The following is a 115,343-nucleotide window of genomic DNA, read 5'->3' on the forward strand; positions in this document are numbered from 1 at the left end:
TGGTGTTGTACGGCTTGCAGGGCGGCAACCAGACGCCGTTCCCGGCCTGCGCAGCGTTCCAGAAGAACATCCAGTTCTTCGTGCACTGCATCGGCAACTTTACCGGCAAGCCGGAACTGGGCATCACTCAGGACCACGTCGCGTTGCAACGCGCCCTGCGTGACATCAACCAGTTGACCGCTGACCGTGTGTTGCTGCCGCTGAAGACGCGTGTATTCCCGTTCAACGAGTTCGTCGAAGCGCATCGCTACATGGACGAATGCCCGTGCCGCGAGCGGGTAGCGCTGCAAGTCGAACCGGCGTAAGCCCTGTCATCAGAGTCCGTGGCCCCACGGACTCTTCTGCGTTTAGCTTCCCTCCTGAAAAAACAGCGCACTGTGATAATGCCCCCATGACCGTTCAGCAACTGAACTGGTTTTTGCACGCGATCTGTATCTTCTAATCACAATGTAAGCCCTGATAATTGAATGATTACTTTCATCTCAAGGAATGAGCCATGTCTGTGCATTCAATTTGTCCTGTGCGATATAAAACGGCTAAATCTGTTGGTCGCGCCTATTTCTGTTTAATTGTTGTAGTCCTATTCGGAAACCGCTTCTCTTTTTCTTGTACTCACTTGTCGTGGGACCTTGTGGGAAGTTTCCTAGGACTGCGTCCAGAAAAAATTATCCCAGCAATTACAGGGGGTTGAGGCTGCCGTTCAGCGGCTGAAGGGGTTTTGTCAGCTCAAGTGTTTCAAATAACTTCAAACTTGTAAGTGTTAGCATTCGAACGTCTATTACTTATTGATGAATTGTCGCCTGACTGATGTTTCAGTGCGTGCGGCAGGAAACTTTCGATACTGGGTAAATACCGATGAGCACGATCCATGATCAGGCAATGAACTATGTCTACCAGCAAGTGTTGCAACGTTTGCTGAGTTTCTTTTCCCGCGCGGAGCGCACGGCGCTGCAGTTGCTGATCCAGCGACTGGCAGTGGCGGCGGGCGGCATGGAGAACATCGGTCATTTCAAGGTGCTGGTGAACCAGTCCGGGTCGCGCGACAGTTGTTACACCCTGGCATTGCTGCGGGCCGCGCAGTTGAGCATTGCTGGCCGTTCGCCTGCGACCTTTCAGCTACGGGTGGCGACCTTGCGCTGGAACGGCAACAGTGAGACGTCCCTGCAAAACATACACCGCAGCTACAGTGCACTGTTTCTGTATGACGACCCTCGGGTAGAGCTGGTGATGGTGGATCACCGCGAGGTTTTGCCGTTTGATCATCAGGCTCCCATTGGCGAAGCAGGTCGCGAGACCAATCGTATCAACCTGCTGTTGATCGGGCATCGTCGAGCCTGGAATGAACCGCTTGAATTGTGGGATGACGCTTATCTGGCCACCGCCGAGTTCTACGGTCAGGTTGCGCGCTGGAACAATGGCGTTGACGCGATGATCGGCAGTGAGTCCGCACGTCGTCAGCGGCACTTCCTCGACGGCCTGGAGCGCGCCACGCACAAAGCCGCGATTGCCGCGCCGCAGATGAGCACCGCCGGTTTTGAAATGCTGTTCCCGCTGCTCGACGGGCTGGGCGGAGATTATTACCGCGAGTTTTACTCTGACGAGGAGCGGGTAACCTGGCGCCCGGAAGGCCATTTCGAGGCCTGTCGGCGCACCAGTTTTATCAATATCAACGACATGATTGTCGGCAAACTCGAAGAACGCTGGCCTTTGTTGAGTGATTTTCTGGGCTTTCAGGCTGACGACGTGACGCTCTATCAAGGAGATGATGAACACGTGGAGCCAGTGGTGGCCGCGCATTTGCGAGGTTTGCAGGCGCAATTCATCGAGGGGCGGACCTATGAGGCCGGCGTCAGTGATTACCTGACCAGTCTGCTGATAACAATGCGGCAAAAGCAGGTTCCTGAGCCTGTTTGCGAACAATTGCTGGCGAGCTTCGGCGATCTGCAGGCGCCTGAGCATCTGCGTTTGCAGGCGGCAAACGCTTTGCAGGCCAATTTCGAGCTGAATGAAATCCAACTGACATGCCTTTTGTTTGCGCCTTTTATCAACGCGGGTGCCGGGCTTGAGCGGTTCCTGCGTAATTGTCATCCCGGGATGCTGGTGGCGTTGCCGGATCTGCATCGGGCAATGCAAGGGCTGCATGCTCCGGAGCAGGTACTGAAGTGGTTGACGGATGTCAGCGGGCTGCCCGTCAGGATGGTTGTGCGTCTGTATGCAATGGGGCCTGTGCGCATGCCTGAATCCAGCGAAGGTGCAGCGCAGAACGAAAATGAGGACGACACGCTGGCTGAGCCTCCCGCCGATCGATCGGCGGAAGGCTGATTGTGCGCTGCCTGTCCGGAGGTGAACCTGTGCCCATGGGCGCGGGCTCGTGAAAACATCGAGAGAAAATGACTTCGTTTACCAGGCGGTTTATCGCTATCTGAAGTTACTGATAGACGAGGCGGGGAGTAGCCCACCGGTGCGCTTGCCGTCACTGCGACAATTGGCTGATCGGCTCAATGTGTCGATCTCGACCGTCCAGTACGCTTATTCGCTGCTGGAGAAGGAAGGGCGGGTCTATTCGATTGCCAAGTCCGGTTACTACGCGCAGCCGCTGCACGTGATGGATTCGCCCGACAGCGGCAGTGATTTGCTGGAAACCGTTTACGTCAACGCGAGGCGACCCGGCATGTGCGTGTTGAGCGGTGATGAACCGGCCTCGCTGCAACCACTGGACAGTCCATTGCTGATGCTGGAGCGTGAACTGCTGCGCCAGTATCCTCGTCAGCCGCAAGCGTTGGTGCAACCTTGCGGAGAGCTGGAACTGCGCACCGTGCTGGCCGCGCGCTACACCTCGTCTACCGCCAATTACTGGCGCGCGGATGATGTTTACATCGGCGCCGACTTGCGCGGTGTCCTGGAAATACTGATTTCGGTGCTTGAGTTGCGTCGGGCCACGGTGATCGTTGAATCGCCTTGTGACTGGGTGATCTTGCGCCTGCTGGAGGCCGCTGAAGTGCGGGTTATCGAGCTGCCGCTGCTCGCCGGTGGCGTGATCGATTCGCAGCGACTGGAGTCGTTGCTCCAAAGTGAGCCGGTGCGTTTGATTCTTTTGTCGGCGGCGTTGAGCATGCCCCGAGGCACCTTGCGCCCACTGAGCAACCAGCAGGCAATCGCGCATCTGCTCGGGCATCACGGCACGTGGGTGCTGGAAAACGATTGTTACAGCGAACTTCATGAGGGCAGTGTCGTCCTGCGATTGCGCGACTGCCTGGACCCTGATCGTTTGCTGGTGTTCTCCACGTTCGAGAGATTCATCGGTGCCGAAGCGCCTTTCGGCTTTTTGCTGTCGCGTCATTGGCGCAATGAATTGCAAAGGCATTTCCTGTTGCGCGCGTTTCGCTTGTCGCCCATCCGCCAGAAGGCCATCGCCAGGCTGCTTGGCGGTGGTCGGCTGGATCAACATCTGGCCATATTGCGGCGAATGCTCAAGGAGCGGCGCACGCAGTTGATCGACCTGTTGCGCGAGCGCCTCGGTGATGCGTTGCAGATTGTCGAACCGCAGGGCGGCGCAACCGTCTGGGTGCGCTCGCTGCGACCGGTGAACATGGGCTATGTGTTTCAGCGCCTGCTCAGGCAGCAGATCGTTATTGCGCCGGGCGAGCTGTTCAGCCTGCAAGGTCTGCATGCACACCATCTGCGTTTAAGCCCGCTAACTCATGCCGACCATGACCTGGCCTGTGTGGTCGGGCTGATCGGTGACGCCTTGCGGCTGGCTCCCGCTGACTAACGTTAAAAAACATCGGGAGAGTTCCGGATAGATCCCATCGCACTGCGGTCAAACTGCCAGTAAACTGCGCTCCATTCCTGAACCACTCTATTTCAGAGGTTTTGCATGACACTCAGTCCTTTTGCGGGCAAACCGGCACCGGCAGAATTGTTGGTCGATATCCCGCGACTGGTAACGGCTTATTACACCGGACAGCCCGACGCCTCGATTTCCACTCAGCGTGTGGCGTTCGGTACATCCGGACACCGGGGCAGCTCGTTCGACTTGAGTTTCAACGAGTGGCACGTTCTGGCCATCAGCCAGGCGATCTGCCTGTACCGCGAAGCCCAGGGGATCACCGGGCCGCTGTTTGTCGGCATCGACACGCACGCACTGTCTACTCCGGCCGGTGCCAGCGCCCTGGAAGTGCTGGCCGCCAACGGTGTCACCGTGATGATCGCCGAAGGTGATGAATACACGCCGACACCGGCCATTTCCCACGCCATTCTCTGCTACAACCGTGGCCGCACCTCGGGCCTGGCGGACGGCATCGTTATCACGCCGTCGCACAACCCGCCACAAAGCGGTGGTTACAAGTACAACCCAACCAATGGCGGCCCGGCCGACACCCACATCACCAAGTGGATCGAAGCCAAGGCCAATGAACTGTTGGCCGCGAAACTGGCCGGTGTGAAACGCATCAGCTACGAGCAGGCGCTCAAGGCCAGCACCACGCATCGTCACGATTACCTGAACACCTACGTAGCCGACCTGATCAACGTGATCGACTTCGATGCCATTCGTGACGCCAAACTGCGTCTGGGCGTTGATCCGCTGGGTGGAGCAGGCGTGCGCTACTGGTCGGCGATTGCCGAGCATTACCGCCTCGATCTGCAAGTGGTCAACAAGGAAGTCGACGCGACGTTCCGATTCATGACTGTCGACTGGGATGGCCAGATTCGTATGGACCCGTCGTCCAGCCACGCGATGCAGGGCCTGATCGGCCTGAAAGAGCGCTTCGACGTCGCGTTTGCCTGCGACCCGGATCACGACCGCCACGGCATCGTGACGCCGTCCGGTGGTTTGCTCGCGCCGAACAACTATCTGGCGGTGTCGATCGATTACTTGTTCCAGAATCGTCCACAGTGGCGCGCGGATGCCGGTGTGGGTAAAACCGTGGTCAGCAGTGGTCTGATCGATCGTGTTGCCAAGCGTTTGGGTCGTCGTCTGTACGAAGTTCCGGTCGGTTTCAAATGGTTCGCTGACGGTTTGTTCGATGGCTCGCTGGGTTTCGGTGGTGAAGAGAGCGCCGGCGCATCGTTCCTGCGCAAGGACGGTGGCGTGTGGAGCACCGACAAGGATGGTCTGATCCCGGCATTGCTCGCCGCGGAAATGACCGCGCGCACCGGTCGCGATCCGAGCCAGGCTTACAAAGCGTTGACCGATGAGCTGGGCGAGCCGTTCTCGGTGCGCGTCGATGCCAAGGCCAATCCGGAGCAAAAAGCACTGCTGAGCAAGCTGTCACCTGATCAGGTCACCTCGACCGAACTGGCCGGTGAGAAAATCCAGAGCATTCTCAGCCATGCACCGGGTAACGATCAGGCCATTGGCGGTCTGAAAGTGATGACTGAAAACGGCTGGTTCGCCGCGCGTCCGTCGGGCACTGAGGACATCTACAAGATCTACGCCGAAAGCTTCATCAGTGACGACCACCTCAAGCAATTGGTGGTTGAAGCGCAGACCTTGGTGGATGGCGCCATCTCCAGCAAGTGATGTTCGCAAGCGCATGAAAAAAGGGGCAACCATGATGGTTGCCCCTTTTTTTGTCTGCCCTTCAGGCGATTAAGCCAAATCCACCAAGACGATTTCACTGTCCTCAATGGCCGTGACGCTCAGCACGCGCTCCTGTGCCACCGCCACACCGTCTCGAGCTTGTGCGCGCAAGCCATTGACTTCAATCACGCCGGTGCTCGGTACCAGATAGGCGCGACGGCCTTCATCCAGACGATATTCCGCCGTTTCACCCGCCTTGAGATTGGCCGCGACCAATCGCGCATCAGCGCGAATCCGCAGGCTCTGGTCATCACCATCCTTGCCGCTGGCCAAGGTGACAAAGCCTTCGCGCTGGCCTTTCGGGAATGGTTTGGCACCCCAGGATGGCGGTGCGCCGGTTTCCGTCGGCAGAATCCAGATCTGGAAGATCTTGGTGTCTTTTGCTTCCAGGTTGTATTCGCTGTGTGCGATGCCGGTGCCGGCGCTCATCACCTGGACGTCGCCAGCCTCGGTGCGGCCCTTGTTGCCCAGGTTGTCCTGGTGAGTAATCGCGCCTTCACGGACATAGGTGATGATCTCCATATCGCGATGCGGGTGCTGCGGGAAGCCAGTGCCTGCTGCAATCACGTCATCGTTCCACACCCGCAGGTTGCCCCAGTTCATGCGCTGCGGATCGTAGTACTCGGCGAACGAAAAGTGGTGATGGGCATCCAGCCAGCCGTGGTGGGCGCCGCCCAGCGAGCTGAAAGGTCTGAGTTCAAGCATGATCGTCTCCTCAAAAGGCTCGTCATAGGGTGTGAATGGATGACACCCGACGCGACACCGGTGGTTTATGACGGCCATCATCTATCAGCTAACAATCGATAAAAAGCGTAAAAAGTGCGGCGTTATGATCGAAATGACCGATAAGAAAACACCTCGAAAGGGTTTCATCTCACCTTCAGTTCATCGCCTAAACCAATGACCTGTAAGCATTTCGCTAGAACTGAACGGCAAATACAGACACCATAGCCGCAACAGCCTCACACACTGGAGCCCGTCAGCGTGGCGCAACACACCCCCGATCTTCCTCCCGAACTTCGCCCCTTGGCCGAGATGCCTTGGTTCAAACGCCTGGCTGCACGCTTCTTCGGTCATGGTTTGACCCGTTTGCGCGCGCAGCACCGTGCGTCTTGGTTGCACGGTCAGGCCGATGGTTTCCGCAGCGGCCACACCGCTGGCGTCGAATATGGCTTTAACGAGGGCAAACTTGAGGGGCTGGAAGAGGGCCGTCAGGTGCTGCTGATTCGTGACAGTCGTAACACTGAACATCGCCCGCCGAGCGTTGATAACCATCTATTCGACGATTGGCGTCTGCCGCTGACGGCCGAGCTGAAAAAGCGCATGAAGGCCGATGTCGCCCGTTTGTTGCCCGAGCACGCGCAGCCGAGTACCGCGCAATGGAAGATGATCTTCAGCGAAACACCGTCAACCTCAGTGGTCGCTGGTGCAGGCGCGGGCAAGTCCACCACGCTGGTGCTGCGCATCCTGTTGCTTAACCACTATCTGGGCTTTGAGCTGGATTCGATGACCGTGGTGACCTTCACCCGCGAGTCGCGCAAGGATTTCATCAATAAACTGATCGAACTGTTCGCGCTCTGGGGCCTGGCGCTGAATCTGCGCCAGGCGCGAGAACTGGTGCGCACCTTCCACTCGCGCATCCTGCCGATGGTGCGCAGCCTGCCGGGTTTTGAACGCTTGCAGGCGTTTGAGAACCTGAGCAATCGGCCACAAGGTGCTGACGAGGAGGTCGACAGCAATCCGTTCGACTTGCGTATCAACGATGTGCAACGCCAGCAACTCAACGCCTGTTATCACCGCCTGTTCAACGAAGACGAACGTTTCCGTCAGCTGATTCAGCCATTGTCCCGCGCCGGTCTACAGCTCAAGGAGCTGGAGCGCGATCACCCGGACGTGCAAAAACGCGTAGCGGTAACGCAGTTGGCCTCCCAGCGCGACGAAGAACTGTGCGATGCCATCGAAGACTTGTGGTTCCGTGCCGGCGCCTGGCCGATCAAGGGCATCGAGCCGAACCGGCAGAGTTTCGATATCAACGGCGCAAAATTCCATTGCCATGGCTACATTCCGAGTCTGGATGCCTGGGTGGTACTCGGTTTCGATCCACGGGAAAATCCGCAGGTCAGTCGGCCAAACGCCAAGCTCAGCGTGCGCGCAGAGTGGGCAGTGAAACGCACCTTGTTTCAAGCTTTCTGTCGTAAGCCTTTGATTTGGCTTGATAGTTATGATGCGTCAAAGCGTGTTCTTGCGACTTTGGCAGGCGATGCCAGTGCCGGGCCGGGCTTCGATTACAAGGTCAAAGGCGAGTTGGCGTCGGCGCCGTTGCTCGACTGTTTTGTCGCAGCAGCAGGTTTCATCGAGAACCTTGGCCTGGACGTGCCTGACGCGGTCGGTCGCATGAGCTTTGCCAAGGATGACCCGGACCGGTTTTTCTTTGAGGCGTTGAGCCTGTTCTGGCGCGCCTTTGAAGATCATCTGCTCGATCAGAAACCGCCGGTCATGACCTACAACCGAATGTTCGCGTTGTTCAGCGAGCACTCGCCGGAGAACCTCAAGCTGTTGAGCGATGAGCTGCTGAGGCCGTTGTCGCACCTGATGATCGATGAATTTCAGGACGTTTCCCCGCAGGTCGTCTCGTGGATCCGCGCCAGCCTCACGGAAATCCGCAGTCGAGGCCCGGCGATGCATGTCGGACGGGGGGCGCAACGCTCGTCGCTGTTGTGCGTCGGTGATGACTGGCAGTCGATTTACGGCTGGCGCGGCAGTTCGCCGAGCTACTTTATGGCGTTCGACAAAGAATTCCCGTCGCCCGCTACGACGCGGGTGATGCTCAGCGACAACTACCGCAGCCACCAGCACATTATCGATGCGGCCGAGCACATCGTTCGCGCCGCCCCGGCGATCCCCGGCAAGAAGGCCAAGGCCAGCGGCGCAGTCAAGCCACTGCAGCCGGTCAACGTGCTCGAGCGCGATGATCAGGCATTGGGGCAGCGCCTCGCCGAACATTATCGTCAGGGCCATTCAATCTTGATGCTTTATCGAAAAAGCAGCGATAAGTCATTGATTGAAGAGCATATTCAATCCGTAGTTAATGTGGATTCGAGCTTGCCGTACGAAGCGCGACGCCTGAAGCAACTGACCTACCACAGCGCCAAAGGCCTGCAGGCCGACGCGGTCTTTCTGCTCGGTGACTGCCAGCATTTGACCAGTTCGCCCTATAAGAATCAGATCTATCGCATGGCAGGACTGGGCAAGTCCGGCGACAGCGAGCCGTATGACACGGCGCAAAAAGACGAGATCCTGCGCCTGGCGTATGTCGGCATCACCCGCGCGGTCAGCCATTGCTACTGGTATGTCGAACCGCAGGAAGCGCAAGCGGTGAACATGCCCCGGGCGTCTGACCGGGTGGCCAAAGGCAAGCCGTTCTTCGTTGATCACCGCATCGCCAAACAAACCGCATAAGCACAAAAAAGCCCACATCGCTGTGGGCTTTTTCGTTTTAAATCAAATGGCTATGCGTAACTCCTGAGAGACTCCGGAGGTACGAAAGCTTCCAGCTCGTCCTCCACAGCCTCGATAATTCGTTCGACATCCGCTGCATTCATCACCGTCGCACACGGGATACCCGCGATGGCGATCATGGTTTCGCCACTGGCGCGATCAAACAGTCGGGCGATCATACTGCCCGGCGCGTCCATCGTTGCCTCGAAACCCATGGGATGAAAATGCCAGCGCATCAGTTGGCATGCATTGGGGAACGTGACTTTGCTTGACCCTTTATTCATGTGTTGCCCGCCTTCTTCATCGAGCGCTTCCGTTTGCTCATGTTAGGAGGGAAGAGCCTTCATTGGCTCAACCGGTGACTGACATTAAAAGTAGCATCCCGATGTGAAATTCCTGTGAGATTTTTCAGTTCTTTTTGCGATTGCTTCGCATTTTTTGATGTAAGTCACGGCCTACGCAGTCATCGCCAAAAGGCCACTACGGATTAACCATTGAAGCGCGTGCCGAACTTGGGCAAGCTCGATTCTTTTTCGCCGAGCCCTTTATGCACGCCGACGACGACGGCCCAGAACAGACCAAAGCTACGGCGGCCACGGTCATGCGCTATCACCTGAGCTGGAAGCACCGCGACCTCGACAGCGTCATGGCGCTGTATCACCCGGACATCCAGTACAACGATTTCTTTCAGAACCGCGTGCTCGGTCTCGCCGAGTTGCGCGAATACGTGCGCGTCAGCATGCCGCGTGAATCCGACGAACTGCTCGAGCATTGCGACCGTATTCGCGTCGACGGCAATACCGCGTTCATTCAATACGAAGTGACCTTGCGCGGCGGCGACGGGCTGGTGTCGTTTCGCTCAAGCGAAGCGATCACGGTGAAGGACGGGCTGATCTGGCGCGTCAACGAATACGCATCACTGGTGCGTACACAAACCGACGGCAAGAGTCCGCCAAGTCAGCGCCCGGCGGTCAGTCGCCTGGGCTTGTCGCCGCGTCAATTGAGTTTCATGGCTGAAGACCTGCAACAGTACTTTGAAAAGCAGCAGCCGTATCTCGATCCTGAACTCGACTTGCAACGGGTGGCGAAGGAGTGTGGTTACAGCCGCAATCAGATTTCCTATCTGCTCAACCAGGTGCTCGGGCAAAGTTTCTATCGCTACGTCAATCAGGCGCGCCTGCAGCATCTGCTGCGCTCGCTCGATAGCGCCACGCCGCCGGTGCGCATCGATGAATTGGCGTTCGCTGCCGGTTTCAATTCGTTGTCGGCGTTTTACAGCTGTTTCCGCCAGCACACTGGCCAGTCTCCGAAGGCTTACGTTAAACAAATTTCTTTGCGGACACGCGCGCAAGACTTCTCCTGAGCCCGCGCACTAGGATCGACGCCATCGAAGAATTTCAGTGGCGGAGTCTTGCATGCCGGCGTGGCGCACTATCAGTTTGTGGATGGATCAACTCGACGAGCCGCTGACCGCGCGGCCAGAGCTTGAGCGAGATCTGGACGTCGATGTGGCGATCATCGGCGCCGGCTACACCGGGCTGTGGACCGCGTACTACCTGAAGAAACTCGCGCCGGGGCTCGACATTGCGATTGTCGAGGCGCAGACCGCCGGTTTTGGCGCGTCCGGTCGTAACGGCGGCTGGCTGATGGGCAATCTGCTTGGCGAAGATCGCTTGCTGGCTGGACTGTCGCCGGAACAGCGTCGCGCGTCATTCGACCTGCTGCACAGCATTCCCGATGAAGTGGAAGTCGTCCTCGAACGCGAAGGTATCAACTGCGATTACCGCAAGGGCGGCGTGCTGTATTGCGCGGCGCGCTATCCGGAGCAGGAAGCCAGCCTGCGTGAATATCTGGCCAAACTGCACGCCCAGGGCCTCACCGACGACGACTACCGCTGGCTCAGCCCCGAGCAGCTCGCGCAGCAGATCCGCGTAGCCAAGCCCTATGGCGGGATTTACGCGCCGCATGTGGCGACCATCCACCCGGCGAAACTGGTGCGCGGTCTGGCGCGCACCGTGCAGAACATGGGCGTGAAGATCTACGAAAACAGCCCGGTCACCCACTGGCAGTCTGGCAGCTTGCGCACCGCCAAGGCCAGCGTGCGCAGTCGCTGGATCGTGCCGGCCGTCGAAGGTTATTCGGTGACCTTGCCGCCGCTGGGCCGTTATCAATTACCGGTGCAAAGCTTGATTGTCGCTACCGAACCGTTGTCTGCCGCGACTTGGGATGAAATCGGCCTCAATCGCGGCCAAGCCTTCAGCGAATTCAGCCGCCAGGTCACCTACGGCCAGCGCAGCGCCGACAATCGCCTGATCTTCGGCGCCCGTGGCGGTTACCAGTTCGCCGGCAAGTTGCGCCATAACTTCGACCTGACCCGCGATGAAGTCGAGCTGCGCCGCTATCTGTTCGGCGAACTGTTCCCGCAACTGAAAAACGTGCAGATCACCCACGCCTGGGGCGGCAACCTTGGCATGTCGCGGCACTTCAGACCGCACATGCTTTGCGATCGCGCCAACGGCATCGCGCTATCCGGCGGTTACGGCGGGGAGGGCGTCGGCGCCAGCAATCTCGGCGGGCGCACGCTGGCTGATCTGATTCTCGAGCGTGACACCGAGCTGGTTCATCAGCCCTGGGTGCTGCCGGACGGCGGCATTCATGCACTGCGCGCGTGGGAGCCGGAGCCGTGTCGCTGGCTCGGCTATAACGCGATCATCAAAAGCTTCGTCCACGAAGACCAGACCCTGGCCAACCCGGCGACCGCGCCATGGCGGCGCAAGCTCGCCAGTCAGGTGGCGGGTTTCATGGAAGGTTTCATGCACTAAACGTCGATTTACTTCAAGAAAGCCCAAAAAACAGGTCAGACCATGAGCATTACCCAGTTCAAAAACACCGCGACATTGCAACTCGACGAGTCCAATCCGGTGGCCGTGCCGCTCGGCGAACCGGTCGCCATTGCTTCGACCACCAGCGTCGAGCGCGATGACGGCGTTGAAACCGGCGTCTGGGAATGCACCCCGGGCCGCTGGCGTCGGCAGATTACCGCGCAAGAGTTCTGCCATTTCATTTCCGGGCGCTGCACGTTCACCCCTGACGGTGGCGGCGAGACCCTGCACATACAAGGTGGCGACGCACTGATGTTGCCGGCCAATACGCTCGGTATCTGGGATATCCAGGAAACCGTGCGCAAGAGCTACGTGCTGATTTTCTGATTGTTTGATCCTTTGATTGCCTGCCAACAAAAAAGAAAACCCACACAGGAATCGATCCATGATCCGCAAGACCCTCGCTCTGGCACCGCTGATGCTCGCCGTTTCCCTTGCTCAGGCAGCGGAAACGGTCAAGGTTTACAACTGGTCCGACTACATCGCGCCGGACACCACCAAGAACTTCGAAAAAGAGACGGGCGTGGGTGTCACCTATGACGTCTACGACAGCAACGAAACCCTCGACGGCAAGTTGATGACCGGCAAATCCGGTTACGACGTGGTGTTTCCGTCCAACCACTTCATGGCCCGGCAGATTCAGGGCGGGGCGCTGAAGAAACTCGACAAGAGCCAGTTGCCCAACTGGAAGAATCTCAATCCGGTGCTGCTCAAAGCGTTGCAGACCAATGACCCGAACAATGAACACGGCTTCCCCTATCTGTGGGGCAGCACCGGCATCGGCTACAACATCGCCAAGGTCAAAGCCGTGCTGGGTGACGATGCGCCCGTGGATTCCTGGGACCTGATCTTCAAGCCTGAATACATGGAAAAGCTGCAGAAGTGCGGCGTAGCCATCCTCGACAACGGCCCGGAATTGCTCCCGGCGGCGCTCAACTACCTGGGCCTGCCGCACCACAGCAAAAATCCCGAGGACTACAAAAAGGCTGAAGCGCTGCTGATGAAAGTGCGGCCGTACGTCAGCTACTTCCACTCCTCGAAATACACCAGCGACCTGGCCAATGGCGACATTTGTGTAGCGGTCGGTTTTTCCGGTGACATCCTGCAAGCCGAAAACCGCGCCAAGGAAGCGAAAAACGGCGTCGACATCGGCTACGCGATTCCCAAGGAAGGCGCGGCGATCTGGTTCGACATGGTTGCCATGCCGGCCGATGCGCCGGACGAGAAGGCGGGTTACGCGTTCATGAACTACCTGCTGCGCCCGGACGTGATGGCTGGCATCAGCAACTACGTGCACTACGCCAATGGCAATGAGCAGGCCGACAGCCTGATCGACCCGGCGATCAAGAACGACACCAAGGTGTATCCGAGCCCGGAGATGATGGGCAAGCTGTTTGCGCTGGAAGCGATGCCGTTGAACATTGACCGGATCCGCACGCGGGTGTGGAACAAGATTCGTACCGGTAGCTAATCACTCAGGCATACACAAATCCCTGTGGGAGCGAGCCTGCTCGCGAAGGCGTCGGGTCAGACAACATTGCTGTTGAATGACCGACCGCTTTCGCGAGCAGGCTCGCTCCCACAATGTCTTTTCGGCGTTTAAATGGTTGATATCAATACACTGGCATCGCACTAATAAAGTGCAGCAAAGTGAGACGCGCCTAACAAAAAACAACTTACCCATATTTAATATTTAAATAGAAAATCGTCAGACAATTAGGCAAAAGCCGCGCAACTAAAACATTCTTTCATCCCCGCACGCTTTGTTTACGGCAGTTTCCCGAAACAGCCCGATTTGATCTCAAAAAAATCCTTTACGGCAGATTTCAAATTGTGTCAGGTTTCTTACGCCTTCATTGGGCGAGTGATAGGACGACCTCGCCAGAGATCGTCCTGTCGGACAAAAACTGTTCCATTGCTAAACAAGGAAGTGTGTTTATGTCGAAAGTTAAAGCGAATGCTATTGATGCCGCCGAACAGGCTTTTCAGCTGTCTGCCTTCAGCTCGGCGTACAACCAGATCAATAGCTTCAGCCATCAATACGATCGTGGCGGCAACCTCACGGTCAATGGCAAACCCTCCTTCTCCGTCGACCAGGCCGCAACCCAGTTGCTGCGCGACGGCGCTGCCTACCAGGACAAGGACGGCAGCGGCAAGATCGAACTCACCTATACGTTCCTGACTTCGGCATCGTCCAGCACGATGAACAAGCACGGGATCAGCGGGTTCAGTCAGTTCAGTGCACAACAACAAGCCCAGGCCAAGCTCGCCATGCAATCCTGGGCTGACGTGGCCAATGTGACCTTCACCGAGAAAACCTCGGGCGGTGACGGCCACATGACCTTCGGTAACTACAGCGGTGGCCAGGATGGCGCTGCAGCGTTCGCTTATCTGCCAGGCACCGGCGCCGGTTATGACGGCACCTCGTGGTACCTGATCAACAGTGGCTACACGCAGAACAAGAATCCGGATCTGAACAACTACGGTCGTCAGACCCTGACGCACGAAATCGGCCACAGCCTGGGCCTGGCTCACCCTGGCGACTACAACGCCGGTAATGGCAACCCGACCTACAACGACGCTTCCTACGGGCAAGACACCCGCGGCTACAGCGTCATGAGCTACTGGAGCGAAAGCAACACCAATCAGAACTTCAGCAAGGGCGGTGTCGAAGCGTATTCGTCCGGCCCGCTGATGGACGATATCGCTGCTATCCAAAAGCTCTACGGTGCCAACACCACCACCCGTACCGGTGACACCACCTACGGCTTCAACTCCAACACCGGTCGCGATTTCCTCAGCGCTTCGTCGTCGAGTGACAAAGTGGTGTTCTCGGTGTGGGACGCGGGCGGCAAGGACACCCTGGACTTCTCGGGCTTCACTCAGAACCAGAAGATCAACCTCAATGACGCCTCGTTCTCCGACGTTGGCGGCCTGGTGGGCAACGTGTCCATCGCCAAGGGCGCGATCATCGAGAACGCCATTGGCGGTTCCGGCAGCGATCTGCTGATCGGCAACAGCGTGGCCAACGAACTCAAGGGCGGTGCCGGCAACGACATCCTCTGGGGTGGCGGTGGTGCTGACAAGCTGTGGGGCGGTGCCGGTTCGGACACGTTCGTGTTCGCTGCCAGCTCCGATTCCAAGCCAGGTGCCATCGATCAGATTCTCGATTTCGTCAGCGGTCTGGACAAAATCGATCTGACCGGCATCACCAACGGCGCCGGCCTGCACTTCGTCAGCAGCTTCACCGGTTCCGCCGGTGACGCGATTCTGACGTCGTCGGGCGGCAACAGCCTGCTGTCGGTGGACTTCTCCGGGCACGGCGTGGCTGATTTCCAGGTCAGCACCGTTGGCCAGGCAGCCACCAGCGACATCGTGGCGTGATGTAGCAGTGGAAAGCGGCGTGTGATGCGCCGCTTTCTTTGCTTGCATCGGGCTGGATGGTAAGCAACGCTACACGCCGGAGCGAATATTCCCATGATCAGTAAAGCTTTTACCTACAAGGTGGCGGCGTGGTTTTCGGCGGCGCTCATGATGATTTCAGGAGAAACCAGTATGGCAAGCAGCCTCAGACTCGAAGAGCCCTCGGTATTTGCGGGGCAATGGCAAGCGACATTATCTACCCGGGATGATGATCGAGAAGCACAAAAGCAGCAGGACAAGCCTTCGAATACTTGCCTGATCGACCTTGAATCCAATCAGACCTTGGGCAAAGGGGCCGACTGTCTCGGTGCCTGGCTTGAGCAAGCCCCGATCGGTTGGTTTCCCGATCCGGACGGCCTGTCGATTACCGGCAAGGAAGGCTCAAGAATCCAGTTCTTCAGCCGACAACGTAATGGGCTTTATCTGACCACTTTGAAGTCAGGTCTGGTGATTACGCTTGAGCGCGCAGCGCAATAGCCTTGACTATCCAGACGGCGACAAAGTTTTAATATAAAGCGCCACGCTATGGTTATAAGTAACGCTGAGTAGCAACTGCGCCGCATTTAATTGCTTGAGTTGTTATGAAAGTGTAAGCGGTAGACAAAAAATCAAGTTCCGACGTTGTGCGGTTAATTAATTCGAGTCTCGCCAACGAGTGGCGGGAGATATTTTCCAGGAATAATCAATGAAGATGGCGAAGGCCCCAGCCACCGCGCCCTTATTCAAGGCATTGGGTGACTATAAAAGTATCCTGATCAGCGTCGGTTGCTTTACTGCGCTGATTAACGTGCTGATGCTGGTGCCCTCCATCTATATGCTTCAGGTCTATGACCGGGTGCTGTCCTCGCAGAACGAGACCACCCTGGCAATGCTGTCGCTGATGGTCGTCGGTTTCTTCGCCTTTATCGGCCTGCTGGAAGTGGTGCGCAGCTTTATCGTGATCCGCATCGGCAGCCAGTTGGAGCGCCGCTTCAACCTGCGTGTTTACCAGGCGGCGTTCGAGCGCAACCTGTTCAAAGGCGAGGGCAACGCCGGGCAGTCGCTGGGTGATTTGACGCACATTCGCCAATTTGTCACCGGGCCAGCGCTGTTCGCGTTTTTCGATGCGCCGTGGTTCCCGGTCTATCTGTTTGTGATCTACCTGTTCAACGTCTGGCTCGGCGTGCTCGCTACTGCGGGCGCACTGTTGCTGATAGGGCTGGCGTGCCTGAACGAATACATGACCAAAAAGCCGCTGGGCGAAGCCGCCGGTTATTCGCAGAAGTCCAGCCAGTTGGCCACCAGCCATTTGCACAACGCCGAAACCATTCAGGCGATGGGCATGCTCGGTTCCCTGCGTAAACGCTGGTTTCAGGTGCACTCGCGTTTCCTCGGCCTGCAGAATCAGGCCAGTGACACCGGTGCAGTGATCAGCTCACTGAGCAAAACCCTGCGCCTATGCCTGCAATCGTTGGTGCTGGGCCTGGGCGCATTGCTGGTAATCAAGGGAGACATGACCGCCGGGATGATGATCGCCGGTTCGATCCTTATGGGCCGTGTGCTCAGCCCGATCGACCAGTTGATTGCCGTATGGAAGCAGTGGAGCGGGGCGAAGCTGGCTTACCGCCGTCTCGATGCGCTGCTGCAAGCCTTCCCGCCGAGTGACGACGCCATGGCGCTGCCGGCGCCGAAAGGCCAGATCACCTTCGAACAGGTCAGCGCCGGCCCGCCAGGGCAACGCGCGGCGACCCTGCAGATGGTCAATTTCAATCTGAATGCCGGCGAAGTGCTCGGCGTACTCGGGGCTTCCGGCTCCGGCAAATCGACCCTGGCCCGCGTGCTGGTGGGTGTCTGGCCAACCCTCGGCGGCACTGTGCGCCTTGATGGCGCGGACATTCATCGCTGGAACCGCGATGACCTTGGCCCGTACATCGGCTACCTGCCGCAAGACATCGAGTTGTTCAGTGGCAGCATCGCCGAGAACATCGCGCGTTTCAGCGAGGCCGATCCGCAGAAGGTCGTTGCCGCTGCGCAACAGGCCGGCGTGCACGAAATGATCCTGCGTTTGCCGCAAGGTTACGACACGCAACTGGGCGAGGACGGCAGTGGCTTGTCCGGCGGCCAGAAGCAGCGCGTGGCCCTGGCGCGCTCCATGTATGGCACGCCGAGCCTGGTGGTGCTGGATGAGCCCAATTCCAACCTCGACACCGTCGGTGAAGCGGCATTGGCCAGCGCCATCGCTGCGCTTAAAGCCCAGGGCACCACGGTGGTATTGGTGACGCACCGTTCTTCGGTGTTGGCCCAAGCCGATAAATTGCTGGTCCTGAATGACGGGCGTCTGCAAGCCTTCGGTCCGAGTCAGGACGTGCTCAAGGCACTCTCCGGCCAGCAAGAACAGCAACGGGAAAAAGCTGCACAGGCACCGGGCGGGCTCAGCATGAGCCGACAGTATCAGCCCTCGACAAGGAACTCGGGTGTATGAGCAGCGCAAGCATGAACATTGAAAACGAAGCGAGCATGGAACACGCCTACATCACCGAACGCCCGGAGCGCGATGCGAAGTTTTTCGCGCGCATGGGCTGGATTCTGGCGATCGTCGGCGCCGGCAGTTTCTTCACTTGGGCCGCTCTGGCGCCGCTGGATCAGGGCATCCCGGTGCAAGGCACGGTCGTGGTGTCGGGCAAACGCAAAGCCGTGCAGTCGATGAGCAGCGGCGTGGTCAGCCGGATCCTGGTGCGCGAAGGCGAAATCGTGAAGCAGGGCCAACCGCTGTTCCGTCTCGATCAGACGCAAGTTGCCGCTGATGTGCAGTCGCTGCAAGCGCAATACCGTATGGCCTGGGCCAGCCTCGCGCGCTGGCAGGCCGAACGTGACAACCTCAAGCAAGTGATCTTTCCGGCCGAGCTGAGCAATGATCCGGATCCGCGTCTGGCACTGGTGCTGGAAGGCCAGCGCCAACTGTTCAGCAGCCGCCGCGAGGCGTACTACCGCGAGCAGGCCGGGCTGCGCGCGAGCATCGAAGGCGCCACCGCGCAACTGGCCGGCATGCGCCGCGCCCGAACCGATCTCAATGCTCAGGCCGACTCGCTGCAGCAACAATTGAGCAATCTGCAACCGCTGGCGGACAACGGCTACATCCCGCGCAACCGCTTGATGGAATACCAGCGGCAACTGTCGCAAGTGCAGCAGCAACTGGCAGAAAACACCGGCGAAAGCGGCCGCGTGGAGCAGGGCATTCTTGAATCGCGCCTGAAACTGCAACAGCACGCCGAGGAGTATCAGAAGGAAGTCCGCACGCAACTGGCCGACGCGCAACTGAAAAGCGTGACCCTGTCGGAGCAACTGACTTCCGCCGGTTTTGATTTGCAACACAGCGAAATCATCGCCACCGCTGACGGTGTGGCAGTCAACCTCGGCGTGCACACTGAAGGCGCTGTGGTGCGTCAGGGTGAAACCCTGCTGGAAATCGTCCCGCAAGGCACCCGGCTGGAAGTGGAAGGGCACTTGCCGATCAACCTGATCGACAAGGTCGGCGCGCATCTGCCCGTGGACATCCTGTTTACCGCCTTCAACCAGAGCAAAACCCCGCGCGTTCCGGGTGAAGTCAGTCTGATTTCCGCCGACCAGATGGTCGATGAGAAAACCGGCGTGCCGTACTACGTGTTGCGCAGCAGCGTCAGCGATCAGGCCATGGAAAAACTCAACGGTCTGGTGATCAAGCCCGGCATGCCGGCAGAAATGTTCGTGCGCACCGGCGAACGTTCACTCCTCAACTATCTGTTCAAACCGCTGCTCGACCGGGCCGGCTCCGCGTTGACCGAGGAATAAGGATGTTCGGCTGTATGAATAAGCGTTCCCTGCTCGGCGCGGCAATGATGCTGCTCGCGAGTCACTCAGCAGTAGCGGCCATGGGGCCGTTCGAGATCTACGAACAGGCGTTGCGCAATGACCCGGTATTCCTCGGGGCGATCAAGGAGCGTGACGCCGGCCTGGAAAACCGTGCGATTGGCCGCGCCGGATTGCTGCCGCGCATCGGCTACACCTACAACAAGGGCCGCAACTCATCGAAAGCCACGTCCCTCGATGAGCGTGCGCGTAATCGTACTGATGACCGCAACTACAGCAGTTATGGCTCGGCCTTGACCTTGCAACAACCACTGCTCGACTACGAGGCTTATGCCGCGTATCGCAAAGGCGTCGCGCAGTCGTTGTTTGCCGACGAGAACTTTCGCGGCAAGAGCCAGGAATTGCTGGTTCGGGTGCTGGATAACTACACCAAGGCGTTGTTTGCGCAGGACCAGATCGACATCGCTCAGGCGAAGAAGAAGGCTTACGAGCAGCAGTTCCAGCAGAACGAGCACATGTTCAAGCAAGGCGAGGGCACCCGCACCGATATTCTTGAGGCTGAGTCGCGCTATGAACTGGCGACCGCCGAGGAGATCGAGGCGCGCAACGAACAGGATGCCGCGCTGCGGGAACTGGGTGCGCTGGTGGGCACGCCCGCGGTGGATATCGGCGATCTGGCGCCGCTGGGCCCAAACTTCCAGACCTTCGCGCTGATGCCGGCCAATTACGACACCTGGCACGAGATGGCGGTAAGCAATAACCCGAATCTGGCCTCGCAGCGTCAGGCCGTGGAAGTCGCGCGTTATGAGGTGGAGCGCAATCGCGCCGGGCATCTGCCGAAAGTCAGTGCTTACGCGTCGATGCGCCAGAACGAATCGGAAAGCGGCAACACCTACAACCAGCGCTATGAGACCAACACCATCGGTTTTGAGGTCAGCGTGCCGTTGTATGCCGGTGGTGGGGTTTCGGCGTCGACGCGTCAGGCCAGTCGCACCATGGAACAGGCCGAGTACGAGCTTGATGGCAAGACGCGTGAGACGCTGATCGAACTGCGACGTCAGTTCAGTGCCTGTTTGTCCGGAGTGAGCAAGTTGCGCGCTTATCAGAAGGCATTGAGCTCGGCGGAAGCGCTGGTGGTGTCGACCAAGCAGAGCATTCTCGGTGGCGAACGGACCAACCTCGACGCCTTGAACGCCGAGCAGCAGCTGTTTACCACTCGCCGCGATCTGGCGCAGGCGCGGTACGACTATTTGATGGCCTGGACCAAGTTGCATTACTACGCCGGGACCTTGAACGAACAGGATCTGGCGCGGGTGGATGAGGCTTTTGTGGTCGCTCAACAGCCCTCACCCTAACCCTCTCCCAGGGGGAGAGGGGACCGATTGGGGGATATTGCAGAAGTACACCGACTTGAACGAACGCTAGCGAATCCAACATTTCAGGTCGATGAATAACGCAAGACACCTCGGTCAGCTCCCTCTCACTTGGCGAGGATGTGCTTCACCGAATCCATAATCGACCCGATTCTTCAGGTCGATGTAAGACGCAAGACATCGCGGTCAGCTCCCTCTCCTCGGGGAGAGGGCTGGGGTGAGGGGAACAGGCAACACCGCAAAACAACCTGCATAAAACAATAAAAGTGAGTGGTGAACATGGACGTACGCATCAAGCCGATTTCGGTCGGCACCCTGCTGCTTGTGATTTCTGCAACCCAGGCTCAGGCGCAATACCTCGAAGCCGGCAAACCCGGCGATCCCACCAGTTGGCGCAGCGCTGAATTCCTCCGCGACTGGGGCTTGAGCCGCATGCAGGCCGAGCAAGCGTACGCCGCCGGCATCACCGGCCAAGGCGTGAAAATCGGCGCCCTCGACTCCGGTTTCGATGCCGCCCACCCGGAATTCGCCAGCGATCGTTATCACCCGGTGCAGGCCAGCGGCAGCTACATCGACGGCTCGCTGTTCAGCGTCGATGGCACCCTCAATCCCAACAACGACTCCCACGGCACCCATGTGGTCGGCACCATGGGCGCCTCGCGCGATGGCAGCGGCATGCACGGCGTGGCGTACAACGCGCAAATCTACGTCGGCAACACCAACAAGAACGACAGTTTCCTGTTCGGCCCCAACCCCGATCCGCGCTATTTCAAAGCGGTGTATGACGCCCTGGCCGATGCCGGCGTGCGCGCGATCAACAACAGTTGGGGCAGCCAGCCGCCGGATGTCAGCTACCGCACACTGGCTGATCTGCACGCCGCTTATGCACAGCACTGGAACAAAGGCACTTGGCTCGATGCCGCCGCCGATGTGTCCCGACGCGGTGTGATCAACGTGTTCAGCGCCGGCAACAGCGGCTACCCGAATGCCAGCGTGCGTTCGGCGTTGCCGTATTTTCAGCCGGATCTGGAAGGTCACTGGCTGGCCGTGTCGGGCCTCGATCAGAGCAATCAGCAGAAGTACAACCAGTGCGGCCTCGCCAAATACTGGTGCATCACCACGCCGGGGGCGAAGATCGACAGCACCATTCCCGGTGGCGGTTACGCGATCAAATCCGGCACCTCGATGTCGGCGCCGCATGCGACCGGTGCGCTGGCGTTGGTGATGGAACGCTATCCGTACATGAATAATCAGCAGGCCCTCGAAGTGCTGCTGACCACCGCCACGCAACTGGATGGCTCGGTCACCGATGCGCCGACTGACCGAGTCGGCTGGGGCGTGGCCAATCTGAATCGGGCGATGCGCGGGCCGGGGCAATTGCTCGGTGCGTTTGATGCCAGCCTGGGGGCAGGGCAGCGCGATGTCTGGAGCAATGACATCTCCGACAAGGCGCTGATTCAGCGTCAGGCCGAAGACCTCGCCGAGCACAATGCCTGGCAGCAAACCCTGCAAGACAAGGGCTGGCAGAATGGCGTTCCCGCAGGCGCCAGCCAACAGGATCAGACCGACTACGCGGTCGGCACTGCCCGTGATGCAGCGGCGGCGAGCCGGGTGTATCAGGGCAGCCTGATCAAATCCGGCGGCGGGCAGTTGATCCTCTCCGGTGACAACACCTATCGCGGTGCAACTACGGTCAATGGCGGTTTGCTGACGGTCAACGGTTCGCTGACTTCCGCTGTCACGGTGAACGACAGCGGCACCCTCGGCGGTTCCGGGCGGATCGGCGCGCTGACCGCCAACAGCGGCGCTCGCGTGGCGCCGGGCAACTCCATCGGTACGCTGAATGTGGCCGGTGACGTGACCTTCGCGCCCGGTTCGACTTACGCCGTTGAACTGTCGCCGACCAGCAGCGACCGCATCGTTGCCAGCGGTACCGCCAACATCAGCGGCGCGACCGTCAGCCTGTCGCTGGAAAACAGCCCGACGCTGCTCAGCACCACCGAGGCGCAAAGCCTGCTCGGGCGCCAGTACGACATCCTGCAAGCGGCCGGCGGCATTCAGGGCCAGTTCGGTGCGGTGCTGCCGAATTATGTGTTTATCGGCGGCAGCCTCGACTACGCCGCCACCGGTATTCAGCTCGATATCGAACGTAACTCGACAACCTTCGCCAGCGTCGGGCAAACGCCGAATCAACGCTCGGTGGCCGTTGCCGTCGAAGGCCTGGGCGCGGGTAACTCGGTGTTCGAAAGCCTGTTGCGTTCACCCGACGCGGCTTCGGCGCGACAAGCGTTCCAGCAGTTGAGCGGCGAGATCTACCCGGCGTTGAGTTCGATGCTGATCAATGACAGCCGCCAGTTGCGCGATGCGGTGGGCGAGCGTCTGCACGACACAACGGCTGCGCAAAGCAACGGCTGGATCAAGGCTCTCGGGGCATGGGGCACGACCGATTCGAGTCACGACACGGCGGGCTACAACACTTCGATTGGCGGATTGCTGGCCGGTGTCGATGGCGCGCTGGACGAGCAGACCCGCATCGGTCTGGTCACCGGTTACAGCGACAGTTCGCTGAGCATGGGTTCGGGCACGCATTCCTCGGCCAAGGTCGACAGCTATCACCTCGGCGCGTACGCCGGCCGTGAAATCGGCGCCTGGCGCTTGAGCACCGGCGCGGCGTACAGCTGGCATCGCGCCGATGTGAAACGCGATCTGCAATACGGCGACATCAGCGGCAAACAGAAAGCCAAGGTGGATGCAGCGACCACGCAAGTGTTCGGCGAAGCGGCTTATCGCTTGCACCTGCAACCACTGGCGCTGGAACCGTTCGCCAACCTGGCCTACGTGCATCTGGACACTGAAGGCTTGACCGAGAAGGGCGACGCCGCCGCGCTGAAAAGTTCGGGCGATCAACGTGACGCCGTGCTGAGCACCCTCGGCGTGCGGGCGATCAAGACCTTCAATCTTTCGCCTGCGCAATCACTCGACGTCAGCGGCCACCTCGGCTGGCAGCACAGCCTGAGCGACATCGACTCCGAACAGCATCTGCGCTTTGCCAGCGGCGGTACGCCGTACGCGGTGGAGAGTTCGGCGCTGGTACGCGATGCCGCGCTGGTCGGCGTGCAGGCCAGCCTCGCGCTGAGCAAAGACGTGCGCGTCAACCTTGATTACAACGGACAACTGGCCAATCGCGAAAAGCTTCATGGCGTTGGCTTGAGCCTGAACTGGCAGTTCTAACCGCCGCGCTCCGATCGTTCCCACGCTCTGCGTGGGAATGCCTCTAGGGACGCTCTGCGTCCAGTGACGCGGAGCGTCACGGGCTGCATTCCCACGCGGAGCGTGGGAACGATCATCGCCCTCAGTGGCAACGATCAGGATTTTTCGCAACATCACTAAGGAAGGTCGCTGGATGAATAACAACAATACCCCCGCGCAAACGGGAGGCCGCTTTGCCCTGAAAACCCTCACGCTCGCCGTGCTCTGTGCCATCGGTACAGCCCACGCCGTGCCCTACGTGGAGAGCGGACGCACGGGCGATCCGTCGAGTTGGCGCAGTGCCGAGTTTCAGGCCGATTGGGGCCTGGGCGCGATCGGTGCCGATCACGCTTACGCCGCCGGTTATACCGGCAAAGGCGTGAAACTGGGGATCTTTGACCAGCCAGTGTATGCCGCGCACCCGGAGTTTTCCGGCAGCAATAAAGTCGTCACTCTGGTCACCAGCGGGATTCGCGAATACACCGACCCGTACATCCCGGTCAAAGCCGGCGATGCGTTCCGCTATGACGGTTCGCCCTCGGTCGGCTCCGACGGCAAACTCGGCGCCCACGGCACCCACGTCGGCGGTATCGCCGCCGGCAGTCGCGACGGCGGGCCGATGCACGGCGTGGCGTTCGGTGCGCAGATCATCAGCGCCGACAACGGCGACCCGGGCCCGGAGGACGGCATTGTTCGCGGCAACGACGGCGCGGTGTACAAGGCCGGTTGGGATGCACTGATCGCCAGCGGCGCGCGCATCATCAACAACAGTTGGGGCATCGGCATCACTGATCGTTTCGATCTCGGTGGCCGCGATCCGGCCTATCCGCATTTCACCGTCAATGACGCGCAATTGCAGTTCAACGAGATCCGCACACTGCTCGGCACCAAACCCGGTGGCGCCTACGACGGCGCTATTGCCGCCGCGCGCAGCGGCATCGTCACGATCTTCGCCGCGGGTAACGACTACAACCTCAACAACCCGGACGCCATCGCCGGCCTCGGCTATTTCGTTCCGGACATCGCGCCGAACTGGATCACCGTCGCCGCGTTGCAGCAGAACCCGGACCTGGCCAGCGCCAACCCGTACATCATGAGTACGTTCTCTTCGCGCTGCGGCTACACCGCGAGTTTCTGCGTCTCGGCACCGGGCACGAAGATCTTCAGCGCGATCATTGAAGGCACCAACGCCGACAACCTGACCACCGGCTACAAAAACTACAACGGCACTTCGATGGCCGCGCCGCACGTGGCCGGCTCCATGGCGGTGCTGATGGAGCGCTTCCCGTACATGACCGGTGATCAGGTCGCCACTGTCTTGCGCACCACCGCCACCGACCTCGGCGCACCGGGCATCGACGCCTTGTACGGCTGGGGCATGATCAACCTGCGCAAAGGCATCGATGGCCCGTCGATGTTCGTTACCGAGCAGGACATTCCGGCGGAATTCCGCATCGACGGTGCTTACGGTTCCGGCCAGTTTGTCGCGGATCTGCCGGGCATCGGCGCGATCATCGATCAGGGCAAACCGACCGAGCGCGTGTGCACCGACATCACTTGCGGCCTCGATACCTGGCGCAACGACATTTCCGGTCACGGCGGGTTGACCAAGCAAGGTATCGGCACGCTGGTGCTGACCGGCAACAACACTTACAGCGGCCCGACCCTGGTCAATCAGGGCCGCCTGGCCATCAACGGTTCGCTGCAGTCGGCGGTGACAGTGAATGACGGCGGTATCCTCGGCGGCAATGGCCACATCGGCGCGCTGTCGGTGAACAGCGGCGGTACGGTCGCACCGGGTAACTCCATCGGCACCCTGAACGTGGCCGGTGACGTGACCTTTGCACCGGGTTCGACCTACGCCGTAGAGCTGTCGCCGACCAGCAGCGATCAGATCATCGCTACCGGCAAAGCCGTGATTGAAGGCGCCACGGTGAGCATGTCGCTGGAAAACAGTCCGACCCTGTTGACCACCAACGAAGTGCAAAGCCTGCTCGGCACGCGCTACAACATCCTGCAAGCGGCCGGCGGCATTGAAGGACGCTTCGGTCAGGTGTTGCCGGATTACGCCTTCCTTGGCGGCACGCTGGCGTACTCGGCCACTGGCATTCAGTTGGCAGTCGGGCGTAACGATGCCTCGTTCGCCAGCGTCGGTTTGACGCCGAACCAACGCGCCGTGGGTGCTGCGGCTGAGCGTCTGGGCGCTGGCAATGCGCTGTTCGAAACCCTGTTGCTGTCGCCGAATGCGGCGTCGGCGCAGCAAGCCTTCCAACAGTTGTCCGGCGAGATCCATCCGGCCATTGGCACGATGCTGATCAACGACAGCCGTTACCTGCGTGAAGCGGTGGGCGAGCGTCTGCGTGAGCGTGACCTGTTCAATGCCGGCGCACCGACTGATGAGCGCAGCAACGCTTGGGTCAAGGTCTTGGGTTCGTGGGGCAAGAGCGATGGCGGGCATGACAATGCCGATTCCAACAGCTCCATCGGTGGCTTGCTGGCCGGTGTCGATGGCTTGATCGCTGAAGATACCCGTCTGGGTTTCGTTACCGGTTATAGCGACAGCTCGTTGAGCATGGGCAGCGGCACGCATTCGTCGGCGTCGGTCGACAGCTACCACTTGGGTGCGTACCTGGGGCATCAGATCGATGCGCTGCGTCTGACCGTCGGTGGCGCTTACAGCTGGCACCGTGTCGACGTCAAACGTGACCTGCAGTTCGGGGACGTGAGCGGTAAACAAAAGACCAAGCACGATGCCGCAACCACGCAAGTGTTCACCGAGGCCGCTTATGATCTGGGCCTGCAACCGATGAACCTGGAGCCGTTCGCCAATCTGTCTTACGTGCACCTCAATACCGAAAGCTTCACCGAGAAGGGTGATGCTGCAGCGTTGAAGGGGGGTGAGGACAACCGCGATGTGGTGCTGTCGACCCTCGGCGTGCGCGCCAAGCGTTCGTTCGCCTTGTCGGATCAGCAGCAGCTGGAGCTGGGTGCGAGCCTCGGTTGGCAGCACAACCTGAACAACGTCGATGCCGACAGCCATCTGGCCTTCGCCAATGGCAACAGCGCGTTCACTGTGCAGGGCGTGTCGATGGATCGCGATGCCGCGGTGGTCGGCGTACGCGCGGGTCTGGCGCTCAACCGCGATGTGCGAGTGAACCTGGATTACAACGGACTGATCGGTAGCAACGAGAAAGACCACGGTGTGGGTCTGACCCTCGACTGGCAGTTCTAAGGCGTGCTGGCAGCTCTGCAAAGAGCTGCCAGTCATTTGAAGGAAGAGAGAGCACAACATGGGACTGTTCGATTATAAAAATGCCGATGGCAAAGCCTTGTACAGCGACGCCATCGCACTGACGCTGTATGCCTACACGCCGACCGGCAAACCGTTGCCGGCCACCGCTTGGGCGCCGGTCACGGCGACGGCGCTGGGCTATCAGGGCAAGGTCGGGCCACAAGGCACGTTCTTTGGCGAGAAGGACGGCTTCACCAGCGCCGAAGCCGAAGTGCTCGGCAAATATGACGCTGCCGGCAAGTTGATTGGCATCGGCGTGGCCTTTCGCGGCACCGGCGGGCTGGGTTACAGCGATACTTTCGGCGACCTGAAAAACAACCTGCTGGCCGCCATCGGGCCTTCGGATTACGCGAGCAACTACGCGAAAAACGCCTTCGACAATCTGCTCAAGGCTGTCGCCGCGTTCGCCATTGCCAACGGCATCGGTGCCAAGGACGTGCTGCTCAGCGGCCACAGCCTCGGCGGGCTCGGGGTCAACAGCGTGGCCGAGCTGAGCGCGAGCAACTGGGGCGGTTTCTTCAAGGACGCCAACTACATCACCTTCGCCTCGCCAACCCAGAGCAGCACCGGCAACAATGTGCTGAACATCGGTTTCGAGAACGACCCGGTGTTCCGCGTGCTCGACGGCACCACGTTCAGCAGCGCGTCGATGGGCAAGCACGACAAGCCCCACGATTCGACCACCGACAACATCGTCAACTTCAACGACAACTACGCTTCCACCGCGCAGAACCTGGTGCCGTTCAGCATCGTCAATCCGCTGAACTGGTCGGCCCACAGCTCGCTGGGCTATGCCGATGGCTTGAATCGGGTGATCGATTCCAGGTTCTACAACCTGACGCATAAAGACTCGACGATCATCGTCTCCAATCTGGAAGAAGCGTCTCGCGGCAAGACCTGGGTTGAGGATCTCGGCCGTAGCGGCGAGCCGCACACCGGCAGCACCTTCATCATCGGCACGCAAAGCAACGACTGGCTCAAGGGCGGCGCGGGTAACGACTTCCTCGAAGGCCTGGGCGGCGATGACCGTTTCCGTGATGACGGCGGCTACAACATTCTGCTCGGCGGCCAAGGGCATAACACCTTCGAACTGCAGAAACCGCTGCAGAACTTCAGCTTCGCCAACGACGGTGACGGCACGCTGTACGTGCGCGACGCTTACGGCGGCATCAGCATGACCCGTGACATCGGCGCGTTGGTGAGCAAGGAATCGGGTTCGTGGTGGGGCAGCAAGGAAATCACCTGGGGCGTTACGGCCAAGGGTTTGACCAACGGCAGCGAGCTGACCCAGTACAACCACTCGCTCAGCGGCGATGGCTACGGCAATGCGCTGCACGCCACGGCCGACGGCGACTGGCTATTCGGCCTCGGTGGCGATGACAAGCTGATCAGCGACAAGGGCCATGTGACCTTCGTCGGCGGCGCCGGTAACGACGTGATGACGGCAGTGGGTGGCAACAACACCTTCCTGTTCAGCGGCGCGTTCGGTTTCGATGCCATCAACGGTTATCAGGGCAGCGACAAACTGGTGTTCATGGGCGTCGAAGGCGCGGGGCAGGGCTACGACTACAAGCAACACGCGTCGCAGACCGGCAGCGATACCGTGCTGAAGATTGGCGACTATGCCGTGACCCTGATCGGGGTGGGAGTGGCTAACCTGTCGGACTCCAGTTTCATGTTCGCGTAGATCCAATGTGGGAGCGAGCCTGCTCGCGAATACGTAGTGTCAGTTGAAGTCTTCGTACCTGACACCCCGCCTTCGCGAGCAGGCTCGCTCCCACAGTAAAAACAGCAGTAAGTAGTACTGAAATGCTCCGGGGCGTCCCCGTGGGGCGCCCTGGCTGTGAGCTATCTCTAACAATTCCAACAAGAGAGAGGCAATAGCAATGGGTGTGTATGACTACAAGAACTTCGGCACAGCCGATTCCAAGGCGTTGTTCAGCGATGCCATGGCGATCACGCTGTATTCCTATCACAACCTCGATAACGGCTTTGCCGCCGGTTATCAGCACAACGGATTCGGCCTTGGCCTGCCCGCTACGCTGGTCACGGCGCTGCTCGGTGGCACCGACTCCCAAGGCGTCATCCCCGGCATTCCGTGGAACCCCGACTCGGAAAAACTCGCCCTCGACGCCGTGAAAAAAGCCGGTTGGACGCCGATCACCGCCTCGCAATTGGGCTACGACGGCAAGACCGATGCGCGAGGAACCTTCTTCGGCGAGAAGGCCGGTTACACCACTGCCCAAGTGGAAATCCTCGGCAAGTACGACGCCCAAGGCCATCTCACGGAACTCGGCATTGCCTTTCGCGGCACCAGCGGCCCGCGGGAAAACCTGATCCTCGACTCCATTGGCGACGTGATCAACGACCTGCTCGCGGCCTTCGGCCCCAAGGATTACGCCAAGAACTACGTCGGCGAAGCCTTCGGCAATCTGCTCAATGATGTGGTGGCGTTTGCCCAGGCCAACGGCCTCAGCGGCAAGGACGTACTGGTCAGTGGGCACAGCCTCGGCGGCCTGGCGGTCAACAGCATGGCGGACTTGAGTGGCGGCAAGTGGGGCGGTTTCTTTGCCGATTCCAATTACATTGCCTACGCCTCGCCGACCCAGAGCAGCACCGACAAAGTGCTCAACGTCGGCTATGAAAACGACCCGGTGTTCCGCGCCCTCGACGGCTCGACCTTCACTGGTGCTTCCATCGGTGTGCACGATGCGCCGAAAGAGTCGGCCACCGATAACATCGTCAGCTTCAACGATCACTACGCCTCGACCGCGTGGAATCTGCTGCCGTACTCGATCCTCAACATTCCCACCTGGATCTCGCACTTGCCGACCGCTTATGGCGACGGCATGAACCGGGTGATCGACTCAAAATTCTACGACCTGACCAGTCGCGACTCGGCGATCATCGTCGCCAACCTCTCGGACCCGGCGCGGGCCAACACCTGGGTGCAGGACCTCAACCGCAACGCCGAAACCCACAAGGGCAGCACCTTCATCATCGGCAGTGACGCCAACGATCTGATCCAGGGCGGCAGCGGCAACGATTATCTGGAAGGTCGCGCCGGCAACGACACCTTCCGCGACAGCGGCGGCTACAACGTCATCCTTGGCGGGCAGGGCAGCAACACCCTCGACCTGCAAAGTGCAGTGAAGAACTTCGACTTCGCCAATGACGGCGCCGGCAACTTGTACGTGCGCGATGCCAACGGCGGGATCAGCATCACCCGCGACATCGGCAGCATTGTCACCAAAGAACCGGGGTTCCTCTGGGGCTTGTTCAAGGACGATGTGACCCACAGCGTCACGGCCAGCGGTTTGAAGGTCGGCAACAACGTCACTGCTTACGAGTCCAGCGTCAAAGGCAGCGCTGGTGCCGACACGCTGAAGGCGCATTCGGGTGGCGATTGGTTGTTCGGGCTGGACGGTAACGATCACCTGATCGGTGGCGCGGGTAACGACGTGTTTGTTGGCGGCGCCGGCAACGACCTGATGGAGTCGGGAGGCGGGGCGGATACGTTCCTGTTCAACGGGGCGTTCGGGCAGGACCGGGTGGTCGGTTACACGTCCAACGACAAACTGGTGTTTCTCGGTGTTCAGGGTGTGTTGCCGGCGGAGGACTTCCGCGCCCATGCCGCCGCTGTCGGGCAGGACACGGTGCTGACGTTTGGCAATGATTCGGTGACGTTGGTCGGGGTGTCGCTGAATAGTCTGAGTGCTGAGGGTGTTGTGATCGCCTGAGGTTGATTGGGCGCCGGTAAGGGCCCTTTCGCGAGCAAGCTCGCTCCCACACTGGATCTGTGTCGTTTACAAATCCCCTGTGGGAGCGAGCCTGCTCGCGAATAACGATAACGCGGTTTAAAAGTGACTCGACAGCCATTCTCTGACTCAAACCCCTGCGAAAACAGGAAATGCGGCCTAAAGCCAGCACGTGCACACACGTTCTATAGCTAGCCGCCATTGAGTACAGGAGATTCAAACGTGAAAGGTTTCAAGGGGTATGTCGGGTTCGTTGCACTGGCGCTGTGTTCGGCCAATGTCTGGGCCGATCTGCCTCAAAGTTCGATTCTGAGCCGTTACGGCATCACCACCGACCAACTGCCGAGTCCGCCGAAAACCGAGGCGGTCGAGCCGGTTGAAGAGAAGAGCCGCTTTCAGATTCAGCCCGAACAACCGTTCGTGACCCTGCGCCTGGGTGACGGCAAGCAGCCGCAGACCACCGGCAATCTGAGCATCGATCGCATGGCGCAGCAGGATCTGGAACGCTGCCGGCGTTTGCAGGGAGAAGTGGTCAAGCGGGGCGGCACGTACATGCCTTGTGACGGCAGCATTCCGGGCATGCCGACCTTCGAATAACACTCTGCTTATGATCGTTCCCACGCGGAGCGTGGGAACGAGCGAAACCTAGTCTTCCTCGCGCACCGTGGCGACTTCATCAGCACGGACCTTCACCTTGGCCCCGGAAATATCCTCGAACTCATAGAAGCCGTCCTTGGTTTTGGTTTTCGGCATGTCCTTGGTCAGATACTGGGTGCCGTTCTGCAGAGTGACCACCGTCGGGGTCGAGCAACCGGTCAGTGCCAGCGCGGCGACGATGGCGAAAGGGATGCCCAGTGACTTGATTTTCATACCCACTTCTAAATCCTCATTCGATGTGATGCCGAGCATTGTCGGCCTTCTAACGCGGTTGGTGCTATCTCCGTGAGAAAAGTTCGATAGCCCGGCGAAAAAATGCCATTGATCATTTTCCGTTTGCACCGGGCGGGGCACAGCTGTTATCTGTACGCATAACCAGTACTCGCTCGCCATGGCCCCAGAATTCCCGTGACTGCCAATCCCCTCGACGACCCGTTCTATTACCTTAACAACTTCCTGCAAGTGCTTGATTGGCTTGAACTTCGCTATGTCGATGTGATGAGCGAAACGGAACACGCGTTCATCCGCGACTTCAAGGCCTTGCCGCGTGCTTCGCAAGGTTTGCTGGTGCGGATGGTGATGCGCAAGGGTGTGCATTTTCGGGCCGGCAAACTCAATTACGTTGAAATCGGTGACATCGCCGCGGCCGCGCAGCCCTTGCTGGAGCGTGGCTGGATCGACGAACACGCGCCGCTGGCCCTCGCCGAGTTGTTCGACGTGCTGCTCAAAGCTGAAATTCTGCAAGCCTTCGGCGCCGCCATCGAACAGCCCAAGGGGCGTAAGGATGAATGGCTGCCACTGTTGGCCGAGCAGTTCAGAGAATTGCGCTGCCTGCGCGACTGGGCGCCACTGCTCGATGACCGGCTGTTCAGCCTGACCCTCATGGACCTGTGCGACCGCTTGCGTCTGATGTTCTTCGGCAACCTGTATCAGGACTGGTCGGAATTCGTCCTCGCCGACCTGGGCATCTTCACCTATGAAAAAGTCGAGTTCTGCGCCGATTCGCGAGGCCTGCGCAGTCGTGAAGACGTCGACGCCTGTCTGTTCCTGCACCACTGCCAAATGCGTTTCGAGGCCGGCGAGCCGCTGCAAACCATTGTCGAGCAGGTGAGTGCGTTGCACTTCGACAACCCGTGGCTGCAACGCCGGCGTGGCAAGGTGTTGTTCCAGATCGGCCAGTATTGCGAGCGCATCAGCGAGTTTGCCCTGGCCCTGAGCATTTATCGTGATTGCGCCTATCCCGGCGCCCGTTTGCGCATGATTCGTGTGCTGGAGCGCAGCGGCGAATACCCGTTGGCACTGGAACTCGCAACGCTGGCGGAACAGGCGCCGGAAAGCGCCGCCGAGCAGCAAGGCCTGCAACGGATATTGCCAAGGGTGCGGCGCAAACTCGGTGGCCCGCCGCTCAAGCGCGCAACGGCGAAACCGGTCGAGCGTCTGGATCTGCAGTTGCCGCGCAGCGATCCTGCATTGTCCGTGGAGTTTTACGTGCAGGCGCATCTGCACGATGACGATGGCCCGGTGCATTACGTGGAAAACAGCCTGATCAACTCGCTCTTCGGCCTGTTGTGCTGGCCGGCGATTTTCGCGCCATTGCCCGGGGCGTTCTTTCACCCGTTCCAGCGGGGCCCGGTGGACTTGCTCAACGAAGACTTCCAGCAGCGCCGCGCCGAGCTGTTTCAGGCGTGTCTGAGTGAACTCGACGACGATCGCTATGCGGCGACCATTCGCCAACGCTTCGTTGACAAGTGGGGTATCCAGTCGCCTTTCGTGTTCTGGGGCGCCATGAATGAACAACTGCTGGAGCAAGCGCTGGCCTGTTTGCCGGCCGAACACCTCAAGCACTGGTTCAACCGTTTATTGCTCGACATCAAGGCCAACCGTGCTGGCATGCCTGACCTGATCCAGTTCTGGCCGCAGCACAAAACCTACCGAATGATTGAAGTGAAAGGCCCCGGCGATCGCCTGCAGGACAATCAATTGCGCTGGCTGGAGTTCTGCCATCAACACCAAATGCCGGTGGCGGTGTGTTATGTGCAATGGGCGGAGCAGAGCGCTTGAGCTACAGCATTGCCGTGCGCGCACTGTGCGAGTTCACCGCCAAGACCGGCGACCTCGACCTGCGCTTCACCCCATCACCCACGGCGCTGGAAGGCATCGCCGGGCACCGCACCGTGGCCTCGCGGCGCAGCGAAAAGTATCAAAGCGAAGTGGCGCTCGAAGGCGAGTTCCTGCAGTTGAAGGTCAAGGGCAGGGCGGACGGCTACGACCCGGCGCAAACCTGCCTGGAAGAAGTCAAAACCTACCGTGGCGACCTGAGCAAACAACCGGCCAATCATCGCCAGTTGCACTGGGCACAGGCAAAGATCTACGGCTGGTTGATGTGCCGAAAGCTCGAACTTGAGCAGATCAATCTGGCGCTGGTGTATTTCGATATCGTCAGCGAGAAAGAGACCTGTCTGGTCGAGGCGTTCAGCGCTGATGCGTTGAAAACCTTTTTCGAGCAGCAATGCACGCTGTTCCTGCAATGGGCGGAACAGGAAATGGCCCATCGCGAAGCGCGCAATCTGGCCGCGCAACAACTGGCGTTTCCCCATGCGGATTTTCGTCCCGGTCAGCGGCATCTGGCCGAGTCAGTGTTCAAAGCCGTCAGCACTGGCCGCTGTCTGATGGCCCAGGCGCCGACCGGTATCGGCAAAACCCTCGGTACGCTGTTCCCGATGCTCAAGGCGCTGGCACCGCAGCAACTGGACAAGGTGTTCTTCCTCACCGCCAAGACGCCGGGACGCAAACTGGCGCTGGATGCCAGTCAGGTGTTGTTCGACCAATCGCCAGCCTTGCCCCTGCGGGTGTTGGAAATGGTTGCCCGCGACAAGGCCTGCGAACACCCGGACAAAGCCTGTCACGGCGAGTCCTGCCCGTTGGCTCAGGGTTTTTATGATCGCCTGCCAGCCGCGCGGGAAGCAGCCAGTCGAATCCGCCTGCTCGATCAAGCCGCCATGCGCGAGGTCGCCGCGCAACACGCAGTGTGCCCGTATTACCTCAGTCAGGAGATGGCCCGCTGGGTGGACGTGGTCATCGCCGACTACAACTATTACTTCGACTTCAGCGCCATGCTCTTCGGTCTCGCCCAGCTCAACCAATGGAAAGTCGCGGTACTGGCGGACGAGGCGCACAACCTCGTCGAGCGCGGCCGGCAGATGTACAGCGCCACTCTTGATCAGTTCACGCTGGGCAGCGTGCGCAAAACCGCACCCGCCGCGCTGAAAAACTCCCTGCAACGCATCAACCGTGAATGGAACGCCCTGCATGCGCCGCAACTGGCGGCCTATCAGGCTTACGACAAGGCACCGGAAAAACTCCTGCAAGCGATCTCGTTATGTTGCGCGGCCATCGGCGATTACCTCAATGACCATCCGCAGGGTCTCGACAGCGGGCTGCAGAACTTCTACTTCGACCTGCTGCAATTCGCCCGGGTGGCGGAGTTGTACGACGAACATTACCTGTTCGATATCAGCAAGCGTGACCTCGAGCGTAAAAAGCCGCTGTCGCAATTGTGCCTGCGCAACGTGGTGCCGGCCGCGTTCATCGGCCCGCGCCTGAAAGCGGCGCGCAGCAGCGTGCTGTTCTCCGCGACCCTCAGCCCGCGCCACTACTACGCCGATTTGCTCGGTACGCCCGCCGACACCGTGTGGATCGACGTCGAATCGCCGTTTTGTGCCGAGCAACTACAGGTGCAGATCGTCAGCCGCATCTCGACACGCTTCAATCATCGTCAGGCTTCGCTGGAGCCGATCGTCGAATTGATCGCACGGCAGTTCAGCGAGCGTCCGGGCAACTATCTGGCGTTTTTCAGCAGCTTCGATTACCTGCAACAAGTGGCGTCGTTACTCGCCGAGCGCCATCCGCACATCACCCTCTGGCAGCAATCGCGGGGGATGCTCGAAGGCGCACGGCAGGCTTTCCTCGATCAGTTCACCGCCCACAGCCAGGGCATCGGCTTTGCCGTGTTGGGCGGTGCGTTCGGCGAAGGCATCGATTTGCCCGGTGCGCGATTGATCGGCGCGTTCATCGCGACACTGGGGCTGGCGCAGTTCAATCCGGTCAACGAACAACTTAAACACCGCATGGCCGCGATCTTCGGCGCCGGTTATGACTACACCTACCTGTACCCCGGCGTGCAGAAAGTCGTGCAGGCCGCCGGGCGAGTCATCCGGACTCGCGAGGATCGCGGCGTGGTGATGCTGATTGACGACCGCTTTGCCGAGAGCCGGATCAAACAGCTGCTGCCGCGCTGGTGGGCAATCAATCATGAGACGGCCGCTTCCCAATTCGCCGGATTGACGCATACTTCCGATCATGACAATGGCTGGTGAGTGTGATGAGCGAGAAAAACAAGACCGCGGCGATCGAAGAGATGCGTTTTCGTCTGCTGATCGATGCGGTGGTCGACTATGCGATCTACATGATCGATCCCGACGGCATCATCACCAGTTGGAACTCCGGCGCCAAGCGCTTCAAGGGCTACGAAGAAGCGGAAATCCTCGGTGAACATTTCTCGCGCTTTTATACCGCTGACGACCGCGCCGCCGGTCTGCCGCAACGCGCACTCGGTACAGCGATCCGTGAAGGCCGCTTCGAAGGCGAGGGCTGGCGGGTGCGCAAGGACGGCACCAATTTCTGGTCGCACGTGGTGATCGACCCGATCATAGATCCCAACGGCAAATTGCTCGGTTTCGCCAAGATCACCCGCGACCTGACCGATCGCAAAATGGCCGAGGAAACCCTCAAGCAAAGCGAGCAGCAATTCCGCTTGCTGGTGCAGGGTGTCACCGATTATGCGATCTACATGCTCAGCCCCGAGGGCCGGGTGAGTAACTGGAACCAGGGCGCCCAGCGGATCAAAGGCTATCTGCCGGAAGAAATCATCGGTCAGCACTTTTCGATTTTCTATACCCCTGAAGACCGCGAACTCGGCGAGCCGCAACGGGCGCTGGAAATCGCCACCCGCGAGGGCCGCTTTGAAAACAAGAGCTGGCGCATGCGCAAGGACGGCACGCGGTTTCTTGCTCATGTGGTGGTCGATGCGATCCGTGGTGACACCGGCACATTGCTCGGGTTTGCCAAGATTACCCGCGACATCACCGAAGCCCATCAGGCGCAGCAAGCGCTGGAGAAAACCCGGGAAGCGTTGTTCCAGGCGCAGAAGATGCAGGCCATCGGTCAGCTCAGCGGCGGCATCGCTCATGACTTCAATAACCTTTTGACGGTGATTCTCGGCAATCTGGAGATCGTGCAAAAACGCATGGGTGACGATGCGAAAATCAGCCGGTTGCTGGAAAACGCCACTCAGGGCGCATTGCGCGGCGTGTCGCTGACCCAGCGTATGCTGGCGTTCGCCCGTCGCCAGGAACTTAAGACCGAGTCGGTCGATATCCCGCAACTGGTGCAGGGCATTACCGGTTTGTTGCGCAGTTCCCTGGGGCCGGGCATCCGCGTCGAAACACAGTTTCCCGAGGATCTGGAGCCGGTGCTGGCGGACAGCAACCAACTGGAACTGGCTTTGCTCAACCTGGCGACCAATGCCCGCGACGCCATGCCCGATGGCGGCACGGTGATCATCAGCGCTGAACCTCAAGTGGTGCTCGAACTCGGTCACGCGGATTTGCCAGCAGGACGTTATGTCTGTCTCAGCCTGATCGACAGCGGGGAGGGCATGGACGCGCAAACGCTGGCCTCGGCCAGAGACCCGTTTTTCACCACCAAAGGTTTGGGCAAAGGCACCGGGCTTGGGCTGTCGATGGTTCACGGCTACATGGAACAACTCGGTGGCCGCTTTGTCCTCAACAGCAAAAAAGCCCACGGCACTACGGCTGAACTGTGGATCCCGGTCGCTGCCGAGGGTGTGGTCAGCAAACCGCTGTATCCGCCAGCCGAACCGATTACGGTGCCGAGGCTCAGCGTACTGGTGGTGGATGACGATTCGCTGGTGTTGACCAGCACCAGCCTGTTGCTGGAAGACCTCGGGCATCGGGTGGTCAGTGCGACGTCTGGTGCGCAGGCGCTAGCGCTGTTCGATCAGGGCGAGGTGATTGACATGATGATCACGGACATGGCCATGCCGCAGATGAGCGGCGCGCAGCTGGCCCACGCAGTGCGGCTGCTTAAACCGGATCTGCCGATCATCCTGGCCACCGGTTATGCCGAACGTCTGGAAGGTTTCGCGGCACAACTGCCACGCTTGCCCAAGCCGTTCACGCAAATGAATCTGGTGGCGATCATCGCCCAGTCGATGAAGGGAGGCGGCGGTCAATCGTTCTGAACTTGCGCGCCAGTGGGGACTTCTAAATGTTTTCCCCACCCCGGAGCGTGCATCTTTTGCCTCGCATATTGACCCAGCCCACCGCTGAAGAAAGCCTGACCGAACATGACGCCAAGATGTTTGGCTCACCCAAGGAGCGGCTGGATTTTTATCGCCGGGAGATCCAGTACGAAACCAGCATCCTCGCCAACCGCACTGACGCCTATCTGGCGGCGCAATCATTTCTGGTGATCGCCTTCGCCTCGTGCATGGCCAACCTCAATCCGGAGTGGGGCAAGTTGTTCACGCTGGTGGTGCCACCGTTTCTGGCGCTGCTCGGGTTGCTCAGTTCACTGAACGCCTGGCCGGGGATTCGCGCGGCGTACGACATCATCGATCATTGGCATTTCAAGCAGAGCCACTTGCTCCACAGCGAGCCGCTGATGGGCCTGGCGTATGACGAATCGCCGTTGTTCAGTGAGATGGAGTCGAGCCACAAGGGGTATCGCAAGTCGCTGCTGTTTTCGGTGCGCACGCCGTGGATTTTTGCGACGTTTTGGGTGTTGCTGGGGAGTTATGCGGTGTTTATTCAGGTGACCAATCCCGGGGGGTGATTGGTCTTCACGTAAAAGCCCGGCTTATATCGCCGGGCTTTTTCATTCGCTTGGATTTTGTGTTGCCATTCAGATCGATCCCCCTCACCCCAGCCCTCTCCCCCAAGGGGGGCGAGGGGGAAGGGAGCAGATTGTTGTGCTGTTCAACATCTGCGTTCGGCTCGGTATCTCAGGTCAATGTCTGAGTTCAACCCGGTATCTCAGGTCGGCGTACCTCGACCATTCACCTCGGTCAGTTCCCCTCTCCCTGTGGGAGAGGGCTAGTGTCAGGGTTCACTCGGAAGGGAGCCGATCTTTGATGTAGTCAAAATCTGAGTCCGACTCGGTATCTCAGGTCGGCGTAACTCGACCATTCACCTCGGTCAGTCCCCTCTCCCTGTGGGAGAGGGCTAGGGTGAGGGGCTGTTCTGGCTCACTCCACGGTCTCAAGCTCTCGACGCAACGCCACCGAGTTCTGCGACGACATCGGGATCGGCGGGAAATCCTCGTTCAATACGCACAAATGGTCGATCGCATCTTCAAACATCGAATCGGCTTTTTTGCGCAGTGCGCGGTAACGCTCGAACTGTTCGATGTCCAGATCCTTAACGTCAAGCAGCGCATTGGCCGCTCGATTGAGCGTGTGAGCGTTATCGAACAATTGACGATTGCGTTCCAGAGCCAGTGCTCTGCAAGCCTTGATTTGCGCCGGAGTCGAGCATTCTTTCATGACCGTGACCTTATTCTTCAAGGATTCCTTTAACAGGCTTAAACGCCGCAGTGGAACCGAACCTGCCGGGCCCCGCCGGATACATCTGGCGAGGGGTTATGCTTGTGACTACCAGCAATTACCCCGCGATCCATTTTTTTACAGAAAGAAGTTCGATCGATTGCCTGGTAAAAACCGCTACCAATAATCAGATTTTTTGTTTTTTGTGCTGCTCGTAGCGAGCGAGGATCGGTTGCGTGCTGATCCCGTGGAGCAAAATGCTCAGCGCCACCACCGATAAGGTCAGGTCGGTGCACACGCTGGCCACGCTATCGGTCAGCCCGTGATTCAAGGCATAAAACAGATAGAACAGGCTACCGATCCCGCGAATGCCAAACCAGCCGATCAACAGCCGTTGCCGTCCCTCCATCAGTGCACCCCAAGGCATCAGCGCGACGCAGATCGGGCGGATCAGGCAGAACAGCACGCCGCCCACCAGCAATGCCCGCCAATCCCAGTGCGCCACCAGCACCACGCCGAGCAGGGTCACCAGAAACACTTCCATGGCACGCTCGACCAGACTGCCGAACGACAACATATCGCCCATCATGATCCCGGCGGCGACCTGGCTGCTTTCCAGCCGTTCGGTGTCACCGTGCACCGCGTGTTGCGGTTCGACGTTCTGATGGCCGACCACCGGTTGCACCAGATGCTCGGCGGGCGGTTGGCCGGCGCCGGTGGATTTCACTTCGACCTGGCGCAAACCCAGCCCGGCCGCGAACACCGACAGGAAGCCGTAACCGCCGATGGCTTCGGCAACGACATAGGCCAAGGCAATCAACGACAACGCCAGATAATCATTGGGGCTGAGCGTGCTGTCGTCATTGTGGATTCGCAACGAAAGGGTCACGCGACCGATACCTCGGCCCATCCAGTAACCGGTAAGCAATCCGGCAGGCACTGCCCACAATACGTTGCGCAACACCCAGCCTTGCCATTCAGCAGCACTGCCGTCGCCGTGCATCAACAACAGACCGAGAATCACAAACGGAAAGGCAATCCCATCGTTCAACCCTGCCTCACCAGAGAGCCCGAAGCGCACGCTGTCGACATCCCGCGCATCGTTGACCTGCACCAGCGCCGCCAGCACCGGGTCGGTCGGTGCCAGAATTGCGCCGATCAACAGTGACGGCCCCCAAGGCAAGTGCAACGCAAAGTGCAACAGCAGACAAACCCCGGCGATGGTCAGCACCATCACCGGTCCGGCGAGGCCAAAAGCGATTCGCCAACGCTTGTCGCGCAGGGGCAAACGTAATTTCAAACCGCAGACGAACAGGGAAAACAGCACCGCGACTTCCGTCAGGTGCTCCATCCACAGCGAGGCGTTTTCCAGTGACAGTTTCAGCAGATCAAGGCCGCTGGGGCCGATGCCGATCCCCAGCAACAAACACACAGCCGACGTCGTCACCGGCATCCAGCGCAGGTACGACGAGGTCAGTGCCAAGGTCAACAGCACGGCGCCGAGCACCGCCACCCACACGATAAAACTCATGATCTGCCGCCCTCAAGTGGTCGATGTGACGGCAATCGCACCGCGTTCAATGGGCCTTCAGTTTTACTGTAGGCGTTGGCGAAGGGGGCATCACAGCATCGGCTTACCACCGGTCACGCCATAACGTTGGCCGGTGATGTAACTGGCTTCGTCCGAGGCCAGCAGCACGTAGATCGGCGCCACTTCCACCGGTTGGCCGGGGCGGCCGAGCGGGGTGTTGCCACCGAAGTTCTGCACTTCTTCATCGGGCATGGTCGAGACGATCAGCGGCGTCCAGATCGGCCCCGGTGCGACGCAATTCACGCGGATTTCCTTCGGCCCCAGCATCTGTGCCAGACCGCCGGTGAAGTTGGCAATTGCGCCTTTGGTGGTGGCGTAGGCGAGCAGGGTGGGTTTGGGCATGTCCGAGTTGACCGAGCTGGTGTTGATGATCGATGCCCCGGCGGACATATGTTTGATCGCCGCCTGACACAGCCGGAAGATTGCGGTGATGTTGACGTCGAAGGTCATCACCCATTCCTCGTCGGGGATTTCTTCGAAGGTCTCGTGGGTCATCTGGAACGCGGCGTTGTTGACCAGCACGTCGATGCGGCCAAAGCGTTCGACGGTTTTGTCGACCAAGGCCTGGCACTGGGATTTCTGCGCGATATCGCCCGGCAGCAGAATGCACTGACGCCCGGCCTGTTCGACCCAGCGTGCGGTTTCCTTGGCGTCTTCGTGTTCATTCAGATAGGCGACTGCAACGTCGGCGCCTTCACGGGCGAAAGCAATCGCCACAGCGCGGCCGATGCCGCTGTCGGCGCCGGTGATCAGGGCGATCTTGCCGGCCAGTCGCCCGGAACCGACATAGCTTTGCTCGCCGCAATCTGGATAGGGTTCCATTTTGCGTTGCGAACCGGGAACGGTCTGGGCTTGTGCGGGGAAGGGTGGTTTTGGATAGTCGGTCATCGCGGGTCTCCGAGGTTTCAGGGCTGGTATGGGCGGTTGACCCGGGGTGTTTGCCGTGAGTTCGATCGGATTTACGCCGAAGATTTTGCGTGAACACACATCCCCTGTAGGAGTGAGCCTGCTCGCGATAGCGATATTTCAGTCAACATTGATGTTGAATGTCAGGACGCTATCGCGAGCAGGCTCACTCCTACAGGGGGATGTGGTGATTTCAGGTGTTGCGTTGTGTCAGGGCGCGCTCCATGCGGGCGATACCTTCTTCGAGCAACGAACGCGGGCAGCCGAAGTTCAGGCGTACGAACTGTTGGTGTTGATCGCCGAAGTCCAGACCGGCGCTGAGGCCCACCTTGCCCTGCTCAAGGAAGAATTGCTGCGGGTTGTCCAGATCCAGCGCCGAGCAATCCAGCCAGGCCAGATACGTGCCCTGCGGCACGTTGATGGTCACGCCCGGCAAGCGGCTGCGTACTGCTTCAACCAGCCAGTCGCGGTTGGCCTGCAGATAGGTTTTCAGCTCGGCCAGCCACGGCGCGCCTTCGCTGTAGGCGACGCGGGTGGCTTCCATGCCCAGCGGGTTGACGCTGTCGACCATGCCGCAGCGGGCGTGGTTGACGCGCTCACGCAGGGCCGCATCTTGAATGATCATGAACGAGGTTTTCAGGCCGGCGATGTTGTAGGCCTTGCTCGCCGACATCAGGGTGATCGTGCGCCTGGCAATTTTCGGGCTCAGGGAGGCGGTCGGAATGTGCACGCGACCGTCGTAGCACAGCTCGGCGTGGATTTCATCGGAGATGATCCATGCGTCCTGCGCCGCACAGATATCCGCCACCGCTTGCAGCTCTTCACGGCCAAAAACCTTGCCGATCGGGTTGTGCGGGTTGCTCAACAGCAGCGCGCCGCCACCGTTCAGCGATTCACGCAGCACGTCCAGCGGCGTCAGGTAAGTACCGTCGGCCTGCGCAATGAACTCCAGCTCGACCTTGTTCAAACCCCAGTGGCCCGGCGCGTGGCGCAGTGGCGGATAGTTCGGCACTTGCACCACGACGTTCTGTTGCGGCTGCACCAGCGCTTTCAAAGCCATGTTGAAACCGGACTCGACGCCTGGCAGAAAGATCAGCTCTTGCGGTTTGACCTTCCAGGCGAACTTGTTCCACAGGTCGGCGACGATGGCTTCACGCAGGTTGTCCTGCGCCACGCTGTAGCCCACCAGTGGATGCAGCAGGCGTTGTTGCAGCGCCTCGATGATCACCGGTGGCGCGGCGAAATCCATATCAGCGACCCACATCGGCAACACATCGGCCGGGTAGCGGCTCCACTTGGTGCTGCCGGTGTTGTGGCGGTCGAATAGCTGATCAAAATCGAAAGTCATGCGCGGTCTCGTGAAGGCGGGATTGGTCCTGCGGGCATGATAAGCCCATGGCCGTGCAGGAGCACACAAAACCTGTGGGAGCGAGCCTGCTCGCGAAAGCGGTCTGTCAGTCAATAGTTGTCTCAACTGACAGGGCCTCTTCGCGAGCAGGCTCGCTCCCACAGGTTTTCCAGTGCATGACCGATTGTCGCCGACGGTCGGTTTTCACACAGATCGTGTGGTCATTGTCTACAGTGAAAAGGTCGGCATTCGTTTGCCGCAACCGTGATTGTCCAGATAAAACCCGGCTCAAGTACCGGGTTCCACCTGATCAGGAGTGCACGATGGATCTCAGCCGTCGTCAGTTCTTCAAGGTCGCCGGTATTGGCCTTGCAGGCTCGAGCCTGGGCGCGTTGGGCATGGCCCCGACGCAAGCCTTCGCCGAGCAGGTGCGCCACTTCAAGCTTGCCCACACCCATGAAACCCGCAACACCTGCCCGTATTGCTCGGTCGGCTGCGGTTTGATCATGTACAGCCAGGGCGATGGAGCGAAGAACGTAGCGCAGAGCATCATTCACATCGAGGGCGACGCCGACCACCCGGTCAACCGCGGCACCCTCTGCCCGAAAGGCGCAGGCCTTCTCGACTTCATTCACAGCCCCGGCCGTTTGCTCTACCCGCAAACCCGTAAGCCGGGCAGCAGTGAATGGACGCGAATCGGTTGGGACGAAGCGCTCGACCGCATCGCCGACCTGATGAAAACCGACCGGGACGCCAACTTCATTGAGAAAAATGCCAACGGGCAAACGGTGAATCGCTGGCTGACCACCGGGTTCCTCGCCGCGTCGGCAGCGTCCAACGAAGCCGGTTACATCACCCAGAAGGTGATTCGCAGTCTCGGCATGCTGGGGTTCGATAACCAGGCGCGTGTCTGACACGGCCCGACGGTGGCAAGTCTTGCCCCGACGTACGGCCGTGGTGCCATGACCAATACCTGGACCGATATCGCCAACGCGAATCTGATCCTGGTGATGGGTGGCAACGCAGCAGAAGCGCATCCGTGCGGCTTCAAATGGGTGACCGAGGCCAAGGCGCACAACGCTGCGCGGCTGATCGTGGTTGATCCGCGTTTTACCCGGACCGCGTCCGTGGCCGACTACTACGCGCCGATCCGCACCGGCACCGACATCGCCTTTATGGGCGGGCTGATCAATTACCTGCTGACCGAGGACAAGATCCAGCACGAATACGTGCGCAACTACACCGACGTGTCGTTCATCGTCAAAGCAGGCTATGGCTTCGAAGACGGCATCTTCAGCGGTTACGACGTCGCCAAACGCAGCTACACCGACAAATCCGGCTGGGGTTACGAGTTGGGCGAGGACGGCTTCGTCAGAGTCGACCCGACCCTGCAAGACCCGCGCTGCGTCTATCAATTGATGAAGCAGCATTACAGCCGCTACAACATCGACCTCGCCAGCCAGATCTGTGGCATGCCGGTCGACGCCATGCAGAAAATCTGGGAAGAAATAGCCACGTGCTCGATCCCGGGCAAGACCATGACGATTCTCTACGCCCTTGGCTGGACGCAGCACTCGATCGGCGCGCAGATCATTCGCAGCGCGGCAATGGTGCAACTGTTGTTGGGCAACGTCGGCATGCCCGGTGGCGGAGTCAACGCCTTGCGCGGTCACTCGAATATTCAGGGCCTGACCGACCTTGGCTTGCTCTCCAATGCACTGCCGGGCTATCTGACCTTGGGCCAGGACAGCGAGCAGGACTACAACGCCTTTATCCATAAACGCACGCAAGTGCCGCTGCGCCCGGGACAACTGTCGTACTGGCAGAACTACAGCAAATTCCACGTCAGCCTGATGAAGTCGTGGTACGGCGCCAACGCCACGGTCGAGAACAATTGGTGCTACGACCATTTGCCGAAACTCGATATCCCCAACTACGACGTCCTGAAGATGTTCGACCTGATGAGCCAGGGCAAGGTCAACGGCTACTTCTGCCAAGGCTTCAATCCGATCGCTGCACTACCGGACAAGAACCGCGTAATGGGCGCACTGGCCAAGCTGAAATGGCTGGTGGTGATGGATCCGCTGGCGACAGAAACCTCGGAGTTCTGGCACAACGTCGGGCCGTATAACGATGTGAAAACCGACGAAATCCAGACCGAAGTCATTCGCCTGCCGACCACTTGTTTTGCCGAAGAGGACGGCTCACTGGTCAACAGCAGCCGCTGGCTGCAGTGGCACTGGAAAGGCGCCGACGGCCCGGGCGAAGCGCAAACCGACATTCGCATCATGAGCGAATTGTTCCTGCGCCTGCGCAAGCGCTATCAGGCCGAGGGCGGCAAATTCCCCGATCCGCTGCTGAAACTGACGTGGCCGTACAAGATCGCCGACGAGCCTTCGCCAGAGGAATTGGCCAAGGAAATCAACGGCAGCGCTGTCGCTGATTTCACTGACGCCACGGGTGTGACGGTCAAAGCCGGCTCGCAACTGGCCGGGTTCGGCTTGCTCAAGGACGACGGCAGCACCGCGTCCGGCTGCTGGATTTTCGCCGGCAGCTGGACCGAGGCCGGTAACCAGATGGCGCGGCGCGACAACAGCGACCCGTTCGGCATGCATCAGCATCTCGGCTGGGCGTGGGCCTGGCCGGCCAATCGACGGATTCTCTATAACCGCGCTTCGGCAGATGTCTCGGGCAAACCGTGGGACCCGAAAAAACGTCTGGTCTGGTGGAACGGCAAAGCCTGGGGCGGCACCGATGTGCCGGACTACAAGGCCGATGTGCCGCCGGAAGCCGGGATGAACCCGTTCATCATGAACCCCGAAGGCGTCGCGCGGTTCTTCGCCGTCGACAAGATGAACGAGGGGCCATTCCCCGAGCACTACGAGCCGTTCGAAACGCCGATCGGCATCAACCCACTGCACCCGCAAAACAAGAAAGCCACCAGCAACCCGGCGGCGCGGATCTTCGATTCGGTTTGGGAAACCCTCGGCGAGGCCAAGGATTTCCCGTACGCCGGCACCAGTTACCGACTCACCGAGCATTTCCACTTCTGGAGCAAGCACTGCAAGTTGAACGCAATTGCCCAACCCGAGCAGTTTGTGGAAATCGGTGAAGTGCTGGCAAAAGAGAAGGGCATCGCTGCCGGTGATCGCGTACGGGTCAGTTGCAAACGCGGCTTTATCGAAGCGGTGGCGGTGGTGACGAAAAGGATCCGGCCGCTGCAGGTCAACGGCCAGGTCGTGCATCAGATCGGCATTCCGCTGCACTGGGGTTTCACCGGCCTGACCCGTCACGGTTACCTGACCAACACCCTGGTGCCGTTCCTCGGCGATGGCAATACCCAGACCCCGGAATCCAAGTCATTCCTGGTCAACGTGGAGAAGCTCTAATGGAGAATCTTTAAATGGCCAGCCAAGACATCATTGCCCGCTCGGCCACCACCACGGTGCCGCCATCGGTGAGGAATCAGGAAGCGGTGGCGAAGCTGATCGACACCACCAAATGCATCGGCTGCAAGGCCTGCCAAGTCGCCTGCTCGGAGTGGAACGAACTGCGCGACGAGGTCGGCCACAACCACGGCACCTACGACAACCCGCAGGATCTGAGCGCCGAAACCTGGACGTTGATGCGCTTCACCGAGCATGAAACCGACGCCGGTAACCTCGAATGGCTGATCCGCAAGGACGGCTGCATGCACTGTGCCGAGCCCGGTTGTCTGGCGGCGTGCCCGAGCCCCGGCGCGATCATCAAGCACGCCAACGGCATCGTCGATTTCGATCAGGACCACTGCATCGGCTGCGGCTATTGCATCACCGGTTGCCCGTTCAACATCCCGCGTATTTCGCAGAAAGACCACAAGGCCTACAAATGCACCTTGTGTTCGGATCGAGTCGCGGTAGGGCTGGAACCGGCCTGCGTGAAAACCTGCCCGACCGGCGCCATTGTTTTCGGCACCAAGGAAGACATGAAGGAACACGCTGCCGAACGCATCGTCGATCTGAAAAGCCGTGGCTTCGAAAACGCTGGTCTGTATGACCCGGCCGGTGTTGGCGGCACGCATGTGATGTACGTGCTGCACCACGCTGACACGCCGACGATCTACGCCAACCTGCCGCAGGATCCGGCGATCAGTCCGTTGGTGGGGTTGTGGAAAGGCATCAGCAAACCTCTGGGCCTGTTGGCCATGGGCGCGGCGGTATTGGCCGGGTTCTTCCATTACGTGCGCATCGGCCCGAACCGGGTCGAAGAAGATGAACATCCAACGCCACCCGACACCTCGGTGCACGTCGTCGATCCGGCGGTGCACACCTTCGATCCACGCGGGGAGGAGCGGCCATGAGCAACAAGACGATCCTGCGTTACACCGCTAACCAGCGCACCAATCACTGGCTGGTGGCGATCCTGTTTTTCATGGCCGGGCTGTCCGGGCTGGCGTTGTTTCATCCGTCGCTGTTCTGGCTGAGCAACCTGTTCGGCGGCGGGCCGTGGACGCGGATTCTGCACCCGTACATGGGAATAGCGATGTTCGTGTTTTTCCTCGGTCTGGTGCTGAGTTTCTGGCGCGCCAACTTCTTCATCAGCAACGACGGCAAGTGGATGCGCCGCATCGATCGGGTGTTGGTCAACGACGAAGAAAGCGTACCGCCAGTGGGCAAATACAACGCCGGGCAAAAGCTGCTGTTCTGGACTTTACTGCTGTGCATGCTCGGTTTGCTGTTCACCGGGCTGGTGATCTGGCGCGCCTGGTTCAGTGCGTATTTCGGCATTACGGTGATTCGCTGGGCGATGCTCCTGCATGCGCTGGCCGGGTTCATTCTGGTGCTGAGCATCATCATTCACATCTACGCCGGGCTGTGGATCAAGGGCTCGGTCGACGCGATGCTGCATGGCTGGGTCAGCCGCGCCTGGGCGAAGAAACACCATGAACTCTGGTATCGCGACGTCACCCGCGATGAACGCCAACCGGACGTGCCGGAGCGACCGATCACCAAAAAGGGCTGACTTTTGCCAACCATTCTTGAACCTGGGGAAATCGAAGCGGCGGCGAGTTCACCGCCGTTTCTGCACATGCCGCCTTCGAACCTGTTTGCGCTGCGGGCCGCTCGACTGGAACAACTGGCCGAGGGGCATGCGCTGGCTGAATATCTGCGGCTGATTGCCGGATTGTGCCGGGCGCAGCAGCAGGTATTCGATGATCCGCCGCTGGTGGCGCCTTTTGATCAGCAACGGATCGAGGCTTGTCAGCAGCATGGTTTGCCGCCGTTCGCGGCTGATACCTTGGTGCGCGAAGAGGGCTGGCAGGCTTATCTCGAAGCTTTGCTGCAGCGTTATGAGCCTGACGAACAGCCCGCCGTTGTCGATGCGCTGGACACTTTGCGCGCCGCCAACCCCGGCCAGTTGCGCGCGTGGGCCGTGGCGTTGGTCAGCGGTCAATATTCGATGGTGCCGGCGCAGTTGGTGCCGTTTCTTGGCGCGGCGCTGCAAGTGGCGTGGAGTCACTGGCTGCTCAGCGCCGCCAACCTGCAACTGAAACCCGGCGACAGCCTCAGCCAATGCCCGGCCTGTGGTTCGCCAGCGATGGCCGGCGTGATCCGCCATCGCGGCAAGCACAACGGTTTGCGTTATCTGGTGTGCTCGCTGTGTGCCTGCGAATGGCATGTGGTGCGGGTCAAGTGCGTGTATTGCGAGTCGAGCAAAGGGCTTGATTATCTGAGCCTTGAAGACGATCGCCATGCCGCGAATCAGGCGCCGCTGCGGGCGGAGGTCTGTCCGGGTTGTAACAGCTATCTGAAACTGGTTTATCTGGAAAACGATGCTGACGCTGAGGCATTGTCGGCGGATCTCTCCAGTTTGCTGCTGGACATGCGACTGGCGCAGGACGGTTATCAGCGGCTGGCACCGAATCTGTTGCTGGCACCGGGAGACGAATGACGAGAGCAAAACTGTGGGAGGGAGCCTGCTCCCGAAGGGGCCATTTCAGCCACATCAGCTTTGACTGACTTACCGCCTTCGCGAGCAGGGATTGGTTGCGTGCACTCATTTTGCAGGCCGCCCCAAAACAATGTGGGAGCGAGCCTGCTCGCGAAGGCGTGAGGTCAGTCACATCCACATTAACTGGCACACCGCTTTCGCGAGCAGGTTCGCTCCCACAGTGCGTCTACACTTCTGAAACCCTTGTGGGAGGGAGCTTGTTCCCGAAGGGGCTGTTTCAGTTGAATCAGGAGTGGCTGATGTCTTCCAGCGTTGCCCTGCGGTTGCCGTCTATTGACGGGTTGTTGCGTCACCCGGCGTGCGCGCCGTTGGCCGAGCGTTACGGCCGGGATTCGTTACTGACGGGGCTGCGTCAGCTGCTCGATGAGCTGCGGCCCGGCGTGTTGAACGGGCAGTTGTCCGCCGTTGAAATCGGCGCCGAAGTCCTTGCCGGCCGAGTCGGCGAACGCTTGGCGCAACAGCAGCGCAGTCAGGTTCGTCGGGTGTTCAACCTCACCGGCACCGTCCTGCACACCAACCTCGGCCGCGCCTTGTTGCCGGACGAAGCCATCGACGCCGTGCAAATGGCCGCGCGTTATCCGCTCAATCTGGAATTCGATCTTGCCAGCGGCAAACGCGGTGATCGCGATGACCTGATCGAAGGCCTGATCCGCGAACTGACCGGCGCCGAAGCCGTCACCGTGGTCAACAACAATGCCGCCGCCGTGCTGCTGACGCTCAACAGCCTGGGCGCGCGCAAGGAAGGCATCATTTCCCGTGGCGAGCTGATCGAAATCGGCGGCGCCTTCCGCATCCCCGACATCATGGCCCGCGCGGGTGTGCGTCTGCACGAAGTCGGCACGACCAATCGCACTCATGCTCGTGACTACGAAGCAGCGATCAGCCCACGCAGCGGTTTGATCATGCGCGTGCACGCGAGCAACTACAGCATCGAAGGATTTACCGCTCGCGTGCCGACTGCGGAACTGGCGGAGTTGGCGCACCGGCATGGCTTGCCGTTGCTGGAGGATCTGGGCAGTGGCAGCCTGTTGGATCTGACCCGTTGGGGTTTGCCGGCCGAACCGACGGTGCGGCAGGCGTTGCTGGATGGCGCGGATATCGTCACCTTCAGCGGCGACAAATTGCTCGGCGGCCCGCAGGCCGGGTTGATCGTTGGGCGCAAAGAGCTGATCGCGAAGATCAAGAAGAACCCGTTGAAACGTGCTTTGCGCGTGGACAAGTTGACTTTGGCGGCGCTGGAGGCGGTGCTGGGCTTGTATCGCGATCCGGATCGACTCGCTGAACGTCTGCCGAGTCTGCGCCTGCTGACCCGCCCGCAAGCCGACATCTTCGCCCAGGCCTTACGCTTGCAGCCCTTGATGTCTGAACGGTTAGGCGAGATCTGGCAGGTCTGTGCAGTCAAGGCCTTGGGCATGATCGGCAGTGGCAGCCAACCGGTCGCGCGTTTGCCGAGCGCGGCGTTGTGCATGCGCCCGCAAGTCTCCAAGCGTTCGCGCGGGCGTTGCCTGCTGAATCTGGAAGCGGCGTTGCGGGCCTTGCCGATCCCGGTGCTCGGGCGCATCGACGACGATGCGCTGTGGCTGGATCTGCGTCAGCTCGACGATGAGCCGGCATGGCTCGCGCAATTGCCGCAGTTGCAGGTCGAACCGTGATTGTCGGCACGGCGGGGCACATCGACCACGGCAAGACGTCGCTGCTGCAAGCCCTGACCGGACAAACCGGTGACCGTCGCCCGCAGGAACGCGAACGCGGGATGACCATCGACCTTGGCTATCTCTATGCCGAACTGGAACCGGGCGCGGGGCTGACCGGGTTTATCGACGTCCCCGGCCACGAGAAATTCACCCACAACATGCTGGCCGGCGCCCAGGGCATCGATCTGGTGTTGCTGGTGGTCGCGGCGGACGACGGCGTGATGCCGCAGACCCGTGAGCATCTGGCGATTGTCGAATTGCTCGGCATTCCGCGTGCCTTGGTGGCGATCACCAAATGTGACCGCGCAGAGTCGGGCAGGGTGGAAGAGGTTCAGCGGCAGGTGCTGGATCTGCTTGCTCCCGGACCGTTTGCCGAGGCGCCGATCCTGACCGTATCGAGCCTGAGCGGGCAGGGCATTGATGGGTTACGCGAGGTGTTGCTGCAGACGCAAAGTGAAGTGCATGAACGCAGTCGCGAAGGTGGTTTTCGCCTGGCCATCGACCGCGCGTTCAGCGTCGCCGGTGCGGGCATTGTGGTTACCGGCACGGCGTTGTCGGGCACTGTTTCAGTCGGCGACAAACTGTTGCTCGGACCTTCCGGCAAATCGGTCCGGGTTCGCGGCTTGCACGCGCAAAATCAACCCGCCGAACAGGCTTTCGCCGGGCAGCGAGTGGCTTTGAATATCAGCGGCGAACGCCTCGAACTGGCGCAGATCCATCGCGGCCAGTGGCTGTTGAGCGAGTGGCTGCACGCGCCGACGCAACGGGTCGATATCGACTTTCAACTGCTGCCCGGCGAGCGCACTTTCGAACACTTTTACCCGGTGCACGTGCACCTCGGCACGCAGGATGTCATCGCCCGGGTGGCCTTGCTCGAAGGCTCACGGTTGAATCCCGGCGAGCGCATGTTCGCGCAACTGCTGATCAATACGCCGGTGCACGCGGTGAAGGGCGATCGACTGATTCTGCGTGACCAGAGTGCACAGCGCACCTTGGGCGGTGGCCAGGTACTCGATCCGTACGCCCCGGCGCGACAACGCCGCAGCCCTGAACGTCTGACACAACTGCGCACCTTGGCTTCTGGCGACGAACTTGAACACGTCTTGCCCGTGCTGCTCAATTACAGCGCTGGCGGCCTCGATCCGCAACGGCTGGAACGCCAATTCAATCGCCCGCGCTCAACCTGGTCGTTAGCGGAAAACGTCCGCCTCATCGACACCCGCCAAGGCCCGGTGCTGTTCAACGTGCAACGCTGGTCGCAACTGAAGTTCACCTTGCTGGAACAACTCGCGCAGTTTCATGAGCAGGAGCCCGATCAAATGGGCCCGGATCGTGATCGCTTGCGCCGCTTCAGTGGTCTAGCGCTGGAGCGTGCGACGTTTGTCAGTCTGCTGGATGAATTGCTCACCGCCGGTTCGATTCAGGCGAGCGGGCCGTGGCTGCATCGGCCCGATCATCAGGTACGCCTGAGTGCCGAGGACGAAGCCCTCTGGCAGCAATTGCAACCGCTGTTCGAAAACGCCGAATTCGACCCGCCGTGGGTGCGCGACGCCGCGAAAATGCTCGTCCAGGACGACGCCGTCGTGCGCCTGCTGCTGCGCAAATTGGCGCGACTCGGTCTGATGCATCAAGTGGTGCGCGATTTGTTTTTGAGTGATGTGCAACTGCGCCGAATGGCCGACGTGTTGTTAAAACTGGCCAAGGAAAATCCGCAGATCCAGGTGAAAACCTTCCGCGATGCGCTAGGCTTGGGACGCAAACGCTGTATTCAGTATCTGGAGTATTTCGACCGCGTCGGCCTGACCCGACGCATCGGCGAATCCCGCCAGATCCGCCCCGACAACGCGCTGGCCCACGCCGACGCCCAATGAGTTAAAGGAAGGCAATCGCGCCCGGTGGCGCGGCCGGGCTTCAAACCCGGTTGGGGACGGCATCCGTTCCCGGGCAGGTTCGACTCCGGCTGCCTTCCGCCAGTTTCCAAAAAGCCAAAGAACGGCTGCCGTAGATTGATCGTTCCCACGCTCCGCGTGGGAATGCAGCCCGGGACGCTCTGCGTCCCATCCAGAGCCGAACGCGGAGCGTCCGTTGAGGCATTCCTTTGCGGCGCGTGGGAACGATCATTGAGGCCCGCTACTGCGGCAACTCCAGATTATCCATCACCCGATTCACCGCCAGCTCCCCCAGCATGATCAATTGCGCGATCCCCAACAGCGTCCGTCGCTGCGACGCGGGTATGAGATGAGCGAAGTCATGGGCGATGGTTCTGGCCGAAGCGAGTGTTTCGCTGGCATCGGCCAGCAGTTCCTCGTTTTTGAAGTCCGCAGTGACCGCGTACATCCGGCGGGTTTTGCGTGGTGGCGGGGTGGAGCCGGGTGGACAGAGGTAGTGATCGAGCGCGCGTTCGGCGGCTTCGTTGAGCTTTTTTGAATCTAAGGATTCGTAGGGGGAGGCGAGGTCGATTTCGGGTGGGTTGGGTGTTGGTTTGATCATGGTGAAGCTCCTTGAGAGGTGGAGCCGTCATCCATCGCTGCTAAACGGATAGGGTGGCGGCTGTACGCGGGTTAGCAGACCAGGCTCAAGGATCCCGGCGCACCGAAGTGCCCCACGCAAAGCCGCCATAACGTAATGGCGGGACTCGCGTGCCTTGAAAATTGCCGAGCTGCTAAACCCGATCGCTGATTCGTCAGCGACCGCACCACAATAGAACCCGCCCCCAAGGCGCACAAGCCGGCGGATTCTGGCGTAGCTGTAGGCAATGGCGCAAGAATTTGTAGCCTCGAAGGCATGTCTGGAGGTGTCTTTTAAACACCTGAGTTTAAAAGGCGATTTGTACTGACTTCACTGGCCCCTTCGCGAGCAAGCTCGCTCCCACATTTGGAATGTGTTTCCCCCTTTGGAGCGAGTTTGCTTGCGAAAGGCCATCACGGCCAGTGGAAAGCCCGATCAAGCCCCGCTGTTTAAATTACTGGATAAATAAATCCGTCTCCAAATTACTAGTCCCCAAATTACACTATTTTTTGAAAACGAAATTATCGAAATAGATTACATCTGAAAATCCGCTAACAATATCTATTCTGTCAATTTTGTCCGCATTAAATATCATTTTATGAGGGCTGTCCGCGGTGTGAGTTAATAGTGGTTTTTCTATTATTTTTATATCTAAGTTGTAGAATATAACTTTTGCATTGTTCGAGGTGTCGACGTCTGAATACCAAAACTCAATTTCAGTGTAATCGGTTTTCAATGTTAGCTGTATAGTCGCGGGTCCGTCTTCTAAAGCGAGGGTTTGTCGTTCAAGTTCTCCCGGGTATGTTCTCTCAATTGGCCTGATCGACACAGGTTTATTGCCTGCTAGATTAGTTATTGTCATGCTGCCTATATCGCGCGAGTCGCCCGGTGAAAGTGTAAAAGATGGCTGCGCGTCAAAATTTTCTTCGGTGATCGGAGGTAGAACAGTCAGATTACGTACATTCGAATACAACGGATTACTCGGATAACAAGCCTCGGCGTACAACCGCCGCGCGTCGAGTGGCACGGTAATCGGACACTCCCAGAGACCTGTCGTCAGGCCGGCGGTCGCAGTTCCCCTTGTGGCTGAACCGGAACCGGTGCCGTCACGGATATTGATCTTCTGACCCAGGCTCGCTGTGCCTTTAAGTATCAAATCGGTGCTGAAGGTCGTTTCACCGTCAGGCACTTCCACCCCATTGTCATCCAGCACATTGTCCAGTGTCGGCACTACCAGTGCGACCACAACAACATCGCGGGTGGCGGAGAGTATGCCGTCCTTGCGTCGGGCGCTCAGTTTGTAGGTATTCTCGGCAACCAGTCCGGTCAGTTGGAAAGTCCATTCTCCCTCTGGATCTACTTGAATTTCAGTATTCGGCATCAGCGCGCCGTTATTGGCCAGATCGATTTTTGTGTAGGGCGTCGCTGTTCCACTCAGCGTGACGGCTGTTTCTACGGTAGGGCTGCCGTGAGGAATGTCATCCCCGCTGGGTGAGCCTTTGACCGAGGTAATGGTCGGTGGTACCTCTACGATGTTTTTGACCGTATAAGTCCTCACCGGAAAACTCAGCGCCAGGTTTACATCCGTGCTGCGATCCGGCGTGGCATTGAAAGTCACCCTCAGTTCGCTGAGATGTTTGAGTGCCTGCATGTCCACCAGCGGCAGCCTGGTATCTGCATAGCCTTGAGTTATCCATGTCGCGCTCACTGCATTGGCAGGGCCTGTCCATATCTCATGCTTGTATTCCGTGTCGTCTTTTTTGATACCAGCGACGGCCTTCCAGACGCGTTGGCCTGCGGCAATGTGCGGCCAGAAACCGCCACGAAGAGTGGCCGCAGCAGTGAGCGTAGACACATCCAGTTCAGTCCCGTCACCACCGTCGGCCGCCTGAATGATTTTCGGCGAATGCGAAAGATCCACACGCAGTTGCGACACCGCCAGCGTCCGGGGCCGCGAGTCTTTCGGATCCTGGGTGCCGCGGGTTACGGTGTAATCCAGCGTAATGGACTTGTCGAGGTTGAACGCGATCACCGAAACGGCCAGCGGAATGTCTTGCTGGCCGAGGGTGGTGACCGGCCATGGATCCGTGGTATCCGAGCCGGCAGGCAGCGTTCCGGGTGCGCCGATCCAGCGGACGACAATCTTGTCGCCGATAAGCATGCCGTCATAGTCGATCACCGCGGTCAGTGCGCTCTGGGCATCCAGCGGGTCGAGGCTGGTGTCGTTCGGTGCTTGCCTGATCTTCGGCTCTTTCAGATCCAGCGCCACGCCGACACTGAACTCCAACGGCTCGGCATAACTCGTCCCACCGGCCGCACGCTTGATTTCGTACCGGGCGATCACCGTCCCGCCTTCATTGCCCTTGATCATCGCGGCCGGGATGGTGAACGGTACTTCCTTGCCTGCGGTGAATTCGTTCAGCTTGATCGAGTCGGGGTATTCACCGGTGATCGAGCCGATCCAGAACATGAAGACTTCATCGCCTTTGACCGTTTCGGTGTACGGCACCGTGAGGGTTGTGCCGGCGGTGTCGGCTGGCAGAACCCCGTCGACCACACCGGCCACCACCGGTTCAGGTAGTTCCAGGCGTGGTTCGCCGACTTGCAGGATGTCGGTGTGGATCGACTCGCGAATGGCGCGGGTAGCCTCGAACGGGTTCAGTGTGGCGAGCACTGCGTCGGCGATCAGTTGCTGATAATAGAACTCGGCCGTGCCACCGTTGACCGGGGCCAAGTGTTTGCCGTCGATGCTGTACGCCAGCGGTGCCTCCGCGATGATGTCGTTGCGTGTGATGAGGCGCGCCGGCAGAACAGGCAGGTACGGCTTCAGGCCGGGGGTGGTGCCCAGCATGATTGGCTGGAGAACCTGGCCTTCGGCAAAGGATTTGTCGAAGGGGATCTCGAGACGCACCTGGGCCAGCGTCGGGTCCAGCGCCCCGGAGTCCTCGTCCAGCATGATCGGCGCGGCCAGCCGCTGGACTTCGCCGATGGCGCGGATGAATTGGCTTTTCGATTTCAGATCGGCGGTGCCGTCGGCTTTTTTCAGGCGGTATGACAAGGTGATCTGCGACTTGGCCAACTGTCGCAGCACGGCGTTGGGGGCCTTGATTTCAATAATGCTCGGCACGCTGGTCAACGCCGCGCCTTCTACTTCCAGATCAATCGGCGCACCTTCGACCGGCGTGCCCTTGATCTTGATGAACGGGATGTCACCGATTTTGAAGTTGGTCGTGTCTGTGGCGATAATTTGCACGGTGCCGTCAGCGTCACCCAGTTGGTCGACATCCAGCACGTTGTTCAGCGTTTCCTTGAGCAACGGCGCGATCAGCCGGGTCGCATCAACGGCCACTACCACACGCTGTTCGGGGCTCCAGTCCTCGGAACGGTTGAAGACCTTGTCGTACACCTCGAACACCACGGCTACGCCGGGAAACTCTGCATCACCGGCGTCGGTGATGAAGTCTTTTTCGATTTTCACGATGATCGGCGTCTTGCCTTCGGCCTGTTCCTGAGTCAGCGGTTCACTGAGCACGAAGATCCCGCCCCAACTCACGCGACAAATATCGCCGGCTGCGGCGTAGGGATAGGGGGGTGTGCCGTCGGCCTTGCCAATGCTGATCTTCACGCCTTTTTCCGCAATCTCCTTGTCGATGCCACCGTCAAGAATGTCTTGGGGAATGATCATGATCAGCTTGGAATGCCCGCCGTCACCGTTTTCGTCATGGCCGCCCGGGCGCGTGAGCTTGACCAGCACCTGCATGACTTCAGACGGTTGATCCGTGCCGCCCAACGGCTTGACGACATAGGACACCGCGAACTGACCATCGACCATGTGCCGGGAAGGCACGAACATGCGCAATTGCGTGCCGACCTCATCCTTGAGGACGGTCTTGCCCCCCGCGTCCAGCCCGGTGCCCCAAAAGATCGTCAACCTGTCGCCACTCGCCATATTCCCCCATGGGCCGGCCTGGCACTGCAGGCCATGCAGCGGAAAGTTGCCCAGCGCGGCGGCGATGTTGATGCCCCAGACATCGGGATCCTTCGACACCGGGTCCTTGCTGCGACCCGGGATGCCGAGTTCCGCGAGTAGCAGGGGTTTGTTGGGGCTGGCCATGGCAATGACTCCGGTCGGGAAGGTGACGGAGTGATTGAACGGCTAAAAGCGAGATTGCGCACCTGTCAGATCTGACAGGTGCGGGCTGAAATCCGACGGGTGGTAATGTTGGGAGAGGTCGAGTCGACGCTGAAAAAGCCTTAGAGATTGCGCTGCGCTTCCATCCGATCATGCAGCACTCTGATGATGGCGATGCCTTACGCGGTGATTCGAAAATAAATCATGTGGCGTTCGACACTGCAGCGGCGATAACCGGGGCGGATTGCGTCACAGGCCGGTGCGGTTTTTGGGCGCTCGGCTAATTGCTCGAAGGCTGCGGATGTCGATGTAGCGATTGGCCTGATCCAGGCCTCATTGTTGAGCCGTATCACTCCAGGTCGCCTCAAGGTCACCCTCGGCGGCGGGGGTAAGACGATATTCAGCCATGCGTGCTCAACATTCTCTTCTTGAATACCTCGGGATCGAAGGGGCGAGGTTTTCCACTGGACTCACCTTCCCGAAGTGCCGCGCGGATGGTTTCCAGCTCGGCGTTTCGTTCCTGCTCACGACGGATCAGATCACGGATGTATTCGCTGTCGTTGGTGTAATGACCGGCTTCGATCTGGGCTTTGATCCAGTGGTCTTGCTGGTCAGTCACGGTGATGGTTTTTCGTACGGTTGCCATGAGTGGCCTCCAGCGGATGGTCGAATGCGCGCAAATTATCACACTATTGGTGCGCTAACGAGCATTGAGCCCGTTGAACAAACGATAGTCCCCGACACGTTAAAAGCAAAAGATCGCAGCCTTCGGCAGCTCCTACTCACATATCTGTAGGAGCTGCCGAAGGCTGCGATCTTTTAATTCGGAATGCTGGAAAAACGTAGTTTGGCCCCGTTTAGTCTTGGAGGTGTCTTTTAGACACTCCGGTTTAAAAGACGAAAAGTCGGACAAGGATCTTGAGATCCCTCAGGGTCTCGCCCCGGTTACTCCTGCTCAGACCTCAATCACCGAGAACGTATTCATTAGACCATTGCTGACGTAAACGCGGGTACCGTTCGGGCTGATGGCAATGTATTGCGGCTGGTAACCGGCCGGGATACTCCTCAGTACTTGATTGGTCGCCGTATCAATCACTGATACCGCGTTTTCATAGTTGCAGACATAAGCGCGGGTACCGTCCGGACTGACGGCTATCCCGCGCAAAATTGACCCTATCGGGATGTTGATCAGGACTTGATCAGTCGCAGTATCAATCACACTGACCGTACCGTCACCAGCGCAGCTGACATAGGCGCGGGTATTGTCCGGGTTGAAGGCGATCCAGTACGCATAGCGCCCGACCGGAATATTCGTCTGGACTCGATCCGTCGCCGTATCAATCACCGAAACTACGTTTGTAGAACTAATGGCAACATAGACGCGGGTACCGTCCGGGCTGACAGCGATCCCCATTGGAGAGCCTCCAACCGGGATGCTCGCCACGACTCGATCCGTCGCCGTATCAATCACCGAAACCGTATTGCTTTTGCTGTTCGACACATAAACGCGGGAACCGTCCGGACTGACAGCTAACCAGAACGGAGAGCCCCCGATCGGGATGCGCGCGAGGACTTGATACGTCGCCGTATCAATTACAGAAATTATGTCTAAACGTCCGAGGCAGACATAAGCGCGGCTTCCGTCCGGGCTGAAGGCGGCCCCATACGAATAGTCCTCGGTAGGGATGTTCAAGGCTATATTCGTAGCCGTATCAATCATCGAGACCATCGCTGGGTGAATAGTGTTGCTGACATAGGCACGTGTACCGTCCGGACTGACGGCGATCCCCATAGGAAACCCCCCGACCCTGACAGTACCAACCGGCCCCAGCTTCGTAACGGTTACGCTTGCGTTTGCAGTCTGCGCTCCACTGGTGGCGCTCAAACTGTAACCGCCGGGACTGCCAGTTCCTTTAACGCCACCGACGCTGAGCCTGCCGAAACCATCGGTGATGAAATCGCGCTCACCACTGCCACCATCGGCGTACGTAAAACCTTCCGGCAGCACCAAGCTGAGCTTGCCCCCGGGCATGGGGCTTTCATCGCTGGAGCCGAGGAACAGTTCAATGTTTTTCAGCCGGCCAGACGGGGCGATGGTGTAAGGCGCGTTGGTGAAGCTCGGCACACCATACTGCACTGCGCTAACCGTATAGGTGCGTACCGGGAAACTCACTGCCGTGGCATCACTGGCGACTTTGTCGAAGTTCACTCTAAAGGTCACCGTCAATGCGCTGCCGTCCTTGAGGGCCCTTAGCCAGTCTATGGGGGCCAGATAGGTTAATCCGTCCGTGTAGTGGTGCGGACTTCCGACCCAAACAATATGTTCGGCTGGTGTGCCATTCTCATGGGTACCGTCATAGCGTAACCAAACGTTTTGCCCCGAAAGCTGACAAGGCCACGCTGTCACCCGAAGGTTTTCGGTGCCCGCCAGACTCCTGACATCCAGCTTGTCGCCGATGGCACCGTCGATTTCAGGGCGGGGTAAGTCCTTCTGTTGCAGTGATTGCACCGTCAGTCTTAATGTCAGCGACGACATTGGCTCACTGCTACCGCGGGTCACGGTGTAACTCACCACTACTGGCTTGCCAAGGTTGAAGGCCACCACTGATTTCAGCAATGGGATATTCTGCTGCCCCACCGTCGTCACCGGCCACGGCTCGGTGGTATGCGTGCCGTCCGCGGGCGTGTTTTCGCCGCCAGCCCAGGTCACGGTAATCTGGTCTCCAGTCAGCATTCCCACATAATCCACGATGGCCGTGAGGCTGGTCTGGGCGTCCAAGGGATTCAGGGTGTCGTTGGATGCTTCCTTGATGTGGGGCTCTGCCAGATCCAGCGCCTTGATCGTATAAACCTTCACCGGCGCATCAATTGCCTCGGCTTCCTCACGACTCAACGTCAACGCCGCTTTGAAATGCAACTCCAGCCGACTGCCATCCGCCAGGTCCTTGATGGCGTTGTACGCCAGCGTATGTGTGTATTGACCGCTGTTGAACCAGTTTTGATTAACGTAGGAAGACGGCCACGGCCATACCACGTGATGGAAGGCATCGCCGTTACTCTTCGTACCTTTGAGGTTCAGTCCTACCCGATGATTGGCGGCTATAAACGCCCAGACGCCAGCGAGAATCGTTGCGCCCAACGTCACCTTCGATAGATCCAGCACCGTGCCCTCGGCTTGTTCAATGCTGATTTTGTCCAGCTCTGTCGCAGGCAGCGGCGTGACGCTGACGGTCAAAGGCAAAGATGGAGTTGTCTGGCCTGCGGTGACTTCGTAGGTGAGTGTGAAGGTTTTGGTTTCATTGCCGATGTTGGCCGCAATGGCTTCGGCGGGAATCAGGAACTCGACGCTGCCGCTGGCGACGCCCGGTTTGGCCGGGATGTCCGGTGAGCCGACGCCGGGCGTGCCCGCCATGGTCAGTTTGATGTTTTGTGTATCGTTCATCCCCGTGTAGGCCACGATGACCTTGGCTCCGGTCTGAGCGTCCAGAGGTGCTAGCGTCACACTCGCGCCCGTACCGTTGGCGAGTGGCATCTGCGGCAAAGGCAATGGATTTTCCAGCGCCACCCCGACACTGAACTCCAGCGTATCCGAATAACTCGTCCCACCCGCTGCGCGTTTGAGTTCGTACGAGGCCTTTACTGTTCCGCCCTCATTGCCCTTGATCAACTCGGCCTTGATGGTGAACGGCACAGGCTGGCCGGCGGTGATGGCACTCAGTTTGACCCAGTCGCTGCTTACGCCAGTGATCGAGCCTTCCCAGAAACGGGTGACGATGTCGTCCTTGAACGTCTTGAGGTAGTTGACGGTCAGCGTGGTGTTGCTGGTATCGGCTGGCAGGGTGCCGTTGACCACGCCGTCAACTGTCGGCTCAGGCAATTCCTTGCGTGGTTCGCCGATCTGCAGGATGTCGGCGTGGATCGATTCGCGGATGGCGTGGGTCTGGTTGAGTTTGCTCATGGTGGCGAGCACCGAGTCATCGATCAGCAACTGGTAATACAGCTCCAGTTTGCCGCCAATGATCGGTGTCAGGTGCTGCTTGTCGACGATGATTTGCAGCGGCAGTTGGGTGTCCATATCGCCTTGGGTAATCGGCCGCAGGTTCAGGTTCGGCAGGTAGGTGCTCAGGTCGGGGCGAGTGCCGAGCCAGAACAGCTTGATCGCTTGGCCGACGTCGAAGGCGGGGTCGAAGGCGATTTCGATGGTGACCTGTTTCAGGTCCGGATCCAGCGGATCGATGGCGCCTTGTTTGGCCTCCAGTGCCACGGGAGCGGCGAGCCGATGAATCTCGCCGATGGCGCTGATGAACTGGGTTTTGGCATTCCGTTGTGCGCTGCCGTCGGCCTTTTCCAGGCGATAAGAGAGGGCGATCTGAGCCTGAGCCAGTTGGCGCAGCACGGCGTTGGACACAGTGATCTCGGGAACGCTGGGCACGCCGATCAAGACCTTTCCCGGTAATTCAATGTCGATCGGCGGACCTTCTTTCGGCGTGCCTTTGATTCGGACAAAAATGGTGTCACCGACCTCGAAGTCAATCGGTCGAGGGGGGATTGGAGGGGGGAAGGGTTTACGGCCACAACTTGCACCGTACCGTCGGCGTCGCCCAGTTTGTCGACGTCCAGCACGTTGTTCAGTGCCTCCTTGAGCAACGGCGCGCCCAGCCGGGTTTCGTCAAGCGTCACGACGACCCGTTGCTCGACACTCCAGCCGTCGGAGCGATTGTGGACCAGGTCGTACACTTCGAAGGCGACGGCCAGCCCGGCCTCGCCAGAGTCGCCGGCGTCCACAATGGTTTTCTTTGGAATGGTCACGATAACCGGCGTCTTGCCTTCAGCCTGCTCCTGGGTCAGCGCAGGGCCAGAAACGAACACCCCGCCCCAGCTGAATTGAGGCGTATCGCCAGCGGCGGCGAACGGATAAGGCGGCGAACCGTCCGCTTTTCCGAGGGCGATCGATATGCCAGTGCCAATGTTGTCCTGGTGGACACCGTCCTTGAGAATCTCCTCGGGAATGCGCATCACCAGTTCCGGATGCCCCGGCCCCTCGCTGTGGTCAGGGCCGCCGGGGAGGGTGAGTTTGACCAGCACCTGCATCACTTCCGAGTGTTCGGGCGTACCGCCGAGGCGGGTGACGGCGTAGGAGATTGCGTGCATACCTTCGGGAAGGTGTTTGGCCTCCACGAACATTTGCAGCTCGGTGTCGACCTCATCCTTGTCAACGATTTCCAACCCTATCTGCACATCGGCATCCCGCAAGATCCGCAGCGAGTCGCGGAGACCCATCGTCCCCCAAGGCCCGGCCCGGCACAGCAGACCCTGACGCGGGAAGTTGTCCAGCAACGCGCCACGGTTGATGCCCCATATCAGAGGCGTCGGTGACACCGGACCGGTACGGCCGGGGATGTCGAGTTCCTTGAGCAGTCGCGGGGCGTTGTTGGATGGGTCGTTGTCGGACATGGCGTGGCACTCCGTGAGTTTCAGCGATGGAGTGATTGAACGGCTAAACGGCGGATTGCGCACCTGTCAGATCTGACAGGTGGCGACGAGTGGTCATTGGCGCGAGACTGAAAAGCAAAAGATCGCAGCCTTCGGCGGCTCCTACAGGGGTCTGTGCAGGGCATGGCGAAGGCTGCGATCTTTTGATCTTGCCGCTATCAGGCGCGCAAACGAATCTGCCGGCGCAACACATTCATCACATCAACTAACAGCCGTCACGCACCATCACACGTCACGGCTGATACGGAATCACCTTGTCCTTGTCCATTTCCACCAGCAACTGATCAAGCATCTGCCGCTTGTTTTCAAACGCTGGAATCGGCACGTACCAGGTCATGACGCTCCAGCCTTCGCGCGAGTAGTTGTAGGTCTTGAGCAGTTCGCCGTCCTTGAAGACCGAGCCGCGCAGGTTGTCCTGGTAGTGGTAAGGCATGGGAAAGGTGAACAAGGTGAAGACGTTCACCAGCGCCAGCCAGTTGACCTTGCCGTCATGCGGCTCGGTGATCAAAAGGCTGTAGCCGTTGCGGCTGTAGCCACCATCGAGCATGGAAAAGGCGCCGGTGTTTTTCAGGGCACTGATGGTTTCGCGCTGATGCTGTTCATCAATTCGGCTGTAGGCCGGTCCGAGCCCGAGTGTGACCGGTACGTAGGCGGTGCTGGCCTTATAGTCGAGCGGTTGCAGGGTATTGGCGCAACCACCCAGCGTCAGCAGGGCGAAGAGCAGGGCGGCAAGCTTGATGACGTTGAGGTTCATTGTGCAGCCCCGTCGGCAGGGATCAGACGATCATGCTGGACGTCCTGGGCAAACGCGCGGGCGATGCGGCTCAGATTCTGGCCTTCCAGTTCACCGCCCTGATCCAGCAGCCAAGTGTATTTCTGCGTGGTGTTGCGATAGCTGTATTGCTTCAGGCGCTTGTCACCTTGATAGACCGAGAATTGCGCCTCGGTGTTGTACTCCTTGGATAACGGCAGCGTGAACAACGTGGCGCAACTGAGCAACACCAGCGGAAACGGCGGAAACTCACGCTGCATGTTCAGTTTGACCTGGACGCTGTACTCGTCACCTTTGGCGGTACCGGTCTGGACGTCACGGAACACCCCGGTCTGGCGCAGATGATTGCGCAGGGTCGATGAATTCATCGGGTCATCGACCATGACGTGGATCGGCATCAGGTAATCCTGACCGTCGGCGAGGGTGCGCTCCGGCAAGGTGTTGCTGGCTGTGCAGCCGGTCAACAGCGCGGCGGTGGTGAGGGCGATGATTTTTTTCATGGTTTGACGTCCACGGCCACCGGTGCAGTGGGGCCGGCAAAGATGTAGGGTTCGGCGCGTTTCAGATCGAGTTTCAGCGGTTGCAGCGTTGGCAGCCCCGGGGTCATGCGCTGAGCGACCACTGCGTCACGGGCGTTCTGGTCACTCCAGCGGAACGCGCAGAAACCGGCAGTCAGGCAGAACGAGCGAAATTCGCCGATGTAGTAGGCCTTGCCGGGCTCAAGTCGCATCGGCAGATTGAATTTTTCGCGCGCCTCGGCCGAGGTGAAAACCGTGCCGAGCCCAGGCTGGTAGCGGGCGGAAAAGAACTGGAAGTCATAGAACTCGTAATCGCCCGGCTTCAGGGGCAGCACGAACACGCTCGCCGCGCCGACGCCGTCCTGAATGTCCTGAGGCGTCGAGTAGGCACCGGCCAGTTTCCAGATACCGGCGGCACCGTATTCGGACCCGCGCTTGCGGAAGAAAATGCGCTGGTTGTCAGCGGCAGGGAATTTGACTGACTGCGGCCCGATCGAGCCGACGAGGTAGCTGACCGGCTCGTTGGCTTTCGGTTGCAGAGGTTCGCTGACCCATGAAGCGCTTTCGGTAATGCAGCCGCTGAGCGTCGCGGCAAGCACAAGCGCGGCGCCTAGTTTGAATAACTGGAACATGTACATCCCTGAATCTGCGTGTGTTGATTGGCGGCAAACAGGAAGGTCAATCAATGCCTTCCTGGCTTGGCGTTTTTGGCGGGTGCGCAGGATAAGGGAGGTGATAGCATTTGGCTAGCCGTGAAAGGTGTGTTGCATACACGGATGTTTGGCTGAAACCCAAACCTGTGGGAGTGAGCCTGCTCGCGATAACTGTGTATCAGTGAGCATGAATGTTGCTGAAAAGACGCTATCGCGAGCAGGCTCACTCCTACAGGGGATAGCGTTTCAAATCGGGATAGGCGGTGGGTTAGAAACCCAGTGGGTACTGGATCACCACATAGATGCGGTCAATGTCATCGCCGGCCTGCGCTTCATTGGCCCGGTGCGATACATGCGAGAGCTGCACCGACAGATCCTTCGCCGCGCCCGATTGCACGACGTATTTCAAATCGATATCCCGTTCCCAGTGCTTGCCGTCGTCACCTTGCTGCGGCTGGTAACTGCCGCTGTCAGGATCGAACGGGTTGTAGGCGCCGCCTCGGGGGGCGTGGGTGCCGTCGATGTGGCTGCCGCTGACGTAGCGGGTCATGAAAGTCAGGCCGGGAATGCCCAAGGTGCCGAGGTCGAGGTCGTAGCGCGCCTGCCACGAGCGTTCGTTGGCACCGTTGAAATCGGCGTATTTGATCGAGTTGGCGAGGTAGATCGAGTCGCCGCCGACGAAATCGAACGGCGTGTCACCATTGATTTTTTGCCAGCCGAGCATCACCGCGTGGGGGCCGAAGGCGTATTTGCCGGACAGGCTGAACGCGGTGTTGTCGATGGCGCCGGCCAGCGCGCGGCCGGTGTCGCGGGTGTGGTAGAGATTGGCGTCGAGCAGCACACCGGACTGCTTGAAATGCAGATTGCCGTAGTACTGGTGCCAGGTGTCTGTGAGTTCAGAGGCGTACAACGCGCCGCCGACGGGGCTGTCGGTGAACAGGTCGGCGCCGAGAAAACTGATCCCGCCGGCCTCGGTATTGGCGCCGTAACCGTAGAAGTCGCCTCTGCCGGAGGAGCTGTCCTGATTCTTGAAGGCGGTGAAATGCCCGGCGACCAGATTGAGGTGATCGAACTCGGCGCTGTTGAGCAGAAAACCTGTGGCGTACTCCGGTTGCAGGCGTTTGTCGGAGGTGTCGAATACCGGTGTTTCGACGGTCATTTCACCGAAGGCGAGGGTGGTGCGCGACGCTTTCAATTTGAGCGCGCCACCTGCGCTGGAGTAATCGTTTTCGCTGCGACCGTTGCTGTCGACCGGCAGCAGACCGGTGCCGGAATGGCCCTTGCCGCCGTCCAGTTTCAGTCCGGCGAAGGCGTGGGCATCGATGCCGAAGCCGACCGTGCCGGGTGTGAAACCGGATGAGAAGGTGCCGATAAAGCCTTGAGCCCATTCCTGTTTGTAGTTTTTGCCGGACGGTGAGGGCGAGCGGTAATCGTTGCTTAGGTAAAAGTTGCGGCTGAGGATTTCGCTTTTGGAATCGTCGAAGAAACCGCTGGCGTGGGCGGTGGTGGTCAGACCGCAGAGCAGCGCGAGCAGGGTGAGGCGCGAAGGGGCGCGGTCGATCATGATCAGTGGCCAGCGGCAATTAAGGTGACCGGGATGATCGAGTAACTGCAGGACAGGGGATTGAGCGGATGTGCTGAATTTACGGGGTTACACAAAACCTGTGGGAGCGAGCCTGCTCGCGAAGGCGGCGCATCAGGCGATATTTATGTCGGCAGACACACCGCTTTCGCGAGCAGGCTCGCTCCCACAGGGATTCAGGGGGACTCAAGATTAATGGCTACATACAATCCCTTGTAGGAGTGAGCCTGCTCGCGATAGCGGTGTATCAGTCAAATTTATCCAGGCTGACACATCGCCATCGCGAGCAGGCTCGCTCCTACAGTTTTAAGCGCGTTACGCCAGCGGCGGCGTGCGTGGCGGGATCTGCCGTTTGCTGCCGGTCGATTCAAACGCTGCCGCCAGGCGCAGCAGGTTCGAGTCGTCGTAGGCGCGGCCGGCGAAGGTCAGGCCGACCGGCATGCCGATGTCGGCCATCACGCCCATTGGCACGGTGACGGTCGGTACGCCGAGGTGGCGGATCGCGAGGTTGCCGTTGGCCACCCAGATGCCGTTGCTCCAGGCGATGTCGGCCGACTCCGGGTTGACGTCCGCATCCGCCGGGCCGACGTCGGCGACAGTCGGGAACAGCACGGCGTCGAGGCCCAGTTTGTCCATCCAGTCCTCAAGATCGATACGTCGAGTCTGCTCGAGACCGCGCAGGCCGTCGGGCACTGTGGAAATTTCATTCCACGGCGTGATGCCGCGCTCGGCCATGCGCACGTATTCGTCCATGCCCGCCACCAGATCGCCCTCACGGTTGGGCAGGGTGCCCGGTTCGTGCGGGAAGATCTTCGCCCCGTCGACGTCGACCAGACGATTCAGCTTCGGGTCGCCGTTGGCTTGCAGGAAATCGTCGAACGCCCAAGCGGTCAGATCCCATAACTCATGGTGAAGGAACTCTTTCGAGACCAGACCACGGGTGAATACAGTCGGCGCGCCGGGGCGATCGCCTTCGCAGTTGGAGACCAGCGGGAAATCGGTTTCGACGACTTCGGCGCCGGCGTCTTCGAGCGCCTGACGCGCCTGCTTCCACAGATCGATCACCGACTCACGGGTGTTGATGCGCTGGCCGGTCGGGCCACCGATGCCCGGTGCTTCGCTGGTGCCGGCTTCAGGGTCGGCATTGATGAACATGCGCGGTACGGCGAAACGCTTGCCGGCCAGCGCTTTGGCGTCGGCCGCCAGATCGGCGTAAGCGGCGGGGCGCACCTCGTTGACGCTCGGGATCGGCACCCACGGTTGCAGACGCCAGAGATCGCCACGGGTGTCCGGGTCGTCGGCCACCACGATGTCGAGGACTTCGAGCAGGTCGGCCATGGTCCGCGCGTAAGGCACGACCACGTCCATGGTCGGCGTCAACGGCCAGTTGCCGCGTACCGAGATCACACCGCGCGACGGCGTGTAGGCGCACAAGCCATTGTTGGACGCCGGGCCACGCCCACTCGACCAGGTTTCTTCAGCCAGACCGAACGCGGCAAAACTCGCGGCCGTGGCGGTGCCGGCACCGTTCGACGAGCCGGAGGCAAACGGCGCAGTCAGGTAATCGGCGTTGTAAGGGCTTTCAGCGCGACCGTAGACGCCGCGCTGCATGCCGCCATTGGCCATCGGTGGCATGTTGGTCTTGCCCAGACAAATTGCCCCGGCTGCGCGCAGGCGCTCGATGGTGAAGGCATCGCGATAGGCGACCAGATCGACAAAGGCCGGGCTACCGGACGCAGCGGTCAGGCCTTTGACCAGATAGCTGTCCTTGGCGGTGTAAGGAATGCCGTCGAGCGGGCCGAGGGTTTCGCCTTTGGCACGACGGGCATCGGACGCCTGTGCTTCGTTCAACGCTTCAGGGTTGCGCACGACTACGGCATTCAGCGCCGTCGGTGTGTCGGCACCGTCGTAGGCATCGATACGGGCGAGATAGGCTTGCACCAGTTCGACTGCGGTGGTCTGGCCGGACTCGAGCGCGGCGCGCAGTTGCGCAATGGAAACTTCGGTGACTTCGATCATGCGCTCACCGCTGTTTGTATTTGGGTGTTTTTCCTGGAATGGGTGTTCATATCGGTTCTCGTTGCACAGCTATAAGCGACAAGGTTAAGACTGGCGCCTATTTAACACCAAGCGGCGTGCGGAGTAATCGACGGGATTGAATCTTGCCTGTTTTCAACCCGACTGACGCCATCGCGAGCAGGCTCACTCCTACAGGGGAACGCATTCCAAATGTAGGAGTGAGCCTGCTCGCGATAGCGGTAGTCCGGCCGCCATATTCCTTCAGTCGATCACAGCACCCCGTACTCCCGCGCCGTCCGGTCCACCGCAATCCGCGTCTTGTCGATCAACTCATCCAGCTCCGTGCGCGTGGCCACCAGCGCCGGCGCCATGATCATCCGCCCCAATGTCGAACGAATGATCAAACCTTCCTCAAAGCCGATCGTGCGGCAACGCCAGGCAATGTCGTTTTCATTGGCAAAACGCTTGCGCGTCGCTTTGTCCTCAGCAAACTGCAACGCCGCCACCAGCCCAACGCCCTGAATCTCACCGACCAACGGGTGATTGCCGAACACCTCGCGCAGGCAATTCTGCAGATACGGTCCGGTATCGGATTTCACCTGCGCGACCACACCTTCATCGCGCAAGGCCTTGAGGTTGGCAATCGCCACCGCCGCCGCAACCGGGTGCCCGGAATAGGTCAGGCCGTGGGCAAACACGCCACCTTTCTCGACCAATGCTTCAGCCATTCGCCGCGACAGAATCAAACCGCCCATAGGGATATAACCCGAGGTCAGGCCCTTGGCGATCGACAGCGTGTCCGGCTCAAAACCGAACGTTTGATGCGCGAACCATTCACCGGTGCGACCAAACCCGCCAATCACTTCGTCAGCACACAGCAGCACGTCATATTGACGGCAGATGCGCTGAATCTCCGGCCAGTAAGTCGCCGGCGGAATGATCATCCCGCCCGCGCCCTGGAACGGTTCGGCGACGAACGCGGCGACCTTGTCGGCGCCCAGTTCGAGAATCTTGTCTTCCAGTTGCCGCGCCGCGCGCAAGCCGAATTCTTCCGGGCTGAGGTTGCCTTCGTGGGCGAACCAGTACGGCTCATCGATGTGCGCCACATCCGGAATGGTGCCGCCCATCTCGTGCATGAATTTCATCCCGCCCAGCGCCGTCGCGGCCAGGGTCGAGCCGTGGTAGCCGTTCCAGCGGCCGATCATGATTTTCTTCTCGGGCTTGCCCATCACCTGCCAGAACTTGCGCACGGTGCGGATCAGCACTTCGTTGGCTTCGGAGCCGGAATTGGTGTAGATCGCGTGGCTGTAGTGCTTGGGCAGCAGGCTGAAGAGCAGCTCGGACAGCTCGATCACCGCCGGGTGAGTGGTGTGGAAGAACATGTTGTAGTAGGGCAGTTGTTCCAGCTGTGCGGTCGCGGCGGCGGCGAGATCCTTGCGCCCGTAACCGAGGTTGGTGCACCACAGACCCGACATGCCATCCAGATATCGATTGCCGTCGTTGTCCCACAACGCCAACCGATCGCCGCTGACCATCACCCGCGGGCCTTCCTCGTTGAGGGCCTTTTGATCAACGAACGCGTGGATGTGGTGAGCAGCGTCAGAGGCTTGGTAATCGCTGGTACTGCGGGTCGAATCGAATTCGGTGGACATGGCGGATCTCCAGAGAAAAGGGCAAGTGAGTGCGTTCGTCGCAGCGCTGCACGGATAAAGTTTTGTCATCTAAAAATATTTTTGTAAAGAAAATATTTGTCGATAAAAAAAGATATCCGTAGGCTGAGGGCCATTGGCAAGGATCATCAGAGGCAACATGAGCGGACTCAGAGAGCGGCAGAAGGAACAGCGCCGGCAGGTGATTGCCGAGGCGGCGCTCGAGTTGTTCAAGCGCAACGGCTTTGCGGCCACCACGCTGGACCAGATCGCCGTGCAGGCGGGGGTATCCGCACCCACCGTGGTCAACTATTTCGGTGGCAAGCAGGAGATTCTGCTGGCTTTGCTCAAGCAACCCGACGAGCAAGCCATGCGCGAGGCGCGGGCCAATCTGGACGAGAACAGCGATCCGCTGGAGGCGTTGTGCGAGTTCGAAGGGCTGATGACCGATTACCAGCTACAGGCGATGCCGGCTTCGCTGTGGCGGGAACTGGCGCCGTTTCTGCTGACGGGGGAGTTGGCAGAGGCGATGAGTCCGTGGAATGCCGCCGTGATCGAAGAGACCAAAGCGCTGCTCCTGCATTTCCAGCAGACGGGCAAAGTGCGCGAATCGATCGATCTTGACGTGGTGGCGACGCTGTTCAACCAATACGCGAACATGGCGTTCATTCGTCTGGCGACGCAGGAAGTCCCGGACCGCACCGCGCATGCCTTGCACATGCGCGGGGTCTTGAATCTGTTGTGTCACGGCATGCTGGAGCGCTGATCGCCGCCATCAAGCGCGACTCGTGTCGGGCAACCGTCGAGACGATGTGCCAGATGTGAACTAGGCTCACAGCGGTTCAACGCTGGCCCAATCAGGAGAGCCGACATGGAAGACAAACCGCTGATAGCGTTTCAAAGTTCCAGAGCGCTGCTGGACGTGCTCATACGCGCGGGCCTGATCACCATTCTGGTGTTGTTCTGCTACGACATTTTCCATCCGTTTCTCAATGTCATGCTCTGGGCGCTGATCCTGGCGGTCACGCTGTATCCGCTGAATCAGCTGCTGGGCGCGAAACTCGGCAATCGCTACGGCTGGGCGGCAATCATTCTCGTGCTTTTAGGCCTGCTGATTCTGATGTTGCCGTTAAGCCTGTTGGGCGCGTCGATCGCCGATTCGATCAAGGGCAGCATGCACACATTTGAAGCGGGGCAGTTCGAGATTCCGCCGCCCCCGGCCAGTGTCGAAGGCTGGCCGCTGATTGGCGCGCCGCTGTACGGCATCTGGATGCATGCGTCACAGGATCTGAGCTGGGTGTTTCAGGAACTGGCGCCACACCTCAAGGACTGGAGCAAAGTGGTGTTGCATCAAGCCGCCGGTGTCGGAGCGGGCATTGTGGTGTTCGTGGTTGCCTTGATCGTCGCCGGGCTGATCATGCACCACGGCGAGCGCGGCCACCGCACAGCGGTGGCCATCACCACACGTATTTCCGGGCCGGTGCGCGGTCCGCAGATCGCCGAACTGTGCACGGCAACCATCCGCGCCGTGGCGCAGGGCGTGGTTGGCATCGCCTTTATTCAGATGCTGCTGGTGGGCGTCGCGTTGGTGATCATGGGCGTACCGGCGGCCGGCATTCTCGCCTTGATGGTGTTGCTGCTGGGCATCACCCAATTGCCGGTGCTGCTGATCACGCTGCCCATCGTGATTTATGTCTTCGCCGTGGACGGGGTCAGCGCTGGCACGATTATCTTTGCCGTGTGGATGGCGATTGCCGGGCTTGCCGACAACGTGCTCAAGCCGATGTTGCTGGGTCGCGGAGTGGCGGTGCCGATGCCGGTGGTGCTGATTGGCGCGCTCGGCGGCATGGTCACCAGCGGCATTATCGGCCTGTTCACCGGGCCGGTGATTCTCGCCGTCGGTTATGAGTTGTTTATCGGCTGGGTGTATCAACCGGCCGATGTCACCGAGCTTCTGGAGAGCCAGCGCAAAGAAAATCTGCCGTGACACTTACTCCTCTCGCGGACGCATTGGCGTACCCCCACACTGAGGTCTAGGCTGGTCAGTCAGTCGCCCTTCGGGCGCAACGCCCACGCAGGGACAGGAGCGGAACCGATGAAAGCCCCAGCCAGTATTGTCTGCCTGATGTTCACGTTGGTTCTCGCGCCGGGAGCCCGCGCCGAAGACCCGCCGGTAGCGCCCGCTGCCGAGGGCGCGGACGATGCGCCGTTGATCAACCCGCAAGTGGTCGACAAGCTCATCGACATGGGCAACTACCTGCGCAGCCTGCCGAAATTCCAGGTCGATGCTCAAGTCTCGCGCGACACCGTTCTGGAGTCCGGGCAGAAGATCAAGACTGAGTCCGCCAATACCCTGAAAGTGGTCGGCCATGATCGCCTGTATGCGAAAAGCGAAGGCGATGTGCGCACCCGCGAGTTTTTCTATAACGGCAAGCAGCTCACCCAGTATTCGCCTTACCTGAAGTACTACACCACCGTCGATGCGCCGGCCACCGTCGCGGAAACCCTGCACAAGGTCGAGAACTACTACGGTGTGCAGGTACCGATGGAGGACCTGTTTCTGTTCGGCAGTGATCAGGCGCAGATCGATGCCTTGAAAGCCGCGATGTACGTGGGCCCGTCGGTCATCAAGGGCCAGCTCTGCGACCATTTGGCGTTTCGCCAGGAAGGCATCGACTGGCAATTGTGGCTGACCCGCTCCGACAAACCCTTGCCGTGCAAACTGGTGATCACGACCACCGATGAGAAGAGCTTTCCCGAGTACAGCGCGGTGTATCAGTGGAACCTCAAGCCGACCATCCCGGACACGCAGTTCACCTTCAAACCGGGCAAAGGCGATGTGGCGATTGCGTTTAAAAAAGCCAGCGATCAGGGAGGGCAATGACATGAACAAGTCGATGACGTGGAGTCTGTTGTTGTCGCTGGCCGCCGCCACGCTGCTGACCGCCGGTTATGTGGCCGAAGCCGACGCCCGCGGGCAACGCGCTCAGGGCCATGCCCGCGCCAACGTCAACCGCGCGCCGGCGCCGAATGCGCAACGGGCGCAGCGGATCAATGCGCCGCAGCGCACCAACAATGTCAGTGCCGGCAATCGGGTCAATTCGGGCAATCGGGTCAATGCCGGCAACAACGTCGGCAACCGCACGAACGTCAATAACAGCAACCGTAACGTCAACCGTAACGTCAACATCGATAACAGTCGCGATGTCGATATTGATGTCGACGGCCATGGCCGCTATGGCTACGACGATCACTACCATCCGCTGGCGGCCGCAGCGGCGGTAACGGCAACCGTCGCAGTCACGGCGGCGGTGGTGGGCTCGATCTTTACCCCGGCGCAAATGCCCAGCAATTGTGTGCAGGTGATTCAGTACAACGTCGCCTACATGCAGTGCGGCTCGACCTGGTACCAGCCGCAGTATCAGGGCAGTGATGTGACGTATGTGGTGGTCAACGCGCCTTGAATGACGGGCGATGCGGATTCAGGCTAGCTGATAAAAATGTTGAGCCGGGGGGTGAAAGGGGGTCGAATGGCGCCGTTAGGAAGCCCTTCGATTAATCTACGAGCCCCAGACATGACAACAGCCCATCCGGTGGTGCCGGACCAAGAGCAATGGCAAGCCTGGACACCCGATGAGTTGGCGCAGCGACTGCGTTCGGTAGACCGCCCGTGGTGTGTGGTCGGTGGCTGGGCGCTGGACCTTTGGCACGGTCGGCAAACCCGTGCCCACAGTGACCTGGAATTCACGGTGCTTCGGGCCGATTTCGCCTGTTTTCGCCAGGCACTCGGTGATCTCGATTTCTATGCAGTAAAGGACGGTACTTTCCAGTTTCTGTCAGCGACTTGCCTGCCCGCCGCAGACGTTTTTCAGATATGGGCTTACGACCGCGCCGCACCGGCCTGGCGCGTGGACGTGATGATCGAGCCGGGCACCCCGCAAACCTGGGCCTATAAACGCGATCCGTCGATTACCTGTCCACGCGCGGAAATGGTTCTGCAAAGCACGGGCGGCATCCCGTATCTGCGACCTGCCGCCGTTCTCTTGTTCAAAGCCAAGCACGCGCGCGCCAAAGACCGCAGCGATTTCGCGACGGTCTGGCCTGATTTGTCTGCGCCGGAGCGCGCGTGGCTAATTCGGTATCTGACGCTGTTGCACCCAGAGCACGACTGGCTCAGCAGCGTTCAGACGTTATCGCCGCCGCCAACTGCCCAAGGGTAACTCGAGTTCGCGCTCGGCAGCAGCCAAGGCGATCTCCAGCCCGGCCTTGTCCAGCGGCGCGCAGTAAGCCGGTTTCGCCCGCTCGAATCGCCAACTGTCATCGAGGCTTCCGGCGTCGACCGCATCGAAGCCAAGTCCGTCCAGCAAACCCACGACCAACGCCTTGGCCAGCGCGTCATCCGCTGCGACGGGCAGGGCGCGTCGCTCGCTGGAACCGTGCGGCCGGGTATCGGTGAGCAGGTCTGCGGCGAGGATGGCATTGAACACCTTGACCACCGTGGCGCCGCGCAAATGCTTGGCGAGCAATCGGCTGGTGGTGCTCTGGAACGTGTCGAGCGCGGCGATGTGACCGTCGCGATCCGGGTAATAGTTGTTGGCGTCGAGCACGGTTTTGCCTTCGAACCAGGCGGGCGGCAGGCTCGGGATGTGTTCGTAGGGGATGGCGAGCAACACCACGTCGGCAAACTGCGTGGCCTGTTCGGCCGTGCCGATCTGGCAGCCGGTGATGCCGGCGAGCACGCTGCTCATGGTCTTCGGGCCGCGGGAGTTACTGAGCATCACTTCGTGCCCGGCGGCGAGGGCGATTTGCGCGACGGCGCGCCCGATAAAACCGGCTCCAACGATTCCAATGCGCATGGTGTGTTCCTCTGTCAGGTGGGGAGCCACTATGATGATTGCTGACCAGATGCAGATAAATTGCGCTCTGTTACTTACTTTCGCTAACAGGAGTTTCGAATGGATCGGCTGACCAGCATGGCGGCTTTCGTGATGGCGGCCGAAGCGGGCTCGTATGCCAGCGCCGCGCAACGCCTGGACATGTCGGCGCAAATGGTCGCCAAGCACGTGGCCGCCCTGGAGCAACGGCTCGGTGCGCGGTTGCTCAATCGCACCACGCGTCGGCAAAGCCTTACCGAGCTGGGCCAGGCCTATTACGAGCGCTGCAAGCACATCGTCGGCGAAGCAGAAGCCGCTGATTCACTCGCGCAGATCATGAACGACACGCCGCGCGGCAAGCTCAGGGTCAGCGCGCCGGTGAGCTTTGGCTCTTACAGTCTGATGCCGTTCGTGACCGCGTTCTTGCGCGAGTACCCCGAGGTGGAAATCGATTTGCACTTGACCGACCGCGCCGTGGATCTGGTGGAGGAGGGGTTTGAGGTGGCTTTCCGGATCGGCCCGTTGGCCACGGCCAGCCTCACCGCCAGGCCATTGGCTGCGTATCTATTGATCGTCTGCGCAGCGCCACGCTATCTGGCGGAACGCGGCACACCGCAAGTGCCCGCCGATCTGCAGCAGCATGAGTGCCTGGGCTATGCCTATTGGTCGCGGCCTGCCGATCACGAGTGGTCGTTTTTCAACGGCGCGCAGGTCGAGCGCGTGCCAGTGAGCAGTCGCTTGCACGTCAACGAAAGCAAGGCATTGTTGTCAGCGGCGGTGGATGGTTTCGGGATTGTGCTGGGGCCTGCCGATTTTCTTGAACCGGCGTTGCGCAGGGGGGAATTGGTGAGGTTGTTGGAGGGCTTTGAGGCGCCGAGCAGAGCGATGCATTTGCTGTACACGGCGCATCGGCAGAAGACGGCGAAGGTTCGTCAGTTCATCGATGCCGCGGTCAGGCGCTTTGCCTGACCGGGCATACGGCTCAGTTGATTCGCGGGTGCTGCTGCACCAGCTCCTTGCGCTTGGCCTCCAGCGCGGCGATTTCGGCGTCGATGTCTTCGATCTTCTGCTCGATGTTGTCGTGGTGCTCTTGCAGCAGTTCTTTCGCTTCTTCAAGGTCGGAAGCAGCAGGCGCAGCGCCACGCAACGGCTTGTTGGCGGTTTCCTTCATGGTCACACCGGTGGCCAGACCGATCACGGCGATGACCATCAGGTAATACGCCGGCATGTACAGATTATTGGTGCTCTCGACCAGCCAGGCGACCACGGTCGGGGTCAGGCCGGCGATCAGCACCGAAACGTTGAAAGCCGCCGCCAGTGCGCTGTAGCGAATGTGCGTGGGGAACATCGCGGGCAGGGTGGAGGCCATGACGCCGATAAAGAAGTTCAGCAACACGGCCAGCATCAGCAGGCCGGCGAAGATCAAACCGATCTTGCCGCTGTTGATCAGCATGAACGCCGGGATCGCCAGAATGAACAAACCGATGCTGCCGACGACGATAAAAGGTTTGCGGCCAATCTTGTCACTGATAAAGCCAATCGCTGGCTGCACGAAGAGCATGCCAACCATGATCGCGATGATGATCAGCACGCCACGGTTTTCGCTGTAGTGCAGGTTGTGCGACAGGTAACTCGGCATATAGGTGAGCAGCATGTAGTAGGTGACGTTGGTCACCGCCACCACGCCGATGCAGGTCATCAGGCTGCGCCAGTGTTTGGTCGCGACTTCCTTGAACGAGACTTTCGGGCCACCGGCGAGGCCTTCGCGATCGCCTTGCTCAAGCTTTTCGACGTGCTGCTGGAACGCTGGGGTTTCTTCCAGGGCGTGACGCAAGTAGAGGCCGATCATGCCCAGCGGCAAGGCGAGGAAGAACGGCAGACGCCAGCCCCATTCCTCGAACTTCGCTTCGCCCAGCGTGGAAGAAATCAACACCACCACACCAGCACCGAGGACGAAACCGGCAATCGAGCCGAAGTCGAGCCAACTGCCGAGGAAGCCGCGTTTGCGATCCGGTGCATATTCAGCGACGAAGATCGACGCGCCGGTGTATTCGCCACCGACCGAGAAACCCTGGGCCATTTTTGCCAGCAGCAACAGGATCGGCGCCCAGATGCCGATCGAGGCATAGGACGGAATCAGGCCGATGGCGAAGGTGCTCAGCGACATGATCACGATGGTCGCGGCGAGGACTTTCTGTCGTCCGTACTTGTCGCCCAGCGCGCCAAAGAACAAGCCGCCCAGCGGCCGGATCAGGAAGGGCACCGAGAATGTCGCCAGCGCGGCGATCATCTGTGTGCCGGGGTCGGCGCCGGGGAAGAACACTTTGCCAAGCACATAGGCGACGAAGCCGTAGACACCAAAATCGAACCATTCCATGGCATTGCCCAGTGCGGCGGCGGTGATCGCCTTGCGCATCTTGGCGTCGTCGACAATGGTGATGTCTTTCAGGCCAATCGGCTTGACGGTTTTCTTGCGTGATTTCATCCGGGTCTTCTCTTTGCTGATCCATCGTGCCGCGTAGATGCCATCTATTTGATGGCGCGTACTCTTTGGCTCAGATACATGAGGACACGAAATAATTCACTGCTCGGCGCTTTTTTTCCTGACGCACCCTGATTTTCCCTGTAGGAGCTGCCGAAGGCTGCGATCTTGTTGGGACGCGGAGCGTCCCCGGCTGCATTCCCACGCAGAGCGTGGGAACGATCAAGAAGGGGATGTGTGTTTACCGGCGGATGGCCGTATACGATTGCCGCAGGTCACTGGCCCAGCCATCCAGCACCACCTTGACGTCATCGGCAGTCAGTACCTGCTTGTCGTTCTCCAGTGGCACGCCGGTGCCTTTGCGCACCACTTCGGCAATCACTTCGCCGGTCGAACCGTCCTCGAACGACACCTCTGTGGCGACTTCGCTGTCCTGGTCACGGATGCCGGTCGCCGTGCTAACGCCCGCAGCGACAAGGGTGACCGGCAGCCACTCATAAAAGCGCAACCCCTGAGTGCTGGTCGCCACTTGGGTGATGGCGGGGCGCACCACCAGGGTGTTCGGCCCGGGTTGATTGACCAGATGCATCACCTTGCCCAGTTCCAGCCGTAACGCGGCGTCGTAGTAGTCGGTGACCCCGGACAAGGTGCTCAGCGGAATGCGCGGCGTCGGTTCGGCACTCGGGTAGAACTGACTCGGCGCCAGATAAACCTGCGTGTATCGACCCCGGGCGAGGGCCGGGCTGACCCACGCCAACACAGGCTGCCCGGACGGCGACTGGCGCTCGGCCAACACGCTGTAGTCACGCAGAAACCCGGCGTGTTCCGGCGTTTTGCTGCTGCACGCCGCCAGGCTCAGCGTGGCGACAACAGACAGCGACATTGAACGAATGCGCGACATCAAACGGCTTCCTTGTTTTGCGTCATGTTGTCCGAGCATTCGATGTGCAATCGACCGTGGGCCATGATCCAGTTCATGAGATCAGCGGTGTTGACGCTGTGCACGTATTCCACCCAGTGCGCATTGGTCGGGCTGAAATGCTCGAAGTACCGGCGCAGCACTACCGTGCTCTGATCAGTGGAAACGCCCAGGCACGATTCCTGAAACACCACCGGTGTATCCGGGCCGAGCGCGGCGGTGCGCTGGCTGAGAATCAACGGCCGATTGCCATTGTGCGGCGTGATGCCTGGTTTGCTGTTCAATACCTTCATGCCAATCCCCCTGCTTGAAATAGCTGCAGAATGCCCGCGAGGTTTTGCCGGAGAATGTCCGCTTGATGTCTGGCGCGTAGAAATGTTGCTCGATTGAAATAAATGACCCGGGCGGCGAAATGGCTTTAGATTGGCTTTTTTTGGTGCATGGATCCTGTGACTGTGAGCAGACTGCTGTTCGTCGACGACGACGTGGAAATCCTCGCGCTGCTGAAGAAGTTCTTCGTGCAGCACGCCTATGAGGTCGACGTGGCGTCCCACGGCGAAGCCATGTGGGCGGCAATCGCGCTGAACCGTCCGGACACGATCATTCTTGATCTGATGATGCCCGGCGAAAGTGGCCTGAGCCTGTGTCAGAAGGTGCGCGCGCAGTTGGGCATTCCGATCATCATGCTCACAGCCATGGCCGAGTTGAGTGATCGCATTGTCGGCCTGGAACTGGGCGCGGACGATTACCTGACCAAACCTTTTGCCCCGCAGGAACTGCTCGCACGGGTGCGTGCCTTGCAGCGTCGCGCCGGCGAACAGCGCCAAACAGTTGAGCCTTCACGCCCGGTGATCGGCTTCGCCGGTTGGCATCTGGACATCACCTGCCGCGAACTGCGCTCCCCGGAAAACGTGATGATTCCGCTGTCCGGCGGCGAGTTCGATTTGCTGGTGGTGTTCCTCGATCATCCGCAGCGCATCCTCACCCGCGAGCAGTTGATCGACCTGACTCACGGCCATGGTCATGACGCCTTCGACCGCAGCATCGATGTGCAAGTCAGCCGCTTGCGCCGCAAGATCGAACCGGACAGCAAGCGCCCGGACTTGATCCGTACCGTGCGCAACGGCGGTTATCTGTTCACCGCCAAGGTCAGCCGCTCGTGATCCGCCAACTGTGGCGTGGCGATACCCTGAGCCGGCGCATTGCCCTGACCATCATTGCCGCGATGGTTGCTTCGCTGGCGTTGAATGCGCTGTTCGTGCAAGTCGCCGGGATCTGGGCGCGGCCACCGATTGAACGCACCGGCCTGCTGGAACAGATTGCCGCGACCTCGCGGGTGATCGAAGCGGCCCCGGCCAGCCTGCGCCCGCAACTGGCCGCGGCGGCGAGCAGCGCCATGCTGCACGTGTCGTGGCAAGCGCAGCGCGCGGACTTCGACCTGCCCAATGACGGGCTTCGCCTGCCAGCCAGCAGGGTGCCGGTGCTGCAGCAACTGCTGGGCATTGATCGAAAAATCGAGGTGTTCAGCCCAGGCGACTGGCCCAACGGCAGTCCCCAGGCGCATTACGCCGCCGTCGTGCAATTGGTCGATGGCAGCTGGTTGTCATTTATCCCGCCGGAGCGCAGTTGGGGCCTGGAGTTTGGCGTGCGTATCGCGATCGTCATCGCCTTGGGACTGATTGCCACGCTGCTGGTTGCCTGGGTCGCCACCCGCCAACTGGCCAACCCCTTGCAGCGGTTCGCCCGTGCCGCGAGACGATTCGGCACCGATCTACGGGCACCGCCGATCAAGCTCGAAGGCCCTGACGAAATCCGTCAGGCGATCATTGCCTTCAACACCATGCAGGCGCAGATCCAGCACTTCATCGCCGAGCGCACGCACATGCTCGCATCGATCTCCCACGATTTACGTGCGCCGCTGACACGCATGCGCTTGCGCAGTGAGTTCATGGAAGACCTCGATCATCAGGGCAAACTGATTCGCGACGTTGAAGAGATGCAGTCGATGATCAACGCCGCGTTGGCGTTCTTCCGCGAAGACACCCACCGCGAGCAGACCACCGCGTTCGATCTGTCGGAGCTGCTGCAAACCATCGTCGACGATTACCGCGATCAGCAGATCAATGTCGATTTCGATGGGCCGGCGCATCTGGTGTACGAAGGTCGACCGCTGGGGATCAAACGGGTGATCGTCAATCTGCTGGAGAATGCGCTTAAGTACGCGCAGCATCCGGGCATTGCGTTGAAATATGACGAGTATTCGATCTGCATTGAGGTCAGCGATGACGGCCCCGGTATTCCCGAGGCGGCGCTGGAGCAGGTCTTCGATCCGTTCTTTCGCCTGGAGGCTTCGCGCAATCGTGACACTGGCGGTGTGGGCCTCGGGCTGTCGGCAGCACGGGCGATTGTGCGCGAGCAGGGCGGCGAGTTGACGCTGAGCAACCGCCACGCTGGAGGGTTGTTGGCGCGCGTCGAACTGCCACTCTAGGGCGGACAGCTTGTACGCATTTCTCTGGAACACTTTGAAGCATTCGAGCGGCGTGGGCGGCTATCTGGAACATTGCCGGCGCTATGCGCTACAGCATTGATCCGCGGAGCGAGTTATTGGGCCAGCCCCGCCAGCGCAATGCCCAACGGCGGCGCCGCTCCCGTCGCAGCGACTTTCATTTCAGTTCGGTAGCTGTGGGGGCTGATGCCCAAATGCTTCTGGAAGGCCCGGCGCATACGCTCCTCGCGGCCAAAACCGGCTGTTTCGGCGATGCGCTTGATCGGCTCGCGGGTGGTCTTGAGTAATCGAGTCGCCGTCTCCAGACGCAGGTTCTCCACCGCTTGCGCCGGGGTTTCTCCGGTGGCAGCGACATAGGCGCGGGCAAAATGGCGCGGGCTCATGCCGAATTGTTCGGCCAGACGCTCGACGCGCAAGTCTCCGTCCAGGTTCGCCGCGATCCAGGCGTGCAGCCGCGCCAGACGTGCGTCCGGGTCGGTGCGTAACGCTTTGGATTGAGCATTGAGCGAGGCACTGAGCTGTGGCTGTTCGGCATCACGCCACATAAACACCGTGAAGTACCGCGCCAGTGCCAGCGCCGCGTGGGCACCGAGGTCTTGTTCAACCAGACCAAGGGCCAGATCGATACCGGCAGTGGCGCCGCCGCAGGTCCAGAGGTTGCCATCGTGCAGATACAGCGCATCGGTCTGGCAGCGTACTGCCGGGTAGCGCGCCTGCAGTTCGGCAGCGAATTTCCAGTGCGTCACCACTTCGCGGCCATCGAGCAGGCCCGCTGCGGCCAAGGCAAACGAACCCGTACCGATCGAACACAGCCGACGGATGTCAACCGAGCGGCGGCGTAGCCAAGCGCACGCTGCTTCGTCAGCTTCAAGCGCGGCCATGCCCGGTCCTCCGGCGACGATCAGCGTGTCGATCACCGGGGCCATGGCATCGATCTGTTCCAGCGAACAGGTGGTCACGCTGATGCCGGAAATGGACATCACCTGACCGCCGCGCGGCGATGCCACCAGCAAGCGGTACGGCGGACTTGCGCTGTAGGGCGTAGCCAACACGCGCGGTATGGCTGCAAAGACCTCAAGCGGGCCGGCCGCATTGAGCAACAGCAAGTCATCGAACGCCAACACCACGACGGTGCGCACAGGCAGCGGCGCGGCGTCCGTCATGGCAGCAAAGGAGGGGTGTTTGGCATGGAGCGACACGGCGGGCCTCGACATACTGAAATCAATGCACAAATGAGCGCACGACAATGCCGGTAAAACTTCCTGCTGCCAAGCGTCTGCTGGCACACCCTGTAAAAGCGCTGCTGTGCGGCGTCGCGTTGCTGCTCAGCCAGCCGCTGTCGGCCACTGCCGAGCCGTTGAAACTGGGCGATCAAAGCGGTTTGACCCAGGCATTGCTCCACGCCGCCGGTGAAGATCAACACCTTGCCTATGCGCTGTCCTGGCATCCGTTTCTGGCCGGCACCACGATGCTCGAAGCCTTGAGCGCCGGGGCGATCGATGCCGGTGTCGTAGGCAACGCACCGCCGGTGTTCGCTCAGGCAGGTGGCTTCGACATCCGCATCATCGGCGTCGCGAGCGGTGCACAAAACAACAATGCGCTGCTGGTTCCCGCAGGCTCCAGCGTTCAGCAGGTCGCCGATCTGAAGGGGCAACGCATCGCTGTGGCCAAGGGCAGCAGCGGGCATTATTTGTTGTTGGCCGCGCTACATAAAGCAGGCCTCACGCCTCGGGATGTGAACATCGCCTACGTCAGTCCGGTGGACGCACAGAATGCGTTTGCCAGCGGCAAGCTCGATGCCTGGGCGGTGTGGTATCCCTTCGTCGGCCAGGCGACATCGCGCGGAGCACGGGTTCTGGTCGATGGCAGCGACTGGCCGGAAACCGGGCTGAACTTCACCGTCGCCAGCCTGCAGGCATTGAGTGATCCGCAGCGGGCAGGGCAACTGGGCGATCTGCTCGCGAGGCTGGCCCGCGCCCAAGCCTGGGCCATTGAGCACCCTCAGGAATGGGCTGAGGTGTTCGCACAAACCACCCGGCTTCCCGTTGCGCTGGTGCAGGAAATGCTCGCGCATCAGGATCTTCACTACGTGCCGATCGAGTCGTCAGTCATCACTTCGCAGCAGCGTCTGGCCGATCTGTTTGCCGCTGAGCGTCTGATTCCGCGACCGCTTCAGGTCGGGCAGATCTTCGACGATCGCTTCAACCCTTTACTGCCAAACCACCCATAACCCTTCAGTTCACCTTGCCGCGTTGCTCGCGGCGAGGGCTCACTCGCCCGGAGAAAAGCCATGCCCAACCTCGAAACCACCACACTCAAGCGCCGCAAAACCGGCCTGATCGCTGTCGATCATGCCCGCAGCGCTGGCGGCTACACGCTGTTCGCGCCACAAACGGCGGATGGCAATGTGTTCCTCATCGACCTTGATGGCGAGGTCTTTCATCGCTGGAAACTGCCTCAGCGCCCCGGCCGCGACGCGGTGATCCTGCGCAACGGCAACCTCGGCTACAACGGCAACCATCCTGATTCACCGGATCTTTTTCCGGGCTGGTCGGTGTGGCATGGCGGCGCGTTCAGCGAAGTGACGCCGGAAGGCGAAGTGGTCTGGGAACACACCGATCTGCTTCACCACCATGACGCGCAATGGCTGGACAACGGCCATCTGCTTTACACCACGGCCGAGCCATTGAGCGCCGATTTGGCCCGGCGCGTGGTGGGCGGCATTCCCGGCAGCGAGGCGCCGGGCGGGGTGATTTATGCCGACGTGGTCAAGGAGGTCGATCGTCAGGGCAATGTGGTTTGGGAATGGCGCAGTTGGGAGCACTTGCGCCCTGAGGATTACCCGCTGCACTCAGCGTTCGAACGTCACCATTGGCCGATGACCAACGCGGTCACCCCCGGCTGTGACGGCAAGGTGATCCTCAGCCTGCGCAGTGTTTCATCAGTGATCGCCGTGCAGCGCGGCAGTGGTGAAGTGCTGTGGCGACTGGGCCACGATCTGGTCGCGCAGCAGCATTGCCCGAGTGAACTGGAAAACGGCAACGTGCTGGTGTTCGACAACGGCATCTTCCGCCCGCACGTGAGCATGCCGCACTCGCGCATTCTCGAAATCAACCCGTCGACGCAACGCATCGAATGGCAATACGCCGATACCCCGGGGTATGCCTTTTTCACCCCGTTCATGGGCGGCGCGCAGCGTTTGCACAACGGCAATACGCTGATCACCGAGGCCAACTTCGGCCGTTTGTTCGAAGTCACTCCGACTGGTGAAGTGGTCGGGGAGTACGTCAATCCGCACTTCGCCACGTATCCCGATGCGGCCTCGCGACGCTATTTGCCGGGCGAAAACAACGCGATATTCCGTGCCCACCGTTATCAGCACGCAGACCTGCCGTGGCTGCGTGACTGAGCACCTTGGCTTGCCGGCGTGAAATATATTCTGTAGATTTTCATGAAATTATAAAAAGATAATTTCATGAGGTCGCGAATGTTCCTGCAATCCAGCCAGCACGTCGACAGCTATTACGCCCACAGTTGCGCCGATATTCTGCGTGATCGGCCGGCGCTGGAGGGTGAACATGACACCGACGTGGTGATCATCGGCGCCGGTTTCAGTGGTCTGCACACGGCGCTGCGTCTGGCCTTGGCGGGCAAACGCGTGGTGGTGCTGGAAGCCAGTCGGGTGGCGTGGGCCGCGTCGGGGCGTAATGGCGGGCAGGCGATTCTCGGCTGGTCTTGCGATATGCCGCCGCTGGAAGCTGCGCTGGGCCATGAACGGGCCAAACGGCTTTGGAATGGCATGCGCTGGGCTGCCGACGAATTGCGCGAATTGCCCGGGCGGCATGGCTTCGATTGCGACTATCGGCCCGGGCATTTGTGGACCTCGGTGATGCCGCGCCGGGTCAGCCTGCTAAGCGAATGGCAACACGAGGCCAGCCTCAAATGGGGCCACGATTCCTTGCAGTTCATCCCTCGTGAACAACTGCCGGAATGGGTGGCCACCGACCGCTATCAGGCCGGGTTGTACGACCCTGAGGGCGCGCACCTCAATCCTCTGAAACTGGCCTTGGGCCTGGCGCCCGCCATCGAGCGCGCCGGCGGGCGTATCCACGAGCAAAGCAAAGCGTTGAGTTATCAGGAGCAGGGCGGTGGCTTCCGGGTCAACACCGAGCGCGGTTCAGTGCGCGCCGATGTGCTGGTGCTGGCGTGCAACGCTTATCTCGATGAACTCGACCCGCCACTGTCCCGCTGCATTCTGCCAGTGGGCACTTACCAGGTCGCCACTGTACCGCTGACGCTTGAGCAGGCCACGGCGCTGTTGCCGCGCAATGTCTGCGTGACCGACAACCAGTTCGTCCTCGATTACTTCCGGCGCACGCCGGATAACCGTTTGTTGTTCGGCGGCGGCTGCACGTATCTCGGCGGCATGCCCAAAGACATTGCGGCAGCGACCCGGCCGTTTCTCGAGCGGGTGTTCCCGCAGCTCAAAGGCGTCGGCATCGAGTTTGCCTGGGGCGGGCATATCGATCTGACGATCAACCGCACGCCGGACGTTGGCGGCGCGGGCAATCGTTATTGGCTACAAGGCTATTCGGGCCACGGCGTTCTGCCGACATTGGCGGCCGCGCGCGCGGTGTCCGACGCGATTCTCGGCGAGGCGGATGAATTGGCGTTGTATCAGGGTTTGAGCAATGGCCGATTCCCCGGTGGCAAGCACTTCGCGGCACCGCTGGAGGCCATCGGCAAGGCCTGGTATCGACTGCGCGACAGTATTTGATGAGATTTTGACGATGAACAAGCAAGAAGAAATCGCCGCACTGGCGATCCTTATCCACGACCTGCGCAAGCACAAGAAATGGACCCTGAAAGAACTGGCCGACAAGATCGGCCGTTCGGTGGGTTTTCTCTCGCAGGTCGAGCGCGGCTTGTCACGGCCGACCGTGGCGGACCTGACCGCGATCAGTGAAACCTTCGGCGTGCCGACCACCTATTTCTACAGCCTGCCCAAGCCTAAAGAGCTGCCGTGGGTGACACGCCCGGATGAGCGCCGCACGCTGTATTACGCCAACGGCATCACCGACATTCTGGTGTCGCCGCAAATGCGCGCCTCGTTCTCGATGCTCGAAAGTCATCTCGAAGCCGGCGCCAGCAGCGGCGACCGTCATCTGACCGACAGCTCGGAGCAGGGCGGTTACGTCCTCGAAGGCGAGCTGACGTTGTGGCTGGGCGACGATGAAGAACCCGTCACGCTGAAGGCCGGCGACAGCTTCCAGTTCGACAGCCATACCCGCTGCCGCTACGGCAACCTCTCCGAGCAGCTGACTCGCGTGCTCTGGGTCTACACCTGATCACAACAAAGGATGAACACGATGGACGCCGTCTGCGCTGACCTGCTCGCCGAAGTGCGTGCCTTTCGCCAACGCTACCCCGAGGTGCGTTATGTCGACCTGATTTGCCTGGACATTCCGGGGCACTTCTATGGCAAGCGTTATCCAATCGACATGCTCGAAAAAGTCGCGGCAGGCAGTGTGCTGAAACTGCCGCAGAACTGCGTATTGCTGGGCGTGCAGGGTGGTTTGTTCCCGATCGGCGATTACTGCTTCAACGACGGCGATCCGGATGCCGTGCGCCGCTTGGTGCCGGGCACACTGAAACCGGTGACCTGGGAAGCGCAGCCGCTGGGGCAGATGCTGATCACGTCGGACGGCACCGAAAAACCGATCGAATTCGAACCCCGTGAAGTCCTCGCGCAAGTGCTCAAGCGCTTGGCGCGCAAAGGCATTCACCCGGTGGTGGCGTTCGAGCTGGAGTTCTACCTGTTCGACAAAAAGCTGCGCGATGGCTTGCCGCAATTCCCCCGCGACGACCTGACTGACGACGCCGATGATCAACCGAACCTGCACATCGAACGCCTCTCACGCTTTGCGCCGGTGCTGGATGACATGGTCGAAGCGACGCGGGCACAGGGCATCGACGCCACCGTGATCACCGCAGAACTCGGCCCCGGTCAGTTTGAAATCAACTTCGGCCATCTCGACGACGGTTTGCGTGCGGCGGACTGGGCGGCGTTGTTCTGCCGCAGCACGCGCGGTGTGGCGCTTAAACACGGCTATCGCGCCAGCTTCATGGCCAAGCCGTACTTGCAGCATCCGGGCAGCGGCATGCATGTGCATGTCAGCCTCTACGATTCGGCGGGCAATAATCTGCTGGCCGCGAATGAGCAGCAGCCGTTACGCCATGCGGTCGCCGGGTGCCTGGAACTGCTGCCGCACAGCATGCCGATCTTCGCGCCGAACCAGAACTCGATGCGTCGTTTGGGCGGCACGGTGAATACGGCGACCAAGGCCAGTTGGGGTTTTGAAGACCGCGATGCGTGCTTGCGCATTCCCGAGTCGGACGTGAAAAACCTACGGGTCGAATATCGCTTGGCGGGGGCGGATGCCAATCCGTATCTGGTACTGGCGGCGATTTTGGTGGGGTTGGAGCATGGGTTGGAGTTGGGCAAAGAACCGATCGCACCGCTGAATGAAGACCGCAGCAGCGGGATCGATTTTCCCAAGGATATGTTCGAGGCAGTGCGCGCGATGCAGCACCAGCCGCAATTGCGTGAGGGGCTGGGCGCGGAGTTTGTCGATGTGTATTGCGAGAATAAACGCCAGGATCATTTGGTGTTTATGCAGGAGATCAGTGCGCGGGAGTATCGCTGGTATTTGTGAAGGGCGCCGGCTCACGCAGGGCGCCGAATCCGGCTGGCGTCTCTGGAGGGCGGACACCCGAACTGGCGACTGTACTCGCGGCTGAATTGAGATGGGCTTTCGTAGCCCACTCGATAACAGGCACTCGCCACATCCAGGCCTTCACCCAGCATCAGGCGGCGGGCTTCCTGCAGGCGAAGTTGCTTTTGATATTGCAGCGGACTCATCGCGGTGACGGCCTTGAAGCGATGATGCAATGTCGAGCTGCCCAGATTGGCGACCCTGGCAAGTTCTTCGATGCGTAAGGGTTGGTTGTAGTGTTTGTTCAGCCAATCAATGGCCCGCGTCACCCGTCGAGTCTGCGAATCACCGAGGGCAAGTTCGTACAGCCGACGTCCGTGCACGCCTCGCAGGAGGCGGTAGTACAACTCTCGTAGCGCGAGCGGCGCCAGCATGCCGATGTCTTTCGGTGTTTCCAGCAGCCGTACCAGCCGCAGCATTGTTTCGAGCAGGGGCACATCGACTTTCTCGAGAAAAAGACCCAGTTCAGGTTCGTCGGGGACGCCCGTTGCCGGCGCATCGGCGATGACCTGGGCAATATCCGTGGCCTCGAAATCAAAACGGATGCACAGGTAGGGCGCCTCCGGGCTGGCCAGCAGCACGCGCCCGGCAACCGGGAGCGTCACCGAGACCACCAGGTAACTCAGCGGGTCGTACAGGTATTGGTCGTCGCCCAGGCCGATTTCCTTTTGTCCTTGCACAATCAGGCAAAGTGCCGGTTTGTGCACGGTATGGATAAGCTCCGAAGGCGTGTCAAAACGGATGACATGCAGGGGCGCAATGGCGGTCTCATAGATCCCGGGCGTGGTAAAGCGTTGCGTCAGCAGGCGAACCAGTTCGTCGCGGTAGATGGCCGTGTTTTGCAGGATGAAAGCATCGCTCTGTTCCATTTCAAGGCTCTCACAAGTGTTCATGAGCGTCTGCGCGCAATTGTCCAGGCAGACGATATTCATCCGACATAATCAAAGTGCTCATTGCCGATAGAGGATCATGCCGGCGTGATACAGCACGTCGTCATGAAAATGCCCGTCGGCGGTGAAGCCGGTGTCGTCCCAGTACTGGATGTAGTCACCGACCATTTCGTAGCGGCCTTGATAAGCGCTCTTATTTTTACCACGGGCCTCGTCGTAACGCCCAGAGGCCAGAAGTTCGTGACGGATGAATCCATCCGCGGTGACCCACATGCCTGCGTAACGATGCTCAGGCGCGGCTTGTTTGGCGTTTTTCATTGTTCAGTCCTCATTGACGTTGTTCACCTGAGCGGCCTGCCGTGGCCTGTGTCTGCATCCGTTGCATGCTTTCATATTACGTAGCCAAGCGCAGAGGTATTACGACGAAACTGCCGCAGATTTGCCTGATCCTCTCGGGCTTGCCGAGCATGCAGCGGCTTTTTCCTGCAGTGGCTCACCCGGCTGTGACAGTCATACCGCCGTCGGCCATGACCACTGAACCGACCATGAAGCTGGCACGATCCGAGGCGATGAACGCGACCACTTCGGCGATTTCTTCCGGTTGTGCGGCGCGGCCGATCGGTGCGGCTTCGCCATGCTGGGCAAGAAAAGCAGGGCCATCGTCGACCACATGGTTGAGGATGTTGGTCACCACATCCCCGACGCCAACCGCGTTAACGCGGATGCCGTGGCCAATGACCTCAAGCGCCAGGGTGCGCGTCAGTTGCGCCAGTGCGCCTTTGGAGGCGGTGTAGGCGGCAATGGTGGGAAAGGCGAAGTAGGAGGCGTAGGACGCGATGTTGACGATCGAGCCGGATTTATTGGGCATCATCGCTTTGACCGCTTCACGGCTATGCAGGAAGGCCGCCGTGGCATTGACCGCCTGAATGCGTTCCCAGTCCTCGCGAGTCATGTCGATGACCAGCTTGTTGATGATGATGCCGGCGTTATTGACCAGGATGTCCAGCCGGCCAAATTGCTCGACGGCCAACGCGACCGCACGCTCGGCGGCACCGTCCTTAGCGATGTCGGCCACCAGTGGTACCAGACCAGGGCGGGCCAGCGCTTCCACGTCGGGGTTTATATCTTCAGCAATGACCTTGGCGCCGCGGGCATGCAGCAGCAGTGCGATGGCCTTGCCGATGCCACTGGCCGCGCCAGTCACCAGGGCGACTTTACCTGCCACTTCGTTCGGGGTGCTGTGCTTGATGTCGGTCATGATGTTCTCCAGCATTGTGATCAAGTAGGGGATAAGCCGTGTCTTTCAACGGCGACGGGCCTACTGTCTCGCAGCGCGGCGAAGCCGGCTTTCGTGAGATTGCCTACGCTGTCGGGGTTTTGCGCCGAATATCAGTGAGGACGGTTCGCCGCTCGGTTCAGCCAGCGAAAAAAGCCCGATATCATCGATCCGGCCTCCCTTATTAAAAGGACCTGTTCATGGCAACTACCGTGCGAACGTCCCAGGCACCGAAATCCAGCCAGGACTTGCGCATCACTGGGGAATCGATGCGTGAATATCTGCCAGGCGATGCGCAGACGTTTACACCGCGTCTGGAAATCAAGGACGTTGTGATTCAGTTGTTCACCCATCGCAGCGTCATTGAGCCCATTCTCGTGCCGGCAGTGGTAGAACCGCTGCTCGTTTTGGTTCTGGCGGGGGCGGCGAGGGTGGAGGAGCGCCTGCCGGGTGGGGCATGGGAGGCGGCAGAAGTCAGTGCCGGCGATTTTTTTCTCACCAGTTCTGATGAGCCTTATGAAATGCGCTGGCAGACGTACGGAGGCGATACCTTCGAAGTCATGCATCTTTATTTGGGGTTGCCGCTGATTGAGCAAGCGTCACGGGAGTTGTTGGGGGAGCATGCCGGGGCTGTTCGATTTCGCGATGTTTCCGGCGCACGGGATGGGCGCGTCGCGTATGTCATGGAGCAGCTGCGCACCGAACTGGTCGGGGAGCGCTTGCCCAGTGCTCTGTTCGTCCGGTCTCTGGCTCAGGCGCTGGCCGTACATCTTGTGCGCAGCTATCGCGCCGAGACCCGACCCGGACGTCGAGTCAACGCCTTGCAAGCCTACAAGCTGCGCAAAGTCACTGATGCCATGAGTGCGGATCTGGCCGCTGAGTTCAGCCTGGCAAAGTTGGCCAGACTGGCCGAACTGAGCGAGTACCACTTCAGCCGCCTGTTCAAGCGTGCGACGGGACTGTCGCCTTCGCAGTACTTCATTCGCTTGCGCATGGTGCGTGCACGGCACTTGTTGCTGGAGACCCGGCTTAGTGTCATCGAGATCGGGCTGGAGGTCGGCTACTCCAGCCCCAGTCACTTCTCCCAGGTATTTCGTCGCGAGGCGGGCGTAACGCCCAGCGATTTCCGTGGCGCTTGAGTGCCGGTCCGCCACAAAATTTGCGGGAGATGAACACAGACACGAATAGGCAAAAGTTGCGCAGGTTTTGGCACGCGCCGCGCAGGCCAGTGCCCTTAATCTTTCGACGTACCCCGCAGCAACGCCCGCATCTTCAGCGGTCGCTGCTGAACTTCAATGCAGAGAGCAGGAGCTACGGATATGTCGAACATTCAAAACAAAGTCGTCCTGATTACCGGTGCAAGCAGTGGTATTGGCGAAGCGGCGGCCAGATTGATCGCCGCCAAAGGTGCCCATGTGGTACTCGGCGCCCGCCGTACCGAACGTCTGGACAAACTGGTCGGCGAGATCCAGGCCGAAGGAGGCTCGGCCAGTGCCCGCGCACTGGACGTGACGGATCTGCAATCCATGCACGCCTTCGTGACATTCGCCAAGGCGCAACATGGCAAGGTCGATGTGATCATCAACAATGCAGGCGTGATGCCCCTGTCGCCTTTGACTTCGTTGAAGGTCGATGAGTGGAACCAGATGCTCGATGTCAACGTTCGCGGCGTGCTGCACGGTATCGCCGCCGTTTTGCCGGACATGGAGGCACAAGGTTTCGGCCAGGTCATCAATATCTCGTCGATTGGCGGTCTCGCGGTTTCTCCGACCGCCGCGGTGTACTGCGCGACCAAATTTGCGGTCAGGGCGATCTCGGATGGCTTGCGCCAGGAAACGGACAAGATCCGCGTCACGGTGGTGTGCCCGGGGGTCGTCGAGTCCGAACTGGCCGATACCATCTCTGATGAGGTGGCACGCGAGGAAATGAAAGCCTTTCGGCGTGTCGCGCTCAACGCCGACGCCATCGCGCGAGCGCTCGCCTATGCCATCGACCAGCCCGACGATGTCGATGTGAGTGAAATTGTGGTTCGTCCGACCGCCAGCCCTCACTGATAAATCCTGACAGCAATGTGCGCTGCGGTTCGGCCGCGGTCGTTGATCAGCGGCCGCTTCCGGACCCGTTGCGGTTGGCGTGATGGGTCGCCAAATCGTAGCGGATACGAAAATGAGTTGCGGTGTCATTTTCATCAGCTTTGCCAGTTGTGTTTTTTCTGGCCGCTGGCTATTGATACGCGCTTTTCCACCTTGGGCAATTCCCGCAATTGACAGCGGATGAACTACGCTCCTGAAACAACCCCGCAGATCGAAGAAACAGTGCGCAAGGTCGAGTCGACCAGAGTGATGGAGGGAACCAACAGGCCGTTCTTCGGGATCCGGCATCCCTGATCGTCACCGTCGGAGTACGCTCCGTGAAAACCCGACAGCCACTGTTTATCTTTCTGTTGCTTGTCTTGCTCTTTGCCGGTTGTGCGACCGTCAATGTTTCTCATGAACCCAGTCAGGCCCTGCCAGCGCGCGATTCGGCATTCGGTCGTTCTGTCCTGGCTCAGGCCGCTCCCCATCAGGGTAAATCGGGCTTTCGCTTGTTGTCCGAGAGTGCCGAGGCGTTCTCGGCCCGCGCCGAGTTGATTCGCAATGCGCAAAGCAGCCTCGACTTGCAGTACTACATCGTCCACGACGGCATCAGCACGCGAATACTGGTGAGCGAACTGCTGGCCGCTGCCGACCGCGGCGTGCGCGTGAGGATTTTGCTGGATGACACCACCAGTGATGACCTTGACCGGATTATCGCCACACTGGCTGCGCATCCGCAGATTCAAGTCCGCGTCTTCAACCCGTTGCACCTGGGCCGCAGTACCGTCGTAACGCGGACGATGGGCCGGCTGTTCAATCTGTCGCAGCAGCACCGGCGCATGCACAACAAACTGTGGGTGGTGGACAACTGCGTCGCCATCGTCGGTGGACGCAATCTGGGCGATGAGTATTTTGACGCGCAGCCCGACAAGAATTTCAGAGACATCGACATGCTCAGTGTCGGTCCGGTTGCGGAGCAGTTGGGGCATAGTTTTGATGAGTACTGGAACAGTGCACTGAGCAAGCCGATCGAGCAGTTTCTCTCGATCCACCCGACGACCCGCGACCTGAAAAACAGCCGCACCCGGCTGGAGGAGTCCCTGGAGGAAACGCGCAAGCAGAATCATGCGCTGTACCAGCAATTGATGACCTACACCACGCATCCACGCCTGCAGGTCTGGCGGCAGGAGCTGATCTGGGCTTGGAACAAAGCGCTGTGGGACGCGCCGAGCAAGGTCTTGTCGAAGGGCGAGCCCGCCCCGTATTTGCTGTTGGCCACCCAGTTGGCACCCGAGCTGAACGGGGTCACCCAAGAACTGATCATGGTCTCGGCCTACATGGTGCCGGGCGAACCGGGGGTGGTGTACTTGACCGGCCGTGCCGACGCCGGCGTGTCGATCAGCTTGCTGACCAACTCCCTGGAGGCCACCGATGTGCCCGCCGCGCACGGTGCGTACGCCCCGTATCGGCAAACCTTGCTGGAGCATGGTGTGCACTTGTTCGAGTTGCGGCGTCAGGCCGGTGACAATGGTGGCAGCGGCAGCGGAACGCGTCTTTTTCATAGCGGATCCTCCAACAGTTCAGACTCCAGCCTGCACAGCAAGGCGATGATTTTCGACCAGCAGAAAGCGTTTATCGGCTCGTTCAATTTCGACTCGCGCTCACTCTTGTGGAACACCGAAGTCGGGGTGCTGGTCGATAATCCGCAACTCGCCGGACGGGTGCGTGAACTGGCACTGGAAGGTATGGCGCCGGCGCTCAGTTACCACACTGTGCTGGAAAGGAATCAGATGGTCTGGGTCACCGAGGATGAGGGCAAACAGCATACGTTGACCAAGGAGCCGGGGAGTTGGTGGCGGCACTTCAATGCGTGGCTCAGCAGCGCCATCGGGCTGGAAAGGATGTTATAGCGCGTGGGTCATCGACGAACGATGGTGCGGGGCGCCGTGGTCTCTGTTGGTGCTCACTTCGATACTTTCATTGTCGCGCAGAGGATAGGGGGTGAGGGATATGGTGCGGCTTTTCAGCCTGTTGCTAGTGGTTGCGGGCAGCGGCCTTACCGCCATCGTTCCGGATGCGCAGGGCCAAACCGACCCGCAAGCCACCCAAGAGATAAAGGCCTTGCTGGACTTTGTCGAACACAGCCCGTGTCAGTTCGTGCGTAACGGAATCGAATACCCGGGACCCCGCGCGCGGGTGCATCTACAGCAGAAGCTGGATTATCTGGAAGGCAAAAACAGGGTGCACAGCGCGGAAGACTTCATCGATCTTGCTGCCACTGAAAGCAGCCTGAGTGGCCGAGCGTATGCGGTGCGATGTAAAGAAAAAGTAGAGCCAGCAAGCGCCTGGTTAAAGAGGGAACTGCAGAGGCAGCGGCAACTGCATTGATCTTGTCTGCCGTCCAATAACAGCCAGAGTGAAGGATTGCGGCATGACTTAACGCATGAACCGGCTATCGACCCTGCACACAATGATGGCAATATGGCCACTTCAGGAGAAATAGCATCCGGCGCGACGTGAAGCCGGATGTCATGCGTTCAGGGATGAGGAATATGGCTTCAATTCAGGTAGATGGTGAGGACAAGACCGCACAGATCAGCGACTGGGCGATTCGCTGGAGCGACAGGGACGCATTTCTGCAACTGACCTGTCACTATCCCTCCAGGAAAAAATACACCCGCCCGCTCAGTCATTGTCTGGTTTCGCCCACCCGCGAGTTGAGCAATGTCTTGCTGCACAAGCGCGGCGGCACCAAGCCCATCGTCAGCGCTACGATTTACGGCGAGCGCTATGCCGTCGTGCACTACCCGGGCGGCAAAAAACCTTATGTTCACAAAATGGACGGCATCGGCTTTACCGCTCCGACAGCGATGCGGGACACGCCGGTCTTCCGCTATCTCACTGCCGTGGCGCAAGCCCGACAGAGTCACGGTAAGTCGCAGGATGATCGTGAAATTGCCGACAATGTGGTGCGTCAGCTCGAAAAACTGCCCGCCATCGCTGGCACTGCCTTGCAAGCCTACTGTACGGGACGCAACGGCACGCTGGCGCCGGGGCAGGGGCTGATCTATCCGTTCGGGCTGAACGAGAGTCAGCTTAAGGCCGTCGAGCGGGCATTCAGCGCGCAAGTCAGCGTGATCGAAGGGCCGCCAGGAACCGGCAAGACCCAGACGATCCTAAACATCCTCGCCAACATTCTGTTACGCGGACAGACAGTCGCAGTGTTGTCCAACAACAATGCTGCCGTGGAGAACGTCTACGAAAAGCTGGAGAAATACGGCCTGGGCCACCTGGTCGCCAAGCTTGGCAACCAGAGCAAACGCCAGGCCTTCTTCGACGACCTGCCTGCGTGGACGCCAAGTGCGCCCGAGGCGGCACCATCCCTCGATGAGGTCCAGAACCTGCTGGCACGCTTGAAGCAGCACCTGCAAGACCACAACAGGGCGGCGCAACTGCAAATCGAGCTGGACGAGCTGGTCATCGAGCGGCGCTACCTGCAGCAGTGGCAGGCAGAAAGCGCTGTACAGGCCACCGGTACGCTCGACAAGTACGGCCTGACACCGCGCAAGACTGCGGACCTCATGGCCTACCTGGCTTACCTCGGCGAACAGCGCATCCATCTCAAAGACCGTATCGAGCTACTGTTCAAATTCAGGATCTTTCGCACCAGGCCATTCGCCGACGCCGAGGCGCGCATGGCCGTTTTCCATGCCCTGCAAATGCATTACTACGACAAGTCGCTCCGGGACAAGGAAGCGCAGCTGCAGGCGTGCCGTGATTCGTTGGCGCGCGCGAATTTCACGGCGCTGCTCAAAGAACTGACAACCGCATCGATGCAGCATCTCAAGCACCACCTGCAACTTCAGGTCCCGCCGTCGGACAGTTTTGATGTCAAAACCTACTGCGAGCGTTTCGATACCTTTATGCAGCGCTTCCCTATCCTGGGCAGCGGCACGCACTCCATCGTCAATTCGATCGCGCCGGGAGCGGTCCTCGATTACGTGATCATCGATGAAGCCTCTTTGCAGGACATCGTACCGGGCATCCTGCCGCTGGGCTGCGCAAAGAACCTGATCGTCGTGGGCGACAACCGCCAGTTGCCGCATATCCCCGTGACGCTGGGGCTGCAAGCGCCCGCCGAGGCCTACGATTGCGAGCGCTACAGCTTGCTCGATTCGTGCATTGCGGTGTTCCAGGACGCGCTGCCCAGAACCCTGCTGAAAGAGCATTACCGCTGCCACCCCAGGATCATCCAGTTCTGCAACCAGCAGTTTTACGACAACGCACTGGTGCCGATGACCGAGGACAACGGCGAAGCGCCCCTGCGTCTGGTGGTGACGGCCAAGGGCAACCACGCCCGGAAGAACACCAACCTTCGGGAACTGGACTCCCTGCTGAAGGTGCTAGAAGAGGAGGGGCAACCCGTCGGAATGGACGGTGAAGGCCGCGGTTACATTGCCCCGTACAGGGCACAAGTTAATCTGTCCGGCACGCACTTGCCGGCGGATTTCGTCAAGGACACCGTGCACAAGTTTCAGGGGCGCGAGTGCGACGAGATCGTGTTTTCCACCGTGCTCGACAAGAAGCGCTACAACCAGGGGCGAACACGCCTGGATTTCGTCGACGACCCGCGCATGATCAACGTGGCCGTTTCGCGGGCCAAACATCGCTTCACCCTGGTAACCGGCGATGAGGTGTTCACGGGCAACAATGGCCACATTGCTGCGCTGATCCGCTACATCAGCTATTACGCGCAAGACGAGCAGATCGTGCGGGCGCCGGTGGTCTCGGCATTCGACTTGCTGTACCGCGAGTACGACCAGTCTCTGGCACGCCTGGACGCTCGCTTGCGGCCTGAGGATTCACGCTACAAGTCCGAGCAGATCGTGGCCCGGTTGCTGCGCGAGGCACTGTCGGCCCCGGCGTGCCAGGCATTGAAATACCACACACAGATTCAGCTGGATCAGCTTGCATCACCGGCTGGCCTCGACTGGACGCAGCCCCAACAGGCGTTCATGCGGCGCGCCAGTTGTGATTTCGTGATCTATTTCAAAGTGGGCAAGCAACCGATAGGAGTGATCGAAGTCGATGGCGGGTACCACGACCACCCCGTACAGGCCGCTCGGGACGCCATGAAAAATGAGATTCTGGCTAAGAGCGGCATTCCCATTCTGCGGCTGCGGACCGTTGAGAGTGGCATTGAGCGCAGAATTGGCGACTTTATCGGGCAGTGGGCCCGTCCCGCGAATGGCGCATAAACACTTGGGTCAGCTCGTCAGACACTGATGGCCTGGCCCGATGTTTTCGCCCCTGAAATCTTCATTGTCGAGTGACGAGTCGGACCACCGACAGGAAACATGCATGGCCAACACATCACCCGCTCACACCCTGAGTGCATTGCCCGATCTTGATTACTATCACAGCAGTTCGATGCCTCTACCTGTTGAGATAACCACTCTTGATGCCTGGAACTTCATGAGGGCCAAGCCGGGGCTGTTCATGCGACTGGCTTTTCGGACGAGGGACGTGATTTCCTCACTGTTCGGGGTGAAGCGCATCGGCGGGTTCTCCGGCGCCAGGCGAGAAACCGTACAGACTGGAGAAAAGCTGGATTTTTTTCTGGTGGAGCATACTGCCCCCGACCTGCTCGTTCTGAGCGTGCGCGACCGACATCTGGATGTCATGATTTGCCTTTCGATAACAGATTGTGTGTTTACGATCACATCCTCTGTCGTAACGCATAACGTCTTTGGGCGCATCTACATGTTGCCGGTGGGTTTGGTCCATAAGTTGCTGGTCAATAGGGACCTTGGGCGTCTGAAACGAAATCTTGAAAGAGAATAAGGGACAAAACATGGTTCCTGATGCAACGTGATACTGATGCTTATCGGAACAAGGGATACTGAGACCAGGAAACCACAGATAACTTCAGAGACGCGCTTAATAAACTACCCAAGCATTACCTGGAAATAGCATGCAAGAAACAAGGCCTGGCCCACCAAAGAAAATAATGAAGAAACGAGTTATTACAGCTGTTGTGGTTTTACTTGCGGGGGCGTGGATTAATTATTTTTTTTGGGCCGCCAACATTTCATCACGAACAATTTTAATGCCGGAAATTCCGGAGTTGACGACATACCTGCTGACTGGCGCTATTTTTGGGGTTGTTTTTGCAGTTCCAACAATTCGCGCCGGCACAACGGCAAGAAGCACGATAAAGTCTTTTTTGGGTGGTTTCTGCCTGAGTTTGATGTTTTCTCTAAATTGTTATTCTGTCGCCGCCTACCTGTTGCCTGGTGAAACTGTCAGTTATGAGTCTGCGTATGAAGTTACTTATCCAGGGCCGCCCATCGGGAAATACAGTCGTTGCGAGGCTGGTCTGTGGATCAGTGTTCCAGACACGGATCGCAGGATTGAACTCTGCACAAACAAATCAGATTTGAACGAGCAAATTGGTCGCGGTATATATGCCGTGTGGGTGACTGCTCGCACTAATAAACTAGGCACTTACATTGTTGGCTATACATTTTTTCGCAAATAAATCTGTCAACACGAAATGTTTTATAAATGTGGTCTTTACCTGAAATCCCGAAAATGGATACCTCAGAACTGCAGCTCATCACACATTCTTTGCAAAAAATCGTCGCCGGCGGCGCACTCAGACAGCAAGTGATACCCTAACCAGATGTCCCAACCTGCAGCGAGCGTCAGGTCCTGGCGCTCGAAGTCGGGGCAGATTGTTCCGTCCAGGCCGACAACGACTTCGCCCACGCGTCGAAAGCCCCAGGCATCAACCAGTTTGCTTTCCAGCGACTTCCAGTCGGCATCCGACAACTCACCGAATTCGATAAGTAAATGGCCATTTGCAGCGTGGAAGAGATTCATAGGTTCGCACCGGGGGAGGGGGTATAAGATCGACTGGGAACTGTCATTCAAGTAACCGCACGACGTTGGCAAGGAGCATTCATGTGTGTCATCAGCATTGATCGGGATAGCGTGCATGCCGGGGATGATCTGGAAAGTCATGGAACATCAATCAAGCTTGATCCAACGCTAACACTGCGCACATTGTGCGAAGCGATCCAAGGTATGGGGTACTTGCCTGCCATCAGTGGAGGCAAGGCGACGTGGATTATTTGTTTATCGGGCAAAGACGTAGGTGTTTTAGCTCAGCAATGGCCTGAACCCAAATTGACGATCCCCGCCGAGAGCATTCTGAGTCAGTATTTTGCAGATTCCGAACCAAGCCTACTGTTCAAATATTGGTGCCAGGCAGATCCAGACCATGTCTTTTCACAGATCAATGCAGGACGTGAACCACCGTCCCGATTGTAGGAGTGGGAGGAAGCTTTCTACTCATCAAGAAGCTGCGTCGGCGGTATTTCTCGAGCGACTGCTTCCGGCTGTTGATTCAACCCTTCAACGACATCGGTCTGTCCCCACCCGGAGGCAAGCCAAACAGCCTCCGCACCCCGTTAAGAAACGCCCCATAAGGCCGCCCCAGAACCAGCATCATCACCGCCGCACCCAGCGTGCCGCGCATCAATCCTTCGCCCGATGCACCACTGAAGGCAATGATCGCGGCATAGATCGGCACCTGAAAACTGACCAGGGCGATGCTGTCCCACAACAACCTCGACACCCGACCTGGACCGGCGCGCGTCATCACCCAATCCCGCCATAGGCCGTAAGGTCGTGCGACCGGAATCATCAGCGCCGCACCCAGCAGGCGCGCCTGCAGAACCTGATCCCACGTCATGCCGGCAATGAAACGTTCATTGATGATGCCGGTGGTGGTGAAAAACAGGATCAGCGCTGTGGTGTCTGCCAAGAAGGCAGTCCGACGCGTTGGGCTTTGCAGTAGTTGCGGCACCTCAATTCTCCTTTCATGGCTTCAGCTTTCCTCAGCCAGACGCCGGCGCTTCATCGTGCTGTGACAGCGGCTGCACCGCGAGGTGCGGCGATTCGCCGAAGTACTCGATCAGCAGATCCGTGAGCACGCGGATCTTGCGCGCGGGATGCGGGCCTGGCGCGCGGAGGAGGTAGGCACCGGCCGGGGGCGGTGGATGGTTGGTCATGATCGGCACGAGTGCACCCGAGGCGATGTGTTCGTGGGTGAGGCAATCGGGCAAGTAGGCGACGCCGAGGCCGGCAGTCGCGGCCGCGGCGAGGGCAGTGCCGTTGTCAGCCTTGAAGCGTCCTTGCGGGCGCACCGTGATGATCTTGTCAGCCGCCATGAATTGCCAGGCTTCGGTGCCTTGCATGAGCGCCTGATGGGCGTGCAGTTCGTCCGGGGTTTCTGGGGCGCCGTGCGCTTTGATGTAGTCGGGGCTTGCGACGAGCTTGGTGTAGACCGGGCCGATACGCCTTGCGATCAAATTGGAGTCCTGCAGATAACCCACGCGAATGGCGCAATCGTAGCCCTCGGTAATCAGGTCAACGAAGCGATCGCTATAGCAGGTCTGCATGTGCAATTGAGGGTGACGGCGAGCCATTTCCGCCAGCACCGGGGCGAAGTGCGTCGGCCCGAACGACAACGGCACTGCTACGCGCAAGCGACCGCGCAGGGCGCCGGCGGGCAGGATGGTTTCCTTGGCGATGTCGATTTCGCTGCAGACTCGGGCGGCGTAATCGCGAAATGTCGCGCCAGCCTCAGTGAGTGAAGCCCCGCGAGTCGAGCGTGCCAGCAATTGCACACCCAGTTCTGCTTCGAGCCGGGCCAGACGGCGGCTGACGATTGATTTCGAGACCCCGAGCCGCAGCGCAGCCTGGGAAATGCCCCCGGCATCGGCCACCTCGACGAAGGTTTGCAGTTCTTCGATATCCATTTTCGCGTTCCCCTTGGCGCGACACAGTTCGCCTCGGGATGCTACTACTGCGACGGATATGGGAACAGCACAATGGCTTTTCCAGGCACGGCGTCACTCGCGTGCATTCTGGAACCCTTAGCCGCACGGGCTCCGGCCGTTTCACCCGCGTGCGTTACCCATACAAAAGGACCTGCAAATGGCAAGCGAAGCAATCCGCAACCCCCACACCGATCAACTGCTGACGCCCGAGAATTCAGCATTGATCGTCATCGACTATCAACCGGTTCAGGTGTCCTCGATCCGCTCGATGCCACGCGATGAACTGGTCTTCAACATCACCAGCGTTGCGAAAGCGGCGGTCAACTACAACCTGCCGATCATCCACTCGACCGTCAATGTCGCGACCGGCCGCAACAAACCACCGATTCAAGAGTTGCAAGCGGTGCTCGGCCATCTGCCCACCTATGACCGCACGTCGATCAACAGTTGGGAGGACACCGAGTTCAAGCAGGCAGTCAAAGCACTCGGGCGCAAGAAACTGATCATGACCGCGCTGTGGACCGAAGCCTGCCTGACCTTCCCGGTGCTCGACGCGATCCAGGAAGGCTATGAGGTTTATGTGCCGATCGATGCGGTGGGCGGCACGTCGCTGGCCGCGCACGAGGCGGCGTTGCGCCGAATGGAACAGGCGGGGGCGAAGCTCATCAGCCGCGTGCAAATGTACTGCGAACTGCAGCGCGACTGGGCGCGCGAGGTAACCGTGCCGGGCTTTATGGGCGTGTTTGAAAACTTCGACGGCTTTAACGCTGAAAAGGCGCTGCAAGCGGCGGGCAACAAGGCCTGATTAACGGGCCGTTGCTGAAGGTGGCGCTGGCGGCATTCGGCGCTGCCTTCTTTTGGCTTTTCTCGACGCCTGAAAATAATCTGAACGGCCCCGGAACCTGCTCGCCTAATGATTAGCTTGTGGTCAATCGCACAGGCCCCGTGTCAATAACGGCACACTCCGAGAGGTGGTCAACGTGGCTAAAGACGAAAAGAAAAGCAAAGACAAAGGCGACGCTTCGAAAGCCAGCAAGGACTTGAAAGACAAAAAGTCATCACCCGAGAAGAAATCAGCGGCAGCCTCGGCGCTTTCAAAGTCTTCCGACAAGGACAAGAAAGACAAGAAAAAAGATGCCGCGCCCAAGAAGTCTGCCAAGAAAGCCGATAGCAAGCCTGAGAAGGCCAAGGATTCGAAGAAGGCTGACAAGCCGGCTAAAAAGAAAAAGTGATCTTGAAGACAATAAAAAACCCGGCATTCAAACCGGGTTTTTTATTGCCTGCTATTTGGAGATCAGAGCGCCGCTTTCACCTGCAAACCAAACACCAGTGCATTATCGATGTCCTGCCCGGAAAACGCGCCCGGCTCGATGATGTACTGCATATTCGGGCGCAGGGTCAGCCAAGGCGTGGCTTGATAACCGTAGCCGAGTTCGATCAATTGCTCGGCGCTGTCCAGGTTCGGGAACGCTGTGCCGTTGTTCAATGCTGCGTCCTGCAGCACGTCACGGCTGCGCGGGTTCGGCACGGCGCGGCCGTAACCCAGGGCGACGGTGTCTCGCGGACGACCTTCAAACGGTTTGTACAGAACCACGCCGGTGCCGTACCACTTGCTGAACGGCGAAGCCGCTTCGCTGGCCGCCGAGTATTGGCCGAAGGCGTGCAGGCTGCGGCCTTCGGACGTCGGCGAGTTCCAGACGGCCTGATCGATCAGCAGGTAATGGCCGCCGCGACCGGACACTTCTTTGTCACTGCCGATGCGTTTTACGTCGGAGCTGTCGTAGTAGTAACCGAGCTTGTATTCGCCGGGCAGGGCGCCCGCATGCTTGTACACCAGCTCGATCGGCACCACGGTGCCGGTGGTGTGTTTCGGGCCAAGATGCCAGGCGCGGCTGGAGTTGCCGTTGCTTTCCGGGTCGACGTTGAACGCGGCCACGCGCAGTTGCCACGAGGACGACAGGTCGTATTTCACCCGCACGCCCAAATGGGCATTGGGGTAGTTGGTCCAGCCGCTACCGCCAGACATGTTCAGCGGATGACCGCAGAAACCGGCGTTCATGAAGTTGCACAGAATGCCGCTGTCGAGGCCGCCGAGGTCATTACCCATGGCCATGTAACCGAGTTTCACATTGAGCGCCGGGGTAAACAGGCTGCGCTCGTAACTCAGTTCGGTCAGGCGCGTGTACAGGCCACCGTAGTTTTCCTGGATCGGCAGACGGTTGCCGACCAGATCTTCCGAGGCGCTGTTGCCGCGACGGTCGTTGATGGTCAACTGGACCTTGCCGGCATTGTCGACGCCGTACAACTTGCTCAGATCGAACTGCACGCCGAGTTTGATGTTCTGCGAGTAGCGCGCCGAGCGATGCAGGCCGCCGTCGGCGTTGTATGCCATTTCACCGCTGTAGTCGCCGGTGAACTTGATGCCTTGTTCATCCATCTGGTGACGCAAGCCACCCCAGTCACCGGTAAGGGTGCTGCGGGTCAACAGATCGGAATCGTTATCGGCCAGCGCGGGGAGGGTGGTGGTGCACGCGACGCCCAGCAACAGGCCTTTGAACAGGTCAGAACGGGAAAAACCAACAGCCGATAGCATGTAAATCTTCCTGCAGAAAACTTGAGCAATAGGGGGAAAGCAGCGCGGCACCCGAAGGTGCCGCGCTTTACGTGGACACCGTGATTTATGGCAGGGCGTAAGCCATCACGTAGTCGCCGCGATCGGTCGACTGACGCGCGCCACCCGCGGTGATGACGATGTACTGCTTGCCGGTTTTCGGCGAAACATAGGTCATCGGGCCGCCTTGGCTGCCGACTGGCAGACGTGCTTTCCAGACTTCTTCACCGTTGCCGCTGTTGAAGGCGCGCAGGTAGAAGTCCTGGGTGCCGGCGATGAAGATCAAACCACCTTGCGTCGACAGCGTGCCGCCGAGGGTTGGCAGACCGATCTTGATCGGCAGGTGCATGCGGATGCCCAGTGGACCGGTGTCTTCAACGGTGCCGACCGGAACCTGCCAGGCGATTTTCTGGGTCTTCATGTCGATCGCGGTCAGCGTGCCGAACGGCGGCGCCTGGCACGGAATGCCGGCTACCGACAGGAAGCGGTTTTTGTTCACCGCGTAAGGCGTGCCTTTCAGCGGAACGGCGCCCATACCAGTGTTCAGCGCTTCGCCACCGCCAGCGGCCTGGCCTTTGTTCTGCGACGGAATCATCTGAATCCACAGACCCAGGCGCATGTCGTTGACGAAGATGAAACCGTGTACCGGGTCAGTGGAGATGCTGCCCCAGTTCATGCCGCCCAGCGAACCCGGGAAGCTCAGCGATTTGTCCATGCCCGGCGCGGTGTACAGGCCGTCGTAGCGCATGCCTTTGAAGTCGATGCGGCAGAGCAACTGGTCGTACGGCGTGGCGCCCCACATGTCCGATTCAGTCAGGTGCTGAGCACCGATTTCTGGCATGCCCACCGATTTCGGCTGAGTCGGGGAGTACGGTTCGTTCGGGATGTTCGCCGCTTTCACCGGTACTTCTTTAACCTCGGTCAACGGTTTGCCGGTCGCGCGGTCGAGCACGTAGATCTGCCCGGCCTTGGTGCCGATGACCAGTGCCGGAATGCTTTTGCCGTCCTTGGTGAAGTCGATCAGGCTCGGCTGCATCGGCAGGTCGAAGTCCCAGAGATCGTTGTGCACGGTCTGGAACACCCAGCGCTCGTCACCGCTGGTGGCGTCCAGCGCGAGGATCGAAGCACCGTAGGTGTGATCGAGTTTGCTGCGCTCGACACCATAGATGTCGGTCGACGAACTGCCCATCGGCAGGAACACGGTGTTGGTTGCCGGGTCGTAGGACATCGGCGCCCAGCTGTTCGGCGTGCTGCGCACGTAGGTGCTGCCGTCGGCCGGAGCCTTTTTATCCTGCGGGTTGCCCGGGTCGAAGGCCCAACGCATGGCGCCGGTGATCACGTCGAAACCACGGATCACGCCGCCGGGCATGTCGGTTTGTACGTTGTCAGCCACGCGACCGCCAACCACCACGGTGGTGCCGGCCATCAGCGGAGCGGAGGACAACTGGTAGTAGCTGTCCGGGACATTACCCAAACCGGCCTTCAGATCTACCTGACCGTTGTTGCCGAAACCCTGGCAGAACTCGCCGGTGTCCGCATCGACCGCGATCAGGCGGGCATCAATGGTGTTGGTCAGCAGACGACGCTGGCAATTGGCGGCCGGCGCAGGCTTGGCTTCGATGATCGACGAGTTGCTTGGCTGAGCAATCGCTTTGGTGGCGTCGAAATAGGCCATGCCACGGCAGCGCTGCCAGACTTTCGACTGAGCGTTGATTGCGTTCTTCCACAGCTCTTTACCGGTGTCGGCATCGAGGGCAATCAGGTTGTTGTGCGGGGTGCAGATGAACACCTTGTTGCCAACCTGCAGCGGGGTGAGCTGGTCTTCAGCACCGTTGCCATCGCTCTCGGCGATGTCACCGGTGTGGTAGGTCCACGCGACTTTCAGCTTGTCGACGTTGCTGCGGTTGATCTGGTCCAGCGCAGCGAAGCGGCTGCCACCTTCGGTATTACCGTAGTGCGCCCAGTCCTTTTGCGCCTTGTCCGGCTCGACCGGGGTCAGGCCTGGGCCAGTGCCGGTTGCCGCCACGGTTGGATGGGCGACAAACATATTGCCGGCCGCTACAACCACGCCGACTGCCAGCACCGCCGCCACAGCGTAAGCGCCGCGACCGGCAACGCCACCGTTGGCACGTTTGAGCTGCGGATAAACCAGCGCCACGACCAGGCCGATCACACTGAACATGAACAGGCGCGAGAACACCGGCCAGAACACCAGACCGGCATCGCTCACCGCCCAGATCGCGGTGCCCACCAGGAACGCGGCGAACAACCACGCGCCGGCAAGCTTGAAGCGCGCGATCAGCAGACCGGAAACGGCCATGACCAAGCCACCCACCAGGAAGTACCACGAGCCTCCCAGGCTGACCAACTTCACGCCGCCCGCAGCCAGCGCCAAGCCGAGCAGGGCGATGACGACGCCCAGCCCGATCAGAATGAATTTTGATATGCCCGAGAGGCGTTGACTCTGCTTCACGTTGAGTGTCCCGTTGAAATGAGGCGCGCATTATATAGTTAGGTAACTACCTAGTTAAATCACTAATTCAGTAATAAAGCGTTATTGGATTTTTGATAATCCGCTTGGGCCGCAAATGGCGCTCTGACAGGCTTCAACAGAGCTTTTGAAAACCTGCAAAAGACGCCGTTTTGTCAGAAAAAATCATGGTTATGACAGCATTTCTATTTTGCTGTTTTCAGTCAGCCAACACCGTTCAACTGACGCACGGCCGTAACACCAGCTTAGCGGGTACGCGACAAATGGGGCGGCCCCCGCTCGTTACCAGTTGATGTGCGTGGTTCGACTCATACGGGCGTAGTGAGCGAAAAGGGAATGCGCAGCTCTTCGACAGGCCCTGTATCGCGCCCGCACATTTCGTCGTGCACGCATTGCTGCACCAGCACGCAGGGAAAGGCCGGCACGGTCTGCAGCAAGTCACGCAGGTGGGTGATCGAGCGCAGGTGCATCGGCTTGGCCGCGTCATCCAGCAGGGTGAACTGGCCGTGATCCAGACGGATCCGCGCCAGATAAAAACCACCTTCGAGTGACAGCAGCTCCAGTTCACGTATTTCACTGTTGGCCGCACGTTCGGTGAGGGCTTGCAGGTTCATGCTTCACTCCTTGCCTACCAGGGTAGGCGTTCTCCATCGTAGGCAAAGAAATGGCCGCTGTCGGCCGACGTCAACTGGTCTATCAAGGTCAGTAACTGTTCAGCGGCAACGTCTGCCGGACGGGCGCTGGAGGCGCCGCGAAAAGGTTGCGACAACCCCGACACCACCGTGCCCGGGTGCAGACTGAGCAAGCGACTCTGCGGGCGCGTGCGTGCCAGTTCGATGGCGGCGGTCTTGATCAGCATGTTCAACGCAGCCTTGGAGGCGCGGTAGGCGTACCAGCCGCCCAAACGGTTGTCGCCAATGCTCCCGACCTTGGCCGAAAGCATCGCCATCGCTCCCCGAGGATCGAGCAGTGGCAGGAAATGACGCAACACCAATGCCGGTCCCAGCGTGTTCACTTGAAACACGGTTTGCAGCGCCTCCGGCTCGATTGCGCTGAAGCTTTTTTCCGGTTTGATCCCTTCGCGATGGAGCAGACCGGCCGCGTGGATGATCAGTTGATACGGCGCTTCGCCTGCCAGTTCGGAGGCGGCACTGGCAATCGTTTCGGGCCGTTCAAGGTCGAGCGCGGGGAGGGTACGGCGCCCCAGCGCACGAACGTCGGCACAGCGCGGATCCTGTTTCAGCAGTTGGCAAAAGGCTGTGCCGAGGGCGCCACTGGCGCCGATCACCAGCGCGCGATAACCGTCGCCGAGCGAGGCCAGGGTCAATGCGCGGTTCATTCGCTGACTCCGGCACCCTGGCGACGGAAGAACAATGTCACCTGTCCGACCTCTACGCCGAATTTGGACATGCTGGTGCGGTTGATCAACGTGTCCTCGTCCATCAAGTACATCCAGTCGTCCATGCTCATTTCGTAAGTCGAGTCATCGACCGGCAGGTTCAGGCGATAACGCCAGTGCAACGTGTTGCCCGCGACCCGGCCCTCGGCGACACCCACCACGTCAGCCGCGCGACCGCTCCAACGCCCCTGGCCTTCGGGCGTGAGAGTCCAGACGCGACGTTGGCGGGTGCCGTCGCTGTACAGGAAGCGCTCGTCGAGAATCAGGTTGTTGCCCTCACGCCGGCTGACGATGTTGACCTCAAAACGCTTGGCCACCTCACCGTTGCGCTTCTGAAACATCCCCCAGGCTTTGACGGGCTGGCTGAAAAAACGCTGCAGGTCCAGGGCCGGTTGTTGCTCGGCATAACGGGCAACATCTACGCTGCCGCAGCTTGCGACGCTGAGGACCAGTGCCAGTAACAGCAGAAATCGGGTCATCGCCTAACTCCCTGAAACACACAAGTGAAGAGGGTGAGATTCGAACTATCGGCTTGTACAGTGACTGTCCCCTGTATAGCTTTATCGACGTCCGATCAGTTGCAGGAACTCCTGCCGTGTCGTCGAACTATCCCGGAAAGCCCCCAGCATCACGGAGGAGGTCATGACCGAATTCTGCTTCTCAACGCCGCGCATCATCATGCACATGTGCCGCGCTTCAATGACCACCGCCACACCGGCGGCATCGGTGATCTGCTGGATGGCGTCGGCAATCTGCCGTGTAAGGTTTTCCTGGATCTGCAGGCGACGCGCGAACATGTCTACCACCCGCGCGACCTTCGACAGCCCCAGGACCCGGCCGGTGGGGATGTACGCGACATGTGCCTTGCCGATAAAGGGCAGCATGTGGTGCTCGCACAAGGAATACAGCTCGATGTCGCTGACGATCACCATTTCATCGCTCTGCGACTCGAACAAGGCACCGTTGGTGACGTCTTCCAGGCTCATGGTGTAGCCGTTGCACAGGTACTGCATCGCTTTGGCGGCGCGCTTGGGTGTCTCCAACAGTCCTTCGCGCTCGGGGTTTTCACCGACGCCGACGAGAATTTCACGGTAATGGCTGGCTAATAGTGGGTTCATTCAAGGTGCTCGCGGCAGTGCTGTGCGTGAGGCCAATCCATAGCGAAAGAGTTGTACGCAATGAAGTGCTTTGTATAGGTTTTATTGAAGATAGGCTGAAAAAAATCACCTGACAATGAATCGGCAATCTTTTTTATGCAGATGCGAAAACCTCACATCGCAAAATGTGAGACCGCGAGGAGCGGGAAGCAGAGGGGGATGAGAGTGAGCGCTCCGGGAGATGTGTGAGCGCGGTGCGATAACAAGCGATGTTGTGCGGCGTTCTGATTGATTTGGAAACCGTCAGACGTCCTGACAGTTCCCGATTGCTGCACCTCAAGCGTTTTCTTCAATCCGACGCACATCCCCCAAAGAATCACGCTGCATCGATTGCAGGTTTTTCTCGATGGTTTCGCACAGCGCTTCCATCTGAATCTGGTGTTCGCTTTGGCGAAACGGGCTTTGCAGATCGGTGCCGATGCGTTCGATGGCCAGCAGCATAAAACCGACCACGGTCGAAGCCAACGGCGTGAACCAGCCCAAAGACTCCACCAGTCCGACCGGCACGATCAGGCAGAACAGCGAAATAAACAGCCGCGGAAAATACACATACGGGTAGGGCAGCGGCGTATTGGCAATCCGCTCCATGCCACCCTGGCTGTTGGACAGGTCCACCAATGTCGACTCCAGTCGTGCCAGACGAATGCTGTCCAGGCGCCCGGCCTTGTATTCCCGAGCCAGCAAGGACGCCGAGCCGGTGAGGATATCGTTGGCAAAGTTATTGGTCGTGCCACTGCGGGCGAATTCATTGGCGGGAATAAACGCGCGGACTTCCTCAGGGCAAGGCTGGCCTTGTAGATGCGCCGCGAGGCAATTCACATAGGCGACGTGGCGGCGCAACAGGGTCGACTTGACCGGATTGACCTCGCCATCGGGATCATCCAGCAACGTCAGCACCTGGCGGGCGAAGCTGCGCGAATTGTTGATCATCGAACCCCACAACGTGCGTGCTTCCCACCAGCGGTTGTAAGCGCTGCTGTTGCGAAAACTGATCAGCACGATCAATGCCGAACCCAATAACGTCAGGGGCATCAATGGCAGATTCAGCTTGGCGTTGAGGAACAACATGAAATCGACGGTGACGGCGATGTCCCAGAGCAGCAGCCAGAACAACGCCCAGCCGACATAGCCCAGAGTCTTGATGATCAAACGGTATTTTCTGACGATGGCTGCTTTCAAACGGAAACCTCGTGGTGAGCGGTAAGCGTTAACGCCTTAGCTCGGACGCTGTTTTCGCGGGAAAGGTTCGCTAAATCGCTTCAGCTTTCGTCGCCGCCGGCTAACCGGCCCGTAGACGATTGAAGGAAAATGACAGGGACCTTTTCATCAGTCTGGCCATCGGCGTTTCGATTTTTTCGTGAATGACATAGGACGCAGCGATCATCAAAGCCACGGTGCCCCACAGCAGCAGGTGCGCATTCACCGCCGGATAGGCCATGTTGAAGATGATGAAACCGATCATTTGATGGAGCAGGTACAGCGGGTATGTGAGCGCTCCCAGGGTCGTCCAGTTCAATTGCCCGATGGCGGCTGTTTTGTTGGTTGCGATCAAAAGGAAGGTCATAAAGAAAACGATAATGACGCTGCCGATGATCGAGGGATCGTACTCCGTCGCATATTTGCTTTCGATCGACTCGGCCCAGGTAATGGCGGTGAAAGTGGCCAAGGCCAATGCGCCCGCCACCAGGGCAATGCGCAGTTTTGTCATGCCCTTCGCCCAGATCAGGTAGAACGTGGCACCGGCGATGAAGTAGGCCGCGTAATCAGTGATGAGAATCGAGCGCAGCTTTTCGAAAGCGAGGACTTCCGCGGTGGCCGAGACCAGTAGCCAGAGCACCAGGCAGGGTTCGATTTTGTCTATTTTCTTCAAGGCCAGGAGAATCGAGATCATCAGGTAGAACTTGATCTCTACAAACAGTGACCAGTACACGCCGTCGATGGGCGGGACGCCGATCAGATCGCCAAGGAACGTCATGTTGATCAGGTATTGATAAAGATCCGCGCTGAATCTCGGCTGTCCGAAGGCGAGTGTGATCAGAAAGGTGAGCGTGCAGCACACCCAGAATGCCGGGCACAGGCGCACCACGCGGGAGATGAAAAACACCTGCAGATTGTTGCTTGAAGCCGTCATCAGGATGACAAATCCGCTGATCATGAAAAACAGTTCCACGCCCAGGTAACCGTATTTGGCCACCTCGGCCAGCAGCGGATAGGGCATGACCGACATGTCGCCCCGCGCATACCCGCGAAACGCGTAGTGAAAAATCACCACGGCGAGCGCAGCCAGAAAGCGCAGCAAATCCAGTTCCTTCAGTCGTCGGTTGTTCATGTTTGGGCGCTCCGGACGTGTTAGCGCTGATTGAGAACTGACGACTCTGCCGAGTGGAATTCGACCCAAGGCGAAAGCTATGGCAGCAGGAGGGGGCATCGACTGTCCCAGCGTTGTGTGACGGTTATGGACCGCGTTGCCACCTATGGATGTAGTCGACTTCGAAGGTGGACGGCAGGTCAGCGTCGTCGACCACGCCGAACCATTTCCACATGGCCTCACTGTCAAAGACGATCTGCATCGGGAAGAAGAAGTGGCGGTTCTTCGATTCCCTGACCAGCACGCCATCGACGTACCAGCGCAGGGTGTCGGGCTGCCAGTCGAAGCCGTAGACATGAAAATCACTGGCCAGGCGCCAAGGGCTGATCCAGGTGCTGCCGTTGGCGATGTGTTCTTTACTTTGCGGCGTGGCCCATAAGTGAGCGTTCATGTTGTAAGAACGATCCGAGGCTGCGCCTTTGGTTTTACCGCCAATTTCAAAGATATCGATTTCGGTGGCGTTGTCCGTGAAGCCCGTCCACGCCAGCCAGAAGGCGCTCGACGCTGCGGAGTTCATCGGTTTGGCGCGTGCTTCGTAGTAGCCGTAGAAACCGCGTTCACGGGTACGGACCATGGCTGAGGTGTAATCCTTGAAGCCAAGCTCGACGTACTTCTGCGGCAAGGTTTCCTTGCGGAAGACAATGTTCAGGTTGCCGTTGCTGACGCTAGCATTGCGTGGAGTGAACAGCGCCGGTTTGCGCCCGAGCGATTCATTGCCGATGGCATTGTTGACGTGCCAGCGGGTGGGGTCGAGGCTGCTGCCGTTGAAGTCATCGGACAGGTTGGTGTCGAGTACCCAGCGTCCGGCATTGGTTTGATCGGACAGCGGCAGATAAACGTGAGTGCGGGTCGGCAGCGTGCCCAGCGGACCGACACGGGTCCACGTATCGGCGTGGGTGGGAACGGCCACTGACCACTTGTGCGCAAGGTACTGAAAAGCCTGCTGGCGCTCGGCGAGGGACGCAAACGGGCGGTCGTAAACCAGCACCTCGGCGATATCGCCGCGAAAGTTTTCCGACGTGCCGACGGCATTGCGCCCGACCGCATACGGGCCGATCGGCACACCCTGCAGTTCCAGGACGGAAACGGTCGGTTCATACGCGGTGGTTTGCGCCAAGCTGATGGCGAAGTTCGGCAGCACGTTATCGTTGTCAGCGGTTTGCGCACGTGAACTGAACAACCGCTGCCACGGATCGACGCCGGCCTGTTCTGGCAATCGGCGGGACACGACCAATACCGTGACAGGCCCTTTTGCACTGCGAATGTTTTTGCCCATAAACGCCGAAGTACCACTTAAACGCACGACGGCATGGCCATTCACGGCGTTTTCAATCTTTTGTGGCTGCTCGGTGCCTTCGTCGACCCTGGCGTCATGGGACTGGCCGGATTTATCGCTCCAGCGCTGCACACGGTTCTGCGTATCCAGGGTCAGGCTGGACGCATCGGCGGCGTCCAGCCACAGCACCAGCCCGGCATTGGGCGGCGCTTGTGCGGCGTTGCCCGTCAGCGCAACCCACAGCAGCAGCGCCGGCAGCGATCGTAAGAGCATCATTTGAAAGCAAGCAGCGCGGGGATTTCGAAGGAAGACTGATACCCCTGCGGATTACACGACTGCCAGCGCCAGGCATCGACAATCATTTGTGGCAGGTCGCGTTGCGCGGTCCAGCCCAGCTCGCGTCCGGCCTTGGCCGGGTCGGCCCAACACTTGGCAATGTCACCTTCGCGGCGCGGTGCAAACCGGTAGGGAATGCTGATGCCGGTGATGTCCTCGAAACTGTGGATGATCTGCAACACGCTGTAGCCGACCCCCGTGCCGAGGTTCCAGAAATGGATGCCGTGGTTCTGCTGCAACACCAGCAGTGCCTTGAGGTGGCCAATGGCAAGGTCGACCACATGGATGTAGTCGCGCACGCAGGTGCCGTCGACGGTGGGATAGTCGCTGCCGTAGACCGTGAGTTCCGGTATCCGGCCAATGGCGACCTGGGTCAGGCACGGCAGCAGGTTGTTGGGTCGGCCGCGCGGGTCTTCACCGATCATCCCGCTTTCGTGGGCGCCAATCGGATTGAAGTAGCGCAACAGGCCAATGCTCCAGCGCGGATCGGAGTCGCACAAATCCGTGAGCAATTCTTCGATCATCAGCTTGGTGCGACCATACGGATTGACCGGTTTGCCGGTGCCGAAGTCTTCGGCAATCGGCGTACGGGTCGGCTCGCCGTACACCGTGGCCGATGAGCTGAACACCAGGCGGAAGACGTTGTTGCGCGTCATGGCCTGGCACAGGTCAAGCGTGCCTGCGACATTGTTGGCGTAGTAGTCGAGCGGTTTGCGCACGCTTTCGGCGACGGATTTGAGGCTGGCAAAATGCACCACGGCATCGATGTCGTAGCGCCGGAAGATGTCGTCCAGCAGGTCGGAATCACGGATGTCGCCCTTGATGAAATCGATCCGGGTCAAGGTCAGTTGCTCAAGGCGCGCGATGCACTCCTGACAGCTGTTGCACAGGTTATCGAGCACCAGCACCCGGTGCCCGGCATTGATGAGCGCCAAAGCGGTATGCGAGCCGATGTAACCGGCCCCGCCAGTAATCAACGTGGTTTTGCGCATGGTGAGGTCTTCCTGTCTCAGGGACTGAATCAGCGGGCGGTGAAAACCGATTTGAATTCCTGCGGCCAGTGCGGGTGGATGAGGCTGTACGCCACGGCGTAGCTCAGCGCGCCCAGCGCGATGTTGCCGATCAGGTGCAGGTAGCCTTGAAAGCCCAGTTGCGGTGACACCAGCAATACGGTCGCGGCCATGACCAGCGAGGCAATCACGCTGCGGTAATTGGCCTCGACAAACCGCCGCCAGCTGTAACCGATGGCCAGGTTGAGGCCGCGAATTTGCAGTGGCGTGATCAGCAACATGCGCGCGAGCAGAGCGCCGGCTGCGGCCATGCCGCCATAAACGTTACCGAGGCTGTAGACCAGCGCCAGTGCGAGGACGGTAGTCAGCACTTCCGCCTTGATCGTCAGGTGGCTGCGGTTGACCGCCACCAGTGCGGTGGTGGCGTACATGGCGGTGTTGCCGATGGCCGCCGTGCAGGCCAGCACTTGCAACAATGGAATGGCGTCAGCCCACTTGGCGCCGAAGATCAACAGGATGAGGTCGTTGGCCGTGAGCGCAAGGCCAATGAACAGCGGCGTCAACACAAAGCCGCTGACGGCGGTCGAGTCGCCAATGATCCCGAGCAGGCGCTTGGGTTCCGCACTGCGTCGGGCGAACGCCGGCAACGCATAACTCAGCAGACCGTTATAAATCGCTGTGCGCGGCAGTTCGATGATGCGCATCGCCATGTTGAACATGCCGACTGCGTTCGCCCCGGCCGTCATCCCCAGCACCACGTTGACGCCGCGCTGCAAGGTTTGTGAACTCAGCGAATTGATTGCAACCGGTGCACCGGCCTTCAACAGTTCGCGCAAGACCGTCCGGTCGATGGCAAACGCGATGCGTCGCCGGTCTGCACCCATCAGAACAATGATCGACACCCATTCCATGATCAGCGCCTGGGCAATCACTGCCCACGCACCCCAACCGTACAGCGCCACTACGATGCCGCCGACGCCGCCCGCGACTTTGCCCAGTAACGTGCGCGACGCGAGCATCTTGAAGTTACCGCTACGGCGCATTTGCGCCACATAGACCCGCGCCATCATGGTGAACAGGATTTTCACCGAGGCCACTGCCGTCAGCCATTGCAGCAGCGGGTCGGGCGTGTACAGGAATGCCGCGAGCGAGATGATGACAATCGACACCAGACTGACGAGCACCCCGGCCCAGAAAGCCGTGGAAATGTGTTTGTCTTCCAGCCGTTCAAGGCGTACCAGCGGATCCTCCAGCACCGATGAGTACACCAGACCAATCAGCTCGACGATGGCAATGATGATCGTGCCCACACCCAGCTCGGCCGGCGACAGCAGCTTCGCGTAGACGACAAAGGTGATCATCGACAGCAGGATCAGGCCGAATTTTTCGGTGAAGATCCAGCTCAATGTCACCAGACGGTGATTGGCCATGGCGGGTACCGGTTCAATGAGCTGGGGTTGACGCCGTTGGCTTGCGCCATGTTCTGGCGCGGGCATAGAGATAGCGCAAGGTCGGTTTGCCGTTGGCGAAGATCAGCGCTTGCCAGGAGCACTCGAGCATTCGCCGGTACACGCCGAGCACTTGGTCGTGCTCGCCGCGGCGGGAAAACGCTTCGAGAAAATCGGTGTGGTTGCTCAGGACGAAATTGATCCGTTGTTGCTGGCTGAGCATCTCGCCGTAGCGGGCGAGGTACACCTCAATGAAATGGATCTTGTTCTGGTAGTACTTCTTCGGTTGCGCGGTCATGTTGCCGCCGTTGACCGTACGCTCCAGCAGCACCTGCGGCACCGTGTGGACCTCCCAGTGTTCGGCGATCCGCGTCCACATGTAGCGGTCTTCGGAGTAACGCAGGCTGGCATCGAAACCACCGAGCTGCATGATCACCTCGCGCCTGACCAGCGCAGTGGAAACGCCATTGACGACGTTGGCGTGGATGAAGTCGTAGAAGTGCCTGCCGCTTTTGCGGCGGTTGTCCAGCTGCCGCCGGCCGTCGCTGTAATTGACCTGCGCGTAGCAGTCGATCAACC

Annotated in this window: 93 protein-coding genes, 1 tRNA gene and 1 pseudogene (2 of these 95 cut by a window edge); 53 read left to right on the forward strand and 42 right to left on the reverse strand. The window is 59.7% G+C overall.

What is annotated here, in order from left to right; translation table 11 throughout:
• From AB4N44_RS01175 to pgm, 4 genes are all read left to right on the forward strand, one after another.
• Nucleotides 1-305: the 3' end of a zinc-dependent alcohol dehydrogenase family protein gene (locus tag AB4N44_RS01175; protein WP_127927357.1), read on the forward strand. 718 nt of this gene lie to the left of the window's left edge; the window shows 305 of its 1,023 coding nt (coding positions 719-1,023); the start codon falls outside the window, past its left edge; the stop codon is at nucleotides 303-305.
• Between the two features lie 550 nt (nucleotides 306-855).
• Nucleotides 856-2,322, forward strand: coding sequence for a hypothetical protein (locus tag AB4N44_RS01180; protein WP_460110646.1), 1,467 nt, complete (start codon nucleotides 856-858; stop codon nucleotides 2,320-2,322).
• 49 nt (nucleotides 2,323-2,371) lie between these two features.
• Nucleotides 2,372-3,772 (forward strand): aminotransferase-like domain-containing protein, encoded by a 1,401-nt coding sequence (locus AB4N44_RS01185; protein ID WP_316918290.1) that lies wholly within the window; start codon nucleotides 2,372-2,374, stop codon nucleotides 3,770-3,772.
• 105 nt (nucleotides 3,773-3,877) lie between these two features.
• A complete protein-coding gene (gene pgm, locus AB4N44_RS01190; protein ID WP_077573003.1) occupies nucleotides 3,878-5,524 on the forward strand; it encodes a phosphoglucomutase (alpha-D-glucose-1,6-bisphosphate-dependent) in 1,647 nt (548 codons plus the stop codon).
• 69 nt (nucleotides 5,525-5,593) lie between these two features.
• Here the strand turns inward: pgm and AB4N44_RS01195 are convergent, their stop codons facing one another.
• Nucleotides 5,594-6,289, reverse strand: a complete 696-nt coding sequence (locus tag AB4N44_RS01195) for a pirin family protein (protein WP_460110644.1) — start codon at nucleotides 6,287-6,289, stop codon at nucleotides 5,594-5,596.
• A gap of 279 nt (nucleotides 6,290-6,568) precedes the next feature.
• Between AB4N44_RS01195 and AB4N44_RS01200 the strand changes: the two genes are divergently transcribed.
• The gene (locus AB4N44_RS01200) at nucleotides 6,569-9,043 is read left to right on the forward strand and encodes a UvrD-helicase domain-containing protein (protein WP_460110643.1); all 2,475 of its coding nucleotides are present in this window, start codon (nucleotides 6,569-6,571) and stop codon (nucleotides 9,041-9,043) included.
• A gap of 50 nt (nucleotides 9,044-9,093) precedes the next feature.
• On the opposite strand, the gene AB4N44_RS01205 is transcribed toward AB4N44_RS01200, so the two are convergent.
• Nucleotides 9,094-9,366, reverse strand: a complete 273-nt coding sequence (locus AB4N44_RS01205) for a DUF1652 domain-containing protein (RefSeq protein WP_038367758.1) — start codon at nucleotides 9,364-9,366, stop codon at nucleotides 9,094-9,096.
• 263 nt (nucleotides 9,367-9,629) lie between these two features.
• On the opposite strand from AB4N44_RS01205, the gene AB4N44_RS01210 reads away from it, so the two are divergent.
• The 14 genes from AB4N44_RS01210 (at nucleotide 9,630) to AB4N44_RS01275 (ending at nucleotide 31,481) form a co-directional block, all read left to right on the forward strand.
• Nucleotides 9,630-10,445 carry a helix-turn-helix domain-containing protein gene (locus AB4N44_RS01210; RefSeq protein ID WP_460110641.1) on the forward strand — a complete coding sequence of 272 codons (816 nt, stop codon included), beginning with the start codon at nucleotides 9,630-9,632 and terminating at the stop codon, nucleotides 10,443-10,445.
• Nucleotides 10,446-10,497: 52 nt separating this feature from the next.
• A complete protein-coding gene (locus AB4N44_RS01215; protein ID WP_150774335.1) occupies nucleotides 10,498-11,904 on the forward strand; it encodes an NAD(P)/FAD-dependent oxidoreductase in 1,407 nt (468 codons plus the stop codon).
• 42 nt (nucleotides 11,905-11,946) lie between these two features.
• On the forward strand, nucleotides 11,947-12,291 hold the full coding sequence (locus AB4N44_RS01220; RefSeq protein WP_093431317.1) for a cupin domain-containing protein: 345 nt from the start codon (nucleotides 11,947-11,949) through the stop codon (nucleotides 12,289-12,291).
• A gap of 58 nt (nucleotides 12,292-12,349) precedes the next feature.
• Complete coding sequence (locus tag AB4N44_RS01225; protein WP_127927373.1) at nucleotides 12,350-13,435, forward strand: polyamine ABC transporter substrate-binding protein; 1,086 nt, start codon at nucleotides 12,350-12,352, stop codon at nucleotides 13,433-13,435.
• 467 nt (nucleotides 13,436-13,902) lie between these two features.
• Entirely contained in the window at nucleotides 13,903-15,348 is a 1,446-nt protein-coding gene (locus AB4N44_RS01230) for a serralysin family metalloprotease (protein ID WP_460110639.1), read from the forward strand.
• Nucleotides 15,349-15,441: 93 nt separating this feature from the next.
• Nucleotides 15,442-15,864, forward strand: a complete 423-nt coding sequence (locus tag AB4N44_RS01235) for an AprI/Inh family metalloprotease inhibitor (RefSeq protein ID WP_460110637.1) — start codon at nucleotides 15,442-15,444, stop codon at nucleotides 15,862-15,864.
• A 208-nt stretch (nucleotides 15,865-16,072) separates the two neighbouring features.
• Nucleotides 16,073-17,848 (forward strand): type I secretion system permease/ATPase, encoded by a 1,776-nt coding sequence (locus AB4N44_RS01240; protein ID WP_160039861.1) that lies wholly within the window; start codon nucleotides 16,073-16,075, stop codon nucleotides 17,846-17,848.
• Nucleotides 17,845-19,194 (forward strand): HlyD family type I secretion periplasmic adaptor subunit, encoded by a 1,350-nt coding sequence (locus AB4N44_RS01245; protein ID WP_460110636.1) that lies wholly within the window; start codon nucleotides 17,845-17,847, stop codon nucleotides 19,192-19,194. Before AB4N44_RS01240 ends, AB4N44_RS01245 begins: the two co-directional genes overlap by 4 nt.
• A 2-nt stretch (nucleotides 19,195-19,196) precedes the next feature.
• A complete protein-coding gene (locus AB4N44_RS01250) occupies nucleotides 19,197-20,567 on the forward strand; it encodes a TolC family outer membrane protein (RefSeq protein ID WP_150751492.1) in 1,371 nt (456 codons plus the stop codon).
• A gap of 297 nt (nucleotides 20,568-20,864) precedes the next feature.
• The gene (eprS, locus tag AB4N44_RS01255; protein ID WP_460110634.1) at nucleotides 20,865-23,816 is read left to right on the forward strand and encodes an autotransporter serine peptidase EprS; all 2,952 of its coding nucleotides are present in this window, start codon (nucleotides 20,865-20,867) and stop codon (nucleotides 23,814-23,816) included.
• 172 nt (nucleotides 23,817-23,988) lie between these two features.
• Complete coding sequence (locus AB4N44_RS01260) at nucleotides 23,989-27,066, forward strand: autotransporter domain-containing protein (protein WP_460158157.1); 3,078 nt, start codon at nucleotides 23,989-23,991, stop codon at nucleotides 27,064-27,066.
• A gap of 58 nt (nucleotides 27,067-27,124) precedes the next feature.
• A complete protein-coding gene (locus AB4N44_RS01265; protein ID WP_460110632.1) occupies nucleotides 27,125-28,813 on the forward strand; it encodes a polyurethane esterase in 1,689 nt (562 codons plus the stop codon).
• Between the two features lie 199 nt (nucleotides 28,814-29,012).
• The gene (locus tag AB4N44_RS01270) at nucleotides 29,013-30,866 is read left to right on the forward strand and encodes a polyurethane esterase (protein WP_460110630.1); all 1,854 of its coding nucleotides are present in this window, start codon (nucleotides 29,013-29,015) and stop codon (nucleotides 30,864-30,866) included.
• 240 nt (nucleotides 30,867-31,106) lie between these two features.
• Complete coding sequence (locus tag AB4N44_RS01275) at nucleotides 31,107-31,481, forward strand: hypothetical protein (RefSeq protein WP_127927391.1); 375 nt, start codon at nucleotides 31,107-31,109, stop codon at nucleotides 31,479-31,481.
• Nucleotides 31,482-31,529: 48 nt separating this feature from the next.
• On the opposite strand, the gene AB4N44_RS01280 is transcribed toward AB4N44_RS01275, so the two are convergent.
• Nucleotides 31,530-31,754 (reverse strand): YgdI/YgdR family lipoprotein, encoded by a 225-nt coding sequence (locus AB4N44_RS01280; RefSeq protein WP_150774344.1) that lies wholly within the window; start codon nucleotides 31,752-31,754, stop codon nucleotides 31,530-31,532.
• Between the two features lie 195 nt (nucleotides 31,755-31,949).
• On the opposite strand from AB4N44_RS01280, the gene AB4N44_RS01285 reads away from it, so the two are divergent.
• Genes AB4N44_RS01285 through AB4N44_RS01300 form a run of 4 tightly spaced genes read left to right on the forward strand, consistent with a single transcriptional unit; the run spans nucleotide 31,950 to nucleotide 38,456 of the window.
• Nucleotides 31,950-33,602, forward strand: a complete 1,653-nt coding sequence (locus AB4N44_RS01285) for a VRR-NUC domain-containing protein (protein WP_150751485.1) — start codon at nucleotides 31,950-31,952, stop codon at nucleotides 33,600-33,602.
• The gene (locus AB4N44_RS01290; protein ID WP_150751484.1) at nucleotides 33,599-35,917 is read left to right on the forward strand and encodes an ATP-dependent DNA helicase; all 2,319 of its coding nucleotides are present in this window, start codon (nucleotides 33,599-33,601) and stop codon (nucleotides 35,915-35,917) included. The genes AB4N44_RS01285 and AB4N44_RS01290 overlap by 4 nt, the downstream gene beginning before the upstream one ends.
• 5 nt (nucleotides 35,918-35,922) lie before the next feature.
• Nucleotides 35,923-37,863 (forward strand): hybrid sensor histidine kinase/response regulator, encoded by a 1,941-nt coding sequence (locus AB4N44_RS01295; protein ID WP_460110627.1) that lies wholly within the window; start codon nucleotides 35,923-35,925, stop codon nucleotides 37,861-37,863.
• 56 nt (nucleotides 37,864-37,919) lie between these two features.
• Nucleotides 37,920-38,456, forward strand: a complete 537-nt coding sequence (locus AB4N44_RS01300; protein ID WP_127927399.1) for a hypothetical protein — start codon at nucleotides 37,920-37,922, stop codon at nucleotides 38,454-38,456.
• A gap of 412 nt (nucleotides 38,457-38,868) precedes the next feature.
• Here AB4N44_RS01300 and AB4N44_RS01305 read toward each other — a convergent pair whose 3' ends face one another.
• The 4 genes from AB4N44_RS01305 to AB4N44_RS01320 all read right to left on the reverse strand — a co-directional run bounded on the left by AB4N44_RS01305 (nucleotide 38,869) and on the right by AB4N44_RS01320 (nucleotide 43,010).
• Complete coding sequence (locus AB4N44_RS01305) at nucleotides 38,869-39,165, reverse strand: hypothetical protein (protein WP_064389907.1); 297 nt, start codon at nucleotides 39,163-39,165, stop codon at nucleotides 38,869-38,871.
• A 187-nt stretch (nucleotides 39,166-39,352) separates the two neighbouring features.
• Nucleotides 39,353-40,696, reverse strand: a complete 1,344-nt coding sequence (locus tag AB4N44_RS01310; protein ID WP_460110625.1) for a cation:proton antiporter — start codon at nucleotides 40,694-40,696, stop codon at nucleotides 39,353-39,355.
• Between the two features lie 90 nt (nucleotides 40,697-40,786).
• Nucleotides 40,787-41,644 carry a glucose 1-dehydrogenase gene (locus AB4N44_RS01315; RefSeq protein ID WP_150774349.1) on the reverse strand — a complete coding sequence of 286 codons (858 nt, stop codon included), beginning with the start codon at nucleotides 41,642-41,644 and terminating at the stop codon, nucleotides 40,787-40,789.
• A 211-nt stretch (nucleotides 41,645-41,855) separates the two neighbouring features.
• Nucleotides 41,856-43,010 carry a MalY/PatB family protein gene (locus AB4N44_RS01320; protein ID WP_460110622.1) on the reverse strand — a complete coding sequence of 385 codons (1,155 nt, stop codon included), beginning with the start codon at nucleotides 43,008-43,010 and terminating at the stop codon, nucleotides 41,856-41,858.
• Nucleotides 43,011-43,333: 323 nt separating this feature from the next.
• On the opposite strand from AB4N44_RS01320, the gene fdnG reads away from it, so the two are divergent.
• From fdnG to AB4N44_RS01355, 7 genes are all read left to right on the forward strand, one after another.
• On the forward strand, nucleotides 43,334-46,399 hold the full coding sequence (gene fdnG / locus AB4N44_RS01325; protein ID WP_316918306.1) for a formate dehydrogenase-N subunit alpha: 3,066 nt from the start codon (nucleotides 43,334-43,336) through the stop codon (nucleotides 46,397-46,399).
• 14 nt (nucleotides 46,400-46,413) lie between these two features.
• Nucleotides 46,414-47,349 carry a formate dehydrogenase subunit beta gene (gene fdxH / locus AB4N44_RS01330; protein ID WP_034154153.1) on the forward strand — a complete coding sequence of 312 codons (936 nt, stop codon included), beginning with the start codon at nucleotides 46,414-46,416 and terminating at the stop codon, nucleotides 47,347-47,349.
• Nucleotides 47,346-48,011, forward strand: coding sequence for a formate dehydrogenase subunit gamma (locus AB4N44_RS01335; protein WP_460110620.1), 666 nt, complete (start codon nucleotides 47,346-47,348; stop codon nucleotides 48,009-48,011). Before fdxH ends, AB4N44_RS01335 begins: the two co-directional genes overlap by 4 nt.
• A 3-nt stretch (nucleotides 48,012-48,014) precedes the next feature.
• Complete coding sequence (fdhE, locus tag AB4N44_RS01340) at nucleotides 48,015-48,941, forward strand: formate dehydrogenase accessory protein FdhE (protein ID WP_460110618.1); 927 nt, start codon at nucleotides 48,015-48,017, stop codon at nucleotides 48,939-48,941.
• Between the two features lie 299 nt (nucleotides 48,942-49,240).
• Nucleotides 49,241-50,653, forward strand: coding sequence for an L-seryl-tRNA(Sec) selenium transferase (gene selA / locus AB4N44_RS01345; RefSeq protein ID WP_460110616.1), 1,413 nt, complete (start codon nucleotides 49,241-49,243; stop codon nucleotides 50,651-50,653).
• Nucleotides 50,650-52,566 (forward strand): selenocysteine-specific translation elongation factor, encoded by a 1,917-nt coding sequence (gene selB, locus AB4N44_RS01350; RefSeq protein ID WP_460111654.1) that lies wholly within the window; start codon nucleotides 50,650-50,652, stop codon nucleotides 52,564-52,566. Before selA ends, selB begins: the two co-directional genes overlap by 4 nt.
• A 6-nt stretch (nucleotides 52,567-52,572) precedes the next feature.
• Nucleotides 52,573-52,668: transfer RNA gene (locus tag AB4N44_RS01355), tRNA-Sec, on the forward strand.
• A 157-nt stretch (nucleotides 52,669-52,825) separates the two neighbouring features.
• On the opposite strand, the gene AB4N44_RS01360 is transcribed toward AB4N44_RS01355, so the two are convergent.
• The 12 genes and pseudogenes from AB4N44_RS01360 to AB4N44_RS01415 form a co-directional block, all read right to left on the reverse strand.
• A complete protein-coding gene (locus AB4N44_RS01360) occupies nucleotides 52,826-53,185 on the reverse strand; it encodes a DUF6124 family protein (RefSeq protein ID WP_460110614.1) in 360 nt (119 codons plus the stop codon).
• 520 nt (nucleotides 53,186-53,705) lie between these two features.
• Nucleotides 53,706-57,317 carry a hypothetical protein gene (locus tag AB4N44_RS01365; protein WP_460158158.1) on the reverse strand — a complete coding sequence of 1,204 codons (3,612 nt, stop codon included), beginning with the start codon at nucleotides 57,315-57,317 and terminating at the stop codon, nucleotides 53,706-53,708.
• A 197-nt stretch (nucleotides 57,318-57,514) separates the two neighbouring features.
• Nucleotides 57,515-57,743, reverse strand: a pseudogene (locus AB4N44_RS01370) (type II toxin-antitoxin system RelE/ParE family toxin).
• Complete coding sequence (locus tag AB4N44_RS01375; RefSeq protein ID WP_460110610.1) at nucleotides 57,736-57,981, reverse strand: type II toxin-antitoxin system ParD family antitoxin; 246 nt, start codon at nucleotides 57,979-57,981, stop codon at nucleotides 57,736-57,738. The pseudogene AB4N44_RS01370 and the gene AB4N44_RS01375 overlap by 8 nt, the downstream one beginning before the upstream one ends.
• Nucleotides 57,982-58,290: 309 nt before the next feature.
• Nucleotides 58,291-61,767: a YVTN family beta-propeller repeat protein gene (locus AB4N44_RS01380; protein WP_460158222.1), complete on the reverse strand. Its 3,477-nt coding sequence runs from the start codon at nucleotides 61,765-61,767 to the stop codon at nucleotides 58,291-58,293.
• Between the two features lie 5 nt (nucleotides 61,768-61,772).
• A complete protein-coding gene (locus tag AB4N44_RS01385) occupies nucleotides 61,773-62,789 on the reverse strand; it encodes a hypothetical protein (RefSeq protein ID WP_460110605.1) in 1,017 nt (338 codons plus the stop codon).
• Between the two features lie 271 nt (nucleotides 62,790-63,060).
• Entirely contained in the window at nucleotides 63,061-63,582 is a 522-nt protein-coding gene (locus AB4N44_RS01390) for a hypothetical protein (protein ID WP_150751471.1), read from the reverse strand.
• On the reverse strand, nucleotides 63,579-64,100 hold the full coding sequence (locus AB4N44_RS01395; RefSeq protein ID WP_460110603.1) for a hypothetical protein: 522 nt from the start codon (nucleotides 64,098-64,100) through the stop codon (nucleotides 63,579-63,581). Before AB4N44_RS01395 ends, AB4N44_RS01390 begins: the two co-directional genes overlap by 4 nt.
• Entirely contained in the window at nucleotides 64,097-64,750 is a 654-nt protein-coding gene (locus tag AB4N44_RS01400; RefSeq protein ID WP_316918310.1) for a hypothetical protein, read from the reverse strand. Before AB4N44_RS01400 ends, AB4N44_RS01395 begins: the two co-directional genes overlap by 4 nt.
• A 289-nt stretch (nucleotides 64,751-65,039) precedes the next feature.
• Nucleotides 65,040-66,335, reverse strand: a complete 1,296-nt coding sequence (locus AB4N44_RS01405; RefSeq protein ID WP_460110602.1) for an OprD family porin — start codon at nucleotides 66,333-66,335, stop codon at nucleotides 65,040-65,042.
• A 333-nt stretch (nucleotides 66,336-66,668) separates the two neighbouring features.
• Entirely contained in the window at nucleotides 66,669-68,372 is a 1,704-nt protein-coding gene (locus tag AB4N44_RS01410) for an amidase (protein ID WP_460110600.1), read from the reverse strand.
• A 269-nt stretch (nucleotides 68,373-68,641) separates the two neighbouring features.
• Nucleotides 68,642-70,024: an aspartate aminotransferase family protein gene (locus AB4N44_RS01415; protein WP_460110598.1), complete on the reverse strand. Its 1,383-nt coding sequence runs from the start codon at nucleotides 70,022-70,024 to the stop codon at nucleotides 68,642-68,644.
• A 157-nt stretch (nucleotides 70,025-70,181) separates the two neighbouring features.
• On the opposite strand from AB4N44_RS01415, the gene AB4N44_RS01420 reads away from it, so the two are divergent.
• The 5 genes from AB4N44_RS01420 to AB4N44_RS01440 all read left to right on the forward strand — a co-directional run bounded on the left by AB4N44_RS01420 (nucleotide 70,182) and on the right by AB4N44_RS01440 (nucleotide 74,241).
• Nucleotides 70,182-70,787 (forward strand): TetR/AcrR family transcriptional regulator, encoded by a 606-nt coding sequence (locus AB4N44_RS01420; RefSeq protein ID WP_460110596.1) that lies wholly within the window; start codon nucleotides 70,182-70,184, stop codon nucleotides 70,785-70,787.
• Nucleotides 70,788-70,892: 105 nt separating this feature from the next.
• On the forward strand, nucleotides 70,893-72,008 hold the full coding sequence (locus AB4N44_RS01425; protein ID WP_316918314.1) for an AI-2E family transporter: 1,116 nt from the start codon (nucleotides 70,893-70,895) through the stop codon (nucleotides 72,006-72,008).
• Between the two features lie 108 nt (nucleotides 72,009-72,116).
• Nucleotides 72,117-72,905 carry a DUF2092 domain-containing protein gene (locus AB4N44_RS01430; RefSeq protein WP_460110594.1) on the forward strand — a complete coding sequence of 263 codons (789 nt, stop codon included), beginning with the start codon at nucleotides 72,117-72,119 and terminating at the stop codon, nucleotides 72,903-72,905.
• A 1-nt stretch (nucleotide 72,906) separates the two neighbouring features.
• Nucleotides 72,907-73,485 carry a hypothetical protein gene (locus AB4N44_RS01435; RefSeq protein ID WP_150774366.1) on the forward strand — a complete coding sequence of 193 codons (579 nt, stop codon included), beginning with the start codon at nucleotides 72,907-72,909 and terminating at the stop codon, nucleotides 73,483-73,485.
• 111 nt (nucleotides 73,486-73,596) lie between these two features.
• Nucleotides 73,597-74,241 carry a nucleotidyltransferase domain-containing protein gene (locus tag AB4N44_RS01440; protein WP_460110592.1) on the forward strand — a complete coding sequence of 215 codons (645 nt, stop codon included), beginning with the start codon at nucleotides 73,597-73,599 and terminating at the stop codon, nucleotides 74,239-74,241.
• Here the strand turns inward: AB4N44_RS01440 and AB4N44_RS01445 are convergent.
• On the reverse strand, nucleotides 74,212-74,877 hold the full coding sequence (locus AB4N44_RS01445; RefSeq protein WP_460110590.1) for an NADPH-dependent F420 reductase: 666 nt from the start codon (nucleotides 74,875-74,877) through the stop codon (nucleotides 74,212-74,214). The two genes, AB4N44_RS01440 and AB4N44_RS01445, sit on opposite strands and share 30 nt — an antisense overlap.
• Before the next feature lie 99 nt (nucleotides 74,878-74,976).
• Here AB4N44_RS01445 and AB4N44_RS01450 point away from each other — a divergent pair, with 99 nt between their 5' ends.
• On the forward strand, nucleotides 74,977-75,864 hold the full coding sequence (locus tag AB4N44_RS01450; protein ID WP_460158159.1) for a LysR family transcriptional regulator: 888 nt from the start codon (nucleotides 74,977-74,979) through the stop codon (nucleotides 75,862-75,864).
• A 13-nt stretch (nucleotides 75,865-75,877) separates the two neighbouring features.
• On the opposite strand, the gene proP is transcribed toward AB4N44_RS01450, so the two are convergent.
• The 3 genes from proP to AB4N44_RS01465 form a co-directional block, all read right to left on the reverse strand.
• Complete coding sequence (gene proP / locus AB4N44_RS01455; protein ID WP_127927442.1) at nucleotides 75,878-77,380, reverse strand: glycine betaine/L-proline transporter ProP; 1,503 nt, start codon at nucleotides 77,378-77,380, stop codon at nucleotides 75,878-75,880.
• 238 nt (nucleotides 77,381-77,618) lie between these two features.
• Complete coding sequence (locus AB4N44_RS01460) at nucleotides 77,619-78,278, reverse strand: DUF3313 domain-containing protein (protein ID WP_460110588.1); 660 nt, start codon at nucleotides 78,276-78,278, stop codon at nucleotides 77,619-77,621.
• Nucleotides 78,278-78,589, reverse strand: a complete 312-nt coding sequence (locus AB4N44_RS01465; RefSeq protein ID WP_127927446.1) for a hypothetical protein — start codon at nucleotides 78,587-78,589, stop codon at nucleotides 78,278-78,280. The genes AB4N44_RS01460 and AB4N44_RS01465 overlap by 1 nt, the downstream gene beginning before the upstream one ends.
• A gap of 147 nt (nucleotides 78,590-78,736) precedes the next feature.
• On the opposite strand from AB4N44_RS01465, the gene AB4N44_RS01470 reads away from it, so the two are divergent.
• Together AB4N44_RS01470 and AB4N44_RS01475 are read left to right on the forward strand one after the other, a co-directional pair.
• Nucleotides 78,737-79,459, forward strand: a complete 723-nt coding sequence (locus AB4N44_RS01470; protein ID WP_127927448.1) for a response regulator — start codon at nucleotides 78,737-78,739, stop codon at nucleotides 79,457-79,459.
• On the forward strand, nucleotides 79,456-80,784 hold the full coding sequence (locus AB4N44_RS01475; protein WP_316918318.1) for an ATP-binding protein: 1,329 nt from the start codon (nucleotides 79,456-79,458) through the stop codon (nucleotides 80,782-80,784). The genes AB4N44_RS01470 and AB4N44_RS01475 overlap by 4 nt, the downstream gene beginning before the upstream one ends.
• Before the next feature lie 113 nt (nucleotides 80,785-80,897).
• Here AB4N44_RS01475 and AB4N44_RS01480 read toward each other — a convergent pair whose 3' ends face one another.
• Nucleotides 80,898-82,001, reverse strand: coding sequence for a GlxA family transcriptional regulator (locus tag AB4N44_RS01480; protein ID WP_460110585.1), 1,104 nt, complete (start codon nucleotides 81,999-82,001; stop codon nucleotides 80,898-80,900).
• Between the two features lie 47 nt (nucleotides 82,002-82,048).
• Between AB4N44_RS01480 and AB4N44_RS01485 the strand changes: the two genes are divergently transcribed.
• From AB4N44_RS01485 to AB4N44_RS01505, 5 genes are all read left to right on the forward strand, one after another.
• The gene (locus AB4N44_RS01485; RefSeq protein ID WP_455805499.1) at nucleotides 82,049-83,032 is read left to right on the forward strand and encodes an ABC transporter substrate-binding protein; all 984 of its coding nucleotides are present in this window, start codon (nucleotides 82,049-82,051) and stop codon (nucleotides 83,030-83,032) included.
• Between the two features lie 60 nt (nucleotides 83,033-83,092).
• On the forward strand, nucleotides 83,093-84,211 hold the full coding sequence (locus AB4N44_RS01490; protein WP_460110583.1) for an aryl-sulfate sulfotransferase: 1,119 nt from the start codon (nucleotides 83,093-83,095) through the stop codon (nucleotides 84,209-84,211).
• A gap of 78 nt (nucleotides 84,212-84,289) precedes the next feature.
• Nucleotides 84,290-85,579 (forward strand): NAD(P)/FAD-dependent oxidoreductase, encoded by a 1,290-nt coding sequence (locus tag AB4N44_RS01495; protein ID WP_460110581.1) that lies wholly within the window; start codon nucleotides 84,290-84,292, stop codon nucleotides 85,577-85,579.
• Nucleotides 85,580-85,592: 13 nt separating this feature from the next.
• Complete coding sequence (locus tag AB4N44_RS01500; RefSeq protein WP_316918322.1) at nucleotides 85,593-86,150, forward strand: helix-turn-helix domain-containing protein; 558 nt, start codon at nucleotides 85,593-85,595, stop codon at nucleotides 86,148-86,150.
• A 21-nt stretch (nucleotides 86,151-86,171) separates the two neighbouring features.
• Nucleotides 86,172-87,518, forward strand: a complete 1,347-nt coding sequence (locus AB4N44_RS01505; RefSeq protein ID WP_460110579.1) for a glutamine synthetase family protein — start codon at nucleotides 86,172-86,174, stop codon at nucleotides 87,516-87,518.
• 11 nt (nucleotides 87,519-87,529) lie between these two features.
• Here the strand turns inward: AB4N44_RS01505 and AB4N44_RS01510 are convergent, their stop codons facing one another.
• The 3 genes from AB4N44_RS01510 to AB4N44_RS01520 all read right to left on the reverse strand — a co-directional run bounded on the left by AB4N44_RS01510 (nucleotide 87,530) and on the right by AB4N44_RS01520 (nucleotide 89,726).
• On the reverse strand, nucleotides 87,530-88,447 hold the full coding sequence (locus AB4N44_RS01510; protein WP_127930395.1) for an AraC family transcriptional regulator: 918 nt from the start codon (nucleotides 88,445-88,447) through the stop codon (nucleotides 87,530-87,532).
• A gap of 81 nt (nucleotides 88,448-88,528) precedes the next feature.
• Nucleotides 88,529-88,786 (reverse strand): Atu4866 domain-containing protein, encoded by a 258-nt coding sequence (locus AB4N44_RS01515; RefSeq protein ID WP_160039925.1) that lies wholly within the window; start codon nucleotides 88,784-88,786, stop codon nucleotides 88,529-88,531.
• 175 nt (nucleotides 88,787-88,961) lie between these two features.
• Nucleotides 88,962-89,726, reverse strand: a complete 765-nt coding sequence (locus AB4N44_RS01520) for an SDR family NAD(P)-dependent oxidoreductase (protein WP_127927465.1) — start codon at nucleotides 89,724-89,726, stop codon at nucleotides 88,962-88,964.
• A gap of 218 nt (nucleotides 89,727-89,944) precedes the next feature.
• Between AB4N44_RS01520 and AB4N44_RS01525 the strand changes: the two genes are divergently transcribed.
• From AB4N44_RS01525 to AB4N44_RS01555, 7 genes are all read left to right on the forward strand, one after another.
• On the forward strand, nucleotides 89,945-90,883 hold the full coding sequence (locus AB4N44_RS01525) for a helix-turn-helix domain-containing protein (RefSeq protein ID WP_460110577.1): 939 nt from the start codon (nucleotides 89,945-89,947) through the stop codon (nucleotides 90,881-90,883).
• A gap of 180 nt (nucleotides 90,884-91,063) precedes the next feature.
• Nucleotides 91,064-91,798, forward strand: a complete 735-nt coding sequence (locus tag AB4N44_RS01530; protein WP_127927469.1) for an SDR family oxidoreductase — start codon at nucleotides 91,064-91,066, stop codon at nucleotides 91,796-91,798.
• A 356-nt stretch (nucleotides 91,799-92,154) separates the two neighbouring features.
• Nucleotides 92,155-93,729: a phospholipase D family protein gene (locus AB4N44_RS01535; protein WP_316918325.1), complete on the forward strand. Its 1,575-nt coding sequence runs from the start codon at nucleotides 92,155-92,157 to the stop codon at nucleotides 93,727-93,729.
• Nucleotides 93,730-93,829: 100 nt separating this feature from the next.
• Entirely contained in the window at nucleotides 93,830-94,207 is a 378-nt protein-coding gene (locus tag AB4N44_RS01540; RefSeq protein ID WP_127927473.1) for a YfeK family protein, read from the forward strand.
• A 164-nt stretch (nucleotides 94,208-94,371) separates the two neighbouring features.
• Nucleotides 94,372-97,077: an AAA domain-containing protein gene (locus tag AB4N44_RS01545; RefSeq protein ID WP_460110574.1), complete on the forward strand. Its 2,706-nt coding sequence runs from the start codon at nucleotides 94,372-94,374 to the stop codon at nucleotides 97,075-97,077.
• A gap of 103 nt (nucleotides 97,078-97,180) precedes the next feature.
• Nucleotides 97,181-97,663, forward strand: coding sequence for a DUF2867 domain-containing protein (locus AB4N44_RS01550; protein ID WP_127927477.1), 483 nt, complete (start codon nucleotides 97,181-97,183; stop codon nucleotides 97,661-97,663).
• 130 nt (nucleotides 97,664-97,793) lie between these two features.
• The gene (locus AB4N44_RS01555) at nucleotides 97,794-98,360 is read left to right on the forward strand and encodes a hypothetical protein (protein ID WP_160039933.1); all 567 of its coding nucleotides are present in this window, start codon (nucleotides 97,794-97,796) and stop codon (nucleotides 98,358-98,360) included.
• A gap of 62 nt (nucleotides 98,361-98,422) precedes the next feature.
• On the opposite strand, the gene AB4N44_RS01560 is transcribed toward AB4N44_RS01555, so the two are convergent.
• Entirely contained in the window at nucleotides 98,423-98,704 is a 282-nt protein-coding gene (locus AB4N44_RS01560; RefSeq protein WP_127927481.1) for a hypothetical protein, read from the reverse strand.
• An 81-nt stretch (nucleotides 98,705-98,785) separates the two neighbouring features.
• Between AB4N44_RS01560 and AB4N44_RS01565 the strand changes: the two genes are divergently transcribed.
• Complete coding sequence (locus tag AB4N44_RS01565; RefSeq protein ID WP_127927483.1) at nucleotides 98,786-99,154, forward strand: hypothetical protein; 369 nt, start codon at nucleotides 98,786-98,788, stop codon at nucleotides 99,152-99,154.
• Nucleotides 99,155-99,230: 76 nt separating this feature from the next.
• Here AB4N44_RS01565 and alaE read toward each other — a convergent pair whose 3' ends face one another.
• Nucleotides 99,231-99,650, reverse strand: coding sequence for an L-alanine exporter AlaE (gene alaE, locus AB4N44_RS01570; RefSeq protein WP_238704405.1), 420 nt, complete (start codon nucleotides 99,648-99,650; stop codon nucleotides 99,231-99,233).
• Between the two features lie 73 nt (nucleotides 99,651-99,723).
• Entirely contained in the window at nucleotides 99,724-100,647 is a 924-nt protein-coding gene (locus AB4N44_RS01575) for a LysR family transcriptional regulator (protein ID WP_460110571.1), read from the reverse strand.
• A 178-nt stretch (nucleotides 100,648-100,825) separates the two neighbouring features.
• Here AB4N44_RS01575 and AB4N44_RS01580 point away from each other — a divergent pair, with 178 nt between their 5' ends.
• Nucleotides 100,826-101,473 carry a hydrolase gene (locus AB4N44_RS01580; protein WP_316918329.1) on the forward strand — a complete coding sequence of 216 codons (648 nt, stop codon included), beginning with the start codon at nucleotides 100,826-100,828 and terminating at the stop codon, nucleotides 101,471-101,473.
• A 175-nt stretch (nucleotides 101,474-101,648) separates the two neighbouring features.
• The gene (locus tag AB4N44_RS01585; protein ID WP_460110569.1) at nucleotides 101,649-101,900 is read left to right on the forward strand and encodes a hypothetical protein; all 252 of its coding nucleotides are present in this window, start codon (nucleotides 101,649-101,651) and stop codon (nucleotides 101,898-101,900) included.
• A gap of 62 nt (nucleotides 101,901-101,962) precedes the next feature.
• Here AB4N44_RS01585 and AB4N44_RS01590 read toward each other — a convergent pair whose 3' ends face one another.
• From AB4N44_RS01590 to AB4N44_RS01645, 12 genes are all read right to left on the reverse strand, one after another.
• Nucleotides 101,963-103,261 (reverse strand): carbohydrate porin, encoded by a 1,299-nt coding sequence (locus tag AB4N44_RS01590; RefSeq protein ID WP_455805483.1) that lies wholly within the window; start codon nucleotides 103,259-103,261, stop codon nucleotides 101,963-101,965.
• An 85-nt stretch (nucleotides 103,262-103,346) separates the two neighbouring features.
• On the reverse strand, nucleotides 103,347-105,752 hold the full coding sequence (locus AB4N44_RS01595; protein ID WP_460110567.1) for a glucose/quinate/shikimate family membrane-bound PQQ-dependent dehydrogenase: 2,406 nt from the start codon (nucleotides 105,750-105,752) through the stop codon (nucleotides 103,347-103,349).
• A 326-nt stretch (nucleotides 105,753-106,078) separates the two neighbouring features.
• Nucleotides 106,079-106,384 carry a DUF6482 family protein gene (locus tag AB4N44_RS01600; protein ID WP_077572938.1) on the reverse strand — a complete coding sequence of 102 codons (306 nt, stop codon included), beginning with the start codon at nucleotides 106,382-106,384 and terminating at the stop codon, nucleotides 106,079-106,081.
• Between the two features lie 14 nt (nucleotides 106,385-106,398).
• Complete coding sequence (locus tag AB4N44_RS01605) at nucleotides 106,399-107,109, reverse strand: SDR family NAD(P)-dependent oxidoreductase (protein ID WP_077572937.1); 711 nt, start codon at nucleotides 107,107-107,109, stop codon at nucleotides 106,399-106,401.
• Nucleotides 107,106-107,648, reverse strand: a complete 543-nt coding sequence (locus tag AB4N44_RS01610; RefSeq protein ID WP_150729248.1) for a DUF3833 domain-containing protein — start codon at nucleotides 107,646-107,648, stop codon at nucleotides 107,106-107,108. The genes AB4N44_RS01605 and AB4N44_RS01610 overlap by 4 nt, the downstream gene beginning before the upstream one ends.
• An 81-nt stretch (nucleotides 107,649-107,729) precedes the next feature.
• Nucleotides 107,730-108,287 carry a GTP cyclohydrolase I FolE gene (gene folE / locus AB4N44_RS01615; RefSeq protein WP_150729247.1) on the reverse strand — a complete coding sequence of 186 codons (558 nt, stop codon included), beginning with the start codon at nucleotides 108,285-108,287 and terminating at the stop codon, nucleotides 107,730-107,732.
• Between the two features lie 315 nt (nucleotides 108,288-108,602).
• On the reverse strand, nucleotides 108,603-109,505 hold the full coding sequence (locus AB4N44_RS01620) for a bestrophin family protein (protein WP_150751438.1): 903 nt from the start codon (nucleotides 109,503-109,505) through the stop codon (nucleotides 108,603-108,605).
• 100 nt (nucleotides 109,506-109,605) lie between these two features.
• Nucleotides 109,606-110,655: an acyltransferase family protein gene (locus AB4N44_RS01625; RefSeq protein ID WP_127930396.1), complete on the reverse strand. Its 1,050-nt coding sequence runs from the start codon at nucleotides 110,653-110,655 to the stop codon at nucleotides 109,606-109,608.
• Nucleotides 110,656-110,779: 124 nt separating this feature from the next.
• The gene (locus AB4N44_RS01630; RefSeq protein ID WP_238704407.1) at nucleotides 110,780-112,246 is read right to left on the reverse strand and encodes a family 16 glycosylhydrolase; all 1,467 of its coding nucleotides are present in this window, start codon (nucleotides 112,244-112,246) and stop codon (nucleotides 110,780-110,782) included.
• Nucleotides 112,243-113,298, reverse strand: a complete 1,056-nt coding sequence (gene galE / locus AB4N44_RS01635; protein WP_127927500.1) for a UDP-glucose 4-epimerase GalE — start codon at nucleotides 113,296-113,298, stop codon at nucleotides 112,243-112,245. Before galE ends, AB4N44_RS01630 begins: the two co-directional genes overlap by 4 nt.
• Before the next feature lie 29 nt (nucleotides 113,299-113,327).
• Nucleotides 113,328-114,746: an oligosaccharide flippase family protein gene (locus tag AB4N44_RS01640; protein WP_127927502.1), complete on the reverse strand. Its 1,419-nt coding sequence runs from the start codon at nucleotides 114,744-114,746 to the stop codon at nucleotides 113,328-113,330.
• 13 nt (nucleotides 114,747-114,759) lie between these two features.
• On the reverse strand, nucleotides 114,760-115,343 hold the 3' portion of the coding sequence (locus AB4N44_RS01645) for a glycosyltransferase family 2 protein (protein WP_460158160.1). 346 nt of this gene lie beyond the right edge of the window; 584 of the gene's 930 nt are visible here — the last part of the coding sequence; its start codon lies beyond the right edge, outside the window; it ends in the stop codon at nucleotides 114,760-114,762.

Source organism: Pseudomonas sp. S3_C06 (assembly GCF_054667675.1).

What these genes read in the sequence shown, in the direction of transcription:
- AB4N44_RS01390 (WP_150751471.1), bottom strand. Translation starts at nt 63,582, where the DNA reads ATGAACCTCAACGTCATCAAGCTTGCCGCCCTGCTCTTCGCCCTGCTG.
- AB4N44_RS01530 (WP_127927469.1), top strand. Translation starts at nt 91,064, where the DNA reads ATGTCGAACATTCAAAACAAAGTCGTCCTGATTACCGGTGCAAGCAGT.
- AB4N44_RS01395 (WP_460110603.1), bottom strand. Translation starts at nt 64,100, where the DNA reads ATGAAAAAAATCATCGCCCTCACCACCGCCGCGCTGTTGACCGGCTGC.
- AB4N44_RS01335 (WP_460110620.1), top strand. Translation starts at nt 47,346, where the DNA reads ATGAGCAACAAGACGATCCTGCGTTACACCGCTAACCAGCGCACCAAT.
- AB4N44_RS01220 (WP_093431317.1), top strand. Translation starts at nt 11,947, where the DNA reads ATGAGCATTACCCAGTTCAAAAACACCGCGACATTGCAACTCGACGAG.
- AB4N44_RS01305 (WP_064389907.1), bottom strand. Translation starts at nt 39,165, where the DNA reads ATGAAAGAATGCTCGACTCCGGCGCAAATCAAGGCTTGCAGAGCACTG.
- AB4N44_RS01295 (WP_460110627.1), top strand. Translation starts at nt 35,923, where the DNA reads ATGAGCGAGAAAAACAAGACCGCGGCGATCGAAGAGATGCGTTTTCGT.
- AB4N44_RS01315 (WP_150774349.1), bottom strand. Translation starts at nt 41,644, where the DNA reads ATGACCGACTATCCAAAACCACCCTTCCCCGCACAAGCCCAGACCGTT.
- AB4N44_RS01630 (WP_238704407.1), bottom strand. Translation starts at nt 112,246, where the DNA reads ATGATGCTCTTACGATCGCTGCCGGCGCTGCTGCTGTGGGTTGCGCTG.
- AB4N44_RS01540 (WP_127927473.1), top strand. Translation starts at nt 93,830, where the DNA reads ATGGTGCGGCTTTTCAGCCTGTTGCTAGTGGTTGCGGGCAGCGGCCTT.
- fdxH (WP_034154153.1), top strand. Translation starts at nt 46,414, where the DNA reads ATGGCCAGCCAAGACATCATTGCCCGCTCGGCCACCACCACGGTGCCG.
- AB4N44_RS01550 (WP_127927477.1), top strand. Translation starts at nt 97,181, where the DNA reads ATGGCCAACACATCACCCGCTCACACCCTGAGTGCATTGCCCGATCTT.
- AB4N44_RS01590 (WP_455805483.1), bottom strand. Translation starts at nt 103,261, where the DNA reads ATGCTATCGGCTGTTGGTTTTTCCCGTTCTGACCTGTTCAAAGGCCTG.
- AB4N44_RS01280 (WP_150774344.1), bottom strand. Translation starts at nt 31,754, where the DNA reads ATGAAAATCAAGTCACTGGGCATCCCTTTCGCCATCGTCGCCGCGCTG.
- AB4N44_RS01195 (WP_460110644.1), bottom strand. Translation starts at nt 6,289, where the DNA reads ATGCTTGAACTCAGACCTTTCAGCTCGCTGGGCGGCGCCCACCACGGC.
- AB4N44_RS01235 (WP_460110637.1), top strand. Translation starts at nt 15,442, where the DNA reads ATGATCAGTAAAGCTTTTACCTACAAGGTGGCGGCGTGGTTTTCGGCG.
- AB4N44_RS01555 (WP_160039933.1), top strand. Translation starts at nt 97,794, where the DNA reads ATGCAAGAAACAAGGCCTGGCCCACCAAAGAAAATAATGAAGAAACGA.
- AB4N44_RS01240 (WP_160039861.1), top strand. Translation starts at nt 16,073, where the DNA reads ATGAAGATGGCGAAGGCCCCAGCCACCGCGCCCTTATTCAAGGCATTG.
- AB4N44_RS01640 (WP_127927502.1), bottom strand. Translation starts at nt 114,746, where the DNA reads ATGGCCAATCACCGTCTGGTGACATTGAGCTGGATCTTCACCGAAAAA.
- AB4N44_RS01580 (WP_316918329.1), top strand. Translation starts at nt 100,826, where the DNA reads ATGGCAAGCGAAGCAATCCGCAACCCCCACACCGATCAACTGCTGACG.
- AB4N44_RS01265 (WP_460110632.1), top strand. Translation starts at nt 27,125, where the DNA reads ATGGGACTGTTCGATTATAAAAATGCCGATGGCAAAGCCTTGTACAGC.
- AB4N44_RS01605 (WP_077572937.1), bottom strand. Translation starts at nt 107,109, where the DNA reads ATGAACCGCGCATTGACCCTGGCCTCGCTCGGCGACGGTTATCGCGCG.
- AB4N44_RS01515 (WP_160039925.1), bottom strand. Translation starts at nt 88,786, where the DNA reads ATGAAAAACGCCAAACAAGCCGCGCCTGAGCATCGTTACGCAGGCATG.
- AB4N44_RS01485 (WP_455805499.1), top strand. Translation starts at nt 82,049, where the DNA reads ATGCCGGTAAAACTTCCTGCTGCCAAGCGTCTGCTGGCACACCCTGTA.
- AB4N44_RS01490 (WP_460110583.1), top strand. Translation starts at nt 83,093, where the DNA reads ATGCCCAACCTCGAAACCACCACACTCAAGCGCCGCAAAACCGGCCTG.
- AB4N44_RS01445 (WP_460110590.1), bottom strand. Translation starts at nt 74,877, where the DNA reads ATGCGCATTGGAATCGTTGGAGCCGGTTTTATCGGGCGCGCCGTCGCG.
- AB4N44_RS01215 (WP_150774335.1), top strand. Translation starts at nt 10,498, where the DNA reads ATGCCGGCGTGGCGCACTATCAGTTTGTGGATGGATCAACTCGACGAG.
- AB4N44_RS01505 (WP_460110579.1), top strand. Translation starts at nt 86,172, where the DNA reads ATGGACGCCGTCTGCGCTGACCTGCTCGCCGAAGTGCGTGCCTTTCGC.
- AB4N44_RS01260 (WP_460158157.1), top strand. Translation starts at nt 23,989, where the DNA reads ATGAATAACAACAATACCCCCGCGCAAACGGGAGGCCGCTTTGCCCTG.
- eprS (WP_460110634.1), top strand. Translation starts at nt 20,865, where the DNA reads ATGGACGTACGCATCAAGCCGATTTCGGTCGGCACCCTGCTGCTTGTG.
- AB4N44_RS01495 (WP_460110581.1), top strand. Translation starts at nt 84,290, where the DNA reads ATGTTCCTGCAATCCAGCCAGCACGTCGACAGCTATTACGCCCACAGT.
- AB4N44_RS01510 (WP_127930395.1), bottom strand. Translation starts at nt 88,447, where the DNA reads ATGGAACAGAGCGATGCTTTCATCCTGCAAAACACGGCCATCTACCGC.
- AB4N44_RS01385 (WP_460110605.1), bottom strand. Translation starts at nt 62,789, where the DNA reads ATGTCCGACAACGACCCATCCAACAACGCCCCGCGACTGCTCAAGGAA.
- AB4N44_RS01430 (WP_460110594.1), top strand. Translation starts at nt 72,117, where the DNA reads ATGAAAGCCCCAGCCAGTATTGTCTGCCTGATGTTCACGTTGGTTCTC.
- AB4N44_RS01425 (WP_316918314.1), top strand. Translation starts at nt 70,893, where the DNA reads ATGGAAGACAAACCGCTGATAGCGTTTCAAAGTTCCAGAGCGCTGCTG.
- AB4N44_RS01610 (WP_150729248.1), bottom strand. Translation starts at nt 107,648, where the DNA reads ATGACCCGATTTCTGCTGTTACTGGCACTGGTCCTCAGCGTCGCAAGC.
- AB4N44_RS01270 (WP_460110630.1), top strand. Translation starts at nt 29,013, where the DNA reads ATGGGTGTGTATGACTACAAGAACTTCGGCACAGCCGATTCCAAGGCG.
- AB4N44_RS01410 (WP_460110600.1), bottom strand. Translation starts at nt 68,372, where the DNA reads ATGATCGAAGTCACCGAAGTTTCCATTGCGCAACTGCGCGCCGCGCTC.
- AB4N44_RS01520 (WP_127927465.1), bottom strand. Translation starts at nt 89,726, where the DNA reads ATGACCGACATCAAGCACAGCACCCCGAACGAAGTGGCAGGTAAAGTC.
- AB4N44_RS01500 (WP_316918322.1), top strand. Translation starts at nt 85,593, where the DNA reads ATGAACAAGCAAGAAGAAATCGCCGCACTGGCGATCCTTATCCACGAC.
- AB4N44_RS01450 (WP_460158159.1), top strand. Translation starts at nt 74,977, where the DNA reads ATGGATCGGCTGACCAGCATGGCGGCTTTCGTGATGGCGGCCGAAGCG.
- galE (WP_127927500.1), bottom strand. Translation starts at nt 113,298, where the DNA reads ATGCGCAAAACCACGTTGATTACTGGCGGGGCCGGTTACATCGGCTCG.
- AB4N44_RS01230 (WP_460110639.1), top strand. Translation starts at nt 13,903, where the DNA reads ATGTCGAAAGTTAAAGCGAATGCTATTGATGCCGCCGAACAGGCTTTT.
- AB4N44_RS01575 (WP_460110571.1), bottom strand. Translation starts at nt 100,647, where the DNA reads ATGGATATCGAAGAACTGCAAACCTTCGTCGAGGTGGCCGATGCCGGG.
- selA (WP_460110616.1), top strand. Translation starts at nt 49,241, where the DNA reads ATGTCTTCCAGCGTTGCCCTGCGGTTGCCGTCTATTGACGGGTTGTTG.
- AB4N44_RS01210 (WP_460110641.1), top strand. Translation starts at nt 9,630, where the DNA reads ATGCACGCCGACGACGACGGCCCAGAACAGACCAAAGCTACGGCGGCC.
- AB4N44_RS01465 (WP_127927446.1), bottom strand. Translation starts at nt 78,589, where the DNA reads ATGAAGGTATTGAACAGCAAACCAGGCATCACGCCGCACAATGGCAAT.
- AB4N44_RS01360 (WP_460110614.1), bottom strand. Translation starts at nt 53,185, where the DNA reads ATGATCAAACCAACACCCAACCCACCCGAAATCGACCTCGCCTCCCCC.
- AB4N44_RS01545 (WP_460110574.1), top strand. Translation starts at nt 94,372, where the DNA reads ATGGCTTCAATTCAGGTAGATGGTGAGGACAAGACCGCACAGATCAGC.
- AB4N44_RS01460 (WP_460110588.1), bottom strand. Translation starts at nt 78,278, where the DNA reads ATGTCGCGCATTCGTTCAATGTCGCTGTCTGTTGTCGCCACGCTGAGC.
- AB4N44_RS01600 (WP_077572938.1), bottom strand. Translation starts at nt 106,384, where the DNA reads ATGAACCTGCAAGCCCTCACCGAACGTGCGGCCAACAGTGAAATACGT.
- AB4N44_RS01245 (WP_460110636.1), top strand. Translation starts at nt 17,845, where the DNA reads ATGAGCAGCGCAAGCATGAACATTGAAAACGAAGCGAGCATGGAACAC.
- AB4N44_RS01375 (WP_460110610.1), bottom strand. Translation starts at nt 57,981, where the DNA reads ATGGCAACCGTACGAAAAACCATCACCGTGACTGACCAGCAAGACCAC.
- AB4N44_RS01525 (WP_460110577.1), top strand. Translation starts at nt 89,945, where the DNA reads ATGGCAACTACCGTGCGAACGTCCCAGGCACCGAAATCCAGCCAGGAC.
- AB4N44_RS01205 (WP_038367758.1), bottom strand. Translation starts at nt 9,366, where the DNA reads ATGAATAAAGGGTCAAGCAAAGTCACGTTCCCCAATGCATGCCAACTG.
- AB4N44_RS01225 (WP_127927373.1), top strand. Translation starts at nt 12,350, where the DNA reads ATGATCCGCAAGACCCTCGCTCTGGCACCGCTGATGCTCGCCGTTTCC.
- AB4N44_RS01310 (WP_460110625.1), bottom strand. Translation starts at nt 40,696, where the DNA reads ATGAGTTTTATCGTGTGGGTGGCGGTGCTCGGCGCCGTGCTGTTGACC.
- AB4N44_RS01420 (WP_460110596.1), top strand. Translation starts at nt 70,182, where the DNA reads ATGAGCGGACTCAGAGAGCGGCAGAAGGAACAGCGCCGGCAGGTGATT.
- AB4N44_RS01405 (WP_460110602.1), bottom strand. Translation starts at nt 66,335, where the DNA reads ATGATCGACCGCGCCCCTTCGCGCCTCACCCTGCTCGCGCTGCTCTGC.
- AB4N44_RS01440 (WP_460110592.1), top strand. Translation starts at nt 73,597, where the DNA reads ATGACAACAGCCCATCCGGTGGTGCCGGACCAAGAGCAATGGCAAGCC.
- AB4N44_RS01365 (WP_460158158.1), bottom strand. Translation starts at nt 57,317, where the DNA reads ATGGCCAGCCCCAACAAACCCCTGCTACTCGCGGAACTCGGCATCCCG.
- AB4N44_RS01400 (WP_316918310.1), bottom strand. Translation starts at nt 64,750, where the DNA reads ATGTTCCAGTTATTCAAACTAGGCGCCGCGCTTGTGCTTGCCGCGACG.
- AB4N44_RS01625 (WP_127930396.1), bottom strand. Translation starts at nt 110,655, where the DNA reads ATGAACAACCGACGACTGAAGGAACTGGATTTGCTGCGCTTTCTGGCT.
- AB4N44_RS01470 (WP_127927448.1), top strand. Translation starts at nt 78,737, where the DNA reads ATGGATCCTGTGACTGTGAGCAGACTGCTGTTCGTCGACGACGACGTG.
- pgm (WP_077573003.1), top strand. Translation starts at nt 3,878, where the DNA reads ATGACACTCAGTCCTTTTGCGGGCAAACCGGCACCGGCAGAATTGTTG.
- AB4N44_RS01415 (WP_460110598.1), bottom strand. Translation starts at nt 70,024, where the DNA reads ATGTCCACCGAATTCGATTCGACCCGCAGTACCAGCGATTACCAAGCC.
- AB4N44_RS01565 (WP_127927483.1), top strand. Translation starts at nt 98,786, where the DNA reads ATGTGTGTCATCAGCATTGATCGGGATAGCGTGCATGCCGGGGATGAT.
- proP (WP_127927442.1), bottom strand. Translation starts at nt 77,380, where the DNA reads ATGAAATCACGCAAGAAAACCGTCAAGCCGATTGGCCTGAAAGACATC.
- AB4N44_RS01180 (WP_460110646.1), top strand. Translation starts at nt 856, where the DNA reads ATGAGCACGATCCATGATCAGGCAATGAACTATGTCTACCAGCAAGTG.
- AB4N44_RS01560 (WP_127927481.1), bottom strand. Translation starts at nt 98,704, where the DNA reads ATGAATCTCTTCCACGCTGCAAATGGCCATTTACTTATCGAATTCGGT.
- folE (WP_150729247.1), bottom strand. Translation starts at nt 108,287, where the DNA reads ATGAACCCACTATTAGCCAGCCATTACCGTGAAATTCTCGTCGGCGTC.
- AB4N44_RS01250 (WP_150751492.1), top strand. Translation starts at nt 19,197, where the DNA reads ATGTTCGGCTGTATGAATAAGCGTTCCCTGCTCGGCGCGGCAATGATG.
- AB4N44_RS01320 (WP_460110622.1), bottom strand. Translation starts at nt 43,010, where the DNA reads ATGACTTTCGATTTTGATCAGCTATTCGACCGCCACAACACCGGCAGC.
- AB4N44_RS01435 (WP_150774366.1), top strand. Translation starts at nt 72,907, where the DNA reads ATGAACAAGTCGATGACGTGGAGTCTGTTGTTGTCGCTGGCCGCCGCC.